Origin of the sequence: Pseudomonas sp. R4-34-07, from assembly GCF_003852375.1 — a bacterium.
Lineage (GTDB): Bacteria > Pseudomonadota > Gammaproteobacteria > Pseudomonadales > Pseudomonadaceae > Aquipseudomonas.
In genome coordinates this window covers 4290398-4405740 of sequence record NZ_CP027760.1, presented here as the reverse complement: position 1 = coordinate 4405740, position 115343 = coordinate 4290398, and the positions used below count along the sequence as shown (strand labels likewise).

100 protein-coding genes, 1 tRNA gene and 2 pseudogenes (2 of these 103 running past the window's edge) are annotated in these 115343 nt (G+C 60.4%); 59 read left to right on the top strand and 44 right to left on the bottom strand.

What is annotated here, in order from left to right; all coding sequences use genetic code 11:
- The 3 genes from araG to C4J85_RS20220 all read left to right on the top strand — a co-directional run.
- Positions 1-776: the 3' portion of an L-arabinose ABC transporter ATP-binding protein AraG gene (gene araG, locus C4J85_RS20230; protein WP_124410576.1), read on the top strand. 724 nt of this gene lie to the left of the window's left edge; 776 of the gene's 1500 nt are visible here — the last part of the coding sequence; its start codon lies off the left edge, out of view; the stop codon is at positions 774-776.
- A gap of 19 nt (positions 777-795) precedes the next feature.
- Positions 796-1761 (top strand): L-arabinose ABC transporter permease AraH, encoded by a 966-nt coding sequence (gene araH / locus C4J85_RS20225; protein WP_124363990.1) that lies wholly within the window; start codon positions 796-798, stop codon positions 1759-1761.
- A gap of 182 nt (positions 1762-1943) precedes the next feature.
- On the top strand, positions 1944-2747 hold the full coding sequence (locus tag C4J85_RS20220) for an IclR family transcriptional regulator (RefSeq protein WP_124410575.1): 804 nt from the start codon (positions 1944-1946) through the stop codon (positions 2745-2747).
- Here C4J85_RS20220 and C4J85_RS20215 read toward each other — a convergent pair whose 3' ends face one another.
- On the bottom strand, positions 2748-3800 hold the full coding sequence (locus C4J85_RS20215; protein ID WP_124371559.1) for an NAD(P)-dependent alcohol dehydrogenase: 1053 nt from the start codon (positions 3798-3800) through the stop codon (positions 2748-2750).
- Between the two features lie 183 nt (positions 3801-3983).
- Between C4J85_RS20215 and C4J85_RS20210 the strand changes: the two genes are divergently transcribed.
- Entirely contained in the window at positions 3984-4877 is an 894-nt protein-coding gene (locus tag C4J85_RS20210; RefSeq protein WP_124368005.1) for an AraC family transcriptional regulator, read from the top strand.
- A 348-nt stretch (positions 4878-5225) separates the two neighbouring features.
- Here the strand turns inward: C4J85_RS20210 and C4J85_RS20205 are convergent, their stop codons facing one another.
- A complete protein-coding gene (locus C4J85_RS20205) occupies positions 5226-6890 on the bottom strand; it encodes an electron transfer flavoprotein-ubiquinone oxidoreductase (protein ID WP_124410574.1) in 1665 nt (554 codons plus the stop codon).
- A gap of 505 nt (positions 6891-7395) precedes the next feature.
- Here C4J85_RS20205 and C4J85_RS20200 point away from each other — a divergent pair.
- The 14 genes from C4J85_RS20200 (at position 7396) to C4J85_RS20135 (ending at position 18987) form a co-directional block, all read left to right on the top strand.
- Positions 7396-8145: an electron transfer flavoprotein subunit beta/FixA family protein gene (locus C4J85_RS20200; RefSeq protein WP_124368003.1), complete on the top strand. Its 750-nt coding sequence runs from the start codon at positions 7396-7398 to the stop codon at positions 8143-8145.
- A gap of 2 nt (positions 8146-8147) precedes the next feature.
- Positions 8148-9077, top strand: a complete 930-nt coding sequence (locus tag C4J85_RS20195) for an electron transfer flavoprotein subunit alpha/FixB family protein (protein WP_124368002.1) — start codon at positions 8148-8150, stop codon at positions 9075-9077.
- Between the two features lie 72 nt (positions 9078-9149).
- Positions 9150-9962 carry an ABC transporter substrate-binding protein gene (locus C4J85_RS20190; protein WP_124410573.1) on the top strand — a complete coding sequence of 271 codons (813 nt, stop codon included), beginning with the start codon at positions 9150-9152 and terminating at the stop codon, positions 9960-9962.
- Between the two features lie 9 nt (positions 9963-9971).
- Positions 9972-10334 carry a DUF4398 domain-containing protein gene (locus tag C4J85_RS20185; protein WP_124410572.1) on the top strand — a complete coding sequence of 121 codons (363 nt, stop codon included), beginning with the start codon at positions 9972-9974 and terminating at the stop codon, positions 10332-10334.
- On the top strand, positions 10331-11143 hold the full coding sequence (locus tag C4J85_RS20180) for an OmpA family protein (protein WP_124410571.1): 813 nt from the start codon (positions 10331-10333) through the stop codon (positions 11141-11143). Before C4J85_RS20185 ends, C4J85_RS20180 begins: the two co-directional genes overlap by 4 nt.
- Positions 11144-11412: 269 nt before the next feature.
- Positions 11413-12852 (top strand): PLP-dependent aminotransferase family protein, encoded by a 1440-nt coding sequence (locus tag C4J85_RS20175; protein WP_124363981.1) that lies wholly within the window; start codon positions 11413-11415, stop codon positions 12850-12852.
- 94 nt (positions 12853-12946) lie between these two features.
- Positions 12947-13423 (top strand): translation initiation factor 2, encoded by a 477-nt coding sequence (locus C4J85_RS20170; RefSeq protein ID WP_124367997.1) that lies wholly within the window; start codon positions 12947-12949, stop codon positions 13421-13423.
- Positions 13424-13583: 160 nt separating this feature from the next.
- On the top strand, positions 13584-13838 hold the full coding sequence (locus tag C4J85_RS20165; protein ID WP_124410570.1) for a YkgJ family cysteine cluster protein: 255 nt from the start codon (positions 13584-13586) through the stop codon (positions 13836-13838).
- Positions 13839-13879: 41 nt separating this feature from the next.
- Positions 13880-14485: an START domain-containing protein gene (locus tag C4J85_RS20160; protein WP_124410569.1), complete on the top strand. Its 606-nt coding sequence runs from the start codon at positions 13880-13882 to the stop codon at positions 14483-14485.
- A gap of 79 nt (positions 14486-14564) precedes the next feature.
- A complete protein-coding gene (locus tag C4J85_RS20155; RefSeq protein WP_124363977.1) occupies positions 14565-14825 on the top strand; it encodes a hypothetical protein in 261 nt (86 codons plus the stop codon).
- Positions 14826-15038: 213 nt separating this feature from the next.
- Positions 15039-15380, top strand: a complete 342-nt coding sequence (locus tag C4J85_RS20150) for a ribonuclease E inhibitor RraB (RefSeq protein WP_057721151.1) — start codon at positions 15039-15041, stop codon at positions 15378-15380.
- A gap of 443 nt (positions 15381-15823) precedes the next feature.
- Positions 15824-17233, top strand: coding sequence for a circularly permuted type 2 ATP-grasp protein (locus tag C4J85_RS20145; RefSeq protein ID WP_124410568.1), 1410 nt, complete (start codon positions 15824-15826; stop codon positions 17231-17233).
- Positions 17234-17236: 3 nt separating this feature from the next.
- Positions 17237-18187: an alpha-E domain-containing protein gene (locus tag C4J85_RS20140; RefSeq protein WP_124363975.1), complete on the top strand. Its 951-nt coding sequence runs from the start codon at positions 17237-17239 to the stop codon at positions 18185-18187.
- On the top strand, positions 18184-18987 hold the full coding sequence (locus C4J85_RS20135) for a transglutaminase family protein (RefSeq protein ID WP_124410567.1): 804 nt from the start codon (positions 18184-18186) through the stop codon (positions 18985-18987). Before C4J85_RS20140 ends, C4J85_RS20135 begins: the two co-directional genes overlap by 4 nt.
- 213 nt (positions 18988-19200) lie before the next feature.
- Here the strand turns inward: C4J85_RS20135 and C4J85_RS20130 are convergent, their stop codons facing one another.
- On the bottom strand, positions 19201-20007 hold the full coding sequence (locus tag C4J85_RS20130) for a cytochrome c (RefSeq protein ID WP_124410566.1): 807 nt from the start codon (positions 20005-20007) through the stop codon (positions 19201-19203).
- Between the two features lie 646 nt (positions 20008-20653).
- On the opposite strand from C4J85_RS20130, the gene C4J85_RS20125 reads away from it, so the two are divergent.
- The 3 genes from C4J85_RS20125 to C4J85_RS20115 all read left to right on the top strand — a co-directional run bounded on the left by C4J85_RS20125 (position 20654) and on the right by C4J85_RS20115 (position 24842).
- Entirely contained in the window at positions 20654-21859 is a 1206-nt protein-coding gene (locus C4J85_RS20125; protein WP_124410565.1) for an acetyl-CoA C-acetyltransferase, read from the top strand.
- Between the two features lie 17 nt (positions 21860-21876).
- The gene (locus C4J85_RS20120; RefSeq protein ID WP_124410564.1) at positions 21877-24024 is read left to right on the top strand and encodes a 3-hydroxyacyl-CoA dehydrogenase NAD-binding domain-containing protein; all 2148 of its coding nucleotides are present in this window, start codon (positions 21877-21879) and stop codon (positions 24022-24024) included.
- Positions 24025-24110: 86 nt separating this feature from the next.
- Entirely contained in the window at positions 24111-24842 is a 732-nt protein-coding gene (locus C4J85_RS20115; protein WP_124367988.1) for an amidotransferase, read from the top strand.
- On the opposite strand, the gene C4J85_RS20110 is transcribed toward C4J85_RS20115, so the two are convergent.
- The 3 genes from C4J85_RS20110 to C4J85_RS20100 all read right to left on the bottom strand — a co-directional run bounded on the left by C4J85_RS20110 (position 24820) and on the right by C4J85_RS20100 (position 27578).
- Positions 24820-25791, bottom strand: coding sequence for a magnesium and cobalt transport protein CorA (locus tag C4J85_RS20110; RefSeq protein ID WP_124363969.1), 972 nt, complete (start codon positions 25789-25791; stop codon positions 24820-24822). The genes C4J85_RS20115 and C4J85_RS20110 overlap by 23 nt on opposite strands.
- A gap of 158 nt (positions 25792-25949) precedes the next feature.
- On the bottom strand, positions 25950-26672 hold the full coding sequence (locus C4J85_RS20105) for a 1-acyl-sn-glycerol-3-phosphate acyltransferase (protein WP_124410563.1): 723 nt from the start codon (positions 26670-26672) through the stop codon (positions 25950-25952).
- A 213-nt stretch (positions 26673-26885) separates the two neighbouring features.
- Entirely contained in the window at positions 26886-27578 is a 693-nt protein-coding gene (locus tag C4J85_RS20100) for a crotonase/enoyl-CoA hydratase family protein (RefSeq protein ID WP_124367986.1), read from the bottom strand.
- Positions 27579-27897: 319 nt separating this feature from the next.
- Between C4J85_RS20100 and C4J85_RS20095 the strand changes: the two genes are divergently transcribed.
- The 5 genes from C4J85_RS20095 to C4J85_RS20075 all read left to right on the top strand — a co-directional run bounded on the left by C4J85_RS20095 (position 27898) and on the right by C4J85_RS20075 (position 32287).
- Positions 27898-27987: transfer RNA gene (locus tag C4J85_RS20095), tRNA-Ser, on the top strand.
- Between the two features lie 251 nt (positions 27988-28238).
- Positions 28239-29822, top strand: a complete 1584-nt coding sequence (locus C4J85_RS20090; RefSeq protein ID WP_164487870.1) for a GGDEF domain-containing protein — start codon at positions 28239-28241, stop codon at positions 29820-29822.
- A 219-nt stretch (positions 29823-30041) separates the two neighbouring features.
- Entirely contained in the window at positions 30042-30758 is a 717-nt protein-coding gene (locus C4J85_RS20085; RefSeq protein ID WP_124411217.1) for a 2OG-Fe(II) oxygenase, read from the top strand.
- 99 nt (positions 30759-30857) lie between these two features.
- Positions 30858-31961, top strand: a complete 1104-nt coding sequence (ada, locus tag C4J85_RS20080) for a bifunctional DNA-binding transcriptional regulator/O6-methylguanine-DNA methyltransferase Ada (protein WP_124410562.1) — start codon at positions 30858-30860, stop codon at positions 31959-31961.
- On the top strand, positions 31958-32287 hold the full coding sequence (locus tag C4J85_RS20075) for an Ada metal-binding domain-containing protein (protein ID WP_305955164.1): 330 nt from the start codon (positions 31958-31960) through the stop codon (positions 32285-32287). The genes ada and C4J85_RS20075 overlap by 4 nt, the downstream gene beginning before the upstream one ends.
- 171 nt (positions 32288-32458) lie before the next feature.
- On the opposite strand, the gene C4J85_RS20070 is transcribed toward C4J85_RS20075, so the two are convergent.
- The 4 genes and pseudogenes from C4J85_RS20070 to C4J85_RS20055 all read right to left on the bottom strand — a co-directional run.
- Complete coding sequence (locus C4J85_RS20070) at positions 32459-32794, bottom strand: hypothetical protein (protein WP_124367983.1); 336 nt, start codon at positions 32792-32794, stop codon at positions 32459-32461.
- A 144-nt stretch (positions 32795-32938) separates the two neighbouring features.
- Positions 32939-33517, bottom strand: coding sequence for a DUF4337 domain-containing protein (locus tag C4J85_RS20065; protein ID WP_124367982.1), 579 nt, complete (start codon positions 33515-33517; stop codon positions 32939-32941).
- 99 nt (positions 33518-33616) lie between these two features.
- Entirely contained in the window at positions 33617-33973 is a 357-nt protein-coding gene (locus C4J85_RS20060; protein ID WP_164485268.1) for a helix-turn-helix domain-containing protein, read from the bottom strand.
- Positions 33927-34178: pseudogene (locus tag C4J85_RS20055) on the bottom strand (type II toxin-antitoxin system RelE/ParE family toxin); the annotation flags it as partial. The gene C4J85_RS20060 and the pseudogene C4J85_RS20055, both read right to left, overlap by 47 nt.
- 226 nt (positions 34179-34404) lie before the next feature.
- Here C4J85_RS20055 and C4J85_RS20050 point away from each other — a divergent pair.
- Positions 34405-35091 (top strand): HAD-IA family hydrolase, encoded by a 687-nt coding sequence (locus tag C4J85_RS20050; protein WP_124371539.1) that lies wholly within the window; start codon positions 34405-34407, stop codon positions 35089-35091.
- A gap of 128 nt (positions 35092-35219) precedes the next feature.
- Here C4J85_RS20050 and C4J85_RS20045 read toward each other — a convergent pair whose 3' ends face one another.
- Positions 35220-35966 carry a 3-oxoacyl-ACP reductase family protein gene (locus tag C4J85_RS20045; RefSeq protein WP_124371538.1) on the bottom strand — a complete coding sequence of 249 codons (747 nt, stop codon included), beginning with the start codon at positions 35964-35966 and terminating at the stop codon, positions 35220-35222.
- A 105-nt stretch (positions 35967-36071) separates the two neighbouring features.
- Between C4J85_RS20045 and C4J85_RS20040 the strand changes: the two genes are divergently transcribed.
- Positions 36072-36995, top strand: a complete 924-nt coding sequence (locus C4J85_RS20040; protein ID WP_124410560.1) for a LysR family transcriptional regulator — start codon at positions 36072-36074, stop codon at positions 36993-36995.
- Positions 36996-37111: 116 nt separating this feature from the next.
- Here the strand turns inward: C4J85_RS20040 and C4J85_RS20035 are convergent, their stop codons facing one another.
- The 3 genes from C4J85_RS20035 to C4J85_RS20025 all read right to left on the bottom strand — a co-directional run bounded on the left by C4J85_RS20035 (position 37112) and on the right by C4J85_RS20025 (position 40585).
- Positions 37112-37840, bottom strand: a complete 729-nt coding sequence (locus C4J85_RS20035; protein ID WP_124367977.1) for an aspartate/glutamate racemase family protein — start codon at positions 37838-37840, stop codon at positions 37112-37114.
- A 13-nt stretch (positions 37841-37853) separates the two neighbouring features.
- Complete coding sequence (locus tag C4J85_RS20030) at positions 37854-39383, bottom strand: NCS1 family nucleobase:cation symporter-1 (protein ID WP_124367976.1); 1530 nt, start codon at positions 39381-39383, stop codon at positions 37854-37856.
- Between the two features lie 461 nt (positions 39384-39844).
- A complete protein-coding gene (locus tag C4J85_RS20025; protein WP_124367975.1) occupies positions 39845-40585 on the bottom strand; it encodes a phosphoadenylyl-sulfate reductase in 741 nt (246 codons plus the stop codon).
- 150 nt (positions 40586-40735) lie between these two features.
- On the opposite strand from C4J85_RS20025, the gene thrH reads away from it, so the two are divergent.
- Positions 40736-41353: a bifunctional phosphoserine phosphatase/homoserine phosphotransferase ThrH gene (gene thrH / locus C4J85_RS20020; RefSeq protein ID WP_124363954.1), complete on the top strand. Its 618-nt coding sequence runs from the start codon at positions 40736-40738 to the stop codon at positions 41351-41353.
- Between the two features lie 67 nt (positions 41354-41420).
- Here thrH and C4J85_RS20015 read toward each other — a convergent pair whose 3' ends face one another.
- The 6 genes from C4J85_RS20015 to C4J85_RS19990 all read right to left on the bottom strand — a co-directional run bounded on the left by C4J85_RS20015 (position 41421) and on the right by C4J85_RS19990 (position 46806).
- The gene (locus tag C4J85_RS20015; protein WP_124363953.1) at positions 41421-41777 is read right to left on the bottom strand and encodes a type II toxin-antitoxin system HigA family antitoxin; all 357 of its coding nucleotides are present in this window, start codon (positions 41775-41777) and stop codon (positions 41421-41423) included.
- Positions 41777-42079, bottom strand: coding sequence for a type II toxin-antitoxin system HigB family toxin (locus C4J85_RS20010; RefSeq protein ID WP_124410559.1), 303 nt, complete (start codon positions 42077-42079; stop codon positions 41777-41779). Before C4J85_RS20010 ends, C4J85_RS20015 begins: the two co-directional genes overlap by 1 nt.
- 222 nt (positions 42080-42301) lie before the next feature.
- Positions 42302-43645 carry an aminodeoxychorismate synthase component I gene (gene pabB, locus C4J85_RS20005; RefSeq protein ID WP_124410558.1) on the bottom strand — a complete coding sequence of 448 codons (1344 nt, stop codon included), beginning with the start codon at positions 43643-43645 and terminating at the stop codon, positions 42302-42304.
- Between the two features lie 100 nt (positions 43646-43745).
- A complete protein-coding gene (locus C4J85_RS20000; protein WP_124363950.1) occupies positions 43746-44732 on the bottom strand; it encodes an alpha-L-glutamate ligase-like protein in 987 nt (328 codons plus the stop codon).
- A complete protein-coding gene (locus C4J85_RS19995) occupies positions 44732-46264 on the bottom strand; it encodes an inactive transglutaminase family protein (RefSeq protein ID WP_124363949.1) in 1533 nt (510 codons plus the stop codon). The genes C4J85_RS20000 and C4J85_RS19995 overlap by 1 nt, the downstream gene beginning before the upstream one ends.
- Before the next feature lie 5 nt (positions 46265-46269).
- On the bottom strand, positions 46270-46806 hold the full coding sequence (locus C4J85_RS19990; RefSeq protein WP_124410557.1) for an ATP-dependent zinc protease: 537 nt from the start codon (positions 46804-46806) through the stop codon (positions 46270-46272).
- Positions 46807-47072: 266 nt separating this feature from the next.
- Here C4J85_RS19990 and C4J85_RS19985 point away from each other — a divergent pair, with 266 nt between their 5' ends.
- The 6 genes from C4J85_RS19985 (at position 47073) to prpD (ending at position 55593) form a co-directional block, all read left to right on the top strand.
- Entirely contained in the window at positions 47073-47771 is a 699-nt protein-coding gene (locus tag C4J85_RS19985; protein WP_124363947.1) for a GntR family transcriptional regulator, read from the top strand.
- A gap of 13 nt (positions 47772-47784) precedes the next feature.
- Complete coding sequence (gene prpB / locus C4J85_RS19980; RefSeq protein WP_124363946.1) at positions 47785-48678, top strand: methylisocitrate lyase; 894 nt, start codon at positions 47785-47787, stop codon at positions 48676-48678.
- A 42-nt stretch (positions 48679-48720) separates the two neighbouring features.
- Complete coding sequence (gene prpC, locus C4J85_RS19975; protein WP_124363945.1) at positions 48721-49848, top strand: 2-methylcitrate synthase; 1128 nt, start codon at positions 48721-48723, stop codon at positions 49846-49848.
- 192 nt (positions 49849-50040) lie between these two features.
- Entirely contained in the window at positions 50041-52635 is a 2595-nt protein-coding gene (gene acnD, locus C4J85_RS19970; RefSeq protein WP_124410556.1) for a Fe/S-dependent 2-methylisocitrate dehydratase AcnD, read from the top strand.
- A 10-nt stretch (positions 52636-52645) separates the two neighbouring features.
- Positions 52646-53836: a 2-methylaconitate cis-trans isomerase PrpF gene (gene prpF / locus C4J85_RS19965; RefSeq protein ID WP_124410555.1), complete on the top strand. Its 1191-nt coding sequence runs from the start codon at positions 52646-52648 to the stop codon at positions 53834-53836.
- 272 nt (positions 53837-54108) lie between these two features.
- A complete protein-coding gene (gene prpD, locus C4J85_RS19960; RefSeq protein ID WP_124410554.1) occupies positions 54109-55593 on the top strand; it encodes a 2-methylcitrate dehydratase in 1485 nt (494 codons plus the stop codon).
- A 147-nt stretch (positions 55594-55740) separates the two neighbouring features.
- Here prpD and C4J85_RS19955 read toward each other — a convergent pair whose 3' ends face one another.
- From C4J85_RS19955 to C4J85_RS19935, 5 genes are read right to left on the bottom strand one after another with little or no spacing between them, the layout of a single operon-like run.
- Positions 55741-56472: an alanyl-tRNA editing protein gene (locus C4J85_RS19955; RefSeq protein WP_124410553.1), complete on the bottom strand. Its 732-nt coding sequence runs from the start codon at positions 56470-56472 to the stop codon at positions 55741-55743.
- Between the two features lie 2 nt (positions 56473-56474).
- Entirely contained in the window at positions 56475-57467 is a 993-nt protein-coding gene (locus tag C4J85_RS19950; RefSeq protein ID WP_124363941.1) for a serine O-acetyltransferase, read from the bottom strand.
- A gap of 37 nt (positions 57468-57504) precedes the next feature.
- Entirely contained in the window at positions 57505-58419 is a 915-nt protein-coding gene (locus tag C4J85_RS19945; RefSeq protein ID WP_124404964.1) for a PLP-dependent cysteine synthase family protein, read from the bottom strand.
- A 14-nt stretch (positions 58420-58433) separates the two neighbouring features.
- On the bottom strand, positions 58434-60296 hold the full coding sequence (moeB, locus tag C4J85_RS19940; RefSeq protein ID WP_124410552.1) for a molybdopterin-synthase adenylyltransferase MoeB: 1863 nt from the start codon (positions 60294-60296) through the stop codon (positions 58434-58436).
- A 35-nt stretch (positions 60297-60331) separates the two neighbouring features.
- A complete protein-coding gene (locus C4J85_RS19935; protein ID WP_164485293.1) occupies positions 60332-61225 on the bottom strand; it encodes a DMT family transporter in 894 nt (297 codons plus the stop codon).
- A gap of 160 nt (positions 61226-61385) precedes the next feature.
- Here C4J85_RS19935 and C4J85_RS19930 point away from each other — a divergent pair, with 160 nt between their 5' ends.
- A complete protein-coding gene (locus tag C4J85_RS19930; protein WP_124363937.1) occupies positions 61386-62810 on the top strand; it encodes a PLP-dependent aminotransferase family protein in 1425 nt (474 codons plus the stop codon).
- A gap of 791 nt (positions 62811-63601) precedes the next feature.
- Here the strand turns inward: C4J85_RS19930 and C4J85_RS19920 are convergent.
- A complete protein-coding gene (locus C4J85_RS19920) occupies positions 63602-64420 on the bottom strand; it encodes a pyruvate, water dikinase regulatory protein (RefSeq protein ID WP_003193298.1) in 819 nt (272 codons plus the stop codon).
- A 178-nt stretch (positions 64421-64598) separates the two neighbouring features.
- Between C4J85_RS19920 and ppsA the strand changes: the two genes are divergently transcribed.
- The 8 genes from ppsA (at position 64599) to C4J85_RS19880 (ending at position 72737) form a co-directional block, all read left to right on the top strand.
- Positions 64599-66974, top strand: coding sequence for a phosphoenolpyruvate synthase (ppsA, locus tag C4J85_RS19915; protein WP_124363936.1), 2376 nt, complete (start codon positions 64599-64601; stop codon positions 66972-66974).
- 106 nt (positions 66975-67080) lie between these two features.
- On the top strand, positions 67081-68070 hold the full coding sequence (locus C4J85_RS19910) for an alpha/beta fold hydrolase (RefSeq protein WP_124410549.1): 990 nt from the start codon (positions 67081-67083) through the stop codon (positions 68068-68070).
- Positions 68071-68299: 229 nt separating this feature from the next.
- Positions 68300-68791, top strand: coding sequence for a ribonuclease E activity regulator RraA (rraA, locus tag C4J85_RS19905; RefSeq protein WP_124363934.1), 492 nt, complete (start codon positions 68300-68302; stop codon positions 68789-68791).
- Positions 68792-68815: 24 nt separating this feature from the next.
- On the top strand, positions 68816-69811 hold the full coding sequence (locus C4J85_RS19900; RefSeq protein WP_124407908.1) for a zinc transporter ZntB: 996 nt from the start codon (positions 68816-68818) through the stop codon (positions 69809-69811).
- Between the two features lie 87 nt (positions 69812-69898).
- Positions 69899-70144: a CrfX protein gene (locus C4J85_RS19895; RefSeq protein ID WP_124410548.1), complete on the top strand. Its 246-nt coding sequence runs from the start codon at positions 69899-69901 to the stop codon at positions 70142-70144.
- Positions 70145-70146: 2 nt separating this feature from the next.
- Positions 70147-70971 carry a mechanosensitive ion channel domain-containing protein gene (locus C4J85_RS19890; protein ID WP_003193288.1) on the top strand — a complete coding sequence of 275 codons (825 nt, stop codon included), beginning with the start codon at positions 70147-70149 and terminating at the stop codon, positions 70969-70971.
- 87 nt (positions 70972-71058) lie between these two features.
- Positions 71059-71649 (top strand): RNA polymerase sigma factor SigX, encoded by a 591-nt coding sequence (gene sigX / locus C4J85_RS19885; protein WP_003193286.1) that lies wholly within the window; start codon positions 71059-71061, stop codon positions 71647-71649.
- 107 nt (positions 71650-71756) lie between these two features.
- Entirely contained in the window at positions 71757-72737 is a 981-nt protein-coding gene (locus tag C4J85_RS19880) for an OmpA family protein (protein ID WP_124367958.1), read from the top strand.
- A gap of 60 nt (positions 72738-72797) precedes the next feature.
- On the opposite strand, the gene cobA is transcribed toward C4J85_RS19880, so the two are convergent.
- From cobA to C4J85_RS19840, 8 genes are all read right to left on the bottom strand, one after another.
- Positions 72798-73541, bottom strand: a complete 744-nt coding sequence (gene cobA, locus C4J85_RS19875) for a uroporphyrinogen-III C-methyltransferase (RefSeq protein ID WP_124410547.1) — start codon at positions 73539-73541, stop codon at positions 72798-72800.
- A 9-nt stretch (positions 73542-73550) separates the two neighbouring features.
- On the bottom strand, positions 73551-76259 hold the full coding sequence (locus C4J85_RS19870) for a nitrate reductase (protein ID WP_124410546.1): 2709 nt from the start codon (positions 76257-76259) through the stop codon (positions 73551-73553).
- Positions 76259-76576 carry a nitrite reductase small subunit NirD gene (nirD, locus tag C4J85_RS19865; RefSeq protein WP_057721197.1) on the bottom strand — a complete coding sequence of 106 codons (318 nt, stop codon included), beginning with the start codon at positions 76574-76576 and terminating at the stop codon, positions 76259-76261. The genes C4J85_RS19870 and nirD overlap by 1 nt, the downstream gene beginning before the upstream one ends.
- Entirely contained in the window at positions 76573-79026 is a 2454-nt protein-coding gene (nirB, locus tag C4J85_RS19860) for a nitrite reductase large subunit NirB (RefSeq protein ID WP_124410545.1), read from the bottom strand. The genes nirD and nirB overlap by 4 nt, the downstream gene beginning before the upstream one ends.
- Before the next feature lie 224 nt (positions 79027-79250).
- A complete protein-coding gene (locus tag C4J85_RS19855; RefSeq protein ID WP_124410544.1) occupies positions 79251-80921 on the bottom strand; it encodes a bifunctional protein-serine/threonine kinase/phosphatase in 1671 nt (556 codons plus the stop codon).
- Positions 80921-82132: a NarK/NasA family nitrate transporter gene (locus C4J85_RS19850; protein ID WP_124367953.1), complete on the bottom strand. Its 1212-nt coding sequence runs from the start codon at positions 82130-82132 to the stop codon at positions 80921-80923. The genes C4J85_RS19855 and C4J85_RS19850 overlap by 1 nt, the downstream gene beginning before the upstream one ends.
- Before the next feature lie 144 nt (positions 82133-82276).
- Entirely contained in the window at positions 82277-82852 is a 576-nt protein-coding gene (locus tag C4J85_RS19845; protein ID WP_057721200.1) for an ANTAR domain-containing response regulator, read from the bottom strand.
- A gap of 13 nt (positions 82853-82865) precedes the next feature.
- Positions 82866-84092, bottom strand: a complete 1227-nt coding sequence (locus C4J85_RS19840) for a CmpA/NrtA family ABC transporter substrate-binding protein (protein WP_124410543.1) — start codon at positions 84090-84092, stop codon at positions 82866-82868.
- A gap of 237 nt (positions 84093-84329) precedes the next feature.
- On the opposite strand from C4J85_RS19840, the pseudogene C4J85_RS19835 reads away from it, so the two are divergent.
- The 5 genes and pseudogenes from C4J85_RS19835 to C4J85_RS19815 all read left to right on the top strand — a co-directional run.
- Positions 84330-85166 (top strand): annotated as a pseudogene (locus C4J85_RS19835) (secretin N-terminal domain-containing protein); the annotation flags it as partial.
- Positions 85167-85273: 107 nt separating this feature from the next.
- Positions 85274-85495, top strand: a complete 222-nt coding sequence (locus C4J85_RS19830) for a FliM/FliN family flagellar motor switch protein (RefSeq protein ID WP_124363925.1) — start codon at positions 85274-85276, stop codon at positions 85493-85495.
- 161 nt (positions 85496-85656) lie between these two features.
- On the top strand, positions 85657-86043 hold the full coding sequence (locus C4J85_RS19825) for a winged helix-turn-helix domain-containing protein (protein ID WP_124363924.1): 387 nt from the start codon (positions 85657-85659) through the stop codon (positions 86041-86043).
- Between the two features lie 19 nt (positions 86044-86062).
- Entirely contained in the window at positions 86063-86497 is a 435-nt protein-coding gene (locus tag C4J85_RS19820) for a transglycosylase SLT domain-containing protein (protein WP_256657796.1), read from the top strand.
- A gap of 85 nt (positions 86498-86582) precedes the next feature.
- Positions 86583-87602 carry a quinone-dependent dihydroorotate dehydrogenase gene (locus C4J85_RS19815; protein ID WP_124367951.1) on the top strand — a complete coding sequence of 340 codons (1020 nt, stop codon included), beginning with the start codon at positions 86583-86585 and terminating at the stop codon, positions 87600-87602.
- Between the two features lie 132 nt (positions 87603-87734).
- Here the strand turns inward: C4J85_RS19815 and rmf are convergent, their stop codons facing one another.
- On the bottom strand, positions 87735-87950 hold the full coding sequence (rmf, locus tag C4J85_RS19810; protein WP_002553055.1) for a ribosome modulation factor: 216 nt from the start codon (positions 87948-87950) through the stop codon (positions 87735-87737).
- A 532-nt stretch (positions 87951-88482) separates the two neighbouring features.
- Here rmf and rlmKL point away from each other — a divergent pair.
- Both rlmKL and C4J85_RS19800 read left to right on the top strand, forming a co-directional pair.
- Positions 88483-90747, top strand: coding sequence for a bifunctional 23S rRNA (guanine(2069)-N(7))-methyltransferase RlmK/23S rRNA (guanine(2445)-N(2))-methyltransferase RlmL (gene rlmKL / locus C4J85_RS19805; RefSeq protein WP_124367950.1), 2265 nt, complete (start codon positions 88483-88485; stop codon positions 90745-90747).
- A gap of 140 nt (positions 90748-90887) precedes the next feature.
- Positions 90888-93275, top strand: coding sequence for a GGDEF domain-containing protein (locus C4J85_RS19800; RefSeq protein ID WP_124410542.1), 2388 nt, complete (start codon positions 90888-90890; stop codon positions 93273-93275).
- A gap of 2 nt (positions 93276-93277) precedes the next feature.
- Here C4J85_RS19800 and dacB read toward each other — a convergent pair whose 3' ends face one another.
- Positions 93278-94738 (bottom strand): D-alanyl-D-alanine carboxypeptidase/D-alanyl-D-alanine-endopeptidase, encoded by a 1461-nt coding sequence (gene dacB / locus C4J85_RS19795; RefSeq protein WP_124410541.1) that lies wholly within the window; start codon positions 94736-94738, stop codon positions 93278-93280.
- Positions 94739-94974: 236 nt separating this feature from the next.
- Here dacB and C4J85_RS19790 point away from each other — a divergent pair, with 236 nt between their 5' ends.
- A complete protein-coding gene (locus C4J85_RS19790; RefSeq protein WP_124367947.1) occupies positions 94975-95319 on the top strand; it encodes a YggL family protein in 345 nt (114 codons plus the stop codon).
- 36 nt (positions 95320-95355) lie between these two features.
- Here C4J85_RS19790 and C4J85_RS19785 read toward each other — a convergent pair whose 3' ends face one another.
- The gene (locus C4J85_RS19785) at positions 95356-96546 is read right to left on the bottom strand and encodes a benzoate/H(+) symporter BenE family transporter (protein WP_124410540.1); all 1191 of its coding nucleotides are present in this window, start codon (positions 96544-96546) and stop codon (positions 95356-95358) included.
- A 214-nt stretch (positions 96547-96760) separates the two neighbouring features.
- Between C4J85_RS19785 and C4J85_RS19780 the strand changes: the two genes are divergently transcribed.
- Positions 96761-97525 carry a GntR family transcriptional regulator gene (locus C4J85_RS19780; protein WP_124363916.1) on the top strand — a complete coding sequence of 255 codons (765 nt, stop codon included), beginning with the start codon at positions 96761-96763 and terminating at the stop codon, positions 97523-97525.
- A gap of 204 nt (positions 97526-97729) precedes the next feature.
- On the opposite strand, the gene C4J85_RS19775 is transcribed toward C4J85_RS19780, so the two are convergent.
- On the bottom strand, positions 97730-98479 hold the full coding sequence (locus C4J85_RS19775) for a glucose 1-dehydrogenase (RefSeq protein ID WP_124407897.1): 750 nt from the start codon (positions 98477-98479) through the stop codon (positions 97730-97732).
- Positions 98480-98666: 187 nt separating this feature from the next.
- Between C4J85_RS19775 and C4J85_RS19770 the strand changes: the two genes are divergently transcribed.
- Positions 98667-99560, top strand: coding sequence for an AraC family transcriptional regulator (locus tag C4J85_RS19770; RefSeq protein ID WP_124404948.1), 894 nt, complete (start codon positions 98667-98669; stop codon positions 99558-99560).
- Between the two features lie 15 nt (positions 99561-99575).
- On the opposite strand, the gene C4J85_RS19765 is transcribed toward C4J85_RS19770, so the two are convergent.
- Positions 99576-100553 (bottom strand): trans-acting enoyl reductase family protein, encoded by a 978-nt coding sequence (locus C4J85_RS19765; protein WP_124411215.1) that lies wholly within the window; start codon positions 100551-100553, stop codon positions 99576-99578.
- Between the two features lie 30 nt (positions 100554-100583).
- Positions 100584-101327 (bottom strand): SDR family NAD(P)-dependent oxidoreductase, encoded by a 744-nt coding sequence (locus C4J85_RS19760; RefSeq protein ID WP_124410539.1) that lies wholly within the window; start codon positions 101325-101327, stop codon positions 100584-100586.
- 138 nt (positions 101328-101465) lie between these two features.
- Between C4J85_RS19760 and C4J85_RS19755 the strand changes: the two genes are divergently transcribed.
- Entirely contained in the window at positions 101466-102359 is an 894-nt protein-coding gene (locus tag C4J85_RS19755; protein WP_124410538.1) for an AraC family transcriptional regulator, read from the top strand.
- Between the two features lie 117 nt (positions 102360-102476).
- Here C4J85_RS19755 and guaD read toward each other — a convergent pair whose 3' ends face one another.
- The 4 genes from guaD to xdhA all read right to left on the bottom strand — a co-directional run bounded on the left by guaD (position 102477) and on the right by xdhA (position 108582).
- Positions 102477-103781 (bottom strand): guanine deaminase, encoded by a 1305-nt coding sequence (gene guaD / locus C4J85_RS19750; protein WP_124410537.1) that lies wholly within the window; start codon positions 103779-103781, stop codon positions 102477-102479.
- A 7-nt stretch (positions 103782-103788) separates the two neighbouring features.
- Entirely contained in the window at positions 103789-104631 is an 843-nt protein-coding gene (gene xdhC / locus C4J85_RS19745) for a xanthine dehydrogenase accessory protein XdhC (protein WP_124367944.1), read from the bottom strand.
- A gap of 119 nt (positions 104632-104750) precedes the next feature.
- Positions 104751-107141, bottom strand: coding sequence for a xanthine dehydrogenase molybdopterin binding subunit (gene xdhB / locus C4J85_RS19740; RefSeq protein ID WP_124410536.1), 2391 nt, complete (start codon positions 107139-107141; stop codon positions 104751-104753).
- Positions 107134-108582 carry a xanthine dehydrogenase small subunit gene (xdhA, locus tag C4J85_RS19735; RefSeq protein WP_124407891.1) on the bottom strand — a complete coding sequence of 483 codons (1449 nt, stop codon included), beginning with the start codon at positions 108580-108582 and terminating at the stop codon, positions 107134-107136. The genes xdhB and xdhA overlap by 8 nt, the downstream gene beginning before the upstream one ends.
- A gap of 280 nt (positions 108583-108862) precedes the next feature.
- On the opposite strand from xdhA, the gene C4J85_RS19730 reads away from it, so the two are divergent.
- From C4J85_RS19730 to ligA, 4 genes are all read left to right on the top strand, one after another.
- Positions 108863-109522: a GntR family transcriptional regulator gene (locus tag C4J85_RS19730; protein WP_124367941.1), complete on the top strand. Its 660-nt coding sequence runs from the start codon at positions 108863-108865 to the stop codon at positions 109520-109522.
- A 2-nt stretch (positions 109523-109524) separates the two neighbouring features.
- Entirely contained in the window at positions 109525-113013 is a 3489-nt protein-coding gene (smc, locus tag C4J85_RS19725) for a chromosome segregation protein SMC (protein ID WP_124410535.1), read from the top strand.
- A gap of 258 nt (positions 113014-113271) precedes the next feature.
- Positions 113272-114135, top strand: coding sequence for a cell division protein ZipA (gene zipA / locus C4J85_RS19720; protein ID WP_124367939.1), 864 nt, complete (start codon positions 113272-113274; stop codon positions 114133-114135).
- Between the two features lie 87 nt (positions 114136-114222).
- Positions 114223-115343 carry the 5' end (the start) of an NAD-dependent DNA ligase LigA gene (gene ligA / locus C4J85_RS19715; protein WP_124410534.1) on the top strand. The gene runs 1237 nt beyond the window's last position, so 1121 of the gene's 2358 nt are visible here — the first part of the coding sequence; the start codon lies at positions 114223-114225; its stop codon lies off the right edge, out of view.

Below are 115343 nucleotides of genomic sequence, written 5' to 3'. Positions count from 1 at the left end.
ATATCCAGGACATCTACGATTACCGGCCACGGCAGCAGGGCGACGTCGCGCTCAAGGTCGACGGCCTGCTCGGGCCGGGCTTGCGTGAACCGGTGAGTTTTCAGGTGCACAAGGGCGAGATTCTCGGCCTGTTTGGCTTGGTCGGCGCAGGGCGTACCGAGCTGCTGCGCCTGCTCAGCGGCCTTGAACGCAAGACGGCGGGGCAGCTGGAACTCTGCGGAGAAAACCTGCACCTGCGCTCCCCGCGCGATGCCATCGCCGGTGGTGTACTGCTGTGCCCTGAGGACCGCAAAAAGGAGGGCATCATTCCCCTCGCCAGTGTCGCCGAGAACATCAACATCAGTGCCCGTGGCGCCCACGCGGCATTTGGCTGGCTGTTGCGCGATCACTGGGAGAAGGGCAACGCCGACACGCAGATCAAGGCGCTCAGGGTGAAAACGCCGAACGCCGAACAGAAAATCATGTACCTGTCCGGCGGCAACCAACAAAAGGCCATTCTCGGCCGCTGGTTGTCGATGCCGATGAAAGTGCTGCTGCTGGACGAGCCCACGCGCGGTATCGACATCGGCGCCAAGTCGGAGATCTATCAGATCATTCACAACCTCGCGGCGCAGGGCATTGCGGTGATCGTGGTGTCCAGCGACCTGATGGAAGTCATGGGCATCTCCGACCGCATCCTGGTGATGAGCGAAGGCACGCTCACTGGCGAGCTACCCCGCGAACAGGCGGATGAAGCACGGCTGTTGCAACTGGCACTCCCGCGTACGCGGGCTTGAAGAATTCGAGGGTACGGGTATGTCTGAGGTAAAAACTGCAAAGGGCTTCTGGCCGGGTTTCAACCAGCGCAAATTCCTGGATGACTGGGTGATGCTATTGGCGGCGCTGGGCATTTTCGTGCTCAGCGCGCTGTTTATCGACAACTTCCTGTCGCCGCTGAACATGCGCGGGCTGGGCCTGGCGATTTCGACTGTGGGCATCGCTGCGTGCACCATGCTGTTCTGCCTGGCCTCGGGGCACTTCGACTTGTCGGTGGGCTCGGTGATTGCCTGCGCCGGCGTGGTGGCGGGGATCGTGATTCGAGATACCGACAGCGTAGTGCTCGGCGTGTCAGCGGCTTTGGCCATGGGCCTGCTGGTGGGGCTGATCAATGGCATTGTCATCGCCAAGCTGCGCATCAACGCGCTGATCACCACCCTGGCGACCATGCAGATTGTGCGCGGCCTGGCCTACATCTTCTCCAACGGTAAGGCGGTGGGGGTGATGGACGAGCGCTTTTTTGTGTTCGGCAACGGCCAACTGATGGGCGTGCCGGTGCCGATCATCATTACCGTGTTGTGCTTTGTGTTCTTTGGCTGGCTGCTCAACTACACCACCTATGGGCGCAACACCATGGCGATTGGCGGCAACCAGGAAGCGGCGCTGCTGGCCGGGGTCAACGTTGACCGTACCAAGATCATCATCTTTGCCGTGCACGGTCTGATCGGCGCCCTGGCCGGGGTGATCCTGGCCTCGCGCATGACCTCGGGCCAGCCGATGATCGGCCAGGGTTTCGAGCTGACGGTGATATCGGCGTGCGTGCTGGGCGGGGTGTCGCTGAGCGGCGGTATCGGCATGATCCGCCATGTGATTGCCGGGGTGTTGATTCTGGCGATCATCGAGAATGCGATGAACCTGAAAAACATCGACACGTTTTACCAGTACGTGATCCGGGGTTCGATTCTGCTATTGGCCGTCATCATCGACCGCATGAAGCAACGCTGATCAAATGTCGGATGAGGACTAAATGTGGGAGGGGGCTTGCTCCCGATAGCGGTGTGCCATTCAGCACATCTGCTTCTGAAGCACCGCCATCGGGAGCAAGCCCCCTCCCACATTTGGATATCCACTGTATTGAAGATCGGTATTTGCCATAATGCCCCCGCTTTCATACCTATAGGCCCGATATGCTGGAAAACCCCCACACCCCCGTCAAAGACTCTGCCCCCACCGGCACCCAGACCCTGCTGCGCGGACTGGGCGTGGTGCAAGCGGTGGCGGCGGGCGCGCGGGATCTCAAGGAGATCGCCCGGCGCATCGGCACCACCCGCAGCACCACGCACCGCCTGGCCAGTTGCCTGGTGGAGGAGCGTTACCTGCGCGTGGTGCCGCAAGTCGGTTACCTGCTGGGGCCGAAGCTGATCGAGTTGGGCTTCCAGGCGCGCGAAGAACTGCCCTTGGTCAACCTGGCGGTGCCTTACCTGGACGAGTTGTCAGCCCTCACCGGCGACACCATCCACCTGGCGATTCGCGAATACGACGAGGTGCTCTACCTGCACAAGAACCCCGGTCGTAACGGACCGGAAATGCGCTCGCGGGTGGGCCATCGCATGCCACTGGCGCGCACCGGCATCGGCAAGGCGCTGATGTTGGATGACGGCGTGGAAGAATGGCAGCGCCTGTACCACGTCAGCTTGCCGGCGGGGGGCAAGAACCTGCAGTGGCCGAAGCACCCCGAGCAATCCTGGGCGCAGTTCGAGCAGCGCATGCATGAATACGTGGTGGGCGGTTATGCGTTCGATCTGGAAGACAACGAACCGTCGATTCGTTGCGTCGCGGCACCGGTGCGCGATGCCAGCCGGCGAATCGTCGCCGGCATCAGCATCGCCAGTACCGTGCCCTACATGCCGCTGGAGAAAATGGCCGAGCTGATCCCTGTGATCAAACAGGTCGCGGCTCGGCTCTCGGCGGAACTGGGCGCGAAGGCCTGATCAGGCCTTCAGGGTCGCCATGTCGATGACGAAGCGATACTTCACATCACCGGCGATCATCCGCGTGTAAGCCTCGTTGATCTGGCGGATGTCGAGCATCTCGATGTCGCAGGTGATCCCATGCTCGGCGCAGAAATCCAGGACTTCCTGGGTTTCGGCAATGCCGCCGATCAGCGAGCCGGCCAGCACTTTACGGCCCAATACCAGTTTGGCGGCATTGACGGGCGGGTCCACCGGCTCGATCAAGCCGACCAGGATATGCACGCCGTCAAAGCGCAGTACATCGAGGTAGGGGTTCAGGTCGTGCTGCACCGGAATGGTGTCGAGCAGGAAGTCGAAATGCCCGGCGGCGGCTTTCATCTGCTCGGCATCGGTGGACACGATCACATGGTCGGCGCCCTGGCGACGGCCTTCTTCGGCTTTGCTCGCCGAGCGTGTGAACAATGTCACTTCGGCGCCCATGGCCTTGGCGAACTTGATCCCCATATGGCCCAGGCCGCCCATGCCGAGGATCCCGACCTTATCGCCGGCTTTGACGCCGTAGTGTTTGAGCGGCGAGTACGTGGTGATGCCCGCGCAGAGAATCGGCGCAGCGCTGGCCAGGTCGAGCTTGGCCGGGATCTTCACCACAAAGTGCTCGCTGACCACGATGCTGTCGGAGTAGCCGCCCATGGTGTTGCTGCCGTCCACACGGTCCGGGGTGGCGTAGGTCATGGTCGGGCCTTCGAGGCAGTATTGCTCCAGGTCCGATTGGCAGGCTTCGCAGTGGCGGCATGAGTCGACCATGCAACCCACGCCGACCAGATCACCGACCTTGTGCGCGGTAACACTGGCGCCGACGGCGGTGACCTTGCCGACGATCTCGTGGCCGGGCATCAATGGGTAAACGGCAATGCCCCATTCGTTGCGCGCCTGGTGGATATCGGAGTGGCACACGCCGCAGTAGAGAATCTCGATAGCCACGTCATCGGCACGCGGGCTGCGGCGCTCAAACGACATGGGGGCGAGGGGAGTAGTGGCCGACTGGGCGGCGTAACCGATGGCGGTGTACATGGAGAAACCTCGCAAAAAGCAATGGACAGTGAGGCGGGCCATTCTCCCTGTCGACCGAATCAGCGGCCATGGCGATTGCTCCGAGTCTCATGCCTATTCGTCCGGGAGTGCCCAGTGTTTGGATGCATCCGCAGCCAGACCTGCGATGATGTTCTCATCCCTTTTTTCGCGAAGTTTTTTGCCATGCTGCTGACCCGCCACGTCGACGCCAACGCCACGCTGGTTTCCTTGATTGAGGGGCTCGCGTCCCGCGACGGTTTTTCCCCAACCCATCTGCCTGGCGTGCAAGTGCTGCGCGCCAGTTGCGATGTGGCGCGCGGGCCGCAGATCTACGAGCCGAGCCTGATGTTCGTGGCCCAAGGCAGCAAGGTCGCCTACCTGGGCCCGCGTACCCTGGAATATGGCGCCGGGCATTACCTGATCCAGGCGATGCCCGTGCCGTTCGAATGCGAGACCTTCGCCATGGCGCCCGGCGCGCCGCTGTTGGGCGTCACGGTGGGTATCGATCGGGTGGTGTTGGGTGAGTTGGTGATGGCCATGGGCATGCAGGCCGGGCCACCGCCGGCTGCGCAGACGTTGGAGTCGATGAGTTCGGTGGTGCTCGATGACGCCATGCGCGGGTGCGTCGAACGGCTGTTGCAGTGCCTGCACGATCCGCTGGAGAGCCGGATCATGGGCCCGGCGCGGGTGCGCGAATTATTGTTCATGGCGTTGCGTGGGCCCCAGGCCGATGTGTTGCGTGCGTTGGTGGAACAGCAGGGGCAGTTTTCGCGGATTGCCACGTCATTGAATCACCTGCATGCCCATTACGCCGAGCCGCTGAACATCGAGACGCTGGCCGGTTATGCGCACATGAGCGCATCGACCTTTCACGAACACTTCAAGCGCTGCACGCTGTTGTCGCCGGTGCAGTATCTCAAGCGCTTGCGGCTGCTCAAGGCGCAGCAATTGCTGCTGGTGGACGGCATGGGCGTGGCGCAGGCGGCGCACAGCGTGGGGTATCAGAGCACCTCGCAGTTCAGTCGCGAGTACAAGCGCTACTTCCTGCGCAATCCTGGTGAAGAGCGGGCTGCCTGATTCTCCCTGGCTCAACGGGATCCAAATGTGGGAGGGGGCTTGCCCTAAAGTCAGTTAAGCGTACACCGCCGTCTGTAGGAGCGAGCTTGCTCGCGAAAAACGTCAACGATAACGCGTGCTTTCTGAATGAACGCGGTGCCTGTGAGTTTTTCGCGAGCAAGGGCTAGCCGCCCGCCTCGTTCCTACAAAAAGCCTTAACTGACTGGCATTAGGGCTTGCCCCCGATAGAGGTGTATCAGTCACAAATTGGCTGACTGATCCACCGCCATCGGGAGCAAGCCCCCTCCCACATTTTTAATTGATGTTGGCCATAAAAAAGGCTCCCACTTGGGGGAGCCTCGTTTTGGCTTACATATTCGGGTAAGTCGGCCCACCCGCACCTTCCGGTGTCACCCAGGTGATGTTCTGCGAAGGGTCCTTGATGTCACAGGTCTTGCAGTGCACGCAGTTCTGGGCGTTGATCTGGAAGCGTTTCTCACCGTCTTCTTTAGTCACGACTTCATACACGCCGGCCGGGCAGTAGCGCTGCGCCGGTTCATCGTAGAGCGGCAGGTTGGTGCCGATCGGGATGCTCGGGTCCTTGAGTTTCAGGTGGCACGGCTGTTCTTCTTCGTGGTTGGTACCGGAGATGAACACCGAGCTCAGCTTGTCGAAGCTCAATTTGCCGTCGGGTTTGGGGTAGTCGATCTTCTTGCTGTCTTTGGCCAGCTTGAGGCAGGCGTAGTCCGGCGTGGTGTCGCGCAGGGTGAAGGGGATCTTGCCGCCAAAAATATTCTGGTCGAGCCAGTTGAAGCCGCCGCCGAGGATGGCGCCGTATTTGTGCACCGCCGCGCCGAAATTGCGGCTGGCGAACAGTTCTTCGTACAGCCAGCTGGCTTTGAAGCTGTCGACATACGCGGTGAGTTCATCACCGCCTTCGGATTCGGCAAACAGGCGGTCGGCCACGGCGTCGGCGGCGAGCATGCCGGACTTCATCGCGGTGTGGCTGCCTTTGATCTTGGAGAAGTTCAGGGTGCCGAGGTCGCAGCCGATCAGCGCACCGCCCTTGAAGACCATCTTGGGCAGCGAATTCAGGCCGCCTTTGGCGATAGCGCGGGCGCCGTAGCTGACGCGCTTGCCGCCTTCCAGGTATTGGGCCAGCACCGGATGATGCTTGAGGCGCTGGAATTCATCGAACGGCGACAGGAAGGTGTTGCTGTAGGACAGGTCGACGATCAGGCCGACCACCACCTGGTTGTTTTCCAGGTGATAAAGGAACGAGCCACCGGTGTTCTCGTTGCCCATGATATCCAGCGGCCAACCGGCGGTGTGCACCACCAGGCCTGGCTGATGTTTGGCCGGGTCGATGTCCCAGATTTCCTTGAGACCGATGCCGTAATGCTGGGCGTCGGCGTCGCTGTCCAGGTTGAAACGCTGGATCAGTTGCTTGCCGATATGCCCGCGGCAGCCTTCGGCGAACAGCGTGTACTTGCCGCGCAATTCCATGCCCGGCGTGTACAGGCCTTCCTTGGGCTTGCCTTCGCGGTCGACGCCGAGGTCGCCGGTGATGATGCCACGCACCACGCCGTTTTCATCGAACAGCGCTTCCTGGGCGGCGAAGCCCGGGTAGATTTCCACGCCCAGGTTCTCGGCCTGCTGGGCGAGCCAGCGGCACAGGTTGCCCAGGGAGATGATGTAGTTGCCTTCGTTGTGCATGGTCTTGGGCACAAAGAAGTCCGGAACCTTGGTGGAGGTCTCGCTGCTGCGCAGTACATAGATGTCGTCACGCACCACCGGCGTGTTGAGTGGGGCGCCGAGAGCTTTCCAGTCCGGGAACAGTTCGTTCAGCGCGCGCGGTTCGAAGACCGCGCCAGAGAGGATGTGTGCGCCCACTTCGGAGCCCTTCTCGACCACGCAGACGCTGATTTCCTTACCGGCTTCGGCGGCCTTCTGCTTCAGTCGGCAGGCGGCGGACAGGCCAGCCGGGCCGGCGCCGACGATGACCACGTCGAATTCCATGTATTCGCGTTCCACAGGCTATCTCCTACTCAAGGCTCAACAGGCTTTTTTTCTAATGGGTGGAGGTTCGGTACGGTCCTGCTGCAACGGCAAGACCCACCTTTCTCTCTGGGTGGCGCATTATATCTACACCACTGGCAGCGTCCAATACAAACGTTTGTTTGAATTGCCCGCAGCCTAGGTAAATCAAAGCAACGCGGCTTATGACTGACCATTTTGCCGTATTGACCAGAATAGGCGTTCCGGTCAATATACGGTCGGTTTTGCGCTTACCGTAGGCAGAGTGCAGGTTTCAAGAGCACGTCCAAAAGCAAGACAGATGACGCGCGCCGTATGCTGGCGCGCAGTTTACACACTGCGATAAAGAATGACTTCTCAGTCACCCCTGACGAACGGTCATCATTTTCCCATCGCCGAGTCATCCGCTGACGTTTTTGGAGGTGCCCTTGTGTGCCGATGAGCATCAACCGCCAGGCTTGCCTAGGCGACTTTCTTTTCACCGGAGAGTAACGAGGAATCCATGAAGGTTCTTGTAGCTGTCAAACGCGTTGTCGATTACAACGTGAAAGTTCGCGTCAAGGCGGACAATTCCGGCGTCGACCTGGCTAACGTCAAGATGTCGATGAACCCATTCTGTGAAATCGCCGTGGAAGAAGCCGTACGCCTGAAAGAGAAAGGCGTGGCGACCGAGATCGTCGTGGTTTCCATCGGCCCGACCACTGCCCAGGAACAGTTGCGTACCGCCCTGGCACTGGGCGCCGACCGCGCCATCCTGGTCGAGTCCGCTGAAGAGCTGACCTCCCTGGCCGTGGCCAAGTTGCTCAAGGCCGTTGTCGACAAGGAACAGCCTCAGTTGGTGATCCTTGGCAAGCAAGCCATCGACAGCGACAACAACCAGACCGGCCAGATGCTGGCTGCACTGACCGGTTACGGCCAGGGCACCTTCGCTTCCAAAGTGGAAGTGAGCGGCGACAAGGTTGCCGTGACCCGTGAAATCGACGGCGGCGCGCAGACAGTTTCCCTGAACCTGCCGGCCATCGTCACCACCGACCTGCGTTTGAACGAGCCGCGCTATGCGTCCCTGCCAAACATCATGAAAGCCAAGAAGAAGCCTCTTGAAGTGCTGACTCCAGACGCTTTGGGCGTTTCCACCGCCTCCACCAACAAGACCATCAAGGTTGAAGCACCGGCTGCACGCAGCGCGGGCATCAAGGTCAAGTCGGTGGCTGAACTGGTCGAGAAACTGAAAAACGAAGCGAAGGTAATCTAACCATGACTATCTTGGTAATCGCAGAACACGACAACAAAGTGCTGGCCCCGGCCACCCTGAACACCGTGGCCGCAGCCGTTAAAATCGGTGGCGACATCCACGTATTGGTAGCAGGCCAGGGCGCTGGCGCCGTGGCTGAAGCCGCTGCGAAAATCGCCGGTGTGAGCAAAGTCCTGAACGCTGACAATGCAGCCTACGCGCATCAGCTACCGGAAAACGTTGCCCCTCTGGTTGCAGAGCTGGGCGCTGGCTACAGCCACATCCTGGCCGCCGCCACGTCCAACGGCAAAAACATCCTGCCACGCGTTGCCGCGCAGCTGGACGTTGACCAGATCTCCGAGATCATCTCGGTTGAGAGCGCCGACACCTTCAAGCGCCCGATCTACGCCGGTAACGCCATCGCTACCGTACAGTCCAACGCTGCGGTCAAAGTCATCACCGTACGTGCCACCGGGTTCGACCCGGTTGCCGCTGAAGGTGGTTCGGCATCGGTTGAAGCGGTTGCCGCAGCCCACGACGCTGGCACTTCGAGCTTCGTTGGCGAGGAACTGGCCAAGTCCGATCGCCCTGAGCTGACCGCTGCCAAGATCGTCGTTTCCGGCGGGCGTGGCATGCAGAACGGTGACAACTTCAAGCACCTGTACGCCCTGGCCGACAAGCTCGGCGCAGCGGTCGGCGCCTCGCGCGCGGCCGTCGACGCAGGTTTCGTACCCAACGACATGCAGGTCGGCCAGACCGGCAAGATCGTGGCACCCCAGCTGTACATCGCCGTCGGTATCTCCGGCGCGATCCAGCACCTGGCCGGTATGAAAGACTCCAAGGTGATCGTTGCGATCAACAAGGACGAAGAAGCACCGATCTTCCAGGTGGCTGATTACGGCCTGGTGGCGGACTTGTTCGAAGCCATCCCCGAGTTGGAGAAGCTGGTCTAATCCAGTCGCTTCACTTATAAAGAGCCCGGTCTTGTGACCGGGTTTTTTTTTGACGTGTGGGAGCACCTCGCCATGCAATTGCGTCCTTTGATCCTGCTGGGCCTTGTGCTGCTGCCGACGTTGTCGCTGGCGGCGGGCAAATGCGAGCGCCTGGTGATCACCGGCAGCCCGGATGCACCGCCCTTGCTGTGGCGCGACCCGCAGGACCCGACCCACCTGATCGGCGCCACCGCCGATGTGTTGCAACAGGTGGCCACGGACCTCGGCCTGAAAATCGACCTGCTTTACGGCGGCAAGCGCTCCCTGGCTCTGGATGAAGTTCGCAGCGGACGCATGGATGTGCTCGCCGATGCGCCGTTGAACCTCGGCGAGTTGCAAACCCTCGACTACATACACCCGGCCTTGATGCAGATCGATTACCTGGTCTGGACGCGCAAGGACTCGTCTTTGGTCTATAGCACCGCTGCCGACTTGCAGGGCCACAAGGGGGCCGTATCGGAGCGCGCGCGCTTGAGTGCCGGGTTCGAAACTGTTGCCAGCCAGCAATTGACCCTGCAGCGTCTGCCTGGCCTGACGCCGGCGTTCCAGAAACTGTTGCTGGGGGAGGTGGACTATGTGCTCGCCAGCCGCTATTCCGGCATGGCCATGGCCCAGAGCCTGGGTATGAGCGATGACCTGGTGGCGCGCGACATACCGATCGATCAGCCCGGCCTGTACCTGGCTATTTCCCACAATTCCGCCTGCAATGATCCGTGGCTGCGCGGACAGCTGGCCAAAAAGATGACAGAATTGCCCGCGTCCGGTGTGGCGGAAACCGCGTTGCAGCGCAATCTCGAGCGCTGGAAGGCGCAATTGCAACAAGCCGTCGGCACCCCAACAAAGTAGGGATTTTCAGTGACTCTTCGACCTCTTTTCGCGGCCTTTGCCGTTGTCGCTCTGGCGGGATGCGCCACCGATCCTGCGCCGGCCGAACAAATGCGCCTGACCCAGCAAGCCCTGGAGCAAGCCAGCGCAGTCGGCGCCAATGCCGATGAATCGACCGAGCTGAAACAAGCCGAAGACAAATTTGCCAGAGCCAAGGCCGACATGGCCGACCAGTCCTACAAACACGCGCGCATGCGGGCCGAGCAGGCTGAGCTGGATGCGCGCCTGGCCGAGGCCAAGGTGCTGACCGGCAAGAGCCAGGAGCAATTGAACGTGGTCAACACCCGCATCGCCCGCCTGCGCAAGCAGTTGCAGCTGGGAGAAGCCCAATGAGCCCGACGATGCGTGGTTTGAGCGCTGTATTGCTGCTGAGCAGCGTAGCGCTGGGCGGTTGCGCCAGCCAGCCCACTGGCGAGCAGGCACTGCAACAGGCCAGCAGTGACTTTCAGCGGGTCAAGGAAGACGCCAATGTATTGCGTTTCGCGCCCAAGGATGTAATCCGCGCCGGTGAGTCCCTGGCGCGTGCCGATCGCCTGTCCAGCTACTGGGGCAGCGGCGCCGACGTGGTGCATTACGCCTACCTGAGCCAACGCTACAGTGCCATTGCCCATGAACACACCGAGCAGGGACTTAACGCCGAGCGCCTGGCCAAACTCGAGTTGGAGCGCCAACGCCTGCAACTGGCCTTGCGTGAGAGCAAGCTGGCCAGCGTGCAGCAGCAGGGCAAGTGGGTCGAACAGCAAATCGCCAGCCTGACCACCCAGACCGACCGTGGCTTGGTGATGACCCTGGGCGACGTACTCTTCGATACCGGCGAAGCCGAGCTGCAGAACTCGGCCAACCGCACGGTGTTGAAGATCGTGCAGTTCCTGCAACTGAACCCCAGGCGCACGGTGCGCATCGAGGGCTACACCGACAACACTGGTGGCGAGCACGACAACCTGACCCTGTCCCATGACCGCGCGCAATCGGTGGCGGATGTGCTGATTGACCTGGGCATCGACGAAAAACGCATTCAGGTCGAAGGGTATGGCGACAAATACCCCGTGGAGGCCAATGCGTCCGAACGTGGCCGCGCGCAGAACCGCCGCGTGGAAATTGTGTTCTCCGACGAAAAAGGCCAACTGGGCGCCGCTCGCTGAAGTCTGGCGCAACTCAAAATGTGGGAGGGGGCTTGCTCCCGATGGCAGAGTGTCAGTCACTGAAGTGTCGACTGAACCACCGCTATCGGGAGCAAGCCCCCTCCCACATTTTTCTGTATACACCTGAAAATTCTATTCACGACCCTTACAGTTTTTTCTGTCACTCCCGCCCGCGCTCGACTATTGTGGCAACTGTCCCCGTACACTTCTAAACTGTGCCGGTATGTTTCACACAAAAATAAAATACCCGTGAAATCGAGTGCTGCGTCATGACCAATCTGTTGCTCTACCAACGTATCGCCCAGCAACTGGCTGAGGATATTCGGCGTGGTGTTTATCAGCCGGGGGAGCGTGTGCCTTCGGTGCGCAAGATGAGCTCTCAGCTCAACGTGAGCCATGCCACGGTGCTGCAGGCCTACGCCAATCTGGAAGACCAGGGGCTGATCCGGGCGCGCCCGCAGTCGGGCTATTACGTGCACCAGACGCCGGCACTCACGGCGCCAACGCCGGACATCGCGCGGGTTGAACGCCCAGGGTTGGTCACCCGCAGCAGCATCATCCAGCAAGTGCTGGTCGAGTCGCGCCGTGAAGGCGTATTCCCGTTGGGCGCGGCGGTGCCGAGCGTGGATTACCTGCCGGTACGGGCGTTGCACCAGCAGTTGGCCAAGGTCACGCGCTTCCAGAGCCCGCGTGCATTCAGTTACATGTTCAGCCCCGGTTTCGAACCGCTACGCCGCCAGGTGGCGATTCGCATGCGCGATGCCGGCGTGGTGGTGGACCCGTCCGAAGTGGTGATCACCCACGGCTGCGTCGATGCATTACAGATGTCGCTGCGCGTGCTGACGCGCCCCGGTGACCTGATCGCCGCTGAGTCACCGACCTACTACGGCTTGCTGCAATTGGCCGACCTGCTGGGCCTCAAGGTCATCGAGATTCCCAGCGACCCGGCCACCGGCATGAGCCTGGAGGCCTTGCAACTGGCCGCCAACCAGTGGTCGATCAAGGCGCTGGTATTGACCACGCGCCTGAGCAACCCCTTGGGCGGCACCATGCCCGAAGAGCGGCAGAAACAGTTGCTGCGCCTGGCCTCGGATTTCGATATTCAAATTGTCGAGGATGATATCTACGGCGAGTTGATGTTCGAACTGGGCCGCACCAAGGCCCTGAAAGCCTATGACCGTCTTGACCGGGTCATCTACTGCTCGAGTTTTTCCAAGACCTTATCCCCCGGCGTGCGCATCGGCTGGATGATCGCCGGTAAGTACCAGCAGGAAATCCAGCGTTTGCAGATGTTCAGCACCCACTCTGCGTGCAGCGTCACACAGATGGGCGTTGCTGCGTACCTGGAGAACGGTGGTTACGACCGGCACCTGCGTTACATTCGCCAGGAATACCGCAAAAACCTCAGCGCTTTCCAGCTGGCGGTGCAGCAATATTTCCCCGAAGGCACTCAGATGACCCGTCCGACCGGCGGCTTCATTTTGTGGGTCAGTTTGCCGGGACGGGTCAATACCCAGGAACTGCATGTGCGTGCCCTGCAACAGGGCATCAGTATCGCGCCGGGGCTGATCTTCAGTAATACGGAACAGTTCAACCACTGTATCCGTCTCAATTGCGGCACCCCGTGGAACCGCGAGGCAGAGCGTGCGCTGATGACCCTGGGGATGCTTGCCAGCCAGTTATGCCAGGAGACGGCGGCGGGCCTTTGAGGGGCATAAAGGGGGACAAGATTGATCTCTTTGCTTGTCATGCCACGCACAACAAGCGAGCATATGGCCTTCTGCCGTTAATGCTGTTGGCGATATGACCTCTATTTTTCGCGCTGTCTGGATGGTTGGCTTGATAAGTCTATGCAACGTCGGCACTGCGCTGGCGGCCGCGCCTGTGACGGACACCAAGCCTGCTGCAAGCGTCGAACAGAAGACCGCTGCGAAAAAGCCGGCACCGCAGGCGAAGAAAAAAACCGCCAAGGTAAAGAAGCGCGCACCGATTGCGAGCAAGTCCAAGTCTGCCCACGAAGTCGCCCAGACCAAGCTGCCACCGGCACAGTTGGACCTGTCCCTGCCCTCGGACATGGTCAGGCTGCTGCAACCCATCGGCACCATGCCCAAACCCAAGAGCGTGCCGTTATTGCCGCCGATGTTCAGTGAAAAACCGTCCGACAACAGCGCGTTCCAGATCAACGGCCGCTTGCTCAGCAACGAGATGAAGCTGCAGTTGCGCAACGAAGAACGACGTGACGTGGAAGGTGCTGCGCTGGATTTTGAATTCAAGCAATAAACCCACGATCATCAGTGAGCCGCGCCACTGACCACCGGTCGTAGACTGGTCGGTCACTTCTGTTTTGTACGAAAAACCCCTGTTGGACCATTTTAAAACCGCTGTTTAAGGGCGTACTCTAGCCCGGCCATCCCATTGAGTCGTCGAGGACCTGTTGGTCATGAAATGCCGTGAAGGCTGTGGCGCTTGCTGCATTGCCCCCTCCATCAGTTCGCCCCTACCGGGAATGCCCCACGGCAAACCTGCGGGCGAACGCTGCCTGCACTTGTCGGTCGAACAGCTATGCCAACTGTTCGGCCAACCGGAGCGGCCAGCGGTGTGCAGTGATTTCAAGGCAGATATCGAAGTCTGCGGCAACGACCAGGCCGATGCGATCCGCCTGATCGGTTGGTGGGAGCAGATGACGGCGGCTTGATGGGCTTTACTATCGGAACTTCAACAACAAGGAATACAACGATGGGTTCGCTGAAACGAATGGCTGTGGTATGCGGTTTTACGATGATGTTCGCTGGCGCTGCCCAGGCTGAGGATTGGCAAGAAGCCAAGAATGAGGACGGCATCAAGGTGTCCCTGAGCGAAGTGGCCGGCTCCAAGTACAAGGCCTATCGCGGTGTGGCTCTGATCAAGGCGCCCGTGGCGAAGATCCAGGCCCTGCAGGAAGATGTCGCTGGCGCTTGCGCGTGGATCCATGAGTGCAAATCCCAGAAACTGGTCGACAAGAAAGGCGATGAGGCCTGGACCTACACCCAATTCAAGGCACCGTTCCCTGTGACGGATCGCGATTCGTATATCCATGTCACCACCACCAAGGCCGCTGACGGTAGCGTTACCCGCACGTTGCAAGGGGTGCCGACGTACAAGCCGGAAGAAAAAGGCTATGTCCGGGTCGCCCAGGTGGAAGGTTTCTGGAAGCTGGTGCCCAAAGGCGCCAACGAGACCGAAGTGACCTACCAGGTGCACACCGAGCCCGGCGGCAGCGTGCCGTCGTGGTTGGCCAACAAGTTCGTGGTAGAAGCACCGTTCAACACGCTCAAAGCGCTGAAGGAACACGCCGAGAAGTAAACGCGCCTGATCCGGTGCCTCCTGCCTTGAGTGGAACGTTTGGTGAAGCCTCAAGGTCCAGATAGATGTGAGCCCACACATGGGTTTTATCGAGGAGGCACCGATGCCGAAGTGGAACATTTCTTTCATCAATGACCGTGGCGAACCGGTAGTCGAGCAGTTTGACTGCGATCATGAGCCGACGCTGGAAGAAGCTGCACAGCTGGTGCGCGTGCGTGTGTCGCCGGTATTGGAAAAGTTGGACCTCAACGATCTTGCCGATCGTGTCCCTGATCCCACGGTCAAGAGCTTGCACGATCAAAATGGTATCAAAGACCTCAAGGTCGAACCCTGCGCCTGAATATTCCCTGTAAGCGATCCATGCACCTCTGGTAGAGGTGATAGCTTCGCGTTACTCTGCAATCGAGATCAGCGAATGAATCGCTAAGGTCTGGTCTTGTCAGCTACATGCTTGTTTTCCTGCGGTGTCGTTATTGCCGTGGTGCCCGCGCCAGCAGCGCGCGGGTTTCAGGAAGCACGGAAAGTCTATCCATCAGTCTGAGGAGGACGTTTCATGAGCACAGCCTATCAAGAAGACATCAGCACCAACGTTCTGCGCCGCATGAAAGAAGGCGGCTTTGACTTTTCACGTTTTCACCCCATCGAGTTCTACGCGATTTTCCCGGATGAAGAACGGGCGCGCAGGGCTGCGGGTCGATTTCGCGGAGAATCCCTGAACGCCCAGGTCAGCGCCCGCGACGACGGTGCCTGGTACCTGGAACTGAGCAAAATCATGTCTGCAACGTACGACGGCATAGGAGACTTCGAGCAGGACTTTGAGGCAGTGGTGGAGCCGTTGGGCGGAATTATCGAAGGCTGGGGCGTCAAGCAGGAGGTGCGTGGGTTACCCATGTAGCGTTTATGAGCAACACAGCGTATCGGCTGACCTTTTGGGTCGGCCGATTTTGTTTGGGCTCGGCAAACATGTTCGGAACTTGCACTTTCCTGCACGCAAAAAAAGCCACCCGAAAGGGTGGCTGAAGGGGAAGATCGAGGAGCCGATCACACGAGCCGGCACGTTACTGGGTGTGCAAAGGGTTTAGCTGTAGGACATGTCCTGATCAGCTGATGGGCGCGATTATCCGCAGAAGTGCGCGGGCAATGAAATCAACGCTGACTATGCTGTTGATAGTCCAACGCCGCATTGCGATGAGGCGTGTGGCAGGGCTGCTGTCATTTCGCGCACCAGGACGGTGCGAGGGGAATTCTGGGTTTATCCAATCCTTTGATTTGAAAGTGTTTATGCCGCTGGCACGGGCCTTGCGAAGGGTCTGTCGTCCGGGTGACAAGGAGTACGGCATGATCCGCACTTATTACGATGAAATGTACGATGGGGCAGGGCAGGTTCGTCCCCATTACCGCGAGTTCGCCCGTTGGCTGGCCGACACCCCTGCCGAACTGCTGGCCCAGCGTCGGCGCGAGGCCGACTTGCTGTTCCACCGTGCCGGAATCACCTTCACGCTGTATGGCGACGAGCAAGGGACGGAGCGCTTGATCCCCTTCGACACCATTCCCCGCAGCATCCCGGCGAGCGAATGGCACACGGTCGAGCGCGGCTGCATCCAGCGGGTCAAGGCGTTGAACATGTTCCTCGCCGACCTCTACCACGAACAACGCATCATCAAGGCCGGGATCATCCCCGCCGAACAGGTACTGGCCAACGAGCAATACCAGTTGGCAATGCAGGGCCTGGACCTGCACCGTGACCTGTATTCCCACGTTTCCGGGGTAGACCTCGTACGCGATGGCGACGGCACTTACTACGTGCTGGAGGACAACTTGCGTACGCCGAGCGGCGTCAGCTACATGCTTGAAGACCGCAAGATGATGATGCGCTTGTTCCCCGAGCTGTTCGCGGCCCAGCGCATCGCGCCGATTGACCATTACCCCAACCTGTTGCTCGACACCCTGAAGAGTTCCAGCCCCCTGGATAACCCCAGCGTGGTAGTGCTGACCCCTGGGCGTTTCAACAGTGCGTTCTTTGAACATGCCTTCCTCGCCCGGGAAATGGGCGTGGAGCTGGTGGAAGGCGCCGATTTGTTCGTGCGTGATGACCGCGTGTTCATGCGCACCACCGACGGCCCCAAAGCGGTGGACGTGATTTATCGCCGTCTCGACGACGCGTTTCTCGACCCGCTGGCTTTCAATCCGGCGTCCATGCTCGGCGTACCCGGCCTGCTTGCCGCCTACCGCTCGGGCAACGTGGTGCTGGCCAATGCCATCGGCACCGGGGTGGCGGATGACAAGTCTGTGTACCCATTCGTTACCGAGATGATCCGTTTTTACCTGGATGAAGAACCGATCCTGCAGAACGTTCCGACGTTTCAATGCCGTAAGCCCGATGAATTGTCCCACGTACTGGCCAACCTGCCCGAGTTGGTGGTCAAGGAAACCCAAGGCTCCGGCGGCTACGGCATGCTGGTGGGCCCGGCGTCCACCGCGGCGGAAATCGAAGCCTTCCGCGCACGCATCAAGGCCAAGCCCCACGCCTACATCGCCCAGCCAACCCTGTGTTTGTCCACCTGCCCGACGTTCGTCGAAAACGGCATTGCCCCGCGGCATATCGACCTGCGCCCGTTCGTGCTGTCGGGCAAGGAAACCCGCGTGGTGCCCGGTGGCCTGACCCGGGTGGCGCTGCGCGAAGGTTCGCTGGTGGTCAACTCGTCCCAGGGCGGCGGCACCAAAGACACCTGGGTGGTCGAGGATTGACACATGTTGAGTAGAACTGCCTCGGATTTGTATTGGATGTCGCGCTACCTGGAGCGCGCGGAAAACCTCGCGCGCATGCTCGATGTCAGTTATTCGCTGTCGCTGATGCCCCAGGACGGGCGCGGCGATGGTCTGCACGAATTGGCCATGCCGCTGTTGATCACCGGCACCCTGGAGGATTACCACGAGCGCCACGGTGAACTGCATGCCGAACGCCTGCTGCACTTTTTCGCCCTGGACGCTGCCAACCCGGCCAGCATCTACAGCTGCCTTGGCGCCGCACGGGCCAGCGCCCATGCGGTACGTGGGCGGATTACCGCCGACATGTGGGAAAACATCAACGCTACCTGGCTGGATATTCGCGATATCGCCCAACAGGGCTTGAGCCGCTACGGCATGAGCCGGTTTTGCGAATGGGTCAAGGAGCGCTCGCACCTGTTCCGCGGCGCCACCTACGGCACCATCATGCGTAACGATGCGTTTCGCTTTATCCGCTTGGGCACCTTCATCGAGCGCGCCGACAACACCCTGCGCCTGCTGGACGCGCGTTACGAAATGGCCGGCGACCAGGCTGCAACGGTGAGCGATGGCACGGCCCACGCCTACTATCAATGGAGTGCGTTGCTGCGGGCATTGTCGTCGTTCGAGGCCTATACCGAGATTTATCGGGATGCGCCGGGCGCCCGGCAAGTCGCCGAACTGTTGCTGCTGCGCGCTGATGTTCCGCGCTCGCTACGGGCCTGCAGCGAAGAGATCGACCAGATCCTCGCCAGCCTGCCGGGCCTCAACGGTCGCCCGGCCCAGCGCCTGGCCGCCGAGATGGACGCGCGTCTGCGCTTTACCGCCATCGATGAAATCCTCGAGGAAGGCCTGCACGCCTGGCTGACCGACTTTATCCCCTTGGTCCGCCAGTTGGGCGACGCCATCTACAGCTCCTACCTGGAGGCGGCATGAGACTCTCCATCAGCCACGAAACCACCTACCACTACCAAGACCAGGTGCGCGCCAGCATCCAATATCTGCGCCTGACGCCCCACGACAGCGAGCGTCAGCGTGTGCTGAGCTGGCAGCTCGATCTGCCGCGCCCCGTACGGGCGCAAGTGGACCCATTCGGCAACATCCTGCATGTGCTGACCCTGGACGAACCTCACGACGCCATCATCATCGGCGCCCGTGGCCAGGTGGATATCGACGAACTGAGTGAGGCTGAACACGAGAGCCAGTCGGCCTTTCCGTTCCTGCGCGGCACGCGCCTGACCGAGCCCGACGAAGCCCTGCGCGGTTTTGCCCAGCAACACTGCCACCAGCGTCGCGACCGCACGGCACTGATCGACCTGATGCAGGCGCTGAACCAATCGATGGCCTACACGCCGGGCGCCACGGACGTCGACACCTGCGCTGCCGAGGCCTTCGCCGGCCGCGCGGGCGTGTGCCAGGACCATACCCATGCGTTCCTGGCCTGTGCGCGCAGCCTGGGGATCCCGGCGCGGTACGTCTCAGGGTATCTGTACACCGAGGACAGCACGCACCTGGCCAGCCATGCCTGGGCCGAAGCCTGGCTGGATAACGCCTGGTACAGTTTTGACGTGACCAACCAATTGGCCCGGCCGGAGCGGCACCTGAAACTCGCCGTGGGCCTGGACTACCTGGACGCCTGCCCGGTGCGGGGCATGCGCCGTGGGGGAGGGCATGAGCAGATGCATGCCAAGGTGTTTGTCGCACCGACGCCGGTGGTTTCCGTGCAGCAGCAATAATCTTAAATACAACCCAAACCCAGTGTGGGAGGGGGCTGTGTTGTTTCAGGAGGTTTTGCAATGCGGCCTGCCGTGCGCCGGGCCGACTGACTGTACTCAATCCAAAATGTGGGAGGGGGCTTGCTCCCGATGGCGGTGTGTCAGTTACCGATAAGCTGACTGACACACTGCTATCGGGAGCAAGCCCCCTCCCACTTCTGATCTGCGCGAGCCTCAGGGCTGCTGTTTGCGCCCCGCCATATGCTGCAAATATCCCACCAGCAAATCCAGCTCATGGTCCGGCAACACACTGGCCGAGAACGCCGGCATCTTCGCCTGCGGCCAACGTCGCAGGCTCTGAGGGTCACGAATGTAACGCTTGAGAAAATCACCACCGAAATACTCGGTAGGGCTGTACGGGATATTCAAGTCCGGCCCCATCTGCGCATCGCCCGCCCCGTTTAGGCGGTGGCAGGCCAGGCAATTTTTCTGGAACACCGCGAAGCCTTGGTTGATCGGGCTATTTGCGGCCAGTTTCGGATCAGGCAGCAGCGCCGGAAAGCGCTCGGCAACGGTCTGCAGCTGCTTGATGCTGGATATCTGAAACGGCCACTGTTCCGGGCTGATATGCCCGGCCTGCGGATCGGTCCACACCAGGTAGAACGGCCCCGCACTCGGTTTGCCATCTCCCAGCGCAGGCCATGGATGGGCCGGGTCTTCCACCGCCAGCCAGGCGCGAGCGCCGGTGTTTTCCAACAGTGGCGCGACGGCGAGTTCGGCGGCAAAACCGTCGAGGGCCACCGCTTGCACATCGCTCGCAGGTTTCAGGCCCGGTAGGAGACTCGCCAAGGGCACTGCGCGGTAGGTCATGGTGCGCTTGTAGGAAACGTCATCGACGATCTGCACCGTCCGCGCATCCGGGTGCTTGAGTAGCTCCGCCGTCTGCCAAGTCTTGCTGGCGTGGTCCAGTTCGATGGTCAGTTGCGCCGCCGAAGCGGGCAGGGTCAGCAACAGCGCGAGCAAGGCGAGGATAGATTTCAAAGGGCAGGCCGTTTCGAGGGGACGGGAGAACTACGATAGCGCAAATCTGCGCGCAAAAAGACAGCCCCTGCAACAGGACGGCTATACGCAATGCCCCGGCAGGTGCTGCCAAACGCTGTAATCCCGATGCTGTGTACGCACGGAATAATTAGGTCGAGTCGTCACCCGATAACTTTGGTTAAATTGGGCAAGATCAGAATCAGTGTGGTGGCGAACAGAATAAGTCCCGCCTGACGTACTTTCGAATGTTTGAACATGGCTGACTGCCTTTTGTTGTTATTCCTGAACGTCAAATGCGTACCGGTTGATCCAGTATCGCGACCTGGCGTGAAACTTTTCTTACAACCGCTCCAGCAAAACCCGGCAGCAGCTTCTTACAGATTCAACCTTAGAGCCGTCGTTCTTCGGCGCATAGATCCATTTCATATCAGCTAAGCACTTTATCCGCTTAAAACGGCATGAGGCGTAGTGCCATCTTGGCGCCAACCCCGAGGCTAGACAGCTAAAACGATTAACCCGGGGTTTCCCGTAGTTGCCTACCGTTCGTCCGAGCGAGGGGGTCAAAAGCAATGAGCGCATCCGTCATTGAAACCGTGTCAATCGGGCTTAAGGTAGGGGCCTACACCCACCGTGGTTCGAGGCCATCATGACCCAAGCTTTGATCTTTGATGCGATACGCACGCCCCGAGGCAAAGGCAAGGCCGACGGCGCCCTGTACAGCGTCAAGCCGGTCAACCTGGTCGCCGGTTTGCTCAGGGCGCTGGCGCAACGCAGCGACCTCGACACCCGTCAGGTGGATGACATCGTGCTCGGGTGCGTCACCCCAGTGGGCGACCAGGGCGCCGATATCGCCAAGACCGCCACACTGGTAGCGGACTGGGACATCAGCGTCGCCGGCGTGCAGATCAACCGCTTCTGCGCCTCGGGCCTGGAGGCCGTCAACCTCGGGGCGATGAAAGTGCGTTCCGGCTTTGAGGACCTGGTGGTGGTCGGCGGCGTCGAGTCCATGTCCCGCGTGCCAATGGGCAGCGACGGTGGCGCCTGGGTACTCGACCCGCAAACCAACCTGCACAGCCACTTCACGCCGCAGGGCATTGGGGCCGACCTGATCGCTACCCTGGAAGGCTTCACCCGCCAGGACGTGGACACCTTTGCCCTACAGTCCCAGCAGAAAGCCGCCAGGGCACGGGCAGACGGATCCTTCAACAAGTCGCTGATCGCGGTGCAGGACCAGAACGGCATTGTGTTGCTGGACCATGACGAATTTATCCGTGGCGACTCCACCCTCGAAGGCCTCGGCAAGCTCAAGCCGAGTTTCGAAATGATCGGCCAGATGGGCTTCGACGCCACCGCGTTGCGGGTCTACAGCCAAGTGGAACGCATCCAGCATGTGCACACACCCGGCAACAGCTCCGGGATTGTCGATGGCGCTGCCTTGATGTTGATTGGCTCCGAGGCCAAAGGGCGCGAGCTCGGCTTGCAGCCGCGCGCGCGGATTGTCGCCACGGCGGTGACCAGCACCGATCCCACCATCATGCTCACCGGTCCTGCACCGGCCACGCGCAAGGCGTTGGCCAAGGCCGGCCTGCGCGTCGAGGACATCGACCTGTTCGAGGTCAATGAGGCGTTCGCTTCGGTCGTGCTCAAATTCATCAAGGACATGGGCATCGACGCCGCCCGGGTCAATGTCAATGGCGGCTCCATCGCTTTGGGCCACCCGCTGGGCGCCACCGGCTGCGCGATCCTCGGCACCTTGCTCGATGAGCTGGAAGTGCGTCAGCAGCGCTACGGCCTCGCCACCCTGTGTGTCGGCGGTGGCATGGGCATCGCCACTATCATCGAACGCCTCTGAGCCTTAGGGAAACTGTCATGACCGACGCCATTCGTTACGAAAAAGGCCAGGACCAGATTGTGGTGCTGACCCTCGCCATGCCCGGCCAAAGCGCCAACACCATGAACGCCACTTACCGTGCTGCCATGGCGGCCACCATTGCGCGCCTGGAGGCAGAAAAAGCCGACCTGGCCGGGGTGATCATTACTTCGGCCAAGAACACGTTTTTTGCCGGCGGTGACCTCAATGAGCTGATCCAGGTCGACACTGCCCACGCCAAGCAATTCTACGACGGCGTCGGCGTGCTCAAGGCGCAACTGCGCAGCCTGGAAACTCTTGGCAAACCGGTGGTGGCCGCGATCAACGGTGCGGCCCTTGGCGGTGGCTGGGAGATTTGCCTGGCCTGCCATCACCGGATCGCGCTGGACGACAAGTCGGTGCAGCTCGGCCTGCCCGAAGTCACCCTGGGCCTGTTGCCGGGCGGCGGCGGGGTGGTGCGCATGGTGCGCCTGCTGGGCCTGGAAAAAGCCCTGCCGTATCTGCTGGAAGGCAAGAAAGTGCGGCCGGCGCAGGCATTGCAGGCGGGCCTGATCGATGAAATGGCGGCAGATCGCGATGAGCTGCTGGCCAAATCCCGCGCCTGGATTCTCGCCCATCCCGAGGCCCGACAGCCGTGGGACAACAAGGGCTATCAGATTCCCGGGGGCACGCCGTCGAACCCGAAAGTCGCGCAGATGCTCGCCATCGCACCGTCGATTCTGCGCAGCAAGACCCAGGGCTGTTTCCCGGCGCCGGAGAAAATCCTTTGCGCTGCCGTGGAAGGCGCTCAAGTGGACTTCAACGCTGCGCACTTGATCGAAACCCGCTATTTCACCGAGCTGGTGACCGGGCAGGTGGCGAAAAACATGATCGGCACGTTCTGGTTTCAGCTCAATGAAATCAACGCCGGCCGTTCGCGACCACAGGGCTTTGCGCCTTTTGTGACGCGCAAGCTCGGTGTACTCGGCGCCGGCATGATGGGGGCGGGCATTGCGTATGCCAGCGCCTGTGCAGGGATCGACGTGGTGCTCAAGGACGTCACCCTCGCGGCGGCCGAAAAGGGCAAGGCCCAATCGGCCGCGTTGCTCGACAAGAACGTCAGCCGTGGCCAATTGACCGCCGAGCAGCGCGACGCCACCTTGGCGCGGATTTGCCCTACACAGGATGACGCCGACTTGGCCGGCTGTGACCTGGTGATCGAAGCGGTGTTCGAAGACCGCGAACTCAAGGCCAAGGTAGCGTCCGCCGCGCAACGCGTGGTCGGGGCCGACGCGGTGATCGCTTCCAATACCTCGACCTTGCCCATCAGCGGTTTGGCGACTGCGGTGCCGGACCCAGGCAAATTCATCGGCCTGCATTTCTTCAGCCCGGTGGACAAGATGCCCCTGGTGGAGATCATCAAGGGCGCGCACACCAGCGACGAAACCCTGGCTCGAGGTTTTGACTTCGTACTGCAAATCAAGAAAACCCCGATTGTGGTCAACGACAGCCGCGGGTTCTTCACCTCGCGGGTGTTCGCCACGTTCACCAACGAAGGCATCGCCATGCTCGGCGAAGGCGTGGCCGCGCCGATGATCGAGACCGAAGCGCGCAAGGCCGGTATGCCGGTCGGGCCACTGGCGGTGTCGGATGAAGTATCCCTGAGCCTCATGAGCCATATCCGCCAACAAACCGCCAAGGACCTGCAAGCCCAAGGCGAGGTGCCGAAGGCCCACCCGGCGACGGCGGTGATCGACCTGCTGGTCAACGAATACAAGCGCACGGGCAAGGCTGCCGGTGGCGGTTTTTATGACTATCCAGCAGGCGCCCGGAAGCACCTGTGGCCAGAACTCAAGGCGCGGTTCGAACAGCCCGGTAAACAGATTTCGCCCCAGGACGTGCGCGACCGCTTGCTGTTTATTCAAGCCATCGAAACCGTGCGTTGCGTGGAGGAGGGCGTATTGATGTCCACGGCCGACGCCAATATCGGCTCGGTCTTCGGCATTGGCTTTGCAGCCTGGAGTGGCGGTGCGTTGCAGTTTATCAACCAGTACGGCCTGAACGACTTCATCGCCCGGGCGCGCTATCTGGCCGATGCGTATGGCGAGCGGTTTGCGCCGCCGGCGCTGCTCCTGGAGAAAGCCGCACAGGGTGAAACGTTCCGCTGATCAGGGGTGCAGGGCTTGCTTTGAACAGGCGTTTCAAGGCACGCTCTGGGTGTTCAATATTCCCATCGCCGTGTCAGGTATTTTTTATGTCGCTACGCGTCTGCATCCTGGAAACCGATATCCTGCGTCCAGGCCTGATCGATCAGTACCAAGGTTACGGGCAGATGTTCAAGCGCCTGTTTGCCAAGCAACCGATTGCCGCAGAGTTTGTGGTTTACAACGTGGTGCAGGGTGAATACCCGCCGGATGACGAAGCCTTTGACGCGTACCTGATCACCGGCAGCAAAGCCGACTCGTTCGGCACCGACCCGTGGATCCAGACCCTCAAGACCTACGTGCTCCAGCGCTACGAGCGCGGCGACAAGTTATTGGGTATCTGCTTCGGCCACCAGTTGCTGGCGTTGCTGCTCGGCGGCAAGACCGAACGCGCCAGCCAAGGCTGGGGCATGGGCATTCACGACTACACCATCGATGCCAAGGCACCCTGGATGAGCCCGCAAGTGCCGGAACTGACGCTATTGATCAGCCACCAGGACCAGGTCACGACCCTGCCGGAAAATGCCACGGTCATTGCCTCGAGCGAGTTTTGCCCCATCGCGGCGTATCACATCGGTGACCAGGTGTTGTGCTTCCAGGGCCATCCGGAATTTGTTCACGACTATTCCCGCGAACTGCTTGAGATTCTTCAGACAACCCTGGGCGAAAAGGTCTACACCAACGGCGTGGCCAGCCTGGAGCGGGACCACCACGGCGCGACCGTGGCGGAATGGATGATGCGCTTTGTAGCGCACAACGTTAAAGCCAACCCGACCGTTTGAAGCTCGCCCACAGGCTGGTGCAGCCCACCGCAATCAACCCGAGCACTGCAAAATAGCCGTAGTGCCATTGCAGCTCGGGCATGTTCTGGAAATTCATCCCATAAATCCCCGCGACCGCCGTGGGGAACGCGAGGATCGCCGCCCAAGCGGCGAACTTGCGCTGCACCACGCTCTGGCGCGAGGCCTCCAGTAACACGCCGATCTCGATGGTCTGACTGGCGATATCGCGCAGGGTCGTCAGGTCTTCCATCTGCCGCGTGACGTGGATCTGCACATCACGGAAATACGGGCGCATGTTCTTGTCGATAAACGGGAAGCTCAGCTTCTGCAGTTCCTGGCTGATCTCCACCATCGGCGCCACATAGCGCTTGAGCCGCAACACGTCGCGGCGCAGGCCGTGAAGGTTCTGGATGTCGCGCTCGCTCAGGGAGCTGCACAGCACGTTGCGCTCCAGTTCATCGATCTCGGCGTGGATCGCCTCGCTGACCGGCTGGTAGTTTTCGGTGACGAAATCCAGCAAGGCATAGAGTACGAAATCTTCGCCATGCTCCAGCAACAACGGACGCGCCTCACAGCGCTGGCGTACAAAACCGTAGGAAGCTGAGTGTCCATTACGGGCGGTGATGATGTAGCCATTGCCGGCGAAGATATGAGTTTCGATAAACTCCAGCTTGCCGTTCTCCCGCACCGGTGAATAGGTGACGATAAACAGCGCGTCGCCGAAGGTTTCCAGCTTCGGGCGGCTATGCTTTTCCATGGCGTCTTCGATCGCCAGCTCGTGCAGGTTGAACTGGCGTTGCAGGTTGTTCAGCTCCTGAGCACTGGGCTCTTCCAGGCCGATCCACACAAAGTGGCCGGGTTTGGCGGCCCAGGCCGCGCCTTCGTCGAGGGTGATATCAGTGACTTTCTTTCCGGCGCTGTAGACGGCGGCCGCAACGACTCTACCCATGGTGCTGATCACTTCTTATCAGGAGGACAAATGTTGGGCAGCTTAGCCTGAATGGCGTTCCGTTGTAGCGAGGGTGATCGTTCCCACGCTCTGCGTGGTAATGCCCCCCGTGACGCTCCGCGTCGCCCTGCGCGCTCCTCAGACCACGCCGCAGGCGTTCAAGCGCTTTGCAGCTCGCGATCCATCTGCGCAATGCACTCATCCATCTGCGCCTGACACGCTTGCATCAACGCCGGAACGTCATCCGCAGTCATTCCGGTAGTAGGAATCGGCGCCAACGAGCGTATGAGTACATCCCCACTGTTCCAGCGATTAAGTCGCATATGCGTGACGTAATGACTGACACACACCTGCACGATCGGCACACCGGCCGCAATCGCCATATGGAACGCGCCTTTTTTGAACGGCAACAAACCTTTGCCCAGGTTGCGCGTGCCTTCTGGAAACACCCAGATAGACGTGTCTTCGTGTTGCAAGGTGCGGGTAACGGTGAGCATGGCCCGGCGCGCCTTGTGCGCATTGCCGCGGTCGATCAACACATTGCCGGCCAGCCAGAACAACTGGCCGAACAACGGCACCCATTTCAGGCTCTTCTTGGCGATGCATACCGTGCGGTGGGGCACCACGGTACCGAGCACAAACAGATCGTAGTTGGACTGGTGGTTGGCGATCACCACGCAAGTGCCGGGCTTGTTACGCAGGGAGTCGACATCGGCTTTCACGTTCAGGCGCAGGATCCACATCGCTGGCAGCGCGTAAAGGCGTGCGCACAGACGGCTGTTGTCCGGATTGAACGGCCGGCAGATCCCCAACAGCACGCCCAGTACACCGGCGACTATAAAGTGCAGGCCCATCAACAACATACGTAACAGAAAAAGCATCGACGGGGCTCACCGAGACAAAAGGTGGCGCAGTGTACGGATGTGCACTGTATTCGGCAATTGCCCCTGCAGAGGTAGGAGATAGGCGATGTTTAAGCGTATGTTTCAACGTGCGCCGATAACGCTTGTCTAGAGCGGCCCGGGTTATTTCGGTTTGGATTGTAAGAAAAAGCCCGACTCAAGGTCGGGCTTCGGTACAGCAAGTGTGGGACGTTAAATCAGGTTATGGCCTTGGTCCTGGATGATTGCATCATCCAACGCATCCAGCAGTGCCTTGCGCACTTTCAACTTGGTGTGTTTGTGCGCATTCATATTGATCTTCTTCAACTGCCGCGCCGCTTCCAGTGCCGCCGCGTGCAATTCTTCCGGCGCTACCACCTTGTCGAGGAAGCCCGCTTGCAGAGCGCCTTGCGGGTCAAACATCTCGGCGTTGATCACCGATCGATGAAATGCCGACTTGCGCAGACGATCCCGCGCCAGCTCGATACCGGCGTGGTGCATGGTCATGCCAATCGCCACTTCATTCAGGCCAATGCTGAACGGGCCTTCCACACCAATCCGGTAATCCGCCGACAGCAGCAGGAACGCACCTTTGGCCACCGCATGCCCAGGGCACGCCACAATCACCGGGAAAGGATGCGCCAACAGCCGACGCGCCAGCGTCGAGCCCGACGTGACCAGGCCTATGGCCTCTTTAGGGCCGGCCGTCATCACCTTCAAATCATAACCCCCCGACAGAATCCCCGGCGTGCCCGTGATCACCACCACCGCCCGATCCTTCTCCGCCTGGTCCAGCGCCGCATTGAACGCACTGACCACGGCGGGAGAAATGGCATTTACCTTGCCGTTGCTCAGGGTCAGGGTCGCGATACCGTCTTCGAGGTGGTAGGCAATCAACTCACTCATGACGCGGTTCCTTGTAGGACTTGTTATAGAAGATGCAGCAGACGTTACCCACCACGCCCGCGCGGGTAAAGCGCCGTGACTGACTGCCCAGTCAGGCTTTCGCTTAACGCCCGGCAGCAGAGCGCCTGGGGCAGGGCACCACAGCCAGCGTAGACCATCCCGAGCCATGCCCGAGATTGGCACAATCACCACCGCGCACAGGCCGTGTTCCGGCATACCCGTCTAACCGCATGAAAATTCTGAAAAAAACCTTTGCCATCAGAAAGGCTTTCGACTACATTAGCGCGCCTCGACAGACTGAACTGGTTTGACGAGATACGGTGAAGTGTCCGAGTGGCTTAAGGAGCACGCCTGGAAAGTGTGTATACAAGAAATTGTATCGAGAGTTCGAATCTCTCCTTCACCGCCACATTCTTAAATCGCAAACCCCTGATTTTCCTAGAGAAAGTCGGGGGTTTGTGGTTTTTGGCACCCGAAAAATGGGCCTATGGGACCGCCATGGGACTGGTGCGCTTTTTGGGTGCGTAAATGGTGGCTGGTTGGCCTGCTACGAGGAGTGAAGTCTAATCTGGTCGGCGGCGCTGATAGGGCCGACGCTTGTCGAGTCCATGGACTCGGGATCTGATTGCTGTGGGTAGACTCCACCTAGATTTGTGAGTTATGGAAAATTCACAGGAAGATTCAGCACTCCAAGCTAAGATGAGCTCAATGAAAACGATAACGCTCGTGTCCGGTCGATTAACACCTAAAGCCCTCTCTGTGGGCTTGATAGCGTTTATTTTCCTGGCCTGTGTCATGCTAGTGACCGCAATTGCTTGGCAGTTAAAACAATCGGCGGACGAACGACTGGCAAATGCGAAGATTGCTGCGCATAACATTGTTCGCGCTTCCGAGCAGCAAGCTCAAGACACCATACGTCAGGCTGAAAACATACTCGATAACCTTGTTGAGCGGTTTGAAAACGACGGGCTTGACGCCGAACACATGGCCCGCTTATCCAAAGTGATGGCCAGCAATGTTCAAGCAACCGACGGAATTCAAGGGTTGTTCATATACGACGAACATGGGGACTGGGTAGCGAATTCCTTTTCTTCAAAGCCGGTCACCAAGAACAATAGTGATCGATCTTATTTTATCTACCACAAGAATCATCCTGGCACGGCCGTCCGTATAGGCGAGGTGATTTTGAGCCGAACCACGGGCGATATGATCATTCCTGTAAGCCGGCGCACCGAGCACAGTGATGGCAGCTTCAGCGGCGTCGTTTTGGCAACGTTGCCAGTTGCATATTTCCAGAGTTTTTTTAACCGGTTGGATGTCGACAAACGGGGAGTAATACTTCTCGCACTCAGTAATGGCGACTTGCTTGCGCGCCGACCAATGATTGACGCGTTAATGACAACTAATATCTCAAAGGGAGACCTGTTTAGTCGGTATTTGATACACAACGACGAGGGCACAGCGACCCTCACCTCTGTCGTGGACGGGGTTGAGCGAGTCTATGCCTACAGCCGTATACAAGGCCTACCCCTGGTCACTGCAGCCGGTTTATCGTTAGATTCAGTATTCGCCACCTGGTGGACGTACGTCTATCAAGCATCGGTTATGGTGGTGCTTATAATTTTTGTGCTGACTAGCCTGGGGTTCCTTTTTTACCGGCAAATTCAACGCGTGTTGGTGGCAGAGGAAGAACTGCGTCTTGCGCATTGCGATTTAGAACATATTGCTAAGACTGATAGCCTTACCGGTTTACCTAACCGTAGGTGCTTCGACTCTACACTCGAAAAAGAATGGTCAAGAGCATGTCGCACTGGGAATAGCGTAGCGCTCATACTTATCGATATTGATTGGTTCAAGCAGTACAACGACTATTATGGTCACGTTGTCGGTGACGAATGCCTGCGGCGAATTGCAGAACTAATAGGTACAAACATAAACCGTCCAGCCGACCTCGCTGCGCGATATGGTGGGGAAGAGTTTGTAATACTGCTTCCAGAAACAGAGCTTTCAGGAGCAGTCAAGATTGCTGAAGAAGTGCGTTCAGCTATAGAGGCCGAAAAAATTGCACATCAGGGGAGTCCGGTTGGCTTTGTCACCATCAGCGCAGGTGTAAGTTCCAACCATCAGCGTGGTGTGAATACAGCGACTGATTTGCTAGCAAAGGCTGATGGTTTTCTTTATGGCGCGAAGAAAAGAGGGCGCAATCGGGTAGAACACCAGTCAGAGGACGTCTTGGAAACATGAGACATTGGGACGAGAGCTTGAGTGCACGCTGATACTTTAATCGACTGTCCATGTTGCGAGAGCGTTGCTCATTGACATAGCTGGCTCCATTCTCTCAAACGTTGAAGCCTCCTAGAAACCCATGCCGGTTCACTGGATTAATTTGATAGCAACAAACCGGAGGCTCCCATGAATTGCCTGCGGTATGTTGACAATCATGCAATCCACAAGGGAATGGCAATGGTCGATACGGCATTGGAAACAAGGCTCGCTTGCGAAAACTGGAGTGAGCATCTACATCGCGTAAACGCCAGCGGCTTTACCGTCATCGAGAACCTGCTCGACCCAGACGTCTGCCAGCGTCTTATCGATAGCTACTGCGAGCCGGACATCTTCAGGTCGTGTATCAATATGAGCAGGCACGGCTTCGGTTCAGGCCAATATAAATATTTTGCCTACCCGCTGCCGCCGATTATCGCCACATTGAGATCCTGTGTTTACCCGCAGATGGTCCCACTGGCCAACTATTGGAACACTAAACTTGGCCTCGAACCTCCCTATCCCGAACGCCACGAAGACTTTCTAAGCCAGTGCCACGACGCCCGGCAAGAGCGCCCCACACCGCTGCTGCTGCGCTACGGTGCAGGAGACTACAATTGCCTGCACCGCGACCTATATGGAGACATTCTGTTTCCCGTGCAGATGGCTATCCTCCTGTCTGAGCCCAATGACGACTTTAGCGGCGGCGAATTCGTGCTTACCGAACAGCGGCCACGGATGCAGTCCAGGGTCAACGTAGTGCCGCTGCGCAAGGGCGATGCAGTGATTTTTGCCGTCAACCGCAGGCCCGTGAAGGGGGCGCGGGGCTTCTACTCCGTATTTACGCGCCACGGCGTGAGCGAGGTCAGAGCGGGGCACCGGTTTACCCTTGGGGTAATATTCCATGATGCGCAGTGATGGAACGGCCAAGCGTTCGAATTTGAAAGCAAGACCCGGAGTTTTAACGCGGCTCAATAGCGATAGGCTTGTGCAAATTGCGAAGATGGGGACATTGCCATGGAATGCGTTAAAGACAAAACCACCCAGCCCGTGCTGAGGGCCGAGGACGATCCGCGCTGGAATATTCTCGTCAGCCGCCAGGCTGATGCAGACCTCGATTTCGTCTACGGCGTGCTGACCACCGGGGTTTACTGCAAACCCTTCAGTCCGACCAAGCTGCCTCGGCCGGAAAATATCGTGTTTTTTGACACCGCAGCTGAAGCCGAAAGGGCGGGCTTTCGCCCCTCCAAGCGCGACAGCAGCAACCCGGCGGCCGTCGCCCAGAAGCATGCGGCGGCTGTTGCCGAAGCCTGCCGGCTTATCGATGCATCGGACGTGGTTTCCAACCTGGGTGATCTGGCCGAACAGGTGGGCATGAGCAGCTTCCACTTCCATCGAGTCTTCAAGAAACTTACGGGCCTCACGCCTAAAGCCTACAGCGTCGCTTCGTTGCGTTCGCGCGTCAGAGACCAGCTTTCGCTCAGTGGCACCATCACCGACGCTCTTTATGAGGCGGGCTATAACTCCAACAGCCGATTCTATGAGGCGTCGCAAAATATCCTCGGCATGAAACCCACCGAGTACCGCGCAGGGGGGGCCAATGTGGATATCAAATTCGCACTGGGCGAAAGCGCGCTGGGCTCGATCCTGGTGGCCCGAAGCGCGCGCGGCATTTGCGCAATTTTATTGGGCGATGACCCTAATGTGCTGGTGGAGAGCTTTCAGGACCAGTTCCCCAACGCCAACCTGATTGGCGGCGACGCCGAGTTCGAGGCGCTGGTGGCCACCGTCGTCGGCTTTGTCGAATCGCCCGGCACCGGTTTTGCGTTGCCATTGGACATCCGTGGCACCGTATTTCAGGAACGGGTTTGGCAGGCGCTGAGGGATATTCCTGCAGGAACGACCGAGACATACGCCCAGGTCGCCGCGCGGATAGGTATGCCCAATGCCACCCGTGCAGTGGCTAACGCATGCGGGGCCAATAAACTCGCGGTGGCGATTCCATGCCATCGCGTGGTGCGCAGTGATGGATCCTTGTCTGGCTACCGTTGGGGAGTGGAGCGTAAGCGCAAGTTGATCGAGCGCGAGAAGAGCATGCACGCTGCACATGTTGTCGGATGACTGCACCGGACGGGGGAGGGTGCGTAATGAGACGATGGAAAGTCATGGATTCCCACGGCAAACCCGCCCTCAGTTCCAAGCCGGGTCAGTTTGGCGGGCATAAAGGAAGCAAGATCTACGGGCGCCTGGACTGCCCGGCTGCACTACGGGCATTGAGCAAAGGCGGGTATGTGAAGGGTCGTGTGTTTTTTATCGATGAACAGACCGCACGATTGGCAGGCTATCGCCCCTGCTTTCGATGCATGCCCGCCAGTTACCGTGAGTGGAAGCTGACAATTGAAGGGCACATAAGGGGGCGTGTGATAACGGAAGAATGTGAACCTTAGACTATCGGTGTATCCGCGTTTTCAACTTGATCAAGCACGCAACTTGGCAGGCCAGTACTATTAAGTAATAGGACAGCCACGATTACGTCAATACTACTGAAGTTCATGGGCCATCCCCTGAAGTCAGGCCCATGAAACGTCGCTTGCCAGGCTCTGCGCCCGGCAACTTACTTATTGCGCGGTTTTCAACTTGACCACATCACCGGAAATCTTGGTGGTGTAGCCGTTCAGTACCCAGGCCCAGAACCATTTTTCCTGCACTTGGGTGTTGATCATGGCGTCGCCGCCTTTGGCCTTGATGGCTGCATCCTGGGCGCGGACGAAGCGGCTGTTCTGGCCGATCGGGATAATACCCAGCAGCATAATGCCGGTGGCGCTGGCTTCGCTGTGGCCGAGCACGGTGTATTGGCTGGCGTCGTATTGCTGGGTTTTCATGGCGGTGCCGGTGCAACCTGCCAGGGTGAAACCAAGAACGGCTGCTGCAACTACTTTACTGATGTACTTCACGCGTAACTCCATGGGCTGAATATCGAGATTCAATTCTCGAGGCGCGATACTTTAATCGCTCAGAGGGCGGATTGAAATCAGCGCGCCAAGGTTTCATTTTATGTGGCGACAGTCAGGCCGCCTCCCACATTTGCCCGCGCTCGGTCAGAGATGCAGCCATGCCAGGCTACCCAGCACCACGGCCACACCGCCGGCCGAATACGCCATGCGCTTGAGCCATTCCTTGCGCGTGAGCAAGGTGATCGCCGCCAGTGAGATCGCGATCTGAATCGCCGTCATCGCCTGGGCCCAACGATGGTGCTGGTGCAGCGCTTCTTCGGATTTGCGGTCCCATTCCAGGGAGGTCGCTTCAAGCTTCTCGGCCTGTTTGCGCACCTCTTCCTTCTGGCTTTTATAGCGCTGGATTTCGTCGTTGTAGTGGGCGGCATCCACGCCGGGAATGTGCGTGGCCAGTTCTGCCAGATTCTGGCGGCTGGATTTGGCCTGATAGTAATTCCATTGGTTGGCGGCTTCGGTCTTGATGATAGCGGCGTTGTTCTTGTCCATCGCCGCCTCGCTTTCGCTGGAGCCGGCCTGGTAGCTGAGCATGGCGCCAACGGTGGCCATGATCGCGGTCATCACCGCGATACGGCTGGCAAAGGTGTCGCCGCGGCCGTGGGCATGTTCGGTGGTGTGCTCGAGGTGTTTTTCGTGGGGGCTGGGAACGTCGAAGGCTTCGGACATGGCTTCGTCTATGAAGGGGCAGAGGGAGCCTGATTCTTCACCAGTGCAGCTGTCTCAACGCTGTCGATAACGTCGGATCAGGGCACGTGCAGCACGAGGTCATAGCTCAAGTTGACAGGCGTTTATACCAAATGCCTTGGCAATCTTTTCCCGCGTGGTCCGACGCGGTTTGTTTACCGCTTCTTGCTGGGCGAATGCAGATTGTGAAATGCCCAGTCGCTTGGCGACTTCTTCCTGGGTGAGGTTCAGGTGCTCGCGCCAGGCACGTATAGGCGTAGCTCCATCCACCAAGCGACTGACGACAGCATGAGGAATAAGATTCGGGTCGTTTTGCTGGGCCACATAGTGTTCATAGGGAATCACCACGAAGGCTGGCTTGCCCTCGGTATTGTGGATGATCTGTACGGCAGTAGGTTCGCTCGTCACGTTTCTTGACCTCTTGAATGCTGACCACATGAATGTCCCCGTCCCAGTCGAACACTACGCGGTAATGACCTACCCGAAGCCGATAGCCGTGAGGGTAATTAACCAGCTTCTTGACATTGACTGCGTCGGGCATGCGCTCAAGCGCCGACACCGCATCGCGTACCTGTTGCTGATGATAGGTATGCAGCCGAAGTAGCTGTTTGACGGATTTACGAGTCCAGTGGATCGAATTCATTGGAGGTTAATAAGTCTTTTATAAGGTTTGCAAGGTGTATTTTCGGGCCCTGGTCAAAGACTGGTCGCTCCCACACACAAACCCTAGACGTGCGCCGCGCGCGCCGGTTGATAAAACTGTTGCCTGGTATGAATATCCGATCCAGGCTTCAGGAAGGTTGCCTGCAAGCAACCAGGGCCGTTATTGTGCTGAATCCTTTTAGTCCTTCCTCCAGGGTTCTGTTGTGATGAATGCACCGCGTACCGCTGTCCCGATCAAGGCTGTGATTTTCGATATGGACGGGTTGTTGCTGGACACCGAAGGCATCTACACCGAAGTCACGCAGATCATCGCCGAACGCTATGGCCGCACCTATGACTGGAGCATCAAGCAGCACATCATTGGGCGCGGTGCCCAGGACTTGGCGGACTATGTGGTCAAGGCGCTGGACTTGCCGATCACGCCGGCTGAGTTTCTGCAGATTCGCGAACCGCTGATGAGCGAGCGTTTCCCCAAAGCCCTGGGTATGCCCGGCGCCGAGGCGTTGGTGCGGCATTTGAAGGCGCATAACATCCCGATTGCGGTGGGCACCAGCTCGTCGCGCAACTCGTTCGGCCACAAGACCACCTTGCACCGCGAGTGGTTTGGCCTGTTCGACACCATCGTGACCGCCGACGACCCGGAAGTCGGTGCCGCCAAGCCTGCGCCGGACATCTTTCTCACTGCCGCGCGCCGCCTGGGTGTGGCGCCCGAGGATTGCCTGGTGTTCGAGGACTCGCCGTTCGGCGTGACGGCAGCGAAAGCGGCGCACATGACCGCCATCGCCGTGCCCGATGAGGCCATGGCCGACAGCAAGTATCAGCATGCCGACCAGATCATCCGCAAACTTGCGGATTTCGACCTGGCTGCCTACGGCCTGCCGCCCATGACTTGATTCAACCCGGAAAAATGTGGGAGGGGGCTTGCCCCCGATAGCGGTGTATCAGCCAACTTATCAATAGCTGACCCACCTCAATCGGGGGCAAGCCCCCTCCCACATGGGTTGTGCCGTGTTGCTACATATCAGGCGCTGAAGCCACCGTCGATGGTCAAGCTGGCGCCTGTGATGTACCCGGCTTCCGGCCCGGCAAGGTACGCCACGAAGCTGGCAATTTCCTCCACATGCCCATACCGACCCACCGCCATCAGCCCAATCAAGCTCTCGGCAAAATCACTGTTTGCCGGGTTCATATCGGTATCCACCGGGCCTGGCTGCACGTTATTGATGGTGATACCTCGTGGCCCCAGGTCGCGCGCCAGGCCTTTGGTCAAACCGACCAACGCCGCCTTGCTCATCGCGTACGGACCACCACCGCCAAACGGCATGCGCTCGGCGTTGGTGCTGCCGATATTGATCACCCGGCCGCCTTCGCCCATGTGCTTGGCAGCCTCCTGAGTGGCGATAAAGACGCTGCGCACGTTGATTGCCAGGGTCTGATCGAAGTCTTCCAGCTTGAACGCTTCCAGCGGCGCGATGGCCAGCACTCCTGCATTGTTCACCAAAATATCCAGGCGCCCGAAGGTGTCGACTGTGACATTGACTGCGTTGCGAATCGCCGTGGCATCGGCGCTGTCGGCCTGAATCGCCAGGGCTTTGCCGCCTGCGCTGATCACGCTGTTCTGCAAGGCTTCAGCCTTGGCGGCCGAGTTGATGTAGGTAAAGGCAACGGCGGCGCCTTGGGCGGCGAGGCGCTTGACGATGGCCGCGCCGATGCCGCGGGAACCGCCTTGAACCAAGGCGACTTTGCCAGTGAGGGTAGATGGGGTCATGTCGATCTCCAAGTAGTTGATGAGCCGAGTATCGACCTCGCCCACCGATACCGGTAGAGCATGATTGCTATAGTCTGTGTAAACCAAAAGTTTAGAGTAGGCGATATGGAAAGCTTTGGGAGTATCGAATGCTTTGTGCGCAGCGCCGAAGGCGGTAGCTTCGCGGAGGCTGCGCGGCACCTGAGCCTGACGCCGGCAGCGGTCGGCAAAAGCGTGGCCAAGCTGGAAGCGCGCCTGGGCGTCAGGCTGTTTCAGCGCAGCACCCGCCGCCTGACCTTGACCGAAGCCGGCAAGCTGTTCCTAGACGAAGTCAGCGGCAGCCTCACCACGATTCAAAACGCCGTGGCCAACCTGGCCAGCGCCGAAGGGCGGCCGGTGGGCACGCTGAAGGTCAGCATGGGCACCGTATTTGGCAATCGGTATGTGGTGCCGTTGCTGGGTGAGTTCATGCGCCGCTTCCCGGCTATCAGCCCGGATTGGCATTTCGATAACCGCCAGGTCGACTTGATCGGCCAGGGCTTTGACGCCGCCGTTGGCGGCGGCTTTGAACTGCCCCAAGGCGTGGTGGCGCGCAAGCTGACGCCGGCGCACCGGGTGCTGGTGGCTGCGCCGGCTTACCTGGCGCAACGCTCTGCGGTACGTACGCCCGAGGATTTGTCACGCTGCCATGGCATCCTGATCCGCTCACCGCAAACCGGCCGGGTGCGCTCATGGCAACTGACCCATCGCGAGCGCGAGCACAGTCCCCTGGTGCTCAAACCCGCGATGACCATGAGCGATTCTGAAGCCGCCTGCTGCGCAAGCGCCCAGGGCCTGGGCATTGCGTTGGTCAGCATGCCGATGGCTGTGCCGTTCCTCGACAGCGGTGCGGTGGTGCGAGTGTTGCCGGACTGGTATGTGGACGACGGCAATATCTCCATCTACTACGCCGAGCACAAACTGCTGCCGGGCAAGACCCGGGCGTTTGTGGATTTTGTGATCGAGCAGTTTGTCGAGCGACGGTTGGGGCAGCGATTCAGTGCGATCTAACTGCCGTGCAGTGAACAAAATGTGGGAGGGGGCTTGCTCCCGATAGCGGTGGGTCAGCTATAGATAAGCTGGCTGATACACCGCAATCGGGAGCAAGCCCCCCCCACAGTTGATCCTCAGTGCCCGAACTTGCCGGGCCAACCGATGACTTTCTTTGACCTGGGCGTTGCATAGGTCCTGATCTTTGACGTCGACAAACCCAACCGCACCAGCGACTCGGCGATGGTCACCGCCGCCGTCACCCCATCCACCACCGGCACCCCGGTGCGCTGGCGAATCTGCTCGTCCAGCCCGGCCATGCCGCCGCATCCCAGGCAGATCACTTCTGCCTTGTCCTCAAGGATGGCCAGTTCCGCCTGGCGCACGATGGCTTGCATGGCGGCCAGTGGGTCTGCTTCCAGCTCCAGCACCGCCATGCCGCTGGCGCGCACTGAGGCGCAGCGCTGGTACAGGCCGGCGAGTTTCAGCCGGTCTTCGATCAACGGCACTGTGCGGTCCAGTGTGGTCACAACCGAATAGGCATGGCCCAGGAACATCGCCATGCTGGCCGCGGCCTCGGTGATATCCACCACCGGCACGTTGAGCAATTCCTGCAGGCCTTCGCGGCCATGCTCGCCGTAGCCGGCCTGGATCACCGCATCGAATGGCTGGTCGTAGGCCATTACGCGATCCATTACCGCGATTGCGGCCAGGTAGCTTTCAAAGTTGCCCTCCACCGACTCGGCGCCGAAGTAGGGCGTGAGCCCGACAATCTCGGTGCCCGGCGAGGCCACGCTGCGCGCCTGCTGAGCGATGGTTTGTGTGATGGATTCAGTGGTGTTGACGTTGACCACGAGGATGCGCATGGAAGCTCCTTGTTTAATGACTGGCGTTATCGACTGCAATGCTTTCGCCGCTGACATCGGCGTAGAACGGCTGGCGCTTGGCGATCAGCAGGTACAGCAACCCTGCAATACCGGCGCCAAACAGCCAGGAGAACGGCGAGACGCTGGCGAACCCAGGCAACAAAGCCAACAGGATGGCGATCACCGCTGCCGGAACGAACGCCGCCACCGCGCGCAGATTCACGCCCCGGCTGTAGTAATAAACGCCCTGCGCGTCTTCGCTATACAGCTGCGGCACATCCACCTGGCTTTTGCGGATCAGCCAGTAGTCAACCATGATCACCCCATACAACGGCCCGAGCAGTGCGCCCAGTCCGGAAAGGAAATACACGATCACCAGCGGGCTGTTATAGAGGTTCCACGGCAGGATCAGCACCGCCACGGTGGCGCTGATCAGGCCCGCGCGGCGGAAGTTCAGGTACTTGGGCGCCAGGTTGCTCAGCACAAACGCCGGTGCGACGAAGTTGGCCATGATATTCACCGCCACGGTAACGATCAGGAAGGCCAGGCAGCCGAGCACCAGAAAGAAGGTATTGGGAATGGCGGCGATGATTTCAGTCGGGCTTTCGATCACCCGGCCATTGAGCTGGAACTGCCCGCCGCACAGCAGCACGGTGATGGCGGCGAATATCAGGATATTCACCGGCAGGCCCCAGAAATTACCCACCAGGATCGTCCTGCGGCAAGGCGAGGAGCGGGCGAAGTCGCAGAAGTTAAGGATCAGCGTGCCGTAAATCGCCAACCACAGCGCACCGCCGGCAAAGATATTGCGCCACATCTCGCCGCCGCTCAGCGGTTCGCGGATCGACCAGGCAATGTTGCCGCCTGCCTGGAAGTACATCCAGCCGGCCAGCGAGGCCACGGTGAGCAGAATCACCGGTCCGGCAAACCCCTCATAGCGACGTACCATTTCCATGCCATAGGCCAGGATCACCAGTTGCACCAGCCAGATCGCCACGAAGCACGCCCAGCCGAGCGATGACAGGCCGAGGATCGCGTTGTGATCATAGTCGGCAAACCCTGGATGAACCGCCGTCAACAACACACGGAAAACCACCGAAGCCAGGTAGGTCTGGATACCGAACCAGGCAATCGCAATCACGGCGCGGATCAACGCCGGAATCTGTGCTCCATGAATACCGAAGCTGATACGGCTGATCACGGGAAACGGCACGCCGGTCTTCTGGCCCATGTACCCCGACAAGTTCATGAAAAAGTACACCAGTGCCGCACCGATCCCCAGGGACAACAGGATCTGCCAGCCGCCCAGGCCCAATGCATACAAGCCGATGGCAAATGAATAGTTGGCGATGTTGTGCACGTCATTGGTCCATAGCGCAAAGATGCTGTAGCGCCCCCAGCGACGGCCTTCGATCTTGGTCGGGGCGAGGTCTTTGTTGTGCAGGCGTGAGCTGAGTACCAGCGGGCCGGGGCTTGCCGCCTCGGGATTCAAGACGGAGGAGGGCAGATCCAGTGCGATGTCATTCGAGAGGCTTGTACGCATTCCGGCAGGCTCCAGCGCATCCGCAGCAAAGCGGCAGATGGCAAAGTGTATGTAGGTTTTGTATTTATTGTATACAAAGCGCATTTCACCTTAAGCCACATGCGTGCCAGTTTTGCAGCGATCAAAACTACGGTTAATTTCGTTTTTATCGCTTATTGAAATAACTGGCTGAATTGAAAGCGATATAAATTGACCGTTCGAACAGCTATTTATTTTTATGGGGAAGGGGGCAGACTCAGGAGGGCAAAAATAGAGAGGAAAGAAGTGTTACGTTTTGGTGCGATTCATACTGGATTGCACACATAAATGGCACCGATGGTTACAACTATGTGTACATTTTCATCGCGAACACAGAACAAATGTGGGAGGGGGCTTGCCCCCGATAGCGCCGGGTCAGTCACCCCATACAGTGCCTGACACTACGCCATCGGGAGCAAACCCCCTCCCACAGGTTAACTGTGTCAGACTTTTGTCTTGCTGATGATATTCCCCGCATGCAGCCCGCATTCCTTCTGTGTGGCTTCCTCCCACCACCAACGACCTTCGCGCTCATGCTGGTTCGGCAGCACAGGACGGGTGCAAGGCTCGCAGCCGATGCTGATAAAACCGCGTTCATGCAGGCTGTTGTAGGGCAGCTCCAGCATGCGGATATAACCCCAGATCTCCTCGCTGGTCATCTGCGCCAGCGGGTTGAATTTGTACAAGGTACGTTCAGGGGTAGAAAACGCCGTATCGATTTCCAACGCAGCCACCTGGCTGCGGGTGCCCGGGCTCTGGTCGCGGCGCTGGCCGGTGGCCCAGGCACGCACGCCTGCGAGCTTGCGGCGCAGCGGTTCGATCTTGCGTATGCCACAGCACTCGCCATGACCGTCCTTATAGAAGCTGAACAGGCCCTTCTCTTTGACGAAGGGTTCCAGCTTGCTCTGGTCCGGCGAGATCAGTTCGATGTCGATCTTGTAGAACTCACGCACCTGTTCGATGAACCGGTAGGTTTCCGGGTGCAGGCGGCCGGTGTCGAGGCTGAACACCTTGACGTTCTTGTTCAGTTTCCAGGCCATGTCCACCAGCACCACATCCTCGGCGCCGCTGAAGGAAATCCACAGGTCGTCACCGAACTGGCTGAACGCCAGCTTGAGGATGTCCTGAGCGGACTTGTTGGCATAGGTCGTGGCGAGTTCAACGACGTCGAAGGCTTGGTTCATCAGGACGGTTCCTACAGGTCAGTGGCGCTGAGCGCTCTATAGGGGGCGATGGTATCAAAATCTACCCTGCGTTGCGGCGGCGTGCTTGAGTCGCTAGAGTTCGCCAGTCCTTTTGCTCGCTCAACTTGAATAATACGAACGGAGTGTCCTGTGGAAATTGCCTGTCTCGACCTGGAAGGGGTACTGGTTCCGGAAATCTGGATCGCCTTCGCCGAAAAAACCGGTATCCAATCCCTGCGCGCCACCACCCGTGACATTCCCGACTACGACGTGTTGATGCAGCAGCGCCTGCGTATCCTCGATGAGCACGGGCTCAAGCTTGCCGATATCCAGGAAGTGATTGCCACCCTCAAGCCACTGGACGGCGCCATCGAGTTCGTCAACTGGCTGCGCGAGCGCTTTCAGGTAGTGATCCTCTCCGACACCTTCTACGAATTCTCCCAGCCGCTGATGCGTCAGCTGGGCTTTCCGACCTTGCTTTGCCATCGCCTGATCACGGATGAAAACGACCGGGTGGTCAGCTACCAACTGCGCCAGAAAGATCCCAAGCGCCAGTCGGTATTGGCGTTCAAGACGCTGTACTACCGAGTGATTGCGGCGGGGGATTCCTATAACGACACCACCATGCTGGGTGAGGCAGACCGAGGGATTCTATTCCACGCGCCGGAGAATGTGATTCGCGAGTTCCCGCAGTTTCCGGCGGTGCATACGTTTGAGGATTTGAAGCGGGAGTTTATCAAGGCGTCCAGCCGACAGTTGAGCCTATAAATTATCTGGCGCGGCTGATGGCCTCATCAGGAGCAGGCCCCCTCTCCCAAGGCCCTCCCAGCCCCGCCTAAATGCCCGCCAGCAACCGCTCATAAGGGATACACAATCCCTCATGCAGGCGTTTGATCATCGCCAGGCTCAGCTTGCGCTTGCCGTTCAACACTTCTGAAACTCGCCCGCTGGGGCCGATGAATGGCTCCAGATCGCGGGCAGTCAAGCCCATTTGTTCCATGCGGAATTTGATCGCTTCCACTGGGTCCGAAGGCGGCATCGGAAAGTGTTCCGCCTCGTACTTCTCAATCAGAACAGCGAGAATTTCCAGCTCGTCACCTTCGGCACTGCCGATGGCCGCTCCCCAAATCTGCTCGACGCGCGCGAGCGCAGCGGCCAGGTCTTCCTGAGAGTGAATAGGTTTGATGTTCATTACACGGTCTCCGCATTGATTGTGTCGTACTGCGCGTGGGTGCCGACAAAGCGGATGAAGCCAAGCTGTCGCTCATAATCGATCGACATGACCACCCGGTACTTGTTGCCACCCACGTTGAATACAACCCTGCCGCTTTTGAGGATGCTTGCAGTCCTGAGCTCGGCCTTGAGTGCCTGTGGTGTTGGGTAAAGGGTCTTTTCCATATGGCGGTACCACTCGACCAAGGGGCGTTTTGCATCGGCAGAAGCCGGGTGGCTTTCCCAGAACCTTCGTAAGGTTGAGAGGGCGATTATTCGCATCGCTCTTTCCTCCCATATTGGGAGATAGTAGGCCCGAGTGGGTGAGCATGCAATCCCTGAAACAAGCTCTGACGATTGAGTGGCATATGTGATCCTTCACAGACGGCAGTGGGCGGCGGAAGTCGGACGCTATCGCGCCGCTCACTGTTGGTCCATTACCGTTCTGATTCAGATTTTTTCGTGCCGAACTCGCTGCCCTCAGCGGCAGGAGTGGCTTGGGTGCTAGAGGCTTTCCAACGTGTGTAACAACACCTGTACCTTGGTCAGCGACTCCTGATATTCCGCCTCCCACTGCGAGTCCGCTACGATCCCGCCGCCGCCCCAGCAGCACACCTGCGCGTCCTTGACCAGCAAACTGCGGATGGCGATAGAGCTGTCCATTTCGCCGCGCACGTCCAGGTACATCAGCGAACCGCAGTACAGGCCGCGTCGGGTCGGCTCCAGTTCATCGATGATCTGCATCGCGCGGATCTTCGGCGCACCGGTGATGGAGCCGCCGGGGAAGCTGCCGGCGATAAGGTCGAGGGCATCTTTATCGTCGGCCAATGTGCCGGTGACGCTGCTCACCAGGTGGTGCACGTTGGGGTAGCTTTCCAGGCTGAACAATTCGGGTACTTTTACCGAGCCGATACGGCAACTGCGGCCGAGGTCGTTGCGCAGCAGGTCGACGATCATCAGGTTTTCTGCGCGATCCTTGGGACTGGCCAAGAGTTCGGCGGCGTGTGCCGCATCTTCTTGCGGCGTCGGGCCGCGGGGGCGGGTGCCTTTGATCGGGCGGGTTTCAACCTGGCGCTGGCTGACCTTGACGAAGCGTTCCGGTGACAGGCTGAGCACCGCGCCACCTTCCGGCAGGCTCTGGAACCCGGAAAACGGCGTTGGGCAGGCCTCGCGCAGCGCGCAATAGGCGGACCATGGATCACCGATGCAGGGCGCGCGAAAGCGCTGGGCGAAGTTGACCTGGTAGCAGTCGCCGGCCTCGATATAGTCCTGAATGCGCACGATGGCCTGCCGATAGGCCTCGGCCGTCAGGTCCGGTGCCATGGGACCTTGCAACTTGAACGCCGCAGACCTGTCGACGACGCCGGCGCTGAACAGGCTGATCAGGCGTTGCCGTTCGCTGTCTGCAAGACTGGGGTGGAACACCAGTTGGCTGGACTGCGCAGAGTGATCGCTGATCAGCGCCCAGGCATACAGTCCGAAGCGCGCGTCGGGCAGGTGCAAGTCGTCTACCGCAAGGTGCGGCATCTGTTCCAGGTGTCGGCCGAAATCGTAACTCAGATAGCCGATCAAGCCACCGGCAAACGGCAGCTCCAAGCCAGCGGGCAATGCCGCTTCGCCCAAGTGCGTCAGGCTTTTGCGCAAACGTTGCAGGAAATCGCCGCCGCTTTCGTCAGGCTCAACCGCCAAGGTCGCTTCAGGCCAGGCGCTGAGCAGGTCATAACGGCCACGCTCCGCCGCCGGGCGGCCGCTGTCGAGCAGCACCGCACCGGGCGCATGGCGAATCGCCGCAAAATACTCGGCGGGGTTGGCTCGATAGGGCAACGGGTAAACGGAACAGGTCGGCATGCGGGGGTGGATCAGCCAGTGGCGCGGGGGAGGGGATTGTAGTCCCCTGTAGGATTTGCTCCTAGAGGGGATGTCGGGGATAGACAGTTCGAAGGCCGGATCAGCCTTCCACGGGCGGTATATGGCCAAACATCTCTTGCACGAACTTCACCCGTTCTTCCGGGGTTTCGCTCACGCCAGCGGCTTTCAGTTCTTCCAGTCGCGCCTCCACCGCATGGGTGCGCAGGGTCAGGCCGCAGTCGTTGGCAATCTGGATATTCAGCCCCGGCCGCGCGTTCAATTCCAGGATCAGCGGGCCTTTTTCCTGGTCCAGCACCATGTCCACACCGATATAGCCCAGGCCGCACAGTTCATAGCAGCCGGCCGCCAGCTTCATGAAACCGTCCCAGTTGGGCAGTTGTACGCCGTCCACCGCATTGGTGGTATCGGGGTGCTTGGTGATGATGTTGTTCAGCCAAGTGCCACGCAACGTCAGGCCGGTGGCGAGGTCGACGCCCACACCTATCGCGCCCTGGTGCAGGTTGGCCTTGCCACCGGACTGGCGCGTCGGCAAGCGCAGCATCGCCATCACCGGATAGCCCATCAGCACGATGATGCGGATGTCCGGCACGCCTTCGTAGCTGATGCTCTTGAAGATCTGGTCGGGTACCACGCGGTATTCGATCAAGGCGCGATCGCGGTGGCCGCCCAGGGAGTAGAGGCCGGTAAGAATGCTGGAAATCTGGTGCTCGATTTCCTCATGGCTGATGATCTTGCCGGACACCGTGCGATAGCGCCCCTCAAAGCGGTCCGCCACCACCAGGATGCCGTCGCCGCCGGCGCCCTGGGCGGGCTTGATCACGAAGTCGCTGCGCCCGCCGATGATTTCGTCGAGCTTGTCGATTTCCTTCTCGGTGGAGATGACTCCATACATTTCAGGTACGTGAATACCGGCCGCCATGGCCCGTTCCTTGGTGATGATCTTGTCATCCACGATCGGGTACAGGCTGCGCTTGTTGTACTTGAGCACGTAGTCGGCGTTCCGCCGGTTGATGCCCATGATCCCGCGCGCTTCCAGGGCCTTCCAGGTCTTCCAGAAGCCGAACATTAGGAGTCAGCCTTCAGGAATGCCTTGAAACGTACCAGTTCGGTCAGGCGGTAGCCGCGATAACGGCCCATGGCCAGCATGAAACCCACCAGGATCAGCAGGATCGCCGGGAAGGTGAACACGAAGTAGATCAGCTCCGGCACGCTCATGATGATGTGCGCCAGGGATGCCGCGAACAGCGTGCCGATTGCCACTTTCAGCGCATGGTTGGCGCCGCGCTCTTCCCAGGTGATCGACAGGCGCTCGATGGTCATGGTCAGGATCACCATCGGGAACAGCGCCACCGACAGGCCCCGCTCCAGGCCCAGCTTGTGGCTGAACAGGCTGATGGCGGCAATCAGCACCACCACGAAGGTCAGCACCACCGACAGCCTCGGCAGCATCTGCAGCTTCAGGTGTTCCAGGTAGGACCTGAGCGACAGCCCCAGCGCGGTGATGATTGTAAACAGCACAATCCCGAAACCCAGTTGCGTCTCGCGGAAGGCCAGGGCGATCAGCACCGGGGTAAAGGTGCCGAGGGTCTGCAGGCCGATCAGGTTACGCAGGATCAGGATCACCAGCACGCCAATCGGGATCATCACCATGATCATGAACGTCTGTTGGGTTTGCAGCGGCAGGCCGTACAGCGAGTATTCGAGGAAGTTGGCGTCGGTGTTTTCGTCGGTCAGCTTGGCCAGGCGAATCGCGTTCATTTCGCTGTTGTTCAGGCTGAAGGTCACCATGGCTTTCTTGCCGCCATCGACCGTGATCAGGTTTTCATCGCCGGTCCACCACAGCAGGCGGTCGGCGGGCAGGCCTTGTTCACCGGTTTCCGGGTTGAAGTACAGCCAGTCATTCCCATTGAAGCTGCGCAGCCACAGTTCCGGAGATTGCGGCTGGTCGGCGACGAGGCGAATGGTGTGGACTTTTTCCACCGGTACGTGGGCGATGGACAGCAGCAATTCAACGATCTTGGCCTTGTGCGACGTCGACGGGTCGCCCGCCAGCAGCAGTTTCACATTGTCGTCGTTGAGGTTGTTGGTGCGCTTGATGGCTTCGGTAATAAAGGTCTCGACGTCTGCCGAGTGCTGGCGAATCGGCGCGAGCAAGGCTTCGGCGGCGATTTTTTCCGGGCCCTCCACGGCGATGCTGTCGCGGAACGTCGGGCCCTTGATCTTGACCTTTTCACCGCTGTAGCGCTTGGTCAGCACCAGGCGGTAATACAGGGTCTGGTTGCCCTTGGCGCGGCGCGCCGACCAGGTGACCTTGCGGTTGCCGTCGGCGCGATTGACGCTCACCCCGTAGTTGTTCGAAATAAAGCTCTCATTGAGGCTGACGAAGTCGCGGCTCAACGGCGGCACGAACATCGAAACCTTCACCGGGTCCTTGGGGTTGGCGACGAACTCGACCTTCGCGTCGATGTTCCACAAGTCATCGGTGGCGTCCTCGGTGACAGGGATGCCCAGCACGAAGATCTGGTAGGCGGTGACCGAAATACCCAGCACCACCAGAATGGTGATCAGGATTTTCAGGTGCAGGGTCAGAGAGCGCATTCGGTTTACTCGGCGGTATGAGCGTCGGCGGCGCAGGCAGGTTTGCCTGCTGCATATTTTAGGCTGGGGTCGATCAGCGCATCAAAGCGCTTGAGCGCTTCGGAGCCGATCAGCAGCGGGTATTGGAAGGTGCTGCGGTCAGTCAAGTTCACTTCGATGCTGCGTAAAGCGCTGCCCATGCAGATATCCAGGGCAATCACCGGACGAGCGGTGTACTGCTTGTCCTCCTCAGGATCGTAATCACCGGCGCGGCGCTTGATCTTGCTGACGCGGGCCAGTGGACGTTCGATGGGGTGGGAATGGGCGGCATCGATGGCCAGGTAGAAGCGTACCCAGGACTCCCCGTTGCGCTTGAAGCGTTTGATATCGCGCGCACTCAGCGAGGCGGTCTTGGCGCCCGTGTCGAGTTTGGCCGCGACTTCCAGGTCGATGCCCGCCAACTTGGCGTATTCATTCAGGCCATACACCGTCTTCTCGGCGGCAACGCCAAGGCTCGGCAGGGACAGTAGGCATAACAGTAGGGGGAAGGGCTTGAGTCTCATAATTCCTGAGGCGATGCAGTGCGAAATTCAAGGCGACTGGCATTACTGCGCAAGCTCCCTCGTGCGCCATTTCATCTAGCGATGTCAGGCAAATGCGGCGGGCATTCTAACATGATGCTTTTTTGGCGCCAGCGCTGGCAGGCGGCCATGCTCTTGGATCAACGCCGGAGGTTATTAGACGATTGTCGACAATGTTGATTTATTCTTTGACTAAGCAGGGGTAATTGGCTAGTTTTTGCAGCATTGCTTTTAAAGGTGTCGACAATATGCTGGATCAAACGGAATCTCCGCCGGCGCTGTCGGACGAATCCCAAACTATGTCGGAAAACGTCTTCCGGCGAATCCAGGCCGCCATCGTCAAGGGCGAGATCGCCCCGGGCTCCAAGATTTCCGAACCGGAGCTGGCGCGCACCTATGGCATCAGCCGTGGCCCGCTGCGCGAGGCGATTCACCGCCTGGAAGGCCAGCGCCTGCTGGTGCGGGTGCCCCACGTCGGCGCCCGCGTGGTGTCGTTGAGCCACGCCGAGCTGGTCGAGCTCTATGAAATCCGCGAGTCATTGGAAGGCATGGCGTGCCGGCTGGCGGCCGAGCGCATGACCGACGCGGAAATCGAAGAGCTGCGCCAGGTATTGCACACCCATGAACGGGATGCCGCGTTTCAGGCCGGTGTCGGCTATTACCAACAGGAAGGCGACTTCGATTTTCATTACCGGATCATCCAGGGCGCCGGCAACCGCACCCTGACCCAGATGCTCTGCGGCGAGCTATACCAATTGGTGCGCATGTACCGCATCCAGTTTTCCGCCACCCCCAATCGTCCACGCCAGGCCTTTGCCGAGCATCACCGCATTCTTGACGCGATTGCCGATCGCGACGGTGAACTGGCCGAACTGTTGATGCGCCGGCATATCGGCGCTTCCAAACGCAACATCGCCCGTCACTTCCCGGACGGCGCTCCCCAATAAATAGAGGTGAGTCATGAGTTCCACGAACAACAGCACCCCAGGCCAGCGTTTCCGTGACGCGGTCGCCAGTGAACAGCCGTTGCAGGTGGTCGGTGCAATCAACGCCAACCACGCCTTGCTGGCCAAACGCGCCGGCTTCAAGGCGATTTACCTGTCCGGTGGCGGCGTGGCGGCAGGCTCCCTGGGTGTTCCGGACCTGGGCATCACCGGCCTGGATGACGTGCTGACCGACGTACGCCGCATCACTGACGTATGCGACCTGCCGCTGCTGGTGGACGTGGACACCGGTTTCGGTTCCTCGGCGTTCAACGTCGCGCGCACCGTCAAGTCGATGATCAAGTTCGGCGCGGCGGCCATCCATATCGAAGACCAGGTGGGCGCCAAGCGCTGCGGCCATCGGCCCAACAAGGAGATCGTGTCCCTGCAGGAAATGGTCGACCGCATCAAGGCCGCCGTGGACGCGCGCACCGATGACAGCTTCGTGATCATGGCCCGCACCGATGCCCTGGCCGTGGAAGGTTTGGAATCCGCCCTGGAGCGTGCCGCTGCGTGCATCGAGGCCGGTGCCGACATGGTGTTCCCGGAAGCCATCACTGAACTTGAGATGTACAAGCTGTTCGCCTCGCGGGTGAAAGCGCCGATCCTGGCCAACATCACCGAATTCGGCGCGACCCCGCTGTTTACCACCGAACAGTTGAAATCTGCCGATGTTTCCATCGTGCTGTACCCGCTCTCGGCCTTCCGCGCCATGAACAAGGCTGCCGAGAACGTCTACACCGCGATCCGCCGCGACGGTACGCAACAGAACGTGATCGACACCATGCAAACCCGCATGGAGCTTTACGATCGTATCGACTACCACACCTTCGAGCAGAAGCTCGACGCGCTGTTTGCCGCAAAGAAGTAGCAAGCGCGCCTCCTTGAATAACGACAAAATTGGAGAAAAACCATGGCTGAAGCAAAAGTATTGAGTGGTGCCGGCCTGCGTGGCCAGGTGGCCGGGCAGACCGCACTGTCGACCGTCGGCCAGGCCGGCGCCGGCTTGACCTATCGCGGCTATGACGTGCGTGAACTGGCCGCCGATGCGCAATTTGAAGAAGTCGCCTATCTGCTGCTGTACGGCGAACTGCCGACCAGCGCCGAACTGGCGGCCTACAGCGCCAGGCTGAGCCAGCTGCGCGACTTGCCGCAAGCGTTGAAAGAAGTGCTGGAACGCATCCCCGCCGACGCCCACCCGATGGACGTGATGCGCACCGGTTGCTCGTTCCTGGGCAATATCGAGCCGGAAAAAGACTTCAGCGTGCAGCGTGACGTCACCGATCGCCTGCTCGCCGCGTTCCCGGCAATCATGTGCTACTGGTACCGCTTCAGCCACGACGGCAAGCGCATCGACTGCGTCACCGACGAGCCCAGCATCGGCGGGCACTTCCTGCACCTGCTGCATGGCAAGAAGCCGAGCGATCTGCACGTCAAAGTGATGAATGTGTCGCTGATCCTCTATGCCGAGCACGAATTCAACGCCTCGACCTTCACTGCCCGGGTGTGCGCCTCGACCTTGTCCGACCTGTATTCCTGCGTCACCGCCGCCATCGGTTCCCTGCGCGGCCCGCTGCACGGCGGCGCCAACGAAGCGGCGATGGAGATGATCGAGCGTTTCGGTTCGGCCGAAGAGGCCGTCGAAGGCACCCTCGGCATGCTGGCGCGCAAGGACAAGATCATGGGCTTTGGCCACGCCATCTACAAAGACAACGACCCGCGCAATGAAGTGATCAAGGGTTGGTCGAAAAAACTCGCTGACGAAGTGGGCGACACGGTGTTGTTTGCGGTTTCCGAAGCCATCGACAAGACCATGTGGGAGCAGAAGAAGCTGTTCCCCAACGCCGATTTCTACCATGCCTCGGCGTACCACTTCATGGGCATCCCGACCAAGCTGTTCACGCCGATCTTCGTTTGTTCGCGGCTCACCGGCTGGGCGGCGCACGTGTTCGAGCAACGCGCCAATAACCGCATCATCCGTCCAAGCGCCGAGTACACCGGCGTTGAGCAGCGCAAGTTCGTGCCAATCGAACGTCGCTGAAGATCGACGATCCTGAAGTGGTAACCGAATCAAATGTGGGAGGGGGCTTGCCCCCGATAGCGGTGGTTCAGCGCCTGCTGTACCGCCTGACAGATTGCTATCGGGAGCAAGCCCCCTCCCACCTTTGGATTGCGTTACACATCAGGTTCGCGTCGGCCTTCCTTTTGTAATTACCGTGACCGAGTCCTGACGATGAACACTGAATTTCGCAAACCGCTTCCCGGCAGCCGCCTGGATTACTTCGACGCCCGCGCGGCTGTCGAGGCAATCACTCCCGGCGCCTACGCCACCTTGCCGTATACCTCCCGAGTACTCGCGGAAAACCTGGTGCGTCGTTGCGACCCGGCCAGCCTCAATGCCTCCCTGAGCCAGTTGATCGAGCGCAAGCGTGACCTCGATTTCCCATGGTTCCCGGCCCGCGTGGTGTGCCATGACATCCTCGGCCAGACCGCCCTGGTAGACCTCGCCGGCCTGCGCGACGCCATCGCCCTGCAAGGCGGCGATCCGGCGCAGGTCAACCCGGTGGTGCCGACCCAGTTGATTGTCGACCACTCCCTGGCCGTCGAAGCCGGTGGCGCCGACCCGCAGGCGTTCGAAAAGAACCGCGCCATCGAAGACCGCCGCAACGAAGATCGCTTCCATTTTATCGAGTGGACCAAGAAGGCCTTCAAGAACGTCGACGTGATCCCGCCCGGCAACGGCATCATGCACCAGATCAACCTGGAGAAAATGTCACCGGTGATTCAGGTTCGCGACGGCGTGGCCTTCCCGGACACCTGCGTCGGCACCGACAGCCACACCCCGCATGTGGATGCCCTGGGCGTGATCGCCATCGGGGTCGGCGGCCTTGAAGCCGAAAGCGTGATGCTCGGGCGTGCCTCATGGATGCGTCTGCCGGAAATTGTCGGGGTGGAGCTGACCGGCAAGCTGCAGCCGGGCATCACCGCCACCGATATGGTGCTGGCGCTGACCGAGTTCCTGCGCCAACAGAAAGTCGTCGGCGCATGGTTGGAGTTCTTCGGTGAAGGCGCTTCGGCCCTGACCTTGGGCGACCGCGCGACCATCTCCAACATGGCCCCGGAATACGGCGCCACCGCAGCGATGTTCTACATCGACCAGCAGACGATCGCCTACCTGAAGCTCACCGGTCGCGAAGAGGAACAGGTCGCCCTGGTGGAACAGTACGCACGCCACACCGGGCTGTGGGCCGACGAGCTGAAAGGCGCGCAATACGAGCGCGGCCTGACGTTCGACCTGTCCAGCGTGGTACGCAACATGGCGGGCCCGAGCAACCCTCACGCCCGTGTCGCCACGCGTGACCTGGCGGCCAAAGGCATCAGCGGCCAGTGGGACGACGTGCCGGGGCAAATGCCTGACGGCGCCGTGATCATTGCCGCTATCACCAGTTGCACCAACACCAGCAACCCGCGCAACGTGATCGCCGCCGGCCTGCTGGCGCGCAACGCCAACCGGCTCGGGCTGACGCGCAAGCCGTGGGTCAAGTCGTCCCTGGCGCCGGGTTCGAAAACCGTGGCCATGTACCTGGAAGAAGCCGGCCTGGGGCATGAACTGGAAAAACTTGGTTTCGGCGTGGTGGCTTTCGCTTGCACGACCTGCAACGGCATGTCCGGCGCGCTCGACCCGGTGATCCAGCAGGAAATCATCGATCGCGACCTCTACGCCACCGCTGTGCTGTCAGGTAACCGCAACTTCGATGGGCGTATTCATCCGTACGCCAAGCAGGCCTTCCTCGCTTCGCCGCCGCTGGTAGTGGCCTATGCGATTGCCGGCACCATCCGTTTCGATATCGAAAAAGACGTGCTCGGGCTCGACGCCGACGGCAAGGAAATCCGCCTGCAGGACATCTGGCCGAGCGACGAAGAGATCGACGCAGTGGTCAAGGCCTCGGTCAAGCCGGAACAGTTTCGCGCCGTGTACATCCCGATGTTCGCGATTCACGAAGACACCGGCCCTAAAGTCACCCCGCTGTACGACTGGCGCCCGCAAAGCACCTATATTCGCCGCCCACCGTACTGGGAAGGCGCCTTGGCCGGCGCACGTCCGCTCAAGGGCATGCGCCCGCTGGCCGTGCTGCCGGACAACATCACCACCGACCACCTGTCGCCCTCCAACGCGATTATGCTCGACAGCGCCGCCGGCGAGTACCTGGCGAAAATGGGCTTGCCGGAAGTTGACTTCAACTCCTACGCGACCCACAGGGGCGACCACCTGACCGCACAGCGCGCCACCTTCGCCAACCCGAAACTGTTCAACGAAATGGTGCAGGAAAACGGCAAGGTCAAGCAGGGCTCCCTGGCGCGTATCGAGCCGGAAGGCACGGTCACGCGCATGTGGGAAGCCATCGAAACCTACATGGAACGCAAGCAGCCGCTGATCATTATCGCGGGCGCCGACTACGGCCAGGGTTCGTCCCGCGACTGGGCGGCCAAGGGCGTGCGCCTGGCCGGTGTGGAAGCGATCGCCGCCGAAGGTTTCGAGCGCATCCACCGCACCAACCTGGTCGGCATGGGCGTGTTGCCCCTGGAATTCTTGCCGGGCACCGACCGCCACACGCTCAAGATCGACGGCAGCGAAACCTATGACGTGGTCGGCGCACGCACGCCGCGCGCGCAATTGACCCTGGTGATCAACCGCAGGAATGGCGAGCGTGTCGAAGTGCCGGTGACCTGCCGCCTGGACACCGCTGAAGAAGTGTCGATCTACGAGGCGGGCGGCGTGTTGCAACGTTTTGCCCAGGACTTCCTGGAATCGGCGGCGACGGCCTGAGGGGTTAACCATGGCACACGTAGCGCAAATCAAGATCCCCGCCACCTATATGCGTGGCGGCACCAGCAAGGGGGTTTTCTTCAGCCTCGAGGACCTGCCGCCCTCGGCGCAGGTACCGGGCGCTGCCCGCGACGCCTTGCTGTTGCGGGTGATCGGCAGCCCCGACCCCTATGACAAGCAAATCGATGGCATGGGCGGCGCCACGTCCAGCACCAGCAAAACCGTGATCCTGGCCAAGAGCACGCGTGCCGGGCACGACGTGGATTACCTGTTCGGCCAGGTGTCCATCGACAAGCCGTTTGTCGACTGGAGTGGCAACTGCGGCAACCTCTCGGCGGCGGTCGGTTCGTTCGCGATCAGCGCCGGCCTGGTCGACCCAGGCCGCGTGCCCCACAACGGCGTGGCCGTGGTGCGTGTATGGCAAGCCAATATCGGCAAGACCATCATCGCCCATGTGCCGATCACCGACGGCGCTGTGCAGGAAACCGGTGATTTTGAACTGGATGGCGTGACCTTTCCGGCTGCCGAAGTGCAGTTGGAATTCATCGACCCGGCGGCGGAAGAAGAGGGCGGTGGTGGCTCGATGTTCCCCACCGGCAACCTGATCGATGAGCTGGAAGTGCCCGGCGTCGGCACCTTCAAGGCCACCCTGATCAACGCCGGCATCCCGACGATTTTTATCAATGCTCAAGACCTCGGCTACACCGGCACTGAATTGCAAGGCGCGGTCAACGGCGACCCGAAAGCCCTGGCGATGTTCGAGACCGTGCGTGCCTATGGCGCGTTGCGCATGGGCCTGATCAAGCACCTGGACGAGGCAGCCCTGCGCCAGCACACGCCGAAGCTGGCGTTTGTGGCCAAGCCTGCGGATTACGTGGCGTCCAGCGGCAAGGCGATCAAGGCCGGCGATGTGGATTTGCTGGTGCGGGCGTTGTCCATGGGCAAATTGCACCACGCAATGATGGGCACGGCGGCGGTGGCGATCGGCACGGCGGCGGCGATTTCCGGCACCCTGGTCAACCAGGCGGCAGGTGGCATCGAGCGCAATGCCGTGCGCTTCGGGCATCCGTCGGGCACCTTGCGCGTCGGTGCCGAGGCGACTCAAGTGAACGGTGAATGGGTGGTGAAGAAAGCCATCATGAGCCGTAGTGCGCGGGTGTTGATGGAGGGGTTTGTGCGTGTTCCCGGCGATGCCTTCTAAAGCCCAACCCCATCCCTGTGGGAGGGGGTTTGAGCGATTCAATGTAGGAGCGAGCTTGCTCGCGAAAAACGCCCAGGCAACGCGTTCATTCTGGATAAACGCGGGGGCCCTGAGTTCTTCGCGAGCAAGCTCGCTCCTACCAAAAGCCTTAACTGACTGGCAATAGGTCTTGCCCCTCCCACAAGGGATCTCTATTCCAAGGCAGGCAACCAGACCGGCCCTGATGATCAACCGTGACCCTGAGGAATAAACCACCTTTTTGGAGAACTGCCATGAGCGCCAACGTCGACCAGAACAATCGCCCCGACTACGATCAGGTCCTGCAGGACATTGCCGACTATGTCCTCACCTACCGGATCGAGTCCGAGGCCGCACTGGACACTGCCCGCAACTGCCTGATGGACACCCTCGGTTGCGGCCTGCTGGCCTTGCGCTTCCCTGAGTGCACCAAGCACCTGGGGCCGCTCGTCGAGGGTACCGTGGTGCCGTTCGGGGCACGGGTGCCGGGCACTTCGTTGCGGTTGGACCCGGTCAAGGCCGCCTGGGACATCGGCTGTATCGTGCGCTGGCTCGACTACAACGACACTTGGCTCGCGGCTGAATGGGGCCACCCTTCGGACAACCTGGGCGGCATCCTCGCCGTGGCCGATCACCTGTCGCAAAAACGCGTGGCCCAGGGTGACGCACCGCTGAGCGTACGTGCCGTGCTGGAAGCCATGATCATGGCCCACGAAATCCAGGGCGTGATTGCCCTGGAAAACGCCTTCAATCGCGTCGGCCTCGACCATGTGCTGCTGGTGAAAGTCGCCTCGACGGCAGTCACCGCCAAGCTGATGGGCGCCAACCGTGAGCAATTGCTCGCGGCCTTGTCCCATGCGTTCGTCGATGGGCAGGCGTTGCGCACTTACCGCCATGCGCCGAACGCCGGTTCGCGCAAATCCTGGGCGGCGGGCGATGCGTCGAGTCGCGGGGTGCGCCTGGCGGATATCGCATTGCGCGGCGAGATGGGCATCCCCGGCGTGCTGAGCGCGCCACAGTGGGGGTTCTACGACGTGTTGTTCAGTCACACCAACAAGGACCTGGCCCTCAAACCTGAAGAGCAACGCAGGTTCAGCCTGTCCCAGCCCTACGGCACCTACGTGATGGAAAACGTGCTGTTCAAGATCAGCTTTCCCGCTGAATTCCATGCGCAGACGGCCTGCGAAGCGGCGGTGACCTTGCACCCATTGGTGAAGAACCGCCTGCATGCAATCGAGCGCATCGTGATCACCACCCACGAGTCGGCGATTCGCATCATTTCCAAAGTCGGCCCCTTGGCCAACGCGGCGGACCGCGACCATTGCCTGCAATACATGACCGCGGTGCCGTTGGCCTTCGGCGACCTGGTGGCCGAGCACTATGAGGATCAATTCCATGCTGCCCACCCGATCATCGATGAGCTGCGCGGGAAAATGGTGATCGTCGAAGACCCCCGTTACAGCCGCGAATATCTGCAGGCCGACAAGCGCTCCATCGCCAATGCGGTGCAGGTGTTCTTCACCGACGGCACCTGCACCGAGCAGGTGGCGGTGGAATATCCGATTGGCCATCGTCGTCGTCGAGAGAATGGAATCCCGCTGCTGGAAGACAAGTTCAAGGCCAACCTGGCGACGCGGTTTACTGCGCAGCGCAGTGCCGAAATCTTTGCGTTGTGCAAGGACCAGACACGGCTTGAGGCTACCCCAGTCAATCGTTTCATGGACCTGTTCATGATCTGAAAAACACCACACAACCCAATGTGGGAGGGGGCTTGCTCCCGATAGCGGTGGATCAGCCAATGAACCTGTTGACTGACACTCTGCTATCGGGAGCAAGCCCCCTCCCACATTGTTTTTGCATTGTTGCAACTGTCGAGTCAGGCTCAGTTATGACTCGAACCTGAGGATCACCCGACGGTTGTGCTTGCTCTTCTTCTCGATTTTCTCGCAGAACACCCGGCCGATTTCCTCGGTGTTGAGCACATGGGTGCCACCGCACGGCTGGATGTCGATGCCGGGAATCTCAATCACCCGTACGGAACCCTGGATGACCGGCGGCGCAACGGCCTGGGTGCGGGTGATCTGCAGCAGCGTCGAATATTCCGTAGCCGGCATCGACAGGGTTTTCACCGCGTGGGCCTGTTCGATCAAGGCGTTAAGGTCGCGGGTAATGGTGTCTTTATCCAGGGTCATTTCCGGCAGGTCGAAATCCAGGCGACCTTTGTCTGCACTGATACTGCATCCCGTCACCGGCGCGTCGATGATCGAGCACAGCAAGTGCAGGCAAGTATGCATCTTCATATGCTGGTAGCGCCGCTCCCAATCCAGGCCGGCGTCCACCTGGACGCCAGCGGTCAGGTGCGCGGGGCACTGTTCCACCTGATGCCAGATGATCGAGCGCAGCACCGGGTCGCGCACAGTGCCGGTGACTGCCACGCGGGTGCCGTCGGCCAGGGTGAAGTGGCCAGTGTCACCCGGTTGCCCGCCGCCGGTGGGATAGAACAGCGTGTGCTCCAGGGCGACGCCATGCTCGCTGACCGCAATCACCCGGGCGCTGAAGGCGTTTTGATAAGGTGCGCTGTCGAACAGCGCCAGGGTTTCCATGGTATGCACGGACATGTTCAACCTCCGACGATCAGTGGGCTGGCTTGCAACAGGTGACGCACCATGGCACTCAAGCCAGGGGGGGAGAGCAGGGTGATCTCGAACGCGGGCCCGCAGACTTTCAGGTTCAGCGGCAGGCGCGGCAGTTGCTCACCGGTATCGAGGCGGCGCAGGCGAAACTGCAGGTGATGACGCTCTTTCACCGTGGGTTCGAGCATCAGCCCTGGCAGCGGATGGAAGTCGGCGTCCAGCACCGTGACCTTATGGCCGGCATCCACCTCGCCGACCACGTGCAGGCGCTCATCCAGGGCGAACGCGCCTAGGTAGCTGCTGTGATCCGATTCATCGTTTTTCTGCAGCTGGATCTGGTTGACCACCTTGACCTTGGTGCCCGCCGGCACGTCCTGGGTAATGACACAGGACGGGCTGATAAATACGTTGTCGCCGATCTGCACATAGCCCAGCACCCGTGCCCCGGCGCCGACCTCGACATTGTTGCCCAGGCGTGGATGGCGCTTGCCGTCCGGGTTGTTGGCGATGCCGCGCGCGCCCAGGGTCACGCCACACAGGATGTAGCAGTCGTTACCGATCTCGCAGGTTTCGCCGATGACCGTGCCGTAGCCATGGTCCAGCACAAAGCGCCGGCCGATGCGCGCAGCCGGGTGAATCTCGGCCCCGGAGAGGATCTTGCCCTGGTTGCTGAGCTTAAGGGCGATGCGGGTAAAGACGCCGGGGGCGGGCTCCGGGAAATTCCACACCAGGTGCGCAAGCCGGTAGAACAACACCGCCTTGAACGAGGCGTAGGATTCCAGGATCAATTCGCCGCGCCCGCGCGAGGCCGGGTCGCGATAGGCGTAGGCGATCAAGTCCTCGGCCACCGCCTGGGCGGCAGTCTGGATCAGCGGCGCCAGGTGCGGCTCCAGTTGCTTCATCTGCGCAGGCGTCAGGGTTTGGATGAGGTGGGTCAGCAACTCATCGTGCAGCTGTTGCATGTCGATAAAGCCTCCCATGGAGGCACCCCCGCATTCTGGTTGGTTGGGTAACCGGTTATTCGAAACTGGGCAGGTAGCTGTCGGCATTGTCGTAGACCATGGTCAGCACCACCGTTTCGGGCGGCAGTTCCGGGGCGAGTTGGGCGATAGCGACCATGTTGGCGGCCGAGGACAGCCCCAGGCTGATGGCGTCGGTGCGCATGATGCGTTTGATCATTTCCAGGCACGCCGAGTGCGACACCTTGAGCATGCCGTCCAGTACGTCCAGGTTGAGAATGCTCGGGATCAGCCCAATCGACAGGCCCTGGATGGCGTGCGAGGCGTGCTGGTCCTTGAGCAGGTCGCATTCCTCCGGCTCCACGCCCATCACGCGGATCGCCGGCCAGGCGGCCTTGAGGGTTTCGCCGATACCGGTGATATGCCCACCGGTGCCGATGCCGCTGACGAAGTAGTCCACACGCCGCTCACCGAAGGCGCGGATGATTTCCGGCGCGGTGGTGTCGCGGTGGGTTTGCGGGTTGGCGCCGTTGCGTTGCTGGTTGAGCATCACGTAGTTGGGATTTTCCAACTGCAGCTCCATGCACTTTTCGCCGTGGGAATTGTTACCGAGGCGGCTGTCCGACAGCACCACCCGGGCGCCGTACAGGCGCAGCAGCTTCTGTTTTTCGGGGCTGTAGTTGTCCGGAATCACCAGCACCACTTTGTAGCCAAGCACATTGCCCGCCATCACCAGGCCGATACCGGTATTGCCGCCGCTGGGTTCGATGATGGTCTGCCCGGAGTCGCGCATCAGCACGCCACGGCGTTCGGCGTCGAGGATCATGCCCAGGGCGATGCGCGCCTTGTGGCTGCCGCCCGGGTTGAGGGATTCCAGCTTGGCATAGACCTCGATGCCGAGGTCTTCGGAAAACTGCGCCAGACGTACGATCGGGGTATGGCCGATCACGTCGAGAATGGAGTTATGCAGCATCAGTCGGCCCCCGATCAGTACAGCGGCATGTCGGGTTCGACGTCGCGCACCCAGTGTTTCATGCCGCCCTGCAGCACCTTGGTATTGGCGAAGCCTGCGGCCAACAAGGTACTGGCGGCCTGCTCGGCACGGGTCCCGGCATAGCAGATCAGGTAATGGGTGTTGTCGCGGCTCAGGCTGTCGAGCTGTTCATCCAGCTCTGCCAGGGGGATGTGCACCACCCCCGGCAATTTGCACACTTCCAGTTCGCTGGCGTCGCGCACGTCGAGCAACACGTCGGCGCTGCGGTGGTTGTCGATCACTTGCTTGAGCACGCGGGGCTTGATATAGCGTTCCTCGGCGAGGGACGGTTGGCTCGGCACCGCATCCGCGCACAGCGTCGGTGCGACGGCTTCGCTGTGGCGCCGTTCCGAGCAGCACGGGCAGTCGGCACGGCGCTTGAAGCGGATCTCGCTGAATTTCATCGCCAGCGCATCGAAGCGCATCAAGCGGCCGGACAAGGGTTCACCAATACCGATGAGCAATTTGATCGCCTCGGTCGCCTGGATCATCCCGACCACCCCCGGCAGCACGCCGATCACCCCACCGGCGTTGCAATTGGGCGCCAGTTCCGTAGGCGGTGCGCTGGGAAACAGGCAGCGGTAGCAAGGCCCACCTTTATAGTTGAGTACGCTGATTTGCCCGTCGAAACGGTAGATGGCGCCGTACACCAAGGGTTTGCCCAACTGTACGCAGGCGTCATTGACCAGGTAGCGGGTCTCGAAATTGTCCGTGCCGTCGATCACCAGGTCATAGGCGCCCACCAGCTCCAGGGCGTTGTCGGCAGTGAGCGCGGTGTTGTGCGCGTTGATCTGGATGTGGCGGTTGAGGTCTTGCAGGCGTTGCTTGGCGGATTCCACCTTGGGCATGCCCAGGGTGCTGTTGCCATGCACGATCTGGCGCTGCAGGTTGCTGCTTTCCACCACGTCGAAGTCCACCAGCCCCAAGGTGCCGATGCCGGCTGCCGCCAGGTAAAGACTGATGGGCGAGCCCAGGCCACCGGTGCCGATGATCAGCACCTTGGCTTTTTTCAGGTTCAACTGACCTTCACGGCCGACGCCGGGCAGGGTGATATGGCGGACGTAGCGTTGCACTTCTTCATTGCTCAGGGTCTCGACGTCGATGCCGCCGGAGGTGGCGAGCAGCACTTCGATCCGGGCCTTTGCCGGCAAGCTGTCGTCAGCGTCGATCAGCTCCTCCTCGGCGGTGAACAGGAAGTGTTCCTTGAGCTGGTTGTTCTTCTCGTGAAACAGGTGCTGGCGCAACTGTGGGTGACTGTCGCAGAGGTTTTCAATGACTTCGCGCAATGTCGATCCGGCGCCCTCGAGGGTCGATTCCGGCAGCTTGGCCACGCGAACCAGAATGTCAGGGAAAGAGACAGCGTTCATGGACAACTCCGTGTGCAGGTCGTTGAAAGGTTGAAGGGCGAAATGCTTGCCATCCCAGGCAAACAGCTTTGACCCCAGGGCCTGGCCTTGGCGAACATCCACCACCAGGTAACTGACGGGATAGATCGGCTCGCCGAGAAACAGCGCCTTGTCCTGGTCTTCCTCGCTGAAATAGGCACCGACATCCGGGTGCGAGTGGTAGATCACCACCACCGGGTTGTCGCTGCGAAACGCCTTGTTCATCAACAAGGTGTCGGCGACTGAAAAGGTGTAGCCGCTGGCCGCGCTGCGTGGGTACATCTGCGGATTCTTGCGGTGCAACTCGTTCTGGATATTGCTGCCCAGGTACACACTGCCATCGGCGAAGATGAAGCCACAGCATTCCTCGGGATAGCTGCGGCTTGCGTGGGCGTAGATCTGTTCCAGGGCTTCGGGGCGCAGGACGTCCATGTTTCTCTCGCGTCGCTGGGTGGGAGGTGGCGTACTCAATTTTTCTTGGCCAGCAGTTTTTCGATCGGCAACTTGGTGATCGCAAAACCGCCCAGCAGGATCGCCGAGTACAGCATCAGGTCACGGGAAATTTCCACGCCTTCGTACCAGGCGCCGATGATCACCGCGAACACCGGAAAAATGATGAACACGAAGGACAAGATGATCGGGCTCAGGCGCTTGAGCAGCATGAAATACACAATGAAGCCGCCCACCGACGCCACCAGCCCGAGGTAGAACAGCGCGCTCCAGGAGCGCAGGGTGATGTCGTCGAAGGTCGGGGTCTCGAACCACAGGCCGGCCACGAACAGCATCAGCCCGGCAATGCCGATGGGCAGGGTGTTGTAGGTGATGACACTGATGGCGCTGCCTTTTTGCTTGGTAATCACGTAGCACAACGCGTGCATGATCGCGGCGGTCAGAATCGCCAATACGCCGAAAAACTCGGCGTGGTCCAGGTGCAGGCCCTGGCTCTTGATGATCATGTAGAGGCTGGCGAACCCGATGCCGATGCCGACCACCTGGGAGAGGTAGATGCGCTCACGCAGGAACAGCGCGGAGAAGATCAGGATGAACACCGGCATGCAGCTGAACAGCAGGGCGGTCAGGCCGGACGAGACATGCATCTCGCCGTAGTTGAGCAGGTAATAGGGAATGCTGAAGTAGGACAGGGTCACGAACACGAAGAACCAGCGGCTTTCGCGCGGAAACAGAATCGGCTCGCGGCGCACCATGGCAAAACACAGGAACAACGGGAAGGCGATCAGGAAGCGCAGGCCCGCAGAGGTCAGTGGCGGCACGCTTTCCACCGCGATCTTGATGCCCAGCCAGGTCGTGCCCCAGCTCAAGCACACGATCAGGAACATGACGCTCGTGATCAGGCCGGCCAGCCACTGTTTGTGGGTTTTGGTTTTTGCAGTGTTTTCAAGAACGGCGGACATTGGCATCGTTTATTGCTTCCCTGAGCCGGAATTGAACTCTATATTGAACTTGTTATAAGTGATTCAATCCGGTGATTGAACCCGCAAAAGCACACTATTAGGGCGAATGATGACTGTCAAAACAAATATTGACATGGTGTCAATTATGCGTGAGGGGTTGTCCAACGGTCAGGGCGTGAAGTACAAGCGCCTGTCCGATGTCATGGAAAGGGGCATCCTTGAAGGCACGATTGAACCGGGAAGAAAACTGCCGCCCCATCGGGTGCTTTCCGACAATCTGGGTGTCACCATCGGCACCATCAGCCGGGCCTACGGTGAGCTGGAGCGGTTAGGGTTGGTGGTGGCGCGTGTGGGTGACGGCACATTCGTGCGCAAGCGTGGGATGGAGCGCCAGCGTGATGAGGGCTTTCGCAATTTCAGCGAGGAGCCACGCCAGTACTTCGATATGAGCCGCAACATGCACATTCCCGGGCAGGAAACGGTGTTTCTCGCCCAGAGCTTCCAGACCCTGTCGACCAACGGCAAATTCCTCCAGGACATCAGCGCCTACACCCCGGACGCAGGCCTGCCGCGCTACCGTGAGGCCGGTGCGCAATGGCTGGTGCAACGCGACTTCCATCCGATTCCCGAGCAGGTCATCTGCGTCAATGGCGGCCAGCACGGCCTGCTCTGCGCGATGATGGCGTTGCTGCGCGCCGGCGACACGGTGGTCACCGAGCAACTGACTTACCCAGGGCTGATCACCGCTGCGCGTATGCTGGGTGTGCGGCTGATCGGGCTGGAAATGGACGAAGAAGGTGTGTTGCCGGGCGCACTGGATGAAGTCTGTCGTAATCACCGGGTTTCGGCGCTGTACTGCACACCGACCATCCAGAATCCTACGACGGCGGTGTTATCGGTGGCGCGCCGGGAGGCCTTGGTCAAAGTCTGTCGCGAACACAATCTGCTGATTCTCGAGGACGAGGCCCATGGCGTTTTGGTGGAAGACCGCCCGCCACCGTTGAGCGCCTTTGCGCCCGAGCGGACGATTTTGATCAGCAGCCTGAGCAAAGCGGTATCGGCTGGGCTGCGCGTCGGCTACGTGCATGCGCCGCCGGCGCTGGTCAGTCGGGTGTCGGCGGCGTTGCGTTCGACCTGCTGGATGGCCACCCCGGTGACCCTGGAGTTGGCGACCCAGTGGATCGAAAACGGCACGGCCGAATACCTGCTGCGCCAGCAGATCAACGAGATCAGCCGGCGCAAGGCGTTGGTCGAAGGCTTATTGAATGGACTGGCCTACCGTACTCACCTCAACAGCCCACACTTCTGGATCGAAGTGCCTGAACCCTGGCGCGCGTCGGAAATCGAGGCGGAGCTCAAACAGAACAATTACCTGATCGCGACCGCCGAGGCGTTCGCGGTGGGACAGACCGCAGTGCCGCAGTTCATCCGGGCGAGTATCTGTAATACGTCGGGGGATGATCAGTTGTTGCGCGAGGGCTTCGATGCGCTGGCGACCGCGCTGGGGCAGGGTGGCGGCAGGTTTCACCTGTAGACCTGATGTACACCGGCCAAATGTGGGAGGGGGCTTGCCCCCGATGGCCATAGGTATCTACACAACTTTGTAGCAGCCTACGGTAACCACGATGCGAAGCGAATCGCTCTTGATCTTGCTTTTGATCTAGGCGCCCCGTTAAACCACGCTGGCCGGAATCCGATAGTGATTTGGGGGGTAAACCGGCAGGGATGCCGGTTTAGCCGCCCCGCGCCATGGATGGCGCGTGGCGGCGGCCCCCCAAATCACTGTCGGATTACGGGCACACCGAGCCTAGGCGAGGTGCCGAGTGGTGGGGCAAGAGCCCTTTGGTTACTTTGGGGCTCTTTTCCAAAGTGACCCGCCGTTGGCGGAACCCTAAGCCGCCGTTACCGCAGCAACGGATATGTACTCGCCTTGATCCAACATCCTGGTCGGCTGTCAGGCCGCCATCGGGGGCAAGCCCTAATGCCAGTCAGTTAAGGACGAACACTGTACCTGTGGCGAGGGAGCTTGCTCCCGCTGGGCCGCGAAGCGGCCCCAAAAATGGGACTGCTGCGCAGTCCAGCGGGAGCAAGCTCCCTCGCCACAGGTTACTTTTTACCCTTTCTACTTCTTAACTGACTGGCATTAGGGCAAGCCCCCTCCCACATTTTGGTCGCAGTGCATCAGTTAGAGAGGCTTCGGCTCCTGGGCCGCCGCAGGTTCAGGGCCGCGCCAAAGTTGTGTAGATACCTATGCCCCGATGGCGCTGGATCAGCCGGTTAATTCGCCAACTGACACACCTCCGTCAAGAGCAAACCTCCCAAAGGCTACTTGAACCGTCGCTCCACACCTTTCTCCACCAGAATCTTCGCGGAAATCTCTTCCACCGAAAAATGCGTGGAATTGATGTGCGCAATATTCTCGCGACGGAACAGATTTTCTACTTCGCGCACTTCAAATTCGCATTGGGCGTAGCTGGAATAGCGGCTGTTGGGCTTGCGTTCGTTGCGGATCGCAGTGAGCCGGTCCGGGTCGATGGTCAGGCCGAACAGCTTGTGGGAGTGCGCACGCAGCGCGGCTGGCAGCGTCAGGTGTTCCATGTCGTCTTCGGTCAGCGGGTAGTTGGCCGCGCGGATACCGAATTGCATGGCCATGTACAGGCAGGTGGGTGTCTTGCCGCAGCGCGATACGCCGACCAGGATCAGGTCGGCCTTGTCGTAGTAGTGCGTGCGGGCGCCGTCATCGTTGTCGAGGGCGAAGTTCACCGCCTCGATCCGCTCCATATAGTTGGAGTTATGCCCAATGGAATGAGACTTTCCGACGGAGTAAGAGGAATGTTCGCTCAGCTCCTGTTCCAATGGCGCCAGGAACGTGGAGAAAATGTCGATCATGAAACCATTCGACGTTGCGAGAATCTCACGAATGTCTTGATTGACGATGGTGTCGAAAATGATCGGGCGAAAGCCGTCTTTTTCAGCCGCCAGATTGATTTGTTGTACCATGGCCCGCGCTTTGTCCACGCTGTCTATATAAGGCCGTGTGAATTTGGCGAAGGTAATGTTTTCGAACTGCGCGAGCAGGCTCTGGCCTAGTGTTTCGGCCGTGATGCCGGTGCCATCGGAAATAAAGAAAGCAGATCGTTTCATTTGAGCCCTGGGCCTTAAGCTGATGGCGAATCTTGGATATGATAGGCGCGATTTTGCCGTCCCGCAGTGGGCCGCATTCTCACTTATTTTCCAGGTCCAGGCCACAAGCGCTGGCGTTCGCTCCTACTGAGCAAGCCGCGTCCTGAGCTTTTCCAACACAGAAAGTGGAGAGATCACCTTGGTAGAGTACGTAGTTTCCCTCGATAAGCTCGGCGTCCATGATGTAGAGCATGTGGGGGGCAAGAACGCATCCCTCGGCGAGATGATCAGTAATCTTGCAGGCGCCGGTGTCTCGGTGCCGGGTGGTTTTGCCACCACGGCCCAGGCTTACCGTGATTTCCTCGAGCTGAGCGGCCTCAACGCCCAGATCCACGCCGCGCTGGACGCTCTGGACGTCGATGACGTCAACGCCCTGGCCAAAACCGGCAGCCAGATCCGCCAATGGATCATGGACGCCGAGTTCCCCGAGAAGCTCAACGAAGAGATCCGCACCGCCTTCGCCACCTTGTCCGCCGGTAACCCGGATATGGCCGTCGCCGTGCGCTCCTCGGCCACCGCCGAAGACTTGCCGGATGCCTCGTTCGCCGGCCAGCAAGAGACTTTCCTCAACATCCGCGGCGTGGAAAACGTGATTCGCGCGGCCAAGGAAGTGTTTGCCTCGCTGTTCAACGACCGCGCCATTTCCTACCGCGTGCACCAGGGTTTCGACCACAAGCTGGTGGCCTTGTCTGCTGGTGTGCAGCGCATGGTGCGTTCGGAAACCGGCACCGCCGGCGTGATGTTCACCCTCGATACCGAATCGGGCTTCCGTGACGTGGTATTCATCACCGGCGCCTACGGCCTGGGCGAAACCGTCGTACAAGGCGCGGTGAATCCGGATGAATTCTACGTGCACAAGCACACCCTTGAGGCCGGCCGCCCGGCTATCCTGCGCCGCAACCTGGGCAGCAAGGCGATCAAGATGATCTACGGCGACGAGGCCAAGGCCGGTCGTTCCGTTAAAACAGTGGACGTCGACAAGGCCGAGCGCGCGCGTTTCTGCCTCTCCGACGCTGAAGTCAGCGAATTGGCCAAGCAAGCGATGATCATCGAGAAGCACTATAAGTGCCCGATGGACATCGAATGGGCCAAGGACGGTGATGACGGCAAGCTGTACATCGTGCAGGCCCGTCCCGAGACCGTTAAGAGCCGCACGTCGGCCAACGTCATGGAACGCTACCTGCTGAAAGAAACCGGCACGGTGCTGGTGGAAGGCCGCGCCATTGGCCAGCGCATCGGCGCCGGCAAGGTACGCATCATCAAGGACGTGTCCGAGATGGACAAGGTCCAGCCGGGTGACGTACTGGTCTCCGACATGACCGACCCGGACTGGGAACCGGTGATGAAACGCGCCAGCGCCATCGTCACCAACCGTGGCGGGCGCACATGCCACGCGGCGATCATCGCCCGTGAGCTGGGCATTCCTGCGGTCGTCGGTTGCGGCAACGCCACCCAGCTGTTGAAAGACGGCCAGGGTGTGACCGTGTCCTGCGCCGAAGGCGACACCGGTTTCATTTTCGAAGGCGAGCTGGGCTTCGACATCAAGCAGAACTCCATCGACGCCATGCCGGACCTGCCGTTCAAGATCATGATGAACGTCGGCAACCCGGACCGCGCCTTCGACTTCGCGCAGTTGCCGAACGCCGGTGTGGGCCTGGCCCGCCTGGAGTTCATCATCAACCGCATGATCGGCGTGCACCCCAAGGCCCTGTTGAACTACGACGGCCTGCCGCTGGACATCAAGGAAAGCGTCGACAAGCGCATCGCCGGCTACAACGACCCGGTGGGCTTCTATGTCGAGAAGCTGGTGGAAGGCATCAGCACCCTGGCGGCAGCGTTCTACCCGAAAAAGGTCATCGTGCGCCTGTCGGACTTCAAGTCCAACGAATACGCGAACCTGATCGGCGGCAAGCTCTACGAGCCGGAAGAAGAAAACCCGATGCTGGGCTTCCGTGGCGCCTCGCGTTATATCAGCGAAGCGTTCCGTGACTGCTTCGAACTCGAATGCCGCGCCCTCAAGCGTGTGCGCAACGAGATGGGGCTGACCAACGTCGAAATCATGGTGCCGTTCGTGCGCACCCTGGGTGAGGCGAGCCAGGTGGTCGACCTGCTGGCTGAAAATGGTTTGACGCGCGGCGAGAACGGCCTGCGGGTCATCATGATGTGCGAGCTGCCGTCCAACGCCATCCTGGCCGAGGAGTTCCTGGAATTCTTCGACGGTTTCTCCATCGGCTCCAACGACCTGACCCAGCTGACCCTGGGCCTGGACCGCGACTCCGGGATCATCGCTCACCTGTTCGACGAGCGAAACCCTGCGGTCAAGAAGCTGCTGGCCAACGCTATCCAGGCGTGTAACAAGGCCGGCAAGTACATCGGTATCTGCGGCCAGGGCCCTTCCGATCACCCTGACCTGGCCAAATGGCTGATGGAACAGGGCATCGAAAGCGTCTCGCTGAACCCCGACTCCGTGCTGGAAACCTGGTTCTTCCTCGCCGAAGGCCAAGCGCCCGCTTAACGTCGCTACGTCAAAAGTGCCGGTCACTCGTTGAGGGTGACCGGCATTCTTATCTGTACAGGGCGGAACTCCTACCGGACGCCGCCCTTTTTTGTGCAAGAAGATTATGCAAAGCAGCAGTAACCTGTTTCCCGTCGCCCTGATCAGCGCTGAACGTCGTGGCGACCTGAGTGAAGATGTGTACCGCCTCAAACCCGGTAACAGCCCCGACGCTACCGTCGAGCTGGCGGTTACCCGTCTGGGCCTGGCCGATGTCCCGGAAAACCGGGGCACGCCGGTTATTTTCTTGCATGGCAGTTTTTCCAATCGGCGCTTCTGGTATTCGCCCAAGGGCATAGGCCTGGGAGCTCACCTGGCACGCCAGGGGTTTGATGTATGGATCCCGGAAATGCGCGGCCATGGCCTGTCCAAGCGCAACCACGACTACGCCCGCAACCGTGTCGCCGACTACGCCCGTTACGATTTGCCGGCCATTGGTGCATTTGTGCACGAGCAAAGCGGGCAGGCTGCGCACTGGATCGGGCATTCCCTCGGCGCCACCACGTTGGTTGCCGCGCTGGGCGGGCAATACCTGAGCGCGCAGTGGGTGGCTTCGGTGGCGATCTTTGGTTGCCAGGTCAGCCGCACCCATTGGCCGTTGAAAATCCCTCCGGTGGAATGGGGCGGCCGATTTATCTTGAAGCGTCTTGCCCAGGTGTCCGGCCCACGATTCAAACGCGGGCCCGAGGACGAGCCGGCCGGCGTGATGATCGAAGCCATGCGATGGAATGGCCTGTTCGGCCGCTTTGGCGACGCCGAGCGTGATTGGTGGAAAGGCCTGGCAGAAGTCGACGTGCCGCTGTTGGCGGTCAGCGCGGCGGGCGACCGGCAAGATCCGGACTGGGCGTGTCGCAAGCTGTTCGAGCAAGTCGGCAGCGAACATCGCCAATACCTGTGCCTGGGACGTCGGCAGGGTTTCAGCGAGGATTTCGGGCATGTACAAATGCTGGTCAGCAAAGCCGCACAGGCCGAAGTGTGGCCGTTGGTGGAGCGTTGGTTGAAAGACCCGTTGACACCTTTGTTCGGCTCCCGGCCCGAGGTGGCTGTTGCGGTTTAACGAAGCGCTCTACCGGGGCGTTTCACTCTTATGTGGTTGCGGCTAAGATATGACGCCTCAGACGCCTCTGGTCATATTCAGTCGCGTAACGGCCATTGCGTTACACGCAGGTGAGTCTGATCATGGCCGCCATTACCGGCCAAGCCCTTAAAGAATGCCTGTTGCAAGACGTTTTTCTGATGTACACCCTGGGATGTCCGACCTCATTTTTGACGACTGGAGTTTCTCGATGAACCATTACGTGACCCCCGACCTGTGCGACGCGTACCCGGAGCTGGTACAGGTGGTCGAGCCGATGTTCAGCAACTTCGGTGGCCGAGATTCCTTCGGCGGCGAAATTGTCACCATCAAGTGCTTCGAAGATAACTCCCTGGTTAAGGAACAGGCCGAGCAGCCCGGCACCGGCAAGGTGTTGGTGGTCGATGGCGGTGGTTCGCTGCGGCGTGCTTTGCTGGGTGACCTGATCGCCGAGAAAGCCGCGAAAAACGGCTGGGAAGGCATGGTGATCTACGGGTGCATCCGCGACGTCGATGTGATTGCCCAGACCGATCTGGGCGTGCAGGCCCTGGCTTCCCATCCTATGAAAACCGACAAGCGCGGCCTTGGCGACCTGAACGTGGTGGTGACCTTTGCGGGCGTGACGTTCCGCCCAGGCGAATACGTGTATGCCGATAACAACGGTGTGATCGTCTCGCCCAGCCCACTGAAAATGCCTGAATAAACGCAGTAGCCGAAAGGGGTGAGGATGTTCGAGGAAGAAAACGCGCAATGGGGGCTGGTGCATGCCCTGGTGCTGGACGGTAAAGGCGGTGCGCGTTCGATTGCCCGGACTGAGCTTGACGCGTTGCAACTGCAGCCTCAGGAGAGCCTGTGGCTGCATTGGGACCGCAGCCACCCTCAAACCCAGACCTGGCTGCGCAAATCCAGCGGTTTGAGCGAATTTGCGTGTGACCTCCTGCTGGAAGAAAACACCCGCCCGCGGCTGCTGCCGTTACCGGATGCCGAACTGCTGCTGTTTTTGCGTGGGATCAATCTCAATCCCGGCGCGGAACCGGAGGATATGGTTTCGGTACGTATCTTCGCAGCTGCCAGTCGTGTGATTTCCCTGCGTTTGCGCCCGCTACGCGCCACCGATGAGCTGCTGGTGCAACTGGCCGAGGGTAAGGGGCCAAGAACTGCGTCTGAACTCATCCTTTATATGGCGCAGTACCTGACCAACAAAGTGCAGGATCTGGTCACCGGGCTGTCCGAAATTGTCGATTCCGAGGAAGAAAAACTCGATGCCGACGAACGGTATACGCCGGAGCACGGCAGCGTCTTGCAGATCCGTCGGCGAGCGGCCGGGCTCAAGCGTTTTCTGGCGCCGCAACGGGATATTTTCGCGCAACTGACGCGGATCAAACTGGCGTGGTTCTGTGAAGACGACGCCGACTACTGGAACGAATTGCACAACAGCCTGACCCGTTACCTGGAAGAGCTCGAATTGGCCAGGGAGCGCGTGGGGCTTGTGCTTGAGGCAGAAGACCGGCGCTTGAGCCTGCGCATGAACCGCACGATGTACCGTTTCGGAATCATCACCGGCATCTTCTTGCCGATGAGTTTTTTGACCGGCCTGCTGGGCATCAATGTGGGGGGGATACCGTTTTCCAGCAGCCCCTACGGATTCATGATTGCCTGCCTGCTGATGGTCTGCGTGGCCTTGGGGCAATGGTGGTTGTTTCGACGGTTGCGCTGGGTTTGAACTGAATATGAGCTGAACGTAGGAAAGGGCCGATGTGACCCGATGAATTTTACCCTCGTCTTTTAAATCACTTGCGAGAGGTCTCTTATGCACGATCCGTTCGAACAGTCTTTGCGTGACATGCTCAATGCTTCGCCATCCAACCGTGATGACGACGCTTGCCTGGGTCGCGTACTGAAAACCGCGAACCGTCAGGTAGGGGCGGGTGACCTGTTCGGTCTGCTCGGGCGCTGGCTGCCGGCATTGATGATGGCCCTGAACAACGGTTCGGCCCATGTGTCACCGGTTTCCCGTAGTAAACCTCTTGCTCGCACTGCTGATAAGGCTGACTGAATATGGAACTTGATCTCTGGACCCAGAGCCTGGTCACCGCGATGACCGCATTGTGGACCAAGGTGGCGAATTTCATTCCCAACCTGTTTGGTGCCCTGGTCCTGGTATTGCTGGGCTTTGTCGTGGCCAAGTTGCTCGACACCCTGCTGTCCAAATTGCTCGCCAAACTCGGGCTGGATCGCCTGATGGCCGGCACCGGCCTGACCAAGCTGCTGGGCCGCGCCGGGCTGCAAGTGCCGATCTCTACGCTGATCGGCAAGATCGTTTATTGGTTCGTTCTACTGATTTTCCTGGTTTCTGCGGCTCAGTCCCTTGGACTTGAGCGAGTTTCAGCTACGCTCGACATGCTGGCACTGTATTTGCCGAAAGTTTTCGGCGGCGCGCTGGTGTTGCTGGTAGGTGTTTTGCTCGCGCAACTGGCCAATGGCCTGGTGCGCGGAGCCGCTGAAGGCGTCGGGCTGGACTACGCGGCAGGCCTGGGGCGGATTGCCCAGGGGCTGGTGATCATCATCAGCATTTCCGTCGCGATCAGCCAATTGGAGGTCAAGACTGACCTGCTGAACCACGTTATTGTGATCGTTTTGATTACCGTTGGTCTGGCCGTTGCGCTGGCCATGGGGTTGGGAAGCCGGGAAATTGCCGGTCAGATTCTTGCGGGAATCTATGTGCGTGAGCTATATCAAGTTGGGCAACAGGTGCGTGTGGGCGAGGTTGAAGGGCAAATCGAGGAGATCGGCACAGTCAAGACGACCGTGCTGACCGATGACGGAGAACTGGTGTCGCTGTCCAACCGGATTCTCCTGGAGCAGCAGGTCAGTAGCCGCTAAACCGGCAAACCCTGCTAATGTACGCCGCCGCAAACCCGGCTGACCGGGTTGCAGCGGACATTGACCTGACTGCCGGCACGACTTGTTTTGAATAAAGCCCAAACGCTGTCCACGCGCTATGACCCCCGTGAGCTCTCTGATGAGGAGTTGGTCGCGCGTTCGCACACGGAGCTGTTTCACGTTACACGCGCGTACGAAGAATTGATGCGCAGGTATCAACGCACTCTGTTCAACGTTTGTTCAAGGTATTTGGGGAACGATAGAGATGCCGATGATGTCTGTCAGGAAGTGATGCTCAAGGTGCTGTACGGCCTGAAGAACTTCGAGGGCAAATCGAAGTTCAAGACCTGGCTCTACAGCATCACCTACAACGAGTGCATCACGCAGTATCGGAAGGAACGGCGAAAGCGTCGCTTGATGGACGCTTTGAGTCTGGACCCCCTTGAAGAGGCGTCTGAAGAAAAGGCGCCGGCACCCGAGGAAAAGGGCGGGCTCGACCGCTGGCTGGTGCATGTGAACCCGATTGACCGTGAAATTCTGGTGCTACGTTTTGTCGCAGAATTGGAATTTCAGGAAATCGCTGACATCATGCACATGGGTTTGAGTGCTACAAAAATGCGTTACAAACGTGCTCTTGATAAATTACGTGAGAAATTTGCGGGCGAGACTGAAACTTAGTGCGTAGCAAATATCTCTTACGTGTAGGCAAGTTCTGTTAGACTTGTCGCCGAGTTGTCCCCCGGTTTGTGGGACTGCTTTACAATCACCAGATGGGGATTTAACGGATGAAACTGAAAAACACCTTGGGCTTGGCCATTGGTTCTCTTATTGCCGCTACTTCTTTCGGCGTTCTGGCACAAGGCCAAGGCGCAGTTGAAGGCGAGCTGTTCTACAAGAAGCAGTACAACGATAGCGTCAAGCACATCGAAGACGGCTTCAATCCTGGCGCTCGCATCGGTTACTTCTTGACCGACGACCTGTCCTTGAACCTGTCCTACGACAAGACTAACCACACCCGTTCGAACGACGGTACTGGTAGCCAGAAGATCAAAGGTGATACCGGCAGCCTGGTTGCCCAATATCACTTCGGTCAAGCTGGCGTTGACAGCCTGCGTCCATACGTTGAAGGCGGTTTCGGCCACCAGAGCCGTGGCAACGTAAAAGCTGACGGTCACAGCGGTCGCGATCAGACTACTTTCGCTACCATCGGTACCGGCGTGAAGTACTACTTCACCAACAACCTGTACGCTCGTGCTGGCGTTGAAGCTGACTACGGTCTGGACAACGGCAAGTGGGACTACTCCGCACTGGTTGGCCTGGGTGTGAACTTCGGCGGTAACGCTGGCGCAGCTGCTCCAGCTCCTACCCCAGCACCAGCTCCAGAGCCAGTTCCAGAGCCAGAAGCTCCGGTTGCTCAGGTTGTTCGTGTTGAGCTGGACGTTAAGTTCGACTTCGACAAGGCCGTTGTTAAGCCTAACAGCTACGGCGACGTCAAAAACCTGGCCGACTTCATGGCTCAGTACCCAGACACCAACGTAGAAGTTGCTGGTCACACTGACTCCGTAGGTCCAGACGCTTACAACCAGAAGCTGTCCCAGCGTCGTGCTGACGCTGTTAAGCAAGTCCTGGTTAAAGATGGCGTAGCTCCTAGCCGCATCACTTCCGTAGGTTACGGCGAATCCCGCCCAGTTGCTGACAACGCAACTGAAGCTGGTCGCGCTGTTAACCGTCGCGTAGAAGCAGCGGTTGAAGCTCAAGCTAAGTAATTAGCCGAGCTTCACAAAAAGCCCGGCTTAGGCCGGGCTTTTTTTTGCCTGCGATTTGCCTCAGGCGCTGGCGGCTGCCGCGACGCAAGCCATCTGGGCTGCGCTGGCAACACGGCCAATCACCAGGATCGCCGGGCTCTTCAGCGCAAACGCCTGCGCGTCTTCATGCATGGCGGCGAGGTCGCTACGGCATTCGCGCTGCTCGGGCAACGACGCATTTTCGATCATCGCCACCGGCATATCCGCAGCCATGCCACCTTCCAGCAACTGTTGCCGAATCTCTTCCAGCTTGGCTACGCCCATATACACCACCAGCGTCGTTCCCCCCTCGGCCAGTGCACGCCAATTCAGGCTGCTGTCGTCCTGGGTATGCGCCGTGATCAACGTCACGCCACGGCTTACGCCGCGCAACGTCAACGGGATATCGCAATTCGTCGCTCCGGCCAGCCCTGAGGTGATGCCGTTGACTAACTCCACCTCGACTCCACGCTCGCGCAGCCAGGTTGCTTCCTCACCACCCCGGCCGAAAATGCACGGGTCGCCACCTTTAAGCCGCACCACGCACTTGCCCTGGCGCGCGTAACGCAGCATCAGGCGGTGAATAAAATCCTGCGGCGTGGAACGACAGCCGCCACGCTTGCCGACGGTGATCACTCGCGCATCGGCACAGTGTTCCAGCACGGCGGGGTTAACCAGATCGTCAATCAGCACCACATCCGCTTCATGCAGGGCCCTTACCGCTTTGAGGGTGAGCAATTCCGGATCACCGGGCCCGGCGCCTACCAGCCAAACTTTTGCGCTCATGTTGTTACCTCACAGACTGATTGCGATTGGCTGCGGGCTGGCGGCCAAAAGACGTTTGATTTCTGGCACGCAGGAGCCGCATTGCGTGCCGCACCCCAGTTCTTGTTTGAGTCCACTCAGGTCCAGGCCACGGGCGATCCCGGCGCACACTGCGTTTTCGCTGACATTTATGCAGTTGCACAGGACCTTGCTGCTGGCTGCGGCACCCCCCGGTGGCGCGCTTAACGGCGCCAATAGCCAGCGGCGTAATTGATCGTCGGCGCGGCCTTCCAGCCAGAGGCTCTGCAGCCAATGGCGGGCGAGGGTTTCGCCGGCCAGGCGCAACGCGGTAATGCGGCCTTTTTCGATTTTTACCCGTTTACCGATGGAACGGCGCGGGTCGTCATACGCCATCACCGGGCCGTCATTGAGCCCAAGCAACTGGTCGATGCGGTTCAGCAACTGCAGGTCTGGCGCCTCGGTATGGGCTGCACGCACCAGCAACGCGGGACGCTCACGTCCGGACAGGCTCAGGCTGACGTAGGAAAAACCCTCACAGAGCGGGCGCAGGGCTTCGAAATGTCGCTGCACATCGCCCTCAATCAGCGCAAACAGCTGCCACGGCAGTTGCACCGCTTCCAGGCGCACACCGCTGTGTTTGAGTTCCGGCTGTTTCGACAACGGGTCGCACGCCGGCTGGGTCAGCACGTTGACGCCGCCTTTGAGAAAACGGTCGCCCCAATGCATGGGCAGGAACGCCTGGCCGGGGCGCACGCTGTCATCGCTGGTGACCGCGACGATCACATTGCCTCGACGGCTTTTCAGGTTGACCAAGTCACCTTCTTTGAAGCGATGACGGCGCAACTCGTCCGGGTGCAGGCTCAACAGCGCCTCGCTGACATGCCCGAACAACTGCGCTGCCGTGCCGGTACGGCTCATGCCGTGCCATTGGTCGCGCAGGCGGCCGGTGATCAGGGTCAAGGGGAAGCGTGCGTCACGCTGCTCCTTGGCGGCGCGGTAAGGGTCGGCGACAAACTGCGCACGGCCATTAGCGGTGGGGAAAATGCCATCCACGTAGAGGCGCGGCGTTCCGGCTTGTGCACCCCTGGGAAACGGCCACTGTTGCGGGCCGAGCCGGTCCAGCAGGGCATGGCTGATGCCCGACAAATCCAGGTCGCGGTCCTGCGTCAACAGCTTGAACTCGTCAAAAATCTGCGCAGGTTGCTCGAAGGCAAACAGGCTGTTCAGCCCCGGCCGCAGACGACGCTCCAGGCGTCGGGCGAAATCCACCGTAATCGCCCAATCCGGCCGCGCTTCTCCCGGTGCGCTGATGGCGCGTCGCACATGGGAAATACGCCGTTCGGAGTTGGTCACCGTGCCTTCTTTTTCACCCCAGCTGGCGGCGGGCAACAGCAGGTCGGCGTACGCGGCGGTCTCGGTGGTTCGAAACGCCTCCTGCAACACCACAAACGGACATGTCGCCAAGGCGGCACGCACGGCATTCTGGTCCGGCAATGATTGGGCGGGGTTGGTGCAGGCGATCCACAACGCTTTGATCTTGCCCGCCTGTACCTGCTCGAACAGTTCGATGGCCGTGAGGCCGGTGGTGGCGGGCAGTTGATCGACGCCCCAATAAGCGGCGACTTCTGCGCGATGTTCGGGGTTGGCGGCGTCGCGATGCCCAGGCAGCAAATTCGACAAGCTGCCGGTCTCGCGCCCGCCCATGGCATTGGGTTGGCCGGTCAGGGAAAACGGCCCGCAGCCTGGCCGGCCAATGGTTCCGGTGGCCAGGTGCAAGTTGATCAGCGCGCTGTTTTTCGCACTGCCCGCAGTAGATTGGTTCAACCCCATGCACCACAGCGACAAAAAGCTATTGGAGGTGCCCACCCACTGCGCGCACAGGCGCAACTGCTCCACGCTGATCCCGCACAGTTGCGTGACCATCTGCGGGGTGTAGTCATGCACCAGGCGTTTCAGCTCGGCCAGGCCGTCGGTATGCGCCTGGATAAAATCGCGGTCGATCCAGTCTTCCCACAACAGCAGATGCAAAATTCCATGGAACAGCGCGACGTCGGTCCCCGGCAGGATCGCCAGGTGCAGGTCAGCCAGTTCGCAGGTGTCTGTGCGCCGTGGGTCGATCACCACGACTTTCATCTGTGGGCGGCGCGCCTTGGCTTCTTCCAAACGTCGGAACAACACTGGATGAGCGTAGGCCATGTTACTGCCGACGATCATCACGCAGTCGCTGGTGTCCAGATCTTCATAGCTGCAGGGTGGGGCATCGGCGCCCAGGCTGCGCTTGTATCCAACGACGGCCGAGGACATGCACAGCCGTGAGTTGCTGTCGATATTGTTGGTGCCGACCAGGGCGCGCGCCAGTTTGTTGAAGCTGTAGTAGTCCTCGGTCAGCAATTGCCCGGAGATGTAGAAGGCCACGCTGTCCGGCCCATGCGCGGCGATGGTCTCGGCAAATACCGTGGCCGCATGTTCCAGCGCGGTATCCCAGTCGGTACGGGCGCGGGCCAGGTCTTTGCCCAAGCGCAACTCCGGGTACAAGGCGCGGGCGTCGAGGTCACCGGTCAGATGCAGGCTGGCACCCTTGCTGCACAGCTTGCCGAAGTTGGCCGGGTGGTCCGGATCGCCTTGCACGCCAAGGATTCGGGTGCCGTCATGCTCAATCAGCACGCCGCAGCCCACCCCGCAATAACAGCAGGTGGATGCGGTGACCTGGCGGTCCATCACCCTGCGTCCCGCAGGGCCAGCATCACTCGGCCGTTTTCCACGCGGGCGAGGTGATGATGGGCGCAACCGATATCCGGCGCCTGGGCTTCGCCGGACGCCAGGTCGATCTGCCAATTGTGCAGCGGGCAGGCCACGCGCTTGCCATAGATCAAGCCTTGGGACAGTGGCCCGCCTTTGTGCGGACAACGGTCATCGAGGGCGAAGACCTCATCGTCGCTGGTGCGAAAAATCGCAATGTCGCCTTTGGGCCCGTTGATGATGCGCGAGCCCAATGCGTTGATTTCTTCCAGGGCGCAGATATCCAGCCAGTTCATGCTGGCACCTCCAATTGCTTGACCGGGATGACGTCGAATTCCTTTTTCAGCAGCGGCTGTTCCAGGCGTTCTTTCCAGGGGTCTTGCTCGAACGACAGCGAAAACTGCAGGCGCTCGTTGAGGGCCTGGCGCCGGGCCGGGTCTTCGAGCACGGCTTTCTTGATATGGTCCATGCCCACCCGCTGCAGGTAATGCACGGTGCGCTCCAGGTAGAAGGCTTCTTCGCGGTACAACTGCAGGAATGCGCCGTTGTATTCGCGCACTTCCTCGGCTGTCTTGAGCTTGACGAAGAATTCCGCGACTTCGGTTTTGATCCCGCCGTTGCCGCCGATGTACATCTCCCATCCCGAGTCCACACCAATGATTCCCACGTCCTTGATGCCTGCTTCCGAGCAATTGCGCGGGCAACCGGACACCGCCAGCTTGACCTTGTGCGGCGACCACATATTGAACAGGTCGTGCTCCAGCTCGATGCCCAGTTGCGTCGAGTTTTGCGTACCGAAGCGGCAGAACTCGCTGCCCACGCACGTCTTCACGGTACGGATGGATTTGCCGTAGGCATGCCCGGACGGCATGTCGAGGTCTTTCCAGACGCCGGGCAAGTCCTGCTTCTTGATGCCGAGCAAGTCGATGCGCTGGCCGCCGGTCACCTTGACCATGGGCACGTTGTACTTGTCGGCCACATCGGCGATACGGCGCAGCTCCGACGGATTGGTCACACCGCCCCACATCCGTGGGACGACGGAATAGGTGCCGTCTTTCTGGATGTTGGCGTGGGCGCGCTCGTTGATCAGGCGCGATTGCGGGTCGTCCTTGGCTTCGCCCGGCCAGGTGGAGATCAGGTAGTAGTTCAGCGCCGGACGGCAGGTGGCGCAACCGTTGGGCGTGCGCCAGTTCAGGTAGCTCATGGTGCCGGCGATGGTCAGCAGGTGCTGGTCGCGAATAGCCTGGCGGATTTGCCCGTGGTTGAGGTCGCTGCAACCGCAGATGGCTTTTTCGCTCTTGGGTTTGACGTCGGCGGCGCCGCCCACGGTGTTGATCAGGATCTGCTCCACCAGCCCCGCGCAAGACCCGCACGAGCTGGCGGCCTTGGTGTGCTTTTTCACCTCATCGACGCTGAACAGCCCCTGTTCCTGGATCGCCTTGACGATGGTGCCCTTGCACACGCCATTGCAGCCGCAGACCTCGGCATTGTCGGCCATGCTCATGGCTTTGTCCTGGCCCTGATGGCCTACATCGCCCAGTGCATTTTCGCCAAACATCAGATGGTCACGGATCTCGCCAATCGCGTGGTTCTCACGGATCTGGCGGAAATACCAACCGCCGTCGGCGGTATCGCCGTACAGGCAGGCGCCGACCAGGATGTCGTCCTTGATCACCAGTTTTTTGTACACGCCGCCGATGGGGTCGGAGAGGGTGATGGTTTCAGTGCCTTCGCCGCCCATGAAGTCTCCGGCAGAGAACAGGTCGATGCCGGTGACTTTCAGCTTGGTGGAGGTGACCGAACCTTTGTAGGTGGCAAAACCCAGTTGGGCGAGATGGTTGGCGCAGACCTTGGCCTGTTCGAACAGCGGCGCCACCAGGCCGTAGGCAATCCCACGGTGGCTGGCGCATTCGCCGATGGCATAGATGCGCGGGTCGTAGGTTTGCATCGTGTCGTTGACCAGAATCCCACGGTTGCAGGGGATGCCGGACTTTTCTGCAAGTTCGGTGTTGGGGCGGATACCGGCGGCCATCACCACCAGGTCGGCGGGAATGATGTCGCCATTCTTGAACTGCACCGAGCCGACCCGGCCGTTGCCGGCATCGTGCAAGGCCTGGGTCTGTTCGCACAGGCGGAACACCAGGCCACGGCTTTCCAGTTCGGTTTGCAGCAGTTGGCCGCTGGTCTTGTCCAGTTGCCGCTCCAGGAGCCATTCACCGATGTGCACCACGGTCACCTGCATGCCGCGCAGCATCAAGCCGTTGGCGGCCTCAAGGCCCAGCAGCCCGCCACCGATAACCACGGCGTGCTTGTGGGTCTTGGCGGTGTCGATCATGGCCTGGGTGTCGGCGATATCGCGGTAGCCGATCACGCCCTGCAAGGTGTTACCGGGAATGGGCAGGATAAACGGAGTGGAACCGGTGGCGATCAGCAGGCGATCGTACTCGGCTTCGGTACCGTCTTCGGCGATGACCCGGCGCTTGATCCGGTCGATCTGCACCACCTTGCGGTTGAGCAGCAGCTTGACGTTGTTATCGAGGTACCAGTCCAGGTCGTTGAGCACGATCTCTTCGAAGGTCTGCTCGCCGGCCAGCACCGGCGACAGCAGGATGCGGTTGTAGTTGGTGTGGGGCTCGGCGCCGAACACGGTGATGTCATAGAGGTCGCTGCTGAGTTTGAGCAGTTCTTCCAGGGTGCGAACCCCGGCCATGCCGTTGCCGATCATCACCAGTTTGAGTTTTTTCATGTCGCTCTCCGACCAATCACGCGCAAACAAAAAAAGGCGTCCCCGCTAGTTACCTAGCGAGGACGCCTTTGTCCTGGTCCCGTTCTCTCGGGAAGCTCGGCCCTTCGACGTTGAAGGAGCGGCTATATGTGGGTTGTTGGGATAGCTAATGCAGCAGCTGTGCCAAGTGCCGATGTCCCTGGTTTTATTGAGCGTTTAACCCGAATGCCGCAGGGTTTTGCCCGTTAGTGGTGCAATAGCCAGTAGAGCAGCACCAGATTGATCAGCAGCGAAGCCATCGCCAGGGTTTGCCAGACCTTCAGCGGTTCACGCTCCAGCAAGGGGCGGGCGCGCACGCTCAGCTCACGGCGGTCGGCCTGTTCCAGCACCAGCAGCCATTCTTCGGCGGTTTCATAACGTTGCTGCGGTTGCGCGGCCACGGCCCGTTCGAGGCTCGCGGGCAACCAGTCGGGCAAGTCGGGACGGTAGCGGCTGGCGCTGACCGCCTGAGTGAAGCGCGGACGTTGGAAGGCTTCGATTTCGCCGTAGGGATAGTGGCCGGTCAGCAGGTAATAGAGCGTGACGCCGACGCTATACAAATCCTGTTGCGCCGTAGGCCGCTCGCCATTGAACGACTCCGGCGCGATAAAACTCGGGGTGCCGGGCAGCACATGCGCACGGTCTTCGGACAGCCCTGGGCAGTAGGCCAGGCCGAAATCCAGCACGCGCAGTTCGCCGTCGTCCCCCAGCAACAGGTTTTCCGGCTTGATATCGCGGTGCAGAATCTGCCGCCGATGCAGCAGGCCCACCGCGCGCAGCAAACGCTCGGCGATGGACTGCCATTGAGCCAAGGGCAATGGGCCCTGGCGCTTGAACAGTTCGGCCAGGGTTTGTCCCGGATATTCACGCATCACGTAGTACAAATGCTGACGCCCGCTGGCGGCATGGACTTCAGGGAACGCGCGGCCGGCGACCCGGCGCAGAAACCATTCTTCCGAGAGCAGGGCCTGGGCGGCGTCAGTGTCTGCTTCGCGATTGAGCGGCAAGGTTTTCAGCAACCAGGGGCGGTGCTGATCATCCTCTACCCGATACAGCAATGACTGTCGGCTCTGCGCCAACAGGCTGTGCACCTGCCAACCTTCGAAGCGTTGCCCGGCCTTGAGCAGCGGCGGCAGCGGCCACTGCTGCAACTGCACCAGTGCATCGCCCAGCGTGGCGGCGCCGAGTGCGTCGACGCGCACCAGCAAGGCGCTGGCATTGTCCTGGCTGCCTGCCAAGTGCGCGGCATTCACCAGGGTGTTGACCGCCAGGTCCAAGTCGCTTTGCTCGCGCAGAATCGCGCGGATGCTGTGGTCGCCCAACGTGGCCCAGACCCCGTCACTGAGTAGCAGGAAACACTCGCCGGCGCGCAGTTCTCCGTCGAGAAAATCCAGCACCAAATGTTGGTCCAGGCCGAGGGCACGCTTGAGCACATGCTGCATGCCCGGTTGCTCCCACACATGGTCTTCGCTGATGCGCTGCAGCTCGCCGTCCAGCCAGCGATAGGCGCGGCAATCGCCGACGTGGGCCAGGGTGAAACGCTGGCCACGAAACACCAGGGCGCTGAGGGTGGTCAGCAGCGGCTGGCCGCCGCCATTGGCTTGCAGCCAGCGATTCTGCGCGACCAGTAAACGTTCCAGCGCCTGGGCCACGCCCCAGGTCTGCGGCGTGGCGTAGTAGTCCAGGGCCAGCGCCTGCAAGGTCGAGCGTGCGGCCAGGCCGCCATCGGCGCATTGGCTGACACCGTCGGCCAACGCGCACAGGTAGCCTTTGCTCGCCGCCAGTTCCGCCATGGGCGTGACCACCCGCAGCGCGTCCTGGTTTTCTGCCCGTGGGCCGATCGCACTGGCCTGGGCGACGCTCAGTTGCAGGCTCATCAGACGCGCGCGGCGGTCACGGCAGCCGAGCCCCAGGTGGTTCTCCAGCGACGCTTGACGCCGTGCAGGCCAAACCAGGCCAGCACGCCGAGGCTGGCGAACAGCCACAGGGCCACCTGATAACTGCCGGTACTCTGCTTGATCGCACCCATGCCGGCCGCCAGCACAAAGCCGCCAATGCCGCCGGCCATGCCGATCAAGCCGGTCATCACGCCGATCTCACTGCGAAAACGCTGTGGCACCAGTTGGAATACCGCGCCATTCCCGGCGCCAAGGCCGAGCATGGTGCAGACGAAAAGCGCCAGCGCGGCGTAGGAACTGGGCAGGTTGAAACCCACCGCCGCGATGCAGATCACCGCCACGCTGTACATGCCGAGCAGGGTCTTGATCCCGCCGAAACGGTCCGCCAGGGCACCGCCCAAGGGGCGCATCAGGCTGCCACCGAAGACACAGGCCGCGGTGTAGTAGCCGGCGGTCACCGGGCTCAGGCCGTACTGGTCGTTGAAGTAGCCGGGCAGGGCACTGGCCAGGCCGATGAAGCCGCCAAAGGTCACGCTGTAGAAGAACATGAACCACCAACTGTCGCGATCACCCAGGGCTTTGAAGTAGTCGGCCATCGACTTGGCTTTCGGGCGTTGCGGGGCATTGCGGGCAAGCCAGGCGAACACGATCAGGGTGAGAATCAGCGGAATCAGCGCGAAGCCGAACACATTGCTCCAGCCAAATGCCGCCGCCAGTACCGGGGCCAGCAAGGCGGCAAACACGGTGCCGGAGTTGCCGGCGCCGGCGATGCCCATGGCTTTGCCCTGGTGCTCGGCCGGGTACCATTGCGAGGCCAGCGGCAGGGCGACGGCAAACGAGGCACCGGCCATGCCGAGGAACAGGCCCAGCAGCAGGGCTTGCTCGTAGCTGTGAATGCCCAGTTTCCAGGCGCAGAACAACGCGACAATGACAATCACCTGGCCGATCAGCCCGGCGGTCTTGGGCGACAGCTTGTCGGCCAGCATGCCCATGAGAAAGCGCAACACCGCGCCCGCCAGGATCGGCGTGGCGACCACCAGGCCGCGCTGTTGAGTGGTCAGGTGCAGGTCGGCGGCAATCTGTACCGCCAGCGGGCCCAGCAGGTACCAGACCATGAAGCTCAGGTCGAAATACAGGAACGCGGCAAACAGGGTCGGGGTGTGCCCGGATTTCCAGAAGCTTGATTTCATCACGCACCTCAACGGTTGGGTCTAAAACGAAAAAACGCCGCCACCGGGTTCGCGAGGGCAAACCGGGTGTGCGACGTCTTTGTCGTGGATTGGGCAACCGCCGTTGGCTACCTGTAGAGGTTCTTTAGCAAGAGCCGCGCCAGATCACCCGAGCAATTCGCTCATGGCAATAATCTGTTCGGCGACCTGGATCAGTTTCTGCTGGCGGCTCATGGCCTGGCGGCGCATGAGGGTGTAGGCCTCTTCCTCATTGCAGTCCTTCATTTTCATCAGCAGACCCTTGGCCAGCTCGATGCGCTTGCGCTCCGCCAACTGTTGATCGCGGGCGTGAAGCTGGGCGCGCAGGGCCTGGTCGCTTTCGAAGCGTGCCATGGCCACATCGAGGATCGGTTGCAGGCGCTGGGCCTGGATGCCTTCGACGATGTAGGCACTGACCCCGGACTTGATCGCCTGGCGCATGACATTCGGGTCGTGCTCGTCGGTAAACATCACGATAGGGCGGGGTTGATCGCGGCTGACCAGCACCACCTGTTCCATCACATCGCGGCCGGGTGACTCGGTATCGATCAGGATCACGTCAGGGCGCACCGTTTCGACGCGCGCGGGCAAGTCGATGGTCAGGCCCGATTCATCGATCACCTCGAAGCCGGCCTCGGTCAGCGCGGCCTTGAGCCGGCCGACTTTGCGCGGGGTGTCGTTGATCAACAGGATTCGCAGCATGGTCGTGCTCCTGTCAGCGCAGCGCTTGGCGGCTGGTGTCGTCCGCCATGGCGTGCAGACGGAAGCTGCGGGCATAGCCGGCGGGGTCTGAGCCGTCCCAGACCTTGCCGTCGATCAACTGGCTGCTGCGCATATCTTCGTCATGGGGCGGGACGCCGACGGCGCTGGCGGCTTGACGATACACGTCCAGTTGTTGCACCTGGCGGGCAACGTCGAGGTAATCCGGGTCTTCGCGCAACAGGCCCCAGCGGCGAAACTGGGTCATGAACCACATGCCGTCGCAGAGGTAGGGCAGGTTGACCGCACCATCGGCGAAAAAACGCAGCGCATGCGGGTCCTGCCACTGGTTGCCCAGGCCATCGTCGTAATTGCCCAGCAGGCGAGGTTCGATACAGTCCAGCGGCGCGTCGAGGTACTCGCGGGCGCTGAGCAGCTGGGCGGTGGATCGACGGTTTTGCGTGCTCGCTTCGATAAAGCGGCTGGCTTCGAGAATCGCCATCACCAGCACACGGGCGGTATTGGGGTATTGGTCGACGAAGGCTTGGGTACAGCCCAGGACCTTTTCCGGATGATTCGGCCAGATCGACTGGCTGGTCGCCAGGGTGAAGCCCTGGTTCTGCTTGACGGCGCTGGCGCACCAGGGTTCACCGACGCACAGGCCGTCGATACGACCGGCTTGCAGGTGCGCAACCATTTGCGGCGGGGGGACCACCACGCTGTCCACGTCCCGCAGCGGGTGGATGCCCTGGCTTGCCAGCCAGTAATACAGCCACATGGCGTGGGTGCCGGTGGGAAAGGTCTGGGCGAAGGTGAGTTTTGTGCGGCTTTGGTGCACGTGGCGCTCCAATGCCTCAGGAGTGACCACGCCTTGCTGTTGCAGCCCACGGGACAGGTTGATGCTCTGCCCGTTCTGGTTCAGCCCCATCAGCACCGCCATCGGGCTCGGAGCAACGCCGCCGATGCCCAGGTGCACGGCATAGATCAGCCCGTACAGGCTATGGGCGGCGTCCAGCTCACCGCTGACCAGTTTGTCGCGCAGGTTGGCCCAGGACGTTTGACGCTTGAGGTTCAGCGTGAGGCCGTAGGGTTGCGCAAACCCCTGGGTGGCGGCGACCACCAGCGAGGCGCAATCAGTCAAGGCCATGAACCCCAGGTCGAGACTGCTCTTTTCCGGCGCGTCACTGCCGTTTACCCAGGCCAGCGCCGGGGTCACCGGGCTGTTGCCGACCGAATCGTTCATCCACACCTACCTTTTCTCTCAAAAAAAAGCGTCGCTTCCTCGGATGGCGATACCAGCCATTACAGGGAAACGACGCCTTTGTCCGTAGGCCCGCTCCGTCGTTGGCGCGCGCCCTGATAGAGAGTGCATAGCAAGGCACATGCCATGGGGCAGCCATCAGCTTTCCATCATGATTGAACCTCGCCTGCCTCTCAGTATGGCCGCTCTTTCGCGTTCTACCGCCCCAGGAAAACCAAGGTGCATGCTGAATCTCCCATTCCGACGAACCGCCACTGCCTCGGTAGCACGCTGCTGTGGGTGGTGCTGTTGCTGCTCAGCCGGGTTGCCTGGGGCGAGCCGTATCAGGCCAGCGATGAAAGCCTGGACAGTTTTTTCGCTGCATTGTCGGTGCCCCTGGGTCTGCCTGTGGTGGTCAGTCGGGAGGCGGCGCCCAGGCGTGTCAGCGGGACGTTCGATTTCGAGGCGCCCCAACAGGTCCTCGAAGCGCTGGCCCGGCGTGAAGGCCTGATCTGGCACAGCGACGGGCAATCGGTGCACGTCTACAACGCAACCGAAGCGAGAACCTCCGTGGTGGCGTTGCGGTACATCTCAGTCAACCGACTGCGCGGCATCCTGCGCCGAACGGGGCTGGATGAATCGCGCTATCCCTTGCGCGACAGCGGGGTGCGTACCTTCTACGTGTCCGGGCCACCCAGCTATGTCAACCAGGTGCTGCGGCTGGCGCAATTGACAGACCGCCAACGCAGTGAGCTGCGCGTGGGCACGCACGCCTTCGGGGTGGTGCAGGTATTCAATACCCATGTCGAGGATCGGCAGTATGGCAGCGGCGCGAGCAAGGTCAGCGTGCCGGGGATGGCCTCCATCATTCAAGGCCTGCTGGCCAGCGAGCAGAAGGGCCCGCTGGCGGACAAGAACCTGACGCTGATCGCCTATGCGGACACCAACAGCCTCTTGATCAAAGGCAAGCCGGCCCAGGTAAGCCTGATCGAGAAGCTGGTAGATGAATTGGATGTTCCCAAGCAACTGAATGAAATCTCGTCATGGCGGGTGGATGTGGGCCGTGACGAATCGAAGCCTCCGGCCGGGCCGCCGCCGTTGACGGCTGCGCAATATGAGCGTGTGCAACGTGCGTTCGTAAGGCCGGGCCGCGCGCGTTCCCCCTGAATAAAAGGCGTTTGTCCATGTACCTGGAAATACTGCTGCAGGAGCAATTGATCAGCCGTAAGCGTCTGGCTGCGTTTGCGCCGGGGAAAGTGTTGCCGTTGGCGCCTGAGGTCATCCACTGCGTGGAGGTGCGGGTCAACGGGCAGTTGATGGCTGTGGGTGAGTTGGTGCAGCTGGAGGACCGGTTAGGCGTTGAGTTGCATGAGGTGTATCAGGAATGGATACCTCGTTCGGGTTGAGTGGTGAACTGTCTTACAACGAGACGCTGAAAAACGCTGACTGAATAGGGTTTTTCCTAGCGTGATACGCGAGACAGGTTTTTATAGTCATGGCATCGGGCGAGTGAGCCGTCACAGCAAGAAGGATTTGAATGTCAGCAGTCGAATGTGCAGGACGCCTTATGGACATCGGGATTGAAGAATCGACAAATTCCCTGGTTTTCGCTCACTGGACCTTGCATGAAGATGGTCGGCTCACGGGTAGGGAAACCGATATTCAACTGCCGCCCAAAGAGGGGAGCGTGCTCCGACTGTTGCTGGTTTCCGGCGGTTCGTTGATGACCAAGGACCGCTTGTTGGCGCTTGCCTGGCCCCGGGGCGAGGTGGCTGATGAGTCATTGACACGTTGCATCTACGCCTTGCGCAGACACTTGAAGGCCGACAAAGGGTTTATCAAGACCGTGTATGGCAAGGGCTACCGTTTTACCTGCCCTGTGCAGGTCCGGAACGCTGAGCCCAAGCACGTCATGCACGTGTGTTCGGCGTGCGGGCAGATCAGCAGTGTTTAAAGTGTGGGGCAGGGGCCTGATGCTGGGCTTGTTGATGGGCAGCAACCAGGCCCTGGCCTACTGCTGGGATGAAGTGGCGCGTCGTTACGACTTCGAGCCAGAGTTGCTGCAGGCCATCGCGGCGGTAGAGTCGGGGTACCGCGCAGAAGCGATCAATTATGCCAACGCTAATGGCACGCATGATATCGGCTTGATGCAAATCAACAGCAGTCACCTGCCTCGCCTGCTCAAGCTGGGCATTACCGAAGAGCGGCTGTTGAGCGAGCCGTGTTTGTCGGTGGAGGTCGGTGCCTCGATTCTTGCCGGGTTCGTTCAGCGTTTCGGCTATAACTGGACAGCGGTGGGTTCTTACAATGTGGGAGCGGGCGCCGGGGCGGAGCGTGACGCGTTGCGCATGCGCTACGCCGAAAAAGTCTGGGCCCGTTATGAGGCACTGATGGCCCATCGTAATTGACGATTGGGCGGCACGCCTCGCATGCAGCGTGTGTCCCCGGCTATAATCGCGCCACCTTTCGCCGCCATCCGAGTCTAGCCCGCCCATGTATACCCTGGCCCGCCAGCTGTTGTTCAAACTCTCCCCGGAAACCTCCCACGATCTGTCCCTGGACCTGATCGGTGCCGGTGGCCGCCTGGGGCTCAATGGCCTGGTATGCAAGGCTGCGGCGAAAGTACCGGTGTCGGTGATGGGTCTTGAGTTTCCCAATCCGGTCGGACTGGCGGCCGGCCTGGACAAGAACGGTGCGGCAATCGACGGGTTTGCGCAGTTGGGTTTCGGTTTCGTCGAAATCGGCACCGTGACGCCTCGGCCGCAACCGGGCAACCCCAAGCCCCGGATCTTCCGCCTGCCGGAAGCCGAGGCGATCATCAACCGCATGGGCTTCAACAATCTGGGTGTGGACCATTTGTTGTCACGGGTTCAGGCGGCGAAGTACAAGGGCATCCTCGGTATCAACATCGGCAAGAATTTCGACACGCCGGTAGAGCGTGCGGTGGACGATTACCTGATCTGCCTGGACAAGGTCTACGCCCACGCCAGCTACGTCACCGTCAACGTCAGCTCGCCCAATACCCCGGGCTTGCGCAGCCTGCAGTTCGGCGACTCCCTCAAGCAATTGCTCGAAGCATTGCGCCAGCGCCAGGAAGACCTGGCAGTGCGCCACGGCAAGCGGGTGCCATTGGCGATCAAGATCGCTCCCGATATGAGCGATGAAGAAACCGTGCTGGTGGCCCAGGCCCTGATGAACGCGGGCATGGATGCGGTGATCGCGACCAACACCACCCTCAGCCGTATGGGCGTCGAAGGCCTCGCTCACGGTGACGAGGCGGGCGGTCTGTCCGGTGCGCCGGTACGGGACAAAAGCACCCATATCGTCAAGGTGCTGGCGGCCGAACTGGCGGGGCGCTTGCCGATCATCGCTGTGGGGGGGATCACCGAAGGCAAACACGCGGCTGAAAAGATCGCGGCGGGCGCAAGCCTGGTGCAGCTGTACTCCGGTTTCATCTACAAAGGCCCCGCGCTGATTCGCGAATCGGTGGACGCGATCGCCGCCCTGCGCTGAAGGCGCTTGTCTGCCAGGCAATAAAAAGGGCTCCATAAAGGAGCCCCTGGGCCGAAGCCCGCCGCCCGGATAGGACGTGCGTGGTTAAGTCGCTACATATTCAAGTTGATGTGTCGGAATTAAGTGCCCTGATTAGCCGACGGCGTGAAGTTCGTTGAGTCTGTGGATACCCGCAGTGCCAGTCATACCGTCCCAGTTGTCGCCTCGTCCTTCTCGCCAGCCATTGATCCAGGCTTGGCGCACCGACGGTAGAGTAAATGGGCAAAGCTCACGGGATTTTCCATGAACGCCATATTGATATCCGCGTAAAAATGCTCTTTCCAACGGATCACGCTTAAGTCTTCTCATAGGGTGTTTCCCTCACTTGTTGACTGTCTAGATATCCTTCGGCCTCGTGTGAGGCCGGGCAGAGTTTTTCTGCCGTTGGTGGGCTCGCTGCCGGCGTGGCGAGCCGATGTGTCGGCGTCGTTACGGCGCCAACCTGTGTTGAGTTCTAACCAATAGGTCACATGGATTCAATGATCGTTTTGTCATAAGCACGTAACGATAACGATGCTATAGCCATAAGCTGGGATGGCTTTTCGCCCCTTTTCCTAGGCAAAGCCAGCTATGATGTGCCCTGCGAAGAGAATGTGTTTAATCCTTTGGTGAGAATGCCCACCTGTTGCAGTCGGTTATTATTCGACGAAGGGTCGGAATATTTCTTTTTGTTGCTTCAAATTCTTCTTCTGCCCCGTCAATAAAGGCCCAAAGGCCCGTCAGACGAGGTGGAGCGGCACATTCGTGCCACGCGAGCACTCTTCAAGAAAAGTGCTTGATTGAAAACCGAACCGGCGATGCGTCGCCCGTTCATTGATTGCTGAAAAGCCTGGAATACCCCATGTCGGACCGTTTTGAACTCTTCCTCACCTGCCCCAAGGGCCTCGAAGGCCTGCTGATCGAGGAAGCCGTCGGGCTTGGCCTTGAGGACGCCCGCGAGCACACCTCGGCCGTGCGCGGCATGGCCGACATGGAAACCGCCTACCGCCTGTGCCTGTGGTCGCGTCTGGCCAACCGGGTGTTGCTGGTGCTCAAGCGCTTCCCGATGAAGGACGCCGAAGACCTCTACCACGGCGTGCTGGATATCGAATGGGCCGACCACATGGTCAGCGACGGTACGCTGGCGGTGGAGTTCAGCGGTCACGGCTCGGGCATCGACAACACCCACTTCGGCGCGCTGAAGGTCAAGGATGCAATCGTCGACAAGCTGCGCACCCCGACTGGCGAACGTCCGTCCATCGACAAGATCAACCCGGACCTGCGCATCCACCTGCGCCTTGACCGTGGCGAAGCCATCCTGTCCCTGGACCTGTCCGGCCACAGCCTGCACCAGCGCGGCTACCGCCTGCAGCAGGGTGCCGCGCCGTTGAAGGAAAACCTGGCGGCCGCGATCCTGATTCGCGCCGGCTGGCCGCGCATCGCTGCCGAAGGCGGCGCATTGACCGACCCGATGTGCGGCGTCGGCACCTTCCTGGTCGAAGGCGCAATGATCGCCGCCGACATGGCGCCCAACCTCAATCGCGAACTGTGGGGCTTCACCACGTGGCTCGGACACGTCCCGGCGTTGTGGAAGAAGCTGCACGCCGAGGCCACCGAACGTGCCGCTATCGGCATGAACAAAACCCCGCTGTGGGTGCGTGGCTATGAAGCCGATCCGCGCCTGATCCAGCCGGCCCGCAACAACATTGAGCGCGCCGGCCTGAGCCACTGGATCAAGGTGTACCAGGGCGAAGTCGGCACGTTCGAGCCGCGCCCGGACCAGAACCAGAAAGGCCTGGTGATCTGCAACCCGCCGTACGGCGAGCGTTTGGGTGATGAGGCCAGCCTGTTGTACCTCTACCAGAACCTTGGCGAGCGTCTGCGCCAGGCTTGCATGGGCTGGGAAGCCGCAGTGTTCACCGGCGCGCCGGACCTGGGCAAGCGCATGGGCATCCGCAGCCACAAACAGTATTCGTTCTGGAACGGCGCTTTACCGTGCAAATTGTTGCTGATCAAGGTCAACCCGGATCAGTTCGTCACCGGCGAGCGTCGTACCCCGGAGCAGCGCCAGGCTGAACGTGAGCAAGCGGCTTACGACCAGGCCCCGACCGAACCGGTCGAGCGTCAGTACAACAAGAACGGCAACCCGATCAAGCCAGCCCCGGCCCCGGTGGTCGAACAGGCGCGCTTGAGCGAGGGCGGGCAGATGTTTGCCAACCGTCTGCAGAAGAACCTCAAGCTGCTGGGCAAGTGGGCCAAGCGTGAGGGCGTGGATTGTTACCGCGTGTACGACGCCGATATGCCGGAGTACTCCATGGCTATCGACCTGTATCACGATTGGGTGCATGTGCAGGAATACGCCGCGCCGAAGTCCATCGACCCGGAAAAAGCCTCGGCGCGCATGTTTGACGCGCTCGCGGCGATTCCCCAGGCACTGAACGTCGACAAAAGTCGCGTGGTGGTCAAGCGTCGCGAGCGTCAGAGCGGCACCAAGCAATACGAGCGTCAGAGCGCCCAGGGCAAGTTCACCGAGGTCAGCGAAGGTGGCGTGAAGCTGCTGGTCAACCTCACCGACTACCTGGACACCGGCCTGTTCCTCGACCACCGCCCGATGCGCCTGCGCATTCAGAAGGAAGCGGCGGGCAAGCGTTTCCTAAACCTGTATTGCTACACCGCCACCGCCAGCGTACATGCGGCCAAGGGTGGCGCGCGCAGCACCACCAGTGTCGATTTGTCCAAGACCTACCTGGACTGGGCGCGTCGCAACTTCTCCCTCAACGGCTTTTCCGACAAGAACCGCCTGGAACAAGGCGATGTAATGGCGTGGCTGGAAGCCAGTCGCGATGAGTTCGACATGATTTTCATCGACCCGCCGACCTTCTCCAATTCCAAGCGCATGGAAGGCATTTTCGACGTGCAGCGTGACCACGTGCAATTGCTCGACCTGGCCATGGCGCGCCTGGCGCCGGGCGGCGTGCTGTACTTCTCGAACAACTTCCGCAAGTTCCAGCTGGAAGACAACCTCAGCCAACGCTATGCGGTCGAGGAGATCAGCGACAAGACCATCGACCCGGATTTCGCGCGTAACGCCAAGATCCACCGCGCCTGGAAAATTACCGCACGCTGATACGTGTGGCGAGGGGGCAAGCTCCCTCGCCACAGCAGGCGCCCGCCGTATTTACGCTGGTCAAACCCCCGACCGATGGCTATAACTTAACGTCCAGCCAAAGTGAAAAACCCCGCACGCTGGCGTTGTGAGTATCGCCTATGCCAATGCAAGCCGTACGCCCGAAGATCCTTGGCTTTATCAGTGAACAGGCATCGGCTTGGCTGGTGGCATTGGTGGTGCTGGCAATCGGTGGCGCGCTGACCCTGGTCATCGCGTGGGCCGCTGCCGACTTTAACCAGCAGCAGGTGCGCCAGCGCTTCCAGTTGCTGGTTAACGAGCGCTACAGCCGGATTCAGGAGCGCTTCGAAGACCAAGAGCTGCGCCTGGATAGCCTGCGCCGCTTCTTCGTCAATTCCAGCGAGGTATCGCGCAGCGAATTTGACGGCTTCGCCCAGCCTTTGTTGTTGCATGCGCGTGCCTATGCCTGGGCGCCGCGTGTGCCTCGGGATCAGCGCAGCCGGTTTGAACAGGACATCTCGCGCCAGCGCGGCGTACCTTTCAACATCCGTGAACTGAATTCGGCAGGTGAGTTGGCGCCCGCTGCCGAGCGCGATGAATACGTACCGGTGTTATACAGCCAGACCCAAAGTCTGTTGGGCTCGCCGTTGGGTTTCGATCTGCTGGCCCAACCCCTGCGGCGCGCCGTGCTGGAGCGCGCGCAAAAAAGCGGCAAGGCGGCGGTGTCCCAGCCCATGCAATTGGTGAGCGTGGAACCGGCCTATGCCGCAGGGGTACTGCTGCTGGCGCCGGTCAGCAAAACGGTCGATGCCCAGCCGGTTGGCTATGTCATGGCAGTGATCAGCATTCGCCAACTGGTGGCCGATGGGTTGCCCAAGGCAAACCGGGATAACCTGGTGATGCAGTTCGTCGACACCTCCGACACTGAGCAGCGTGTGCTGTATGCATCCAGCAATGTGCCGGGCGGCAGCGGCCTTGTCGCCGTCCGACGTCTTACCCTCGGTGACCACGTCTACGCGCTGAGCCTGCGTGCCAGTGAGGTATTCGACAAGGCCAACCATTCCTCGACCAACACCATACTGATCATGGGCGTGCTGCTGAGTGTGCTGCTCAGTGCCTTGCTTTATGTGTTGGTCAGCCAACGCCAGCGGGCGCTGACCCTGGTGGAGCAGCGTACCGCTCAGTTGCGCCTGCGTGAACAGGAACTGCGGGGCGCGCACGGTCAATTGCGCAGCGTGCTGAATGCGGCGACGCACGTTGCAATCATTGCCACGGACTTGCGCGGTGTCATCAACATGTTCAATGCCGGGGCCGAGCGGATGCTGGGGTTCAAGAGTGAGCACGTGGTGGGCCGCCTGACGTTGGAAAGTCTGCACCTGGCCGCCGAGCTCGAGACCCGCGCCACGCGCTTGAGTGTGGCGCTGGGCAAGCGTATCGCGCCGAGCCAGGCGATGCTGGTGGAAAGTCCCGACGGTCAACAGGATGCCCGCGAGTGGACGCTGGTGCGCGAGGACGGCAGCCCGTTGACCGTAAACATGCTGGTCACGGTGTTGCTGGATGACCATGGCCTATGGGTCGGGCATTTGGCGATTTACCTGGATGTCACTGAGCAGAAGCGCGCCTATGAAGCGTTGGCCGCGCGCGATCGCTTGCTGAAAAAGCTCAGTGCCCATGTGCCTGGCGGCATCTTCCAGTTCACCCTGGAGCCCCGCAACAGCTGGCGCTTCATTTACGCCAGCGAAGGCATGCGCGATATCTATGAGATCGAGCTTGGCGTGTTGCAGCAGGATGCGGGCAAGGTCCTGGAACGCATTCACCCCCTGGACCTTGAGCGGGTACGCGCGTCGATACGCTTGTCGGCGCTGCAACTGAGCCATTGGCGCGAAGAGTATCGCGTGCAGTTGCCCCAGCGCGGCCTGCGCTGGATTCGTGGCGAGGCCACGCCGGAGGAATTACCCGGCGGCGGTACGTTGTGGCACGGTTATGTGTCGGATATTTCTGACCTCAAGCGTGTGGAAGAAGAGTTGCGCACGCTGTCCATCACTGACTCCCTGACGGGCATCCACAATCGCCGCTATTTCCAGGACCGCATGAAAGCCGAACTGCTGCGCCACACCCGCACGGCGGGGGCGCTGTCGGTGATCATGCTGGATGTCGACCACTTCAAGCGGGTCAACGACCAGTACGGGCACGGCGCCGGGGACGGTGTGTTGCAGGAGCTGTGCAGGCGAATCAGCCAACGCTTGCGCCGCACCGACGTGTTCTGTCGGTTGGGTGGGGAAGAGTTCGTGGTGCTCTGCCCGCACACCGATGGTGCCCAGGCTTACCACTTGGCGACGCAATTGTGGCAGTCGTTGCGCAGCACGCCGATGGCGCCGGCGGGCATCGTCACCGCCAGCTTTGGGGTGGCCAGCTGGCGTGTCGATGAAGGCATTGACGGGTTGCTGCTGCGCGCGGACTCGGCGGTGTATACCGCCAAGCAGACGGGCAGGGACCGGGTGGAGCTCTGTGGCAGCGGCGTTGAATAGTGCTAGAGCACTGGCGCGGCTGCAACCGCCTTCGGCTGGCGATACAGGTCCAGCAGCACCTGGTCCAGCACCGACGACGCGCCCCACGGCTTGGAGTCGTTGAGAATCGCCACCACCGCCCAGGTGTTGCCGTTGTTGTCACGGCTGAACCCGGCGATGGCGCGCACGGTGTTCAAGGTTCCGGTCTTCACATGGGCTTCGCCGCGCATGGCGGTGGTCTTCAGGCGTTTACGCATGGTGCCGTCGGTGCCGGCAATCGGCAGCGAGCTGATGTACTCGGCGGCGTAGGGGCTTTTCCAGGCCGCTTGCAGCATGGCCGCCATTTCGCGGGCGCTGATCCGTTCGGCACGGGACAGGCCGGAACCGTTCTCCATCACCAGGTGTGGCGCGGTAATGCCTTTTTTCGCCAGCCATTGACGTACTACGCGTTGCGCGGCCTTGGCATCGTCGCCATCGGCATCGTTGCGAAACTGTGCGCCCAGGCTCAGGAACAGTTGCTGGGCCATGGTGTTGTTACTGTATTTATTGATGTCGCGGATGATTTCCGCCAGGTCCGGCGAGAATGCCCGGGCCAGGACCTTGGCATCCTTGGGCACTGGCGCCTGGATATCGCGACCCTGGATGGTGCCGCCCAATTCCTTCCAGATCGCACGCACGGCGCCGGCGGTGTAGGTGGCATGGTCGAGCAGCGACAGATAGGTCTGCGAACTGCAGCCGTCCGCCAACTGGCCACTGACGGTCACGGTCATACTGCCATCGGCGGCGGTCATCGGGCTGTAGCGCACGTCGCCAGTGCACTGTTTGGCGTTGGAGACTTTCACCTGGTTGTCGATGCGAATGCTCGCAATCGGCGGCTCGACCGACACGATCACCCGCCCGGCATCGTTGCGTGTCACGAAGCGTAGGGCTTTGAGGTTGACCAGCAGCGCATCGGGCTTGACCAGGAACGGCTTGTTCTCGTCGTTGCCGTCGTCATTGAACTCCGGCAATTGCGGCTGTTGGAAGAAGTTGCGGTCCAGCACCAGGTCGCCGGTGACCTGCTGTACGCCATTGGCGCGCAGGTCGCGCATCAACAGCCAGAGTTTTTCCATATTCAGCTTGGGATCGCCGCCGCCCTTGAGGTACAGGTTGCCGCGCAACACGCCGCCGCTGAGTACGCCGTCGGTGTAGAACTCGGTTTTCCACTGATGGTTGGGGCCGAGCATTTCCAGGGCCGCGTAGGTCGTCACCAGTTTCATGGTGGAGGCCGGGTTCACCGACACGTCGGCATTGAACACGGTCGGCGTACCAGGGCCGTTCAACGGCAGCATCACCAGGGACAACGCGGTATTTTGCAATTTTGCCTTCTGGAGGGCCTGGGCAACGCTGGGGGGCAGGGTGTTGTTGACGGGGGCGGCGGTGGCGCAAACGGCCAGTGGCAGGAGAACACCGGCGAGGAAAACAGAACGTAAAGATTTGATCATAAGAAATAAAACCCTACTGCTGAGAAGGGTGAAAAAGGCGAGGGGTATGGAAGAAAATCCCTCATTGGTCACGAAAGTGTCGGCATTATGCCCCAAGCCGAGCTTACGTGTAGCTGAACGATAGCGGGGAATCGGGGTTTTTTTATCGCTTAAGCGCCGCCCGTCCCAGAGAGTCGGGCAATTGCCGCCTTAAACTGCTAAAGTGCCGCCCGTTATTACTTATGAGGATTGTTCCAATGGCGACTAACCGTTCCCAGCGTCTGCGCAAAAAACTGTGCGTTGATGAATTTCAAGAGCTGGGTTTCGAACTGAACCTGGACTTCAAAGAAGGCCTGAGTGAAGAAGCTATCGACGCTTTCCTCGAAGCATTCATCAAAGAAGCCATGGAAGCCAACGGCCTGGGCTATGTCGGCGGCGATGACTACGGTCTGGTTTGCCTGCAGAAGCGCGGCTCGGTCTCCGAAGAGCAGCGTGCTGCTGTCGAAGCCTGGCTGAAAACCCGTTCCGAGCTGACCAAGGCTGACGTCAGCCCGTTGCTGGACGTGTGGTATCCGGAAAAGCCGATCAACGCGGCTAAGTGATACTGAAAAAACGGCGACCTGAGGGTCGCCGTTTTTTTATGCCTTGCGTCCGTTCAGGATCAGCAGCGTCAACACCCCCGCCACAATTCCCCAGAACGCCGAACCGATGGAAAACAGCGTCAAGCCTGACGCGGTGACCATGAAGGTAATCAGCGCCGCTTCCCGTTCCTTCGGCTCATTCATGGCGATGCTCAGGCCATTGATGATCGAGCCAAACAACGCCAGGGCCGCGATCGACAGCACCAGTTCCTTGGGCAACGCTGCGAACAATGCCGCCAAGGTGGCGCCGAACACCCCGGCAATCCCGTAGAACACCCCGCACCATACGGCGGCGGTGTAGCGCTTGTTGCGGTCTTCATGGGCGTGCGGCCCGGTGCAGATCGCCGCGCTGATCGCCGCCAGGTTGATGCCGTGGGAGCCAAAGGGCGCCAACACCAGTGAGGCGAGGCCGGTGGTGGTGATCAATGGCGAGGCCGGCACGCTGTAGCCGTCGGCGCGCAGCACGGCGATACCCGGCATGTTTTGCGAGGTCATCGCCACCACGAACAGCGGGATGCCGATACTGATGGTCGCCGCCAATGAGAAGTGCGGCGTGGTCCACACCGGTGCCGCGACTTCCAGGTGAAAGCCACTGAAATCCAGCAGCCCCATCAAGCCCGACAGCAGGGTGCCGATCACCAGCGCGGCCAGCACGGCATAACGCGGCGACAGACGCTTGATGATCAGGTAAGTGAAAAACATCCCCAGCACCAGGCCGGTGCGATGCTGCGCGGCGACGAAAATTTCGCTGCCGATCTTGAACAGAATCCCCGCCAGCAACGCCGCCGCCAGTGAGGCAGGGATGCGCTTGACCAGTTTCTCAAAGCTGCCGGTCAGCCCGCAGAGGGTCACCAGCACCGCGCAAGTGATGTAGGCGCCGATGGCCTCGCCGTAGGTGACCCCGCCCAGGCTGGTGATCAACAGTGCCGCGCCGGGGGTGGACCAGGCAATGGTGATCGGCGTGCGATAGCGCAGGGACAGGCCGATGCTGCACACCGCCATGCCGATGGAAAGCGCCCAGATCCACGACGAAATCTGCGCCGTGGTCAAACCGGCGGCCTGGCCGGCCTGGAACATCAGCACCAGCGAGCTGGTGTAGCCGGTCATCATGGCGATGAAGCCGGCGACGACGGCCGAAGTCGATGTGTCGGCCAGCGGGCGCAAGGGCGCTTGGGTGGCGTCGGTCATGGAAAGATGTTCCTTGTGCAAGAGAAGTTGCGGATTCAAGCCTAAACTCAAACGCAACGACTCATTGCAATACAGCCGACGCCGCAAACAGCCGTACAGTGTGTTGGCGCAGTGGGTTGTGTACAATGTGCCCTGTTTTCAGGTGATACTTGCCAGCGACCCGCTGTTGCCGTATTACCGTTAATTCGCCGCCGTTCTCCAAACCCGAGTGCCCATGAACGAACAGTTGCAACCTCTCAAGAAACAACCGCGAGCCGGCAAGGCCGGTCGCAGCGGAACCCAGGACGATATCGTGTATGCGCATATCTTCGAGGCGATCCTCGAACAACGCCTGGCACCCGGCACCAAATTGAGTGAAGAGGCACTGGGCGAAATCTTCGGCGTGAGCCGCACCATCATTCGCCGCGCCTTGTCGCGCCTGGCCCATGAAGGCGTGGTGCTGCTGCGGCCCAATCGTGGCGCGGTCGTCGCCAGCCCGAGCGTCGACGAGGCCCGCCAAGTGTTCATGGCGCGGCGCCTGGTGGAGCGGGCGATCACCGAGCTGGCGGTGCAGCACGCTACCGCTGAGCAACTGGCCCAGTTGCGCCAGATGGTCAACGACGAACGCGACAGTTTCTCCCGTGGCGACCGTGGCGCCGGCATCCGCCTCTCCGGTGAATTTCACTTGAAGCTGGCTGAAGCGGCGAAGAATGCGCCGCTGATCAGCTTCCAGCGTAGCCTGGTGTCCCAGACTTCCTTGATCATCGCCCAGTACGAAAGCGGCAACCGCTCGCACTGTTCCTACGATGAACATACCCAATTGATCGACGCGATCGAAGCTCGGGATGCGGTACTGGCGGTGGACTTGATGATGCATCACATGGACCACATCGACAGCAAGCTCAACCTCGATGAGGAGAGCGCGTCGGATGATCTGCATGCGGTGTTCTCGCATTTGCTGCAGACCAAGAAGCCAGGGCGCTCGTCTGTAAAGTTGTAAACCCAATCAAGGTGGAAGGGGACACGCCCTGGGGCTTGTCTCAAAAGACGCTTTAGCTAAGGTTACTCACACTGCTCACCAAGAGAGCCGTCACGACAGACCGCTATGAGCTTTATGTTCAACTGTGGGCGTTGATTGAAGCCATCGTTTCCCCCGTCTCAGAACGAAACGTGCTCGCTATATTCAAGCCTCTACCCACCGCAGTCAGTAGCCGACACCACGAACACCGCCAGAAGCGCGGATAGATTCGCCGGTCACCCAGTGCGAGTCCTCGGACGCCAGGAACACCGCGAGCGGCGCGATATCTTCCGGCTCTCCGAAGCGACCCAACGGCGTCCCTGCAAGAATTTTTTCACCAAGTGCACCGGCAAAATGACCATCGGTGGCGGGAGTATTGGTATGGCCCGGGAGGATCGAGTTGACTCTGATGCTTCGTGGTCCCAGCTCCCTGGCCAATGCAAAGGTAAGGGTATCAACCGCCCCCTTGGTCGCAGAGTACACGCTTGAAGCCAGGTAGGGATCGGTGCTGAGGATCGAGCTGATATTGATGATGCTGCCCTTGGGGCCCATGAGTTTGACGGCTTCACGCACGGCAAGCAGGTAGCCCAGCACGTTCAGGTTGAATTGCTTGTGAAAGGCATCTTCGGTCAAATCATCGATCATCTGGAACACTGCCACACCGGCGTTATTGACCAGGACATCCAACGTACCGAACTTGGTTCGCACGGTTTCGAACAGACGGACGACATCGCATGCTTGGCTCATGTCTGCTTGTACGGCGAAGGCTGAGCCGCCTTGCTCGATGATCTGTCCAACTACCGCATCGGCATCGTCCTTGCTGGAAGCGTAGTTGACGACAACCGTAGCGCCCTGTGCACCCAGCGCTCTGGCAATACCTGCCCCTATGCCTTTGGAAGCCCCTGTGACAACCGCTATTTTTCCTTCGAGTTTCATGACATGACCTTTTTGGGTGGAATGGATGAAGCTTCGTCGCCGCAGGGTGATGGACTGCACGCAACGAACGGTGTGTCATCAGTATCCAGGCACTAAAGGCCGTTGCGTTTGCCGGTTATTCGCACGTCCTTGCCTATTCTTCTCAACTGGCTTGCCATGCCTTCGAAGAGGGTTCACGGTAGGCTGCATGGAAAAGCCAATCGCAGAACTGTGCCGCATCGTGATGCGTGCACAAGACAAATGGACCGAAACCGGTCTACCCCGCGTGGCCATGGTCCGCGCCGAGGCGTGTGCAGACCAGGTGTATCAGCCAATGCTTCATTTAGTGCTCCAAGGCACTAAAACGCTTTCGATTGGGGAAGATGTTTCTCGGTACACAGCCGGTAGTTATTTTTTAGTACCTGTCGACGTACCAGCGACTGGCCAGATTCACGCGAATGCAGTAGCGCAGCCCTATCTCGCGGTGAGCCTGACTTTGGATCCTGAGGTGATCGCAACGTTGCTGATGGACGAGGGCAAGGCGCCAAGGGCACCACAAAAAACCTGTTTCGAAGGAGTACTTGCGCCCGCTGAAATGATTGATGCCTGGCTACGCATGATGCGGCTTATGGATCGTCTGCATGAAGCAGCGGTGCTGGCGCCGATGATCGAACGCGAGATCCTGTTCCGCGTGTTGCAAGGGCCGCTAGGCGGCATTCTTCGCGACGTTGCCCGGCCTGACGGACGGATGACGCAGATCCGTCGTGTCACCCAGTGGATTCGCGAGCATTACACCGAGCCGTTTCGCATCGAGCCACTGGCGCTCATGTCGGGTATGAGCGTCGCCGCCTTTTATCGGCACTTCAAATCCGTGACAGCCATGACGCCGATTCAATACCAGAAGCGCCTGCGCCTGCTCAGGGCTCGTTGGTTGCTGCTGTTCGATACGCTGGACGCGACGTCCATTGCCTATACAGTGGGCTATGAAAGCGCCTCGCAATTCAATCGAGAGTACGCGCGGCTGTTTGGCCTGCCACCGGCGCGGGACGCTGCGCGATTCCGGTCACCAGCCCCCGCCAGAGCGCGCATGGCGGTCTCTTGAGCGGGAGCTCCACCGTTAGAAGTCAGTGACCACTGTCCCGGCAATGCTTTGTGCAAATGCATCGCCAAAGACCTCGGCCGGTGTCGTAAAACCCGGTAACCGCTCACCGTTCAATACCCGGCGCGCAGCTTCCACCGCTGCCAACGGCGTATAGGTATAGCCGTTCACGGTTTCGATCACAGACCTTGCGGTCGTTCCATCGGCCCCCGTGACTTCAACCACTGCGCGCGCCCGATGCGCATCCCGCTCCTCTGCCGTGGGGCCGTCAGGCAATAGCGACAGGTCGCCCTCCGGAAATGCATCGCCCGCGATATTTACGAACATTGCAATATTAGGGATGCCAGTCGAATGCCAACCGGTGACCAAATCGCCGAAAGACAGCGGTACGCAGGGAACCTGTCCCTGACCGAAGTCAAAGTACCGCGGCCTGGCATCAGGGGCGGCGACCAGTTCGCCGTCGACCCTGGCCAGTAGGCCTGCACCAATGATCTCGCTGACGCTCATGGCCGACCCTCGTGAGATCGAGCCTGGAACCTGAAGCGCGATGCTCAGCGTAAGCGGCTTTTCCACGCGCTTGGCAACCTGCACTGCCAGCGAATCAGAAGGAACGACGTCCCATCCAACGCCCGGCAACAGCATGACCTTATTCGCAGCGGCTTCAACGCCTAGACTTTCAGCCAGCCGGTAGACGTTAATCTCGGCGGTAATGTCTAGATAATCGACCCCGGCGTTGATGCACGCGCGCATCAACGGCTCTGCCGTTTGCGCGAATGGCCCGGCAAAGTTAAGTAATACCGAGATGCCGGAAAGATCGCTTTTGATAACCGCACCGGTATCGAATACCCGATAGGGTACGTTCAGTTGCGCAGCCAGAGTGGCCAAACGCTGCGGACTGCGTCCGGCGATTTCAAAATTCAGGCCGAGCGCTGCTGCCCGCTCCGCCGCCATCCGACCCGTATAGCCCGTGGCGCCGTAGATCAGAAGTGTGCTCAATGGATCCAGCATGATCTAGCCCTCGCGAATTCAGATGTTATAGCCGCCGGCGACTTCGATGGTCTGGGCATTGATCCAGCCGCCATCCTCGGACAGCAGCATGGCAATGACCCGCGCGACATCTTCCGGCTCGCCAACCCTGCCGAGTGCCGTTTGCGCCGCGAGAATCGCTTCGAATTCATCGTTCAAGCCCCCACCCAGCTCGGTACGGATGGCTCCCGGTGACACGGCATTTACCCTTATGCGTTGCTCGCCAAACTCTTTGGCCATATAGCGCGTGAGCACTTCAAGCCCGCCCTTGAACGCCGCGTACGGTGCAATGCCTGCGGTGGCTACACGAGTAGTTGCACTGGTCAAATTAACGATGCTGGCGCCTTCGGCCAACAGCGGCAGCAAGGCCTGAGTGAGGAAAAACGGGCCTTTGAGATGCACATTGAACAGGCCATCGAATTGCGCCTCGCTGACGGTGGCCAATGGGTTGAACAGGCCATAGCCGGCGTTGTTGACCAGGCCACTTAATCCCGTGGCATTCCACGTCTTGCGCAGGGCTATCACCACTGTTTCACGAAATGCCTCGAAACTGCCCACATCCGAGACATCAAGCTTGAGCGCTACGGCTTTCCCACCTGCTCGCTCGATGCGCTCCACAACCGAAGCCGCCGCCTCGGGGTTGGCGTTATAGGTCAAGATGACGCCCATGCCTTTTTTAGCAATATGCTCGGCGGCACTGGCACCAATTCCTCGGCTACCGCCTGTGATCACGATGACGCTCATGTCCGTTTCCTCTATGTCTTGAATGTGCCTCCACAGTAGTGATCACCGCTCCTCGGTTCGTATTCGTTCCTACTCCAAACCTGCCTGTTTCTGCTTTTTACTTGCAGGGTGAGTCGTTCTTCCTTCAGCATGCCAGCGATGAATAACCCATTGAACGAACTCAGATCATTAGCAACCGGCGCTGAAAACCGCCGAACTGAAACAGGCATTCCGCGCGTGGCCATGGTGCAAGGCAAGATTCCTGAGCACCTGCTTGCTGCGGTTTATGACCCGATGATCAATGTGATTCTACAAGGCAGCAAGAGCATGACTGTTGGAGATCGGACGCTGCGATACGACCCAGCGACCTACTTCGTCATGTCCATCGATTTGCCAGCGGTGGGGTTGGTGCACCCGGCGGCCACGGGTGAGCCCTATCTGGCTGTCAGCCTGACGCTGGATCCGGCAGTCCTGTCGACATTGTTCGCTGACTTGCCCAAACCTGCTACGCGCATCGACAACCGTCCTGGCTTTTCAGTTGCCTCTGTCACACCTGACTTGATGGACGCATGGGTGCGGATGCTGCGCCTGATGGGCGACCCTGATGCCATCGCAGCCCTGGCCCCGGCCTATGAACGCGAGATCATCTTCCGCGTCCTTCAGGGACCTCACGGCTGGATGCTCAGGGAAATCGCAGCGCCCGATACCGCCATGGCGCGAGTAAACCTAGCGATACAGTGGATCCGTCGTGACTTTGCCGAGACCCTCAGGGTGGAACGTTTGGCGGAACGGGCGTCGATGAGCGTCTCGGCATTTCATCGCCACTTCAAGGCGGTGACCAATCTGAGCCCGTTGCAGTACCAGAAACGCGTGCGCCTGCTTCATGCGCGAACGCTGATGGTGGCAGGCGCCAAAAGTGTCATGGCTGCGGCCTTCGAGGTTGGCTACGAAAGCGCAACGCAATTCAGTCGAGATTATGCACGGCTGTTCGGATTACCTCCTGCACGAGACGCAGGAAGGATCCTTGGGGACACGAGAGACGTCAGACGCTAGTCGGTTAGCGCAACCAACGGAAAGCAACTATTGCTCAACCTACGATGACACCCTGTCGCGTAGGCGCTCTCTAGCCTCGCAAGCCCCTCCCACATTGGTTTTGTGTTGCGGCGGGAATCAGCGCTGGTGCACCAGTTGCCCGGCTGCGTAGGTCTGCAACACCGTCCGATCATCCCCAAGGGTCATCAGCACGAACAACGTTTCGGCAATGGTATTGGCCTGCTTCAGGCGATAGCTCAGCAGTGGCGTGGCGTTGTAGTCCAGTACCAGGAAGTCCGCATCCGTCCCCGGCTGCAACGTGCCGATCTTGTCTTCCAGGCGCAGCGCGCGCGCACCGCCCAGGGTGGCCAGGTACAGCGACTTGAATGGGCTCAACCGCGCACCCTGCAACTGCATGACCTTGTAGGCTTCATTCAAGGTTTGCAGCAGCGAGAAACTGGTGCCGCCGCCCACGTCGGTGCCCAGGCCCACATTCAATTTGTGCTTCTCGGCCATCGGCAGGTTGAACAGGCCACTGCCGAGGAACAGGTTCGAGGTCGGGCAGAACGCCACGGCCGAGCCGGTTTCTGCCAGCCGCGCGCATTCGTCGTCGCACAGGTGCACGCCATGGGCAAACACCGAGCGTTCGCCGAGCAGTTTGTAGTGGTCGTACACGTCCAGATAGCCGTTGCGCTCTGGAAACAACGCCTTCACCCACTCGACTTCCTGCTTGTTCTCACTGATGTGGGTCTGCATATACAGGTCCGGATACTCCCCCAGCAGTTGCCCGGCCAACGCCAGTTGCTCCGGCGTGCTGGTGGGGGCGAAACGTGGCGTGACCGCATAATGCAGGCGGCCCTTGCCGTGCCAGCGTTCGATCAGTGCCTTGCTTTCCTGGTAGCCGGATTCCGGCGTGTCGGTCAGATAATCCGGCGCGTTGCGGTCCATCATCACTTTGCCGGCGATCATGCGCAGGTCGAGTTTTTCGGCAGCTTCGAAGAACGCGTTCACCGATTGCGGGTGCACGCTGCCGAACACCAGCGCGGTGGTGGTGCCGTTGCGCAGCAGTTCCTTGATGAAAATATCCGCCACTTCGTCAGCGTGCGCCTTGTCGGCGAACTGGCTTTCACACGGGAAGGTGTAGGTGTTGAGCCAGTCCAGCAACTGCTCGCCATAGGCGCCGACCATACCGGTCTGCGGCAGGTGAATATGGGTGTCGATCAGGCCGGGGGTGATCAGCGCATCCTGATAGTGCGTGACGTCGATATCGGCGGGCAGGGTCGGCAGCAGGTCGCTGGCGTGGCCAAGCGCGCTGATCCGGCCGTTGTCGATCACAAGCAGGCCGTCTTCGAAATATTCATAGGACGCGTCGATGCCAACCTCGGCGGGGTCGGCGATGCTGTGCAGGATGGCGGCACGGTAGGCTTTGCGGGTCAAAGGCATGCTGATCTCAATTCTTGGCTTGGCTGCGGCGTGACACCGGCAGCAATTTGGCGATGGGCTCGGCGCTGGCGGTGTGCTGGCCGAAATGGGCGTTGTAGGTGGCGATGATTTCGCCGGCGATGGAAATGGCGATCTCTACCGGCAATTTGCCCTTCACCTCGCTGAGGCCCATCGGGCAGCGCAGGCGTTGCAGGTGCGCGGTGTCGAAGCCGCGATCGCGCAGGCGATGTTCGAACTTGACCCGTTTGGTTTTGGAGCCGATCAGGCCGAAGTAGGCAAAGTCATTGCGCTTGAGCAGGGCGGCGGTCAGCTCCAGGTCCAGTGCGTGGTTGTGGGTCATGACGATGCAGTAACTGCCCGCCGGCAAGTCGGCGATTTCGTCGACCGGCTCTTCGCTGACGATTTTACGCACGCCCTGGGGGATGTGTGACGGAAACTCCTGCTCGCGCGAATCGATCCAGCGCACCCGGCACGGCAGGCTCGCCAGCAACGGCACCAGCGCACGCCCCACATGGCCGGCGCCAAACACCGCGATCTGCGCCTGCACCTGGCCCATGGGTTCGAACAGCAGCACCGTCACGCCGCCGCAGCACTGGCCCAGGCTCGCGCCGAGGCTGAAACGCTCCAGGTGAGTGTTCTGCTGGCCACGGGCAAGCATGTCGCGGGCGATGTGCGTCGCCTTGTATTCCAGGTGCCCGCCGCCGATGGTGTCGAAGGTGTGGGCGGCGCTGATCACCATCTTCGAGCCGGCGTTGCGCGGCGTGGAGCCAAGCTCTTCGATGATGGTGACGAGCACGCAGGGTTCGCCTTGGTTCTGCAGGTCGGCGAGGGCGCTGATCCAGTTGTTCATGGTCACCTCAGTTAGATCGTTCCCACGCTCCGCGTGGGCATGCATACCGTGACGCTCTGCGTCACAAGAGCGGACGCAGAGCGTCCAGGCCGACATTCCCACGCAGAGCGTGGGAACGATCAAGCCAGCTCGGTTGCAGCTTGAGTGGCGTTTGTTTGCAACCGCCGCATCTGCTCGCAGCCCCACAACACCCGCTCCGGCGTGGCCGGCGCATCGATCCTGGGTTGATGCCGATAGTCACCCAGGCTCGCCACTGCATCCTTGATCGCGCACCACGAGGCAATCCCGAGCATGAACGGCGGTTCACCCACGGCCTTGGAATGGAACACCGTGTCCTCCGGGTTCTTGCGGTTTTCCACCAGCTTGACCCGCAGGTCCAGCGGCATGTCCGCCACGGCCGGGATCTTGTAGCTGGCCGGGCCGTTCGTCATCAGCTTGCCTTTGTTGTTCCACACCAGCTCCTCCATGGTCAGCCAGCCCATGCCCTGGATAAACCCGCCTTCCACCTGGCCGATGTCGATGGCCGGGTTCAGCGAGGCGCCCACGTCATGCAGGATGTCGGTGCGCAGCATCTTGTATTCGCCGGTCAGGGTGTCGACGATCACTTCGCAGCACGCCGCGCCAAAGGCGAAGTAGTAAAACGGCCGTCCGCGTGACTGGCTGCGGTCGTAGAAGATCTTCGGGGTTTTGTAGAAGCCAGTGCTCGACAGCGAGACCTGGGCAAAATACGCCTGCTGGATCAGCGCCTCGAAGCTCAGGATCTGTTCACGCACGCGCACATGACCGTTGCGAAATTCCACGTCCGCCTCGCTGACGTCGTACTTGCGCGCGGCAAATTCCACCAGGCGCTGCTTGATGGTTTCGGCGGCATTCTGCGCGGCCTTGCCGTTCAGGTCAGCGCCGCTGGAGGCCGCCGTCGGCGAGGTGTTGGGCACCTTGTCGGTGTTGGTGGCGGTGATCTGCACGCGGTCGATATCCACCTGGAACACTTCGGCCACCACCTGGGCGACCTTGGTATTCAGGCCCTGGCCCATTTCGGTACCGCCATGGTTGAGGTGGATGCTGCCGTCGGTGTAGATGTGGATCAGCGCGCCGGCCTGGTTGAGGAAGCTGGCGGTAAACGAAATGCCGAATTTGACCGGGGTCAGCGCCAGGCCTTTTTTCAGGATCGGGCTGTGGGCGTTGTACAGGCGGACCGCTTCGCGGCGCTCGGCATATTGGCTGCTGACCTCAAGCTCGGCGGTCATTTCTTCGAGCATGTTGTGCTCGACGGTCTGGTAGTAGTGGGTGACGTTGCGCTCGGTCTTGCCATAGTAGTTGGCCTTGCGCACGGCCAGCGGGTCCAGCGCCAGATGGCGGGCAACGGCATCCATCACTTCCTCGATGGCGACCATGCCTTGCGGGCCGCCGAAGCCGCGATAGGCGGTGTTGGACGCGGTGTTGGTCTTGCAGCGATGGCCGTTCACCGTCGCGTCGCCCAGGTAATAGGCGTTATCGGCATGAAACATCGCGCGGTCGACAATCGAGTTGGACAAGTCCGGCGAACAGCCGCAGTTGCCGGCCAGGTCCAGGTTGATGCCGTGCAAACGGCCGGCGTCGTCGAAGCCCACGTCGTATTCGATGTAGAAGGGGTGGCGCTTGCCGGTCATCAGCATGTCTTCGACCCGCGGCAGGCGCATCTTGGTCGGCTGGCCGGTGAGGCGCGCCACCACCGCGCACAGGCAGGCGGGGCTGGCGGCCTGGGTTTCCTTGCCGCCGAAGCCACCGCCCATGCGGCGCATGTCGACGACGATCTTGTTCATCGACACGTCGAGCACTTCGGCGACAAGCTTCTGCACTTCGGTGGGGTTCTGCGTGGAGCAGTAGACAATCATCCCGCCGTCTTCGGTGGGCATCACCGAGGAAATCTGGGTCTCCAGGTAGAAATGTTCCTGGCCGCCGATGTGCAGCGTGCCCTGGATGCGGTGTTGAGCCATTGCCAAAGCGCCGGCCGAATCACCGCGTTGGTGGGTGTGGCTGTCGAGCACGAAGTGTTTGTTGCGAAACGCCTCGACCACATCCAGTACCGGCTCCAGGTCTTGGTATTCGATCACCGCCGCCATGGCCGCTTTGCGGGCGGTCTCAAGATCACGGGCGGCCACGGCCAGTACTACCTGGCCGACGAACTGCACGGTGTCGATGGCCAGCAGTGGATCGCCGGGCATCAGCGGGCCGATGTCTTTCAGGCCCGGTACGTCTTCGTGGGTGATCACGATACGCACACCGTCGAAGGCGTAGCAGGGCGCGGTGTCGATGCTGAGGATTTTCGCGTGGGCGCGATCGGACATGCGCGCATACAGGTGCAACTGGTTGGGAAACTCGAGGCGGTCGTCGATGTACTGCGCCTCACCGCTGACATGCTTGGCGGCGCTGTCATGCTTGACGCTGCGGCCGACGCCCGAGGTGAGGTCGCGGGCGAACAGTTCGGCCAGCTCGGCCTGGGTTTTTTCCACGGCGTGATGGTTAGACATAAGCGGTCACCCGAGTCTCGATGTGCGGCGTTTGCAGTTCGATGAAGTATTTGCGCAATAGGTTCTGCGCGCTGAGCAGGCGGTATTCCTTGCTGGCGCGGAAGTCCGAGAGCGGGGTGAAATCCTCGGCCAGGGCGGCGCAGGCTTTCTCCACGGTGGCGGCGTTCCAGGTGGCGCCCGTCAGCTGCGTCTCGCAGTGCCTGGCGCGCTTGGGGGTGGCGGCCATGCCGCCGAAGGCGACGCGGGCCTCGCTGACCACACCGTTGTCGAGCTTGAGGTTGAAGGCGGCGCACACGGCAGAAATATCATCGTCCAGGCGCTTGGAAACCTTGTACGCGCGAAACAGTGAGTGGCCCTTGGGCACGATGATTTTCTCGATGAATTCGCTGTCCTGGCGGGCGGTCACGCGGTAGTCGATGAAGTAGTCCTCCAGCGCCAGGGTGCGCCGGGTATTGCCCTTGCACAGCACAATCTGTGCGCCAAGGGCGATCAGCAACGGCGGCGAATCGCCAATCGGCGAGGCGTTGCCGATATTGCCGCCGAGGGTGCCCTGGTTGCGGATCTGCAGCGAGGCGAAGCGATGCAGCAATTCGCCGAAGTCGGGGTATTCGTGGTGCAGCGCGGCGTAGCAGTCGGAGAGGGCGGTGGCGGCGCCGATTTCCAGGCGGTCGTCGAAGGATTCGATGCGCTTCATTTCTTCGATATTGCCGACGTAGATCATCACCGGCAGGGTGCGATGGAACTGGGTGACTTCCAGCGCCAGGTCGGTGCCGCCGGCCAACAGGCGGGCTTGCGGATAAGCGTCGTAGAGGTCGGCCAGGTCGGCGACGGTCAACGGCACCAGGCAGCGTTTGTCGCCACTGTTGAGTTCACCGGTTTGCGTCGGCGCAATGGCCTTGAGCTGCGCGATGGTCTGGGCGGCGCGGCTGTCGAACTGGTCCTGAGGCTTGTTGCAGCAGGCCTGTGCGGCGGCGGCCAGAATCGGGCGATAACCGGTGCAGCGGCACAGATTGCCGGCGAGGGCTTCGTGGGCTCTCTGGCTGTCGGGGGCGTCGCTGTTCTTTTGCAGGGCAAACAACGACATCACGAAACCCGGGGTGCAGAAGCCGCACTGTGAACCGTGGCACTCGACCATCGCCTGCTGCACGCTGTGCAGTTGGCCCTGGTGCTTGAGGTCTTCGACACTGATCAGTTGCTTGCCGTGCAGCGACGAGACAAAGGTCAGGCACGAATTGAGGCTGCGATAACGAATCTGCTCGACGCCTTGATCGTTGCGGTGCAACTCACCGACCACCACGGTGCACGCACCACAGTCGCCGCTGGCGCAGCCTTCCTTGGTGCCGGATTTGCCCACATGCTCACGCAAATAGTTGAGCACGGTCAGGTTGGGGTCCAGGGCGTGCTCGCTACGGAGTTCCTGGTTAAGTAAAAACTGGATCACGGAAGGCCTCGCAGATTCATTATTGTTGTTAACCGCTTTGCGCCGAATCTAGTCATGTCTGACTTTTCGGTCAATGATTTTCTGACCTAAGGGTCAAGAAACTGCGGTCACAACCTATCCAATTATGGTTCAGTCTTCTGGAACCGGTGTTTTCAGGGGCTTGTGGCTTTCCAGGCTTGCGTGTTTCATGCCAAATTCGCCACCGTGGGCGTAGCGCCATCAGCGGGCCAATGCGCTACACTGCCGCGCTTGTACCGATAGCAGATTTTGAAGGGAAAACATGACGTTCAAGGCGCCGGACAGTCTCGCCGAGCAAATCGCTCACCACCTCGCCGAACGTATCATTCGCGGCGATCTCAAGCCTGGGGAGCGGATCCAGGAACAGAAAGTCACGCTGGCGCTGAATGTCAGCCGTGGTTCCGTGCGCGAAGCCCTGCTGATCCTCGAGCGCCGGCACTTGATCGCGATCCTGCCGCGCCGTGGCGCCCACGTCACTGAACTCAGCGCACACAAAGTGCAGAGCCTGTGTACGTTGATGGGCGAGATGTACATCCTGCTCGGCAATGCGGTTGCCGAAGGCTGGCAGACCCAGGCCGACATGGCGCCCTTCCTGCAAATCCAGCAGCGCCTGATGGCCAGCTATGAGCGCCAGGACATCCGCGCCTTCGTCGAAGAAAGCTTCAATGTGATGCGCGCCGCGTACCCCTTCGCCAACAACCCGTATCTGCAGGAAACCGTCGAGAACCTGCAGCCGGCGATGAACCGTGCCTATTATTTGGCCCTGGAGCAGCGCAAGGCGGAAATGAGCGAGTACCTGACGCTGTTCGAACAGCTGCTCGCTGCCGTACTGGCCCGTGACCTGGCGCAGATCCGCCTGGTGTTGTCGGCTTACTGCCAGCGCAGCAGCTCGCTGGTGATCGCAGCGTTGGCGGACGCCTAAGCGTGCGGCTCAAGTGCATCAAGTTGGCGGGGTTCAAATCCTTCGTCGACCCGACCACGGTGAACTTCCCCAGTAATATGGCGGCGGTGGTCGGGCCCAATGGCTGCGGCAAGTCGAACATCATCGACGCCGTCCGTTGGGTGATGGGCGAGAGCTCGGCGAAAAACCTGCGCGGCGAGTCGATGACCGACGTCATCTTCAACGGCTCCACCAGCCGCAAGCCGGTGAGCCAGGCCAGCATCGAACTGGTGTTCGACAACTCCGACGGTACCCTGGTCGGCGAGTACGCGGCCTACGCCGAAATCTCCATCCGCCGTAAAGTCACGCGCGACAGCCAGAACAGTTACTTCCTCAACGGCACCAAATGCCGTCGACGCGATATCACCGATATCTTCCTCGGCACAGGCCTGGGCCCGCGCAGCTACTCGATCATCGAACAGGGCATGATCTCCAAGCTGATCGAAGCCAAGCCCGAAGACCTGCGCAATTTCATCGAGGAAGCGGCCGGCATCTCCAAATACAAGGAGCGCCGCCGCGAGACCGAAAACCGCATCCGCCGCACCCATGAAAACCTCGCCCGCCTGACCGACCTGCGCGAAGAACTGGAGCGCCAGCTGGAGCGCCTGCACCGCCAGGCCCAGGCCGCCGAGAAGTATCAGGAATACAAGGCCGAAGAGCGCCAGCTCAAGGCCCAATTGTCGGCCCTGCGCTGGCAGGCGTTGAACGAACAGGTTGGCCAGCGCGAGGCGATCATCGGCACCCAGGAAGTCAGCTTCGAAGCGCTGGTGGCCGAGCAGCGCAACGCCGACGCCAGTATCGAACGCCTGCGGGACGGGCACCATGAGCTGTCCGAACGCTTCAATCTGGTGCAGGGGCGCTTCTATTCGGTGGGCGGCGACATTGCCCGGGTCGAACAGAGCATCCAGCACGGCCAGCAGCGTCTGCGCCAGTTGCAGGACGATCTGAAGGAAGCCGAACGCGCGCGCCTGGAGACTGAATCGCACCTGGGTCACGACCGCACCTTGCTGCTGACCCTGGGCGAAGAGCTGGACATGCTCACCCCCGAACAGGAAATCACCAGCGCCGCCGCCGAAGAAGCAGCGGCGGCGTTGGAAGAGGCCGAAACCAGCATGCACGGCTGGCAGGAGCAGTGGGACACGTTTAACCTCAAATCCGCCGAACCACGGCGTCAGGCCGAGGTGCAGCAGTCGCGTATCCAGCAACTGGAAACCAGCATGGAGCGTTTGGCCGAGCGTCAGCGCCGTCTGCAGGAAGAGCGCGTGTTGCTCGCCGCCGATCCGGAAGACGCGGCGATCCTGCAGTTGAGCGAGCAACTGGCCGAAAGCGAAATGACCCTGGAAGAGCTCGAGGCCAGCGAAGCGCAGCAAGTGGAACGCCTTGAGCAATTGCGCCAGCAACTGCACACCGCAACCCAGGCGCAGCAGCAGGCCCAGGGCGATCTGCAGCGGCTCAACGGGCGGCTGGCATCGCTCGAAGCCTTGCAGCAAGCCGCGCTGGACCCCGGCACCGGCACCGCCGAATGGCTGCGCGACCAGCACCTGGCCGAACGCCCGCGCCTGGCCGAGGGTTTGAAAGTAGAAGCCGGTTGGGAGCTGGCGGTGGAAACCGTGTTGGGCGCCGACCTGCAAGCGGTGCTGGTGGATGATTTTGGCGGCTTCGACCTGGCCGGTTTTGCCCAGGGTGACTTGCGCCTGCTCAGCCCGGCCGCCGATGGCACGCGCGTGCCGGGCAGCCTGCTGGACAAGGTCGAGGCGGCGATTGACCTGTCGCCGTGGCTGGGCCAGGTCAAACCCGTGGAGACCCTTGAGCAGGCCCTGGCCCAACGCGGCCAGTTAGCGGCCGGCGAAAGCCTGATCAGCCGCGACGGTTACTGGGTCGGCCGGCACTTTCTGCGCGTGCGCCGCGCCAGCGAAGCTGAAAGCGGCGTATTGGCCCGTGGTCAGGAAATCGTCAACCTGAGCGCCGAGCGTGAAGAGCGCGAAGCCACCTTGGAAAGCCTGGAAACCGAACTGCAAACCCTGCGCGCTACCCAGCGCCAGCAAGAGACCGGCCGCGAACACCTGCGCCGCCTGTTGCAGGACGAGGCGCGCCAGCAAGGCGAACTCAAAGCCCAGCTGTCGGCGAGCAAGGCCAAGGTCGAACAGTTGACCCTGCGCCGCTCCCGCCTGGACGAAGAAGTCGCCGAGATGGGCGAACAGCGCGCCCTGGAGCATGAACAGGTCGGCGAAGCGCGCCTGCACCTGCAGGAAGCCCTCGACAGCATGGCCCTGGACACCGAGCAGCGCGAACTGCTGCTGGCCCAGCGCGACAGCCTGCGCGAGCGCCTCGACCGCGTACGCCAGGAAGCCCGTCAGCACAAGGACCACGCCCACCAGTTGGCGGTGCGCCTGGGCTCGTTGCGTGCCCAACATGATTCCACGCGCCAGGCCCTCGAGCGCCTGGAGATGCAGTCGGAACGCCTCACTGAAAAGCGCGAGCAACTGAGCCTCAACCTGGAGGAGGGCGAAGCGCCCCTTGAAGAGCTGCGCCTCAAGCTTGAAGAACTGCTCGACAAACGCATGAGCGTCGACGAAGAACTCAAGACCGCGCAGATCGCCCTGGAAGACGCCGACCGCGAACTGCGCGACGCCGAAAAGCGCCGCACCGTCGCCGAGCAGCAGTCCCAGTTGATTCGCGGCCAGCTCGAACAACAGCGCATGGAATGGCAAGCGCTGACCGTGCGCCGCAAGACCTTGCAGGATCAACTGCTCGAAGACGGCTATGACCTGCACGGCGTGCTCAACACACTGACCGCCCAGGCCAACGAAAAAGACGCCGAAGAAGAACTTGAGCGGATTGCCGCGCGTATCCAGCGACTCGGTGCGATCAACCTCGCGGCCATCGATGAGTACCAGCAGCAGTCCGAGCGCAAGCGTTATCTGGATGCCCAGGACGCCGACCTGGTCGAAGCCCTCGACACCCTGGAAAACGTGATCCGCAAGATCGACAAGGAGACCCGCAACCGCTTCAAGGATACCTTTGATCAGATTAATGGCGGTTTACAGGCGTTATTCCCAAAAGTTTTCGGTGGTGGCAGCGCCTACTTGGAACTGACGGGCGAAGATCTACTCGATACAGGGGTAACGATCATGGCGCGGCCTCCGGGCAAGAAGAACAGCACCATCCATTTGTTGTCCGGCGGCGAAAAGGCCCTGACGGCGCTGGCGCTGGTATTTGCCATTTTCAAGCTGAACCCGGCACCGTTCTGCATGCTCGACGAAGTTGACGCACCGCTGGATGACGCTAACGTTGGACGCTACGCTCGGCTGGTCAAGGAGATGTCCCAGACCGTGCAGTTCATCTATATCACCCACAACAAGATCGCCATGGAAATGGCCGATCAGTTGATGGGCGTGACGATGCACGAGCCAGGCTGTTCGCGTTTGGTGGCGGTGGATGTGGAAGAAGCGATGAAGATGGTGGAATCCTGAGATCAGTCAGGAAGGAATTTTTACGGCACGCTGTAGGGCGATTTACCGGGTTGGCAAAAGTGGCAAATGGACATATTTGTTCAAGGCATTTTGACAGACGGTGTAAAGTTATCTTTGGTCGTGCTAGTTTAATGTCAATTTTTCGTATGCGTGGGCAAAACGTCAGTCAGAACATAGAGTTGGCGCCACGTTTTAAAGCGGTTTGCACGGTGCTAAACCCCTTATTTTTCAGCATTTTTTATAGAGGCACGGGATTACATGGAAATCGGTCTGCGCGAGTGGCTGATCGTCATCGGCATCATTGTCATTGCCGGTATTCTTTTTGATGGCTGGCGCCGCATGCGCGGTGGCAAGGGCAAGCTTAAATTCCGCCTGGACCGGAACCTGTCCAACTTGCCCGACGACGACGGCAGCGCCGAGTTGCTGGGGCCTCCCCGTGTGCTGGACACCCACAAGGAACCGCAACTGGACGAGCACGACCTGCCGTCGATGAGCGCGCCGGTGCGTGAAGCCCGTGAGCCGTCGTCCAAGCGTGGCAAGCGCGGCAGTGCTGGCGTGGCCGAGCCGCATCAGGGCGACTTGAACCTCGATGTCGACGAAGGCCCGAGCTTCAGCAGCCGCGACGATGACTTCCCGGATGAAAACGCCGGCAAGAACGCCCCGCGCCAATCGGTCAACGATCAGCCGGCCGCCGAAGAAGTGCTGGTGATCAGTGTGATCTGCCGCGATGCCGGTGGCTTCAAAGGCCCGGCGCTGTTGCAGAATATCCTTGAAAGCGGCCTGCGCTTTGGCGAGATGGATATTTTCCACCGTCACGAAAGCATGGCGGGTAACGGCGAAGTGCTGTTCTCCATGGCCAACGCGGTCAAGCCGGGCACGTTCGACCTGGACGATATCGACCTGTTCAGCACCCCGGCGGTCAGTTTCTTCCTCGGCCTGCCAGGCCCGCGTCACCCGAAACAAGCGTTCGATGTGATGGTGGCTGCAGCGCGCAAGCTGTCCCAGGAACTGAACGGCGAGCTCAAGGACGACCAGCGCAGCGTGCTCACCGCCCAGACTATCGAGCATTACCGTCAGCGCATCGTCGAGTTCGAGCGTCGCGCCCTGACACAGAAACGCTGAGGATTGCGCTTCGGCGTTGTCAGTAGAATAAGCGCACTAACATATTGAGCAGCTTCGGCTGCTCTTTTGCTTTATGAGAGAACACCCATGACCGCCGCCCATACCCGCATCCTTGAACTGCGCGCTGAACTGGATCAGCACAACTACCGCTACCACGTCCTCGACGAGCCGAGCATTCCGGACGTCGAGTACGACCGCTTGTTCCATGAGCTCAAGGCCCTGGAGGCCGAGCATCCGGAACTGGTGACGCGTGATTCGCCGACGCAGCGGGTCGGCAGTGCGGCGCTGTCGGCGTTCACCCAAGTCAGGCATGAGATCCCGATGCTCAGCCTGGGCAACGCCTTCGATGAAGCGACCATGCTCGAATTCGATCGGCGGGTGACCGAGGGGCTGGACCTGCCGGCCGGTGACCTGTTCGCCAGCGTCGAATACAGCTGCGAGCCGAAGCTGGACGGCCTGGCGGTCAGCCTGCTGTATCAGGACGGCGAGTTGGTACGCGGCGCGACCCGAGGCGACGGCACCACCGGCGAAGACATCAGCGTCAATGTGCGCACCGTGCGTAACATCCCGTTGAAGCTGCACGGCAGCGGCTGGCCGGCCACCCTGGAGGTACGCGGTGAAGTGTTCATGTCCAAGGCCGGGTTCGAACGCCTGAATGCCTCACAACTGGAGGTTGGCGGCAAAACCTTCGCCAACCCGCGCAATGCGGCCGCCGGCAGCCTGCGCCAACTGGATTCGAAGATCACCGCCAGCCGCCCGCTGGAATTCTGCTGCTATGGCATCGGCCAGGTGACGGCGGATATCAGTGACACCCATATCGGTAACCTCAAGCAGTTGCAGAAGTGGGGCATGCCGATCAGTCATGAACTGAAACTGGCCAAGGGCATTCAGGAATGCCTGGACTACTACCGCGACATCGGCGCGCGGCGTAACAGCCTGTCGTATGAAATCGACGGCGTGGTGTTCAAGGTCAACAGCATCGCCTCCCAGCGTGAACTGGGCTTCCGCGCCCGCGAGCCGCGCTGGGCCATTGCGCATAAATTCCCGGCCATGGAAGAGCTGACCGAGTTGCTCGACGTGGAATTCCAGGTCGGCCGCACCGGTGCCGTCACGCCCGTGGCGCGTTTGAAGCCGGTCAAGGTCGCGGGTGTGACCGTGTCCAACGCCACCCTGCACAACATGGACGAAGTGGCGCGCCTGGGCCTGAT

Coding starts and splice junctions, on each gene's coding strand:
- C4J85_RS20150 (WP_057721151.1), top strand. CDS start 15,039: ATGAGCACAGCCTATCAAGAAGACATCAGCACCAACGTTCTGCGCCGC.
- C4J85_RS20035 (WP_124367977.1), bottom strand. CDS start 37,840: ATGCGCATCCTCGTGGTCAACGTCAACACCACTGAATCCATCACACAA.
- ada (WP_124410562.1), top strand. CDS start 30,858: ATGGAATGCGTTAAAGACAAAACCACCCAGCCCGTGCTGAGGGCCGAG.
- C4J85_RS19895 (WP_124410548.1), top strand. CDS start 69,899: ATGCACGATCCGTTCGAACAGTCTTTGCGTGACATGCTCAATGCTTCG.
- moeB (WP_124410552.1), bottom strand. CDS start 60,296: ATGGACGTCCTGCGCCCCGAAGCCCTGGAACAGATCTACGCCCACGCA.
- C4J85_RS19950 (WP_124363941.1), bottom strand. CDS start 57,467: ATGGGAGGCTTTATCGACATGCAACAGCTGCACGATGAGTTGCTGACC.
- C4J85_RS19890 (WP_003193288.1), top strand. CDS start 70,147: ATGGAACTTGATCTCTGGACCCAGAGCCTGGTCACCGCGATGACCGCA.
- C4J85_RS20085 (WP_124411217.1), top strand. CDS start 30,042: ATGGTCGATACGGCATTGGAAACAAGGCTCGCTTGCGAAAACTGGAGT.
- C4J85_RS20155 (WP_124363977.1), top strand. CDS start 14,565: ATGGGTTTTATCGAGGAGGCACCGATGCCGAAGTGGAACATTTCTTTC.
- C4J85_RS20045 (WP_124371538.1), bottom strand. CDS start 35,966: ATGACCCCATCTACCCTCACTGGCAAAGTCGCCTTGGTTCAAGGCGGT.
- prpC (WP_124363945.1), top strand. CDS start 48,721: ATGGCTGAAGCAAAAGTATTGAGTGGTGCCGGCCTGCGTGGCCAGGTG.
- C4J85_RS20105 (WP_124410563.1), bottom strand. CDS start 26,672: ATGCTTTTTCTGTTACGTATGTTGTTGATGGGCCTGCACTTTATAGTC.
- C4J85_RS20100 (WP_124367986.1), bottom strand. CDS start 27,578: ATGAGTGAGTTGATTGCCTACCACCTCGAAGACGGTATCGCGACCCTG.
- prpF (WP_124410555.1), top strand. CDS start 52,646: ATGGCACACGTAGCGCAAATCAAGATCCCCGCCACCTATATGCGTGGC.
- guaD (WP_124410537.1), bottom strand. CDS start 103,781: ATGCCTTTGACCCGCAAAGCCTACCGTGCCGCCATCCTGCACAGCATC.
- xdhB (WP_124410536.1), bottom strand. CDS start 107,141: ATGTCTAACCATCACGCCGTGGAAAAAACCCAGGCCGAGCTGGCCGAA.
- C4J85_RS19910 (WP_124410549.1), top strand. CDS start 67,081: ATGCAAAGCAGCAGTAACCTGTTTCCCGTCGCCCTGATCAGCGCTGAA.
- C4J85_RS20060 (WP_164485268.1), bottom strand. CDS start 33,973: ATGTGGTCAGCATTCAAGAGGTCAAGAAACGTGACGAGCGAACCTACT.
- C4J85_RS20000 (WP_124363950.1), bottom strand. CDS start 44,732: ATGTTCGGCTTCTGGAAGACCTGGAAGGCCCTGGAAGCGCGCGGGATC.
- C4J85_RS20110 (WP_124363969.1), bottom strand. CDS start 25,791: ATGGGTAGAGTCGTTGCGGCCGCCGTCTACAGCGCCGGAAAGAAAGTC.
- C4J85_RS20040 (WP_124410560.1), top strand. CDS start 36,072: ATGGAAAGCTTTGGGAGTATCGAATGCTTTGTGCGCAGCGCCGAAGGC.
- C4J85_RS20190 (WP_124410573.1), top strand. CDS start 9,150: ATGCAATTGCGTCCTTTGATCCTGCTGGGCCTTGTGCTGCTGCCGACG.
- C4J85_RS19730 (WP_124367941.1), top strand. CDS start 108,863: ATGACGTTCAAGGCGCCGGACAGTCTCGCCGAGCAAATCGCTCACCAC.
- C4J85_RS19995 (WP_124363949.1), bottom strand. CDS start 46,264: ATGCGCTCTCTGACCCTGCACCTGAAAATCCTGATCACCATTCTGGTG.
- C4J85_RS19770 (WP_124404948.1), top strand. CDS start 98,667: ATGGAAAAGCCAATCGCAGAACTGTGCCGCATCGTGATGCGTGCACAA.
- C4J85_RS19920 (WP_003193298.1), bottom strand. CDS start 64,420: ATGAAACGATCTGCTTTCTTTATTTCCGATGGCACCGGCATCACGGCC.
- C4J85_RS20025 (WP_124367975.1), bottom strand. CDS start 40,585: ATGAACCAAGCCTTCGACGTCGTTGAACTCGCCACGACCTATGCCAAC.
- C4J85_RS20135 (WP_124410567.1), top strand. CDS start 18,184: ATGAGACTCTCCATCAGCCACGAAACCACCTACCACTACCAAGACCAG.
- C4J85_RS20200 (WP_124368003.1), top strand. CDS start 7,396: ATGAAGGTTCTTGTAGCTGTCAAACGCGTTGTCGATTACAACGTGAAA.
- C4J85_RS19880 (WP_124367958.1), top strand. CDS start 71,757: ATGAAACTGAAAAACACCTTGGGCTTGGCCATTGGTTCTCTTATTGCC.
- C4J85_RS19760 (WP_124410539.1), bottom strand. CDS start 101,327: ATGAGCGTCATCGTGATCACAGGCGGTAGCCGAGGAATTGGTGCCAGT.
- C4J85_RS20170 (WP_124367997.1), top strand. CDS start 12,947: ATGACCTCTATTTTTCGCGCTGTCTGGATGGTTGGCTTGATAAGTCTA.
- C4J85_RS19845 (WP_057721200.1), bottom strand. CDS start 82,852: ATGCTGCGAATCCTGTTGATCAACGACACCCCGCGCAAAGTCGGCCGG.
- C4J85_RS19930 (WP_124363937.1), top strand. CDS start 61,386: ATGACTGTCAAAACAAATATTGACATGGTGTCAATTATGCGTGAGGGG.
- zipA (WP_124367939.1), top strand. CDS start 113,272: ATGGAAATCGGTCTGCGCGAGTGGCTGATCGTCATCGGCATCATTGTC.
- C4J85_RS20065 (WP_124367982.1), bottom strand. CDS start 33,517: ATGTCCGAAGCCTTCGACGTTCCCAGCCCCCACGAAAAACACCTCGAG.
- C4J85_RS20010 (WP_124410559.1), bottom strand. CDS start 42,079: ATGCGAATAATCGCCCTCTCAACCTTACGAAGGTTCTGGGAAAGCCAC.
- prpD (WP_124410554.1), top strand. CDS start 54,109: ATGAGCGCCAACGTCGACCAGAACAATCGCCCCGACTACGATCAGGTC.
- C4J85_RS19840 (WP_124410543.1), bottom strand. CDS start 84,092: ATGAACGATTCGGTCGGCAACAGCCCGGTGACCCCGGCGCTGGCCTGG.
- C4J85_RS19785 (WP_124410540.1), bottom strand. CDS start 96,546: ATGACCGACGCCACCCAAGCGCCCTTGCGCCCGCTGGCCGACACATCG.
- C4J85_RS19825 (WP_124363924.1), top strand. CDS start 85,657: ATGGACATCGGGATTGAAGAATCGACAAATTCCCTGGTTTTCGCTCAC.
- C4J85_RS19815 (WP_124367951.1), top strand. CDS start 86,583: ATGTATACCCTGGCCCGCCAGCTGTTGTTCAAACTCTCCCCGGAAACC.
- C4J85_RS20015 (WP_124363953.1), bottom strand. CDS start 41,777: ATGAACATCAAACCTATTCACTCTCAGGAAGACCTGGCCGCTGCGCTC.
- cobA (WP_124410547.1), bottom strand. CDS start 73,541: ATGAGCGCAAAAGTTTGGCTGGTAGGCGCCGGGCCCGGTGATCCGGAA.
- nirB (WP_124410545.1), bottom strand. CDS start 79,026: ATGAAAAAACTCAAACTGGTGATGATCGGCAACGGCATGGCCGGGGTT.
- pabB (WP_124410558.1), bottom strand. CDS start 43,645: ATGCCGACCTGTTCCGTTTACCCGTTGCCCTATCGAGCCAACCCCGCC.
- C4J85_RS20075 (WP_305955164.1), top strand. CDS start 31,958: ATGACTGCACCGGACGGGGGAGGGTGCGTAATGAGACGATGGAAAGTC.
- C4J85_RS20160 (WP_124410569.1), top strand. CDS start 13,880: ATGGGTTCGCTGAAACGAATGGCTGTGGTATGCGGTTTTACGATGATG.
- C4J85_RS19900 (WP_124407908.1), top strand. CDS start 68,816: ATGTTCGAGGAAGAAAACGCGCAATGGGGGCTGGTGCATGCCCTGGTG.
- C4J85_RS20220 (WP_124410575.1), top strand. CDS start 1,944: ATGCTGGAAAACCCCCACACCCCCGTCAAAGACTCTGCCCCCACCGGC.
- C4J85_RS20140 (WP_124363975.1), top strand. CDS start 17,237: ATGTTGAGTAGAACTGCCTCGGATTTGTATTGGATGTCGCGCTACCTG.
- C4J85_RS19820 (WP_256657796.1), top strand. CDS start 86,063: ATGCTGGGCTTGTTGATGGGCAGCAACCAGGCCCTGGCCTACTGCTGG.
- C4J85_RS20175 (WP_124363981.1), top strand. CDS start 11,413: ATGACCAATCTGTTGCTCTACCAACGTATCGCCCAGCAACTGGCTGAG.
- C4J85_RS20145 (WP_124410568.1), top strand. CDS start 15,824: ATGATCCGCACTTATTACGATGAAATGTACGATGGGGCAGGGCAGGTT.
- C4J85_RS20125 (WP_124410565.1), top strand. CDS start 20,654: ATGACCCAAGCTTTGATCTTTGATGCGATACGCACGCCCCGAGGCAAA.
- prpB (WP_124363946.1), top strand. CDS start 47,785: ATGAGTTCCACGAACAACAGCACCCCAGGCCAGCGTTTCCGTGACGCG.
- rlmKL (WP_124367950.1), top strand. CDS start 88,483: ATGTCGGACCGTTTTGAACTCTTCCTCACCTGCCCCAAGGGCCTCGAA.
- xdhC (WP_124367944.1), bottom strand. CDS start 104,631: ATGAACAACTGGATCAGCGCCCTCGCCGACCTGCAGAACCAAGGCGAA.
- C4J85_RS20180 (WP_124410571.1), top strand. CDS start 10,331: ATGAGCCCGACGATGCGTGGTTTGAGCGCTGTATTGCTGCTGAGCAGC.
- C4J85_RS20195 (WP_124368002.1), top strand. CDS start 8,148: ATGACTATCTTGGTAATCGCAGAACACGACAACAAAGTGCTGGCCCCG.
- C4J85_RS20050 (WP_124371539.1), top strand. CDS start 34,405: ATGAATGCACCGCGTACCGCTGTCCCGATCAAGGCTGTGATTTTCGAT.
- C4J85_RS20090 (WP_164487870.1), top strand. CDS start 28,239: ATGGAAAATTCACAGGAAGATTCAGCACTCCAAGCTAAGATGAGCTCA.
- C4J85_RS19955 (WP_124410553.1), bottom strand. CDS start 56,472: ATGTCCGTGCATACCATGGAAACCCTGGCGCTGTTCGACAGCGCACCT.
- nirD (WP_057721197.1), bottom strand. CDS start 76,576: ATGAACTGGCTGGATATCTGCGCCCTGGAAGAAATCAACGCATTGGGC.
- C4J85_RS19855 (WP_124410544.1), bottom strand. CDS start 80,921: ATGAGCCTGCAACTGAGCGTCGCCCAGGCCAGTGCGATCGGCCCACGG.
- acnD (WP_124410556.1), top strand. CDS start 50,041: ATGAACACTGAATTTCGCAAACCGCTTCCCGGCAGCCGCCTGGATTAC.
- C4J85_RS19790 (WP_124367947.1), top strand. CDS start 94,975: ATGGCGACTAACCGTTCCCAGCGTCTGCGCAAAAAACTGTGCGTTGAT.
- C4J85_RS19945 (WP_124404964.1), bottom strand. CDS start 58,419: ATGCTGCATAACTCCATTCTCGACGTGATCGGCCATACCCCGATCGTA.
- C4J85_RS20030 (WP_124367976.1), bottom strand. CDS start 39,383: ATGCGTACAAGCCTCTCGAATGACATCGCACTGGATCTGCCCTCCTCC.
- C4J85_RS19780 (WP_124363916.1), top strand. CDS start 96,761: ATGAACGAACAGTTGCAACCTCTCAAGAAACAACCGCGAGCCGGCAAG.
- C4J85_RS19985 (WP_124363947.1), top strand. CDS start 47,073: ATGCTGGATCAAACGGAATCTCCGCCGGCGCTGTCGGACGAATCCCAA.
- C4J85_RS19870 (WP_124410546.1), bottom strand. CDS start 76,259: ATGGACCGCCAGGTCACCGCATCCACCTGCTGTTATTGCGGGGTGGGC.
- C4J85_RS20115 (WP_124367988.1), top strand. CDS start 24,111: ATGTCGCTACGCGTCTGCATCCTGGAAACCGATATCCTGCGTCCAGGC.
- C4J85_RS19800 (WP_124410542.1), top strand. CDS start 90,888: ATGCCAATGCAAGCCGTACGCCCGAAGATCCTTGGCTTTATCAGTGAA.
- C4J85_RS19990 (WP_124410557.1), bottom strand. CDS start 46,806: ATGAGACTCAAGCCCTTCCCCCTACTGTTATGCCTACTGTCCCTGCCG.
- rmf (WP_002553055.1), bottom strand. CDS start 87,950: ATGAGAAGACTTAAGCGTGATCCGTTGGAAAGAGCATTTTTACGCGGA.
- C4J85_RS19830 (WP_124363925.1), top strand. CDS start 85,274: ATGTACCTGGAAATACTGCTGCAGGAGCAATTGATCAGCCGTAAGCGT.
- araH (WP_124363990.1), top strand. CDS start 796: ATGTCTGAGGTAAAAACTGCAAAGGGCTTCTGGCCGGGTTTCAACCAG.
- rraA (WP_124363934.1), top strand. CDS start 68,300: ATGAACCATTACGTGACCCCCGACCTGTGCGACGCGTACCCGGAGCTG.
- dacB (WP_124410541.1), bottom strand. CDS start 94,738: ATGATCAAATCTTTACGTTCTGTTTTCCTCGCCGGTGTTCTCCTGCCA.
- C4J85_RS19755 (WP_124410538.1), top strand. CDS start 101,466: ATGAATAACCCATTGAACGAACTCAGATCATTAGCAACCGGCGCTGAA.
- C4J85_RS20210 (WP_124368005.1), top strand. CDS start 3,984: ATGCTGCTGACCCGCCACGTCGACGCCAACGCCACGCTGGTTTCCTTG.
- C4J85_RS19850 (WP_124367953.1), bottom strand. CDS start 82,132: ATGAAATCAAGCTTCTGGAAATCCGGGCACACCCCGACCCTGTTTGCC.
- C4J85_RS19775 (WP_124407897.1), bottom strand. CDS start 98,479: ATGAAACTCGAAGGAAAAATAGCGGTTGTCACAGGGGCTTCCAAAGGC.
- C4J85_RS20165 (WP_124410570.1), top strand. CDS start 13,584: ATGAAATGCCGTGAAGGCTGTGGCGCTTGCTGCATTGCCCCCTCCATC.
- C4J85_RS20120 (WP_124410564.1), top strand. CDS start 21,877: ATGACCGACGCCATTCGTTACGAAAAAGGCCAGGACCAGATTGTGGTG.
- C4J85_RS20215 (WP_124371559.1), bottom strand. CDS start 3,800: ATGTACACCGCCATCGGTTACGCCGCCCAGTCGGCCACTACTCCCCTC.